This window comes from Cellulophaga sp. 20_2_10, assembly GCF_023476645.1.
Lineage (GTDB): Bacteria > Bacteroidota > Bacteroidia > Flavobacteriales > Flavobacteriaceae > Cellulophaga.
In genome coordinates this window covers 1-115,343 of sequence record NZ_JAMCOJ010000004.1, presented here as the reverse complement: position 1 = coordinate 115,343, position 115,343 = coordinate 1, and the positions used below count along the sequence as shown (strand labels likewise).

The window sequence follows — 115,343 nt, the reverse complement described above, 5'->3', positions numbered from 1 at the left end:
TGGTAAAGTAATGAGCTCCTTGGTGCTCACCTACTACTTTACCGTCTTCAATATTGTAAACTGGTTTTGTTGCATAGTAATGTAGCTCTGCTTCTTTATTTATGAACTCTGGTAAAGCAGTATTGTATTGCTCTAAAGCAAACGGAACCTCTACAATAACTCCTTGTTTTGGTTTTAATTTCTGTTGAAGAAAATCTGGCAAGCGAACTTTACCAATAAAACAAAGACCTTGAGAATCTTTTTTATCGGCTGTAATTAAATCATTCTCCGCAGCAATTTTACGCACCTCTGGTTTTAATAAATCTCCAATAGGGAATAATGTTTTAGCCAATTGATCTTGAGAAAGTTGGCATAAAAAATAAGATTGATCCTTATTATCATCTTTACCTGCCAATAACTGATGTATTTCTACACCTTCTTCATTAACAAATGAAGTTTTTCTACAATAGTGTCCTGTAGCAACATAATCTGCTCCTAATTGCATTGCAATTTTCATGAACACATCAAACTTAATTTCTCTATTACAAAGCACGTCAGGATTTGGAGTTCTACCTTTTTCGTACTCATTAAACATATAGTCTACTATACGCTCTTTATATTCTACACTTAAATCTACGGTCTGAAAAGGAATTCCTAGTTTCTCTGCTACTATTAGCGCATCATTGCTATCCTCTAGCCAAGGACACTCGTTAGATATTGTTACAGTATCATCGTGCCAGTTTTTCATAAACAAGCCAATAACCTCATAACCTTGTTCTTTTAAAAGATAGGCTGTAACGCTAGAATCTACTCCTCCAGAAAGTCCTACTACTACTTTTTTCATTTTTATTATTCTGAATTGCAAAAATACAAAAATCTAAAATGCTTTGTATTTCTATTAATAAGCATACATCTTTAAATTTCTCATAAAGATTTACGCCGTTTGTCGATGTTTTAAATCGATAAAAATTACACTAAAAACTTAGTCGAATACTTAACAACAAAATGACTCTAATTAACATACAAAAAAGAGGATTTGACAACTAAACTTTTTTAGATCCTCTAATAGGTTGCATCTTTGGAGTCCCAAATGTTACTAAGCTTAACCTACTTAGTGCTTAAAGCTCCTATAACTAGGAGCTTTTTTTATTTAAAATATATTCATAAAAAAATCCTGCTTCGTAACTGAAGCAGGATTTTTTAATATAGATTAAAAAGAATATTATTTTTTCTTTTTTTGTTCTTCTGCTTGCTCCATCATTTCACGCATTTTCTTCTGAAACTTATTTTCTTTCTTAGGTTTCTTTTTATTCTCCTGAATTTTAGCGTGTATCTTATCTTCGTCTATAATAAACTTCTTAATTGCCAACATAATAAATATTGTAATTAAGTTAGATACAAAGTAGTACAAACTAAGTCCACTTGCGTAACTATTAAAGAATACCAACATCATTAATGGAGATAGATAAAGAATAAACTTCATATTAGGCATACCTGGCTGCTGTTGCATATTTTGTCCAGATGTCATCATCATATAAAAGAAAATGGCAATAGATGCTAATATTGGAAATAAACTTACGTGGTCTCCGTACAATGGAATATGGAAAGGTAATTCCGCTATAATATCATAAGAAGATAAATCATCTGCCCATAAAAATGGTTTTTGACGCAATGCAAAAGATGTTGGGAAAAACATAAACAGAGCATAGAATACCGGTAACTGCACTATAGCCGGTAAACAACCACTCATTGGGCTGGCACCTGCTTTATTATACAGCTTCATAGTTTCTTGCTGCTTTTTCATTGCATTGTCCTTATATTTCTCTCCTAACTCGGCAATTTCAGGTTTTAACACCTTCATTTTTGCTTGTGATAAATAAGATTTATAAGTTACTGGCGACATTAATAAACGCACCATTATTGTCATTACTATAATTGCTATACCGTATGGTAAAAAGCCACTTAAAAATGTATATGCAGGTGTAAATACGTATCTGTTAATAAATCCAAATATACCCCAACCGTAAGGTATAGAATCTTCTAAACCTAAATCTTCATATTTAGAAAGTTCCTGTATATCTGTTGGTCCATAATACAAGTTCATGTTATAAGCAAGCTCACCTCCTTTTGCTTCTAAAGGCAAAATTGCAGTGTTCTCTTTAGTGTACATTGTTTCTGGAGTATCGTCTTCAACTAAATTCTTAGAACTTAGCTTCGCTGTTTTAAAGTGCGTATCTGTTGCTAAAATTGAGCTAAAAAAGTGTTGCCTGTATGATAACCATTTTATGTCTACTTCTTCATCATCCTCATCATCACTACCTTCTGATAATTTACTTATATCACCATCGTCATGGTTATACGTTAAACGTGTGTACCTATTTTCGTAAGTAACACTTTTACTATGACGAATTCCTTTTTGTTTCCACTCTAACGTAATTGGAGCTGATGAATTTATAACACCGTTTAAACCTTGAGAGCGTATATTAAAATCTAATAAGTACTCATCTGGCTTAATTTCATATCTGTATTCTAAAAAGTCTGTACTAGACACTTTAGCTTTCATAGAAAGAATTGTATTCTTTCCATTTTTAGAAATTGATGGTTCAAAAAACAATTCCTTAGTATCTAAAACTCTACCGTCTGATGTAGTAAATGTTACTCCAAAACTAGAATTATTATCTTTTACTAAATAAAGAGGGAGAGAGTCATAGGTAACAAAGTTTTTCATCTTTGCTTCTACTATTTGTCCACCTTTATTATCTACCTTTAAGAAAAGAACGTTGTTTTCTAAAACTGTAGTACCTTCTTTAGATGGTGTATAACCAAAAGCTCCTATTTTGCTTTTATAGTTAGCTACCTCTGTAGAATCGTTTAAATTTAAAACTGGAGTTTGTACAACTGCAGGTTCTTCCTTTTCTGTTGTAGCAGATGCTTCAACTTTGTCTTGTTCCTTTTTCTGTGCTTCTAACTCTTCTGCACTTGGTTGTGTGGTGTTAAACCACAAAACAAACAAACCAAAAATTAGTAAAAAACCAATAAGGGTTTTAGGGTCAAATTTCTTTTCTTCCATTCTAATATGTCAAAGATTTTATAGTATAAACTACAAATCTAATTTGTGTTAATAATAAATTACAGTTTGCAAATATATGCCCAAATGTACATTCTATGCCAAACTGACACTCTTTTATTGCTTTTTATGGTCTAAGGCAGCTTTAACAAAACCTACAAATAAGGGATGCGGGTTTGCTACAGTACTCTTATATTCCGGGTGATATTGCACACCTATAAACCAAGGGTGTACTTCTCTTGGCAATTCTACAATTTCTACAAGATCTGTCTCTTTGTTACTACCCGAAGCTTGTAAACCTGCTTTTGTTAATTGTTCTTTATACTTGTTATTAAACTCGTATCTATGTCTATGACGTTCAGTAATATTAGATGCACCATTGTACATTTCTTTTACTAAACTATTATCTTCTAAATGACAAGCCCAAGTACCTAAACGCATAGTACCACCTTTGTTTACCACAGTTTTTTGTTCTTCCATTAAATTTATCACTGCGTTTGGCGTATACTCATCCATTTCTTTAGAATTGGCATCTGCTAAACCTAAAACGTTTCTAGAAAATTCTATAACTGCCATCTGCATACCTAAACAAATACCTAAAAACGGAATTTTGTTTTCTCTTGCATATTTTACTGCTTCAATTTTACCTTCTATACCTCTTTCTCCAAATCCTGGAGCAACTAGTATACCATCTAAACCTTTTAATTCTACAGACATATCTTTACCTAAAATATGTTCAGAATGTATAGACTTAACTTCTACTTTTACTTCGTTTTCTGCACCTGCATGTATAAAAGCTTCTAAAATAGACTTATAAGAATCTTGTAATTCTACATATTTACCAATAAGTCCAATAGTAACATTATTCTTAGGGTTTTTGTGTCGTTTTAAGAATTGGTTCCAAGTAGTTAAATCTGGCTTTACAGTATCAGATAAAGATAAACGCTCTAAAACAACTGTATCTAAACCTTCTTCTTGCATTAATAAAGGAACATCGTAAATAGTAGAGGCATCTATACTCTGTATAACTGCTTCACGCTTAACATTACAAAACAATGCTAACTTATGCTTAATTTCGTCCGAAATTTCATGCTCTGTTCTACACACTAAAATATCAGCCTTAATACCACTCTCCATTAATGTTTTAACAGAGTGTTGCGTTGGCTTTGTTTTTAACTCGCCAGCAGCAGATAAATAAGGTACTAATGTTAAGTGAATTACAATTCCGTTATTATCTCCAAGTTCCCATAACAACTGTCTAACAGCTTCTATATAAGGTAAAGATTCAATATCACCAACAGTACCACCAATTTCAGTAATTACAATATCGTAATCGCCACTTTTACCAAGTATCTGAATACGCTCTTTAATTTCATTGGTAATGTGTGGTACAACCTGAACTGTTTTTCCTAAAAATTCTCCACGACGTTCTTTTTCTATAACGCTTTGGTAAATTCTTCCTGTAGTAACATTGTTTGCTTGCGAAGTTCTAACGTTTAAAAAACGTTCGTAATGACCAAGATCTAAATCCGTTTCTGCACCATCGTCAGTAACGTAGCATTCTCCGTGTTCGTAAGGGTTTAATGTTCCTGGATCTACGTTAATGTACGGATCCAATTTTTGAATGGTAGTTCTATATCCTCTAGCTTGTAATAATTTAGCCAAAGATGCAGCTATAATTCCTTTCCCTAGAGAAGATGTAACCCCTCCGGTTACAAAAATGTACTTAGTATTTGCCATGTAGCGTTAGGTTGTTTTCTTAACGCAAGCAAAAATAGCAAATTGCTAGAACAAAAGAGCTCTATTCTTTAGGAAAATCTTTCTGAATTTTTAGAATGATATCTTCTAATCCATTTATTTTAATTTCGAGCATAGATTTTAACAAATTACCTAGTTTACCCTCAGGAAATCCCTTTTGATTAAACCAAATTAAATACCTCTCTGGTAAGTGAACTAAGTACCAGCCTTTATATTTACCAAATGGCATTCTATAATGAGCTAATTCTATTAATTTTTTATTGTCGTTTTTTAACATAATACAAAAGTCCAAAATCGTTTTTTATTCGTAAATCATAAAGAAATCAGCAACATACACTATAAAATCAGTAAAAAAGAAGATATATTTACTGCTCAAAACACTTTTAACCAACAACACTATGAGAAAGGTAATTAGCCTATTTGTTTTTTTAGTACTATTAAGTTCTTGTAACAAAGATAGTCAAGAACTTTTTAATTTAATAGAACAAAGCGAAAATACAGATACAGATAATACAGATTTAGATACTGATAAAGATGGCATTAGTGATGATGATGAAAATAATGATGGCACAGATCCTTTAAAAGCAGATACTGATAATGATGGTGTAGATGATGGTGATGAAAAAAAAGATGGCACAAACCCTCTAAAAGCCGATACTGATGATGATACAGTTAATGATGGGACAGAAAAAAGTGACGGCACAGATCCTTTAAAAGCTGACTCGGATGAAGACAATGTTAACGATGGAGTTGAAAAAAATGATGGAACAGATCCTCTAAATGCTGATTCTGATGATGATGGTTTAAATGATGGAAAAGAAAAGACTAATGATACTGACCCGCTAGATGAAGACACTGATGGTGATGGGGTTTTAGATGGAACTGAATTAACAGACAATACGGACCCAACAGAAAATTGTTCTTTTTTATTAAGCAGTCAAACTGTAACTGCATCTAACGATTGGAATATTTTAGATTGTGATAATGATGGTGTTGATAATATAACAGAAGTAAACGCAGGCACAGATCCATTGGTTGCCGACGAAGAAGTTGTAAAATCTCCTATTCTTGGCACGTGGACATTAGTTAGCGCAACAATAGATAATGGTACAGCTAGCACGGTTGTAAATAACAAAACATATCCATTGGAATACACTGCAAGTTCTGAAAACGAAAACTCAGAAGCAACATTCACAGATAATCCTGATAAAATAGTAAGCTCTGGAGAATACAATACCGTAATACAGTTTAACTTTCTAGGAACAGATTATACCGAAACGATAACTTCTGAAAGCCCACTTTCTTCTGGTGACTGGAGTATTAATAACAACACACTACAACTTAATTCAAATGAAATTGTAGATGGAAACTACACCATAATAAGCTTAACGGAAACTAGTTTAGTACTACAAACTGAAGTAAACAGAGTAATACAAACAGGAGGTGTAGACTTAGATACTAAAGGGACTTTGGTTATTACTATGGTAAAGCAACAATAATTATTCTTTTATTTTAATAGCATAAAAAAAAGTGACATATCATTATGTCACTTTTTTTGTATTTAAATAGAATATCATTATTTTTTTTTAAGCAAATCAGCAGCCACTTTATTATTCCAATAGAACTGTTTTTCTATGTCTCGTGAGTAATTTGTTTCCTTATCGTACAAATCTTGATAAGCTTCTAAATCTTTATTTATTTTAGTATAAATATCTTTAACTTCTTTTTTTGTGTTAGAAGATGGCTTTATAGCGCTTAATTTTAGTCTCATTTTTCTAGCAAACAGTTCTGCTATATCAAAATGTAATTGCTCGTGACTTAATGTAATATCTGTACAAAGATCCTTTTTATACCAAGACTTATTTGGATAAAAAAAAGCACCAATTTCAAAAGTGAAACTGGCGCTATTATTTTTAAAACTTGTTGTGTATTTGTAATTAATACCACTAGCAGTAATTGCCGCTACTCTATTACTTACAGGTGCGTTTTCTTTAAAGTTAGACCAGGTTAATTTTACTCCTGGTTTCCATAAAATAGTTTCTTCTGTTTGCGCTTGTACATTGCTAAATAAAACCAAAACAAGTAAAAAACATATTTTCTTAAAGAAAATCATAAGACATTACTTTTTAGGTTCTGCCTTTTCTGCTTCAATAACTTTCATATCACTATACTGCATAATATACGTTGCCGTATTAACAAAGCCTGCATTTTGCTTGTTTACATAATTAAACTTATTAGCAATATATTCTGTTTCTCCTACAATTTTAGATACCTCAAACAAATCATTCTTATAAGCTAGCTTTAAAAGTAAATCGTACATAATATCATAACCTCTTGCTGCATATTTATTAGGATTAGAACCAAACTTAGCTCTGTATATACTATTAAACTCTGAATCTGTTATTTCTTTGTTTACAGCCGGATATGTAAAGTTTAAATTAGATAAAAGCATATTATCAACCTCATCTTTATCAAAAGCTTTATTAATATTTGTTGTAAACATTCTAACCGTAGTCTGCTTAGTATTTAAAGAGTTAACAACAGAAGTTGCGTGTTTAGATAATGCTAAATTACTAGTTTCTACAAAAACAAAATTTTCTGTATTACGAACTAAAAGCCATTTTAACTTATTTATATTAATAGTTAAATCTTTAATTAGAGCAACTTTCTTTGCTTTTGGAAATCTTGCTGTAATAGCATCTGATTCTATTTTATGCTTAGAATCTGCAATAATTAGTATGTTTTGATTTGTATAAATACTAGATACATAGTCTAGCATCTTTTTTCTTAAAACTTCATCTGATGGCAAAGAGTAAAAAGTATTTCCAAAACCTATTTGTTGCTCTGCTAAATTAGGAGAGATAACAGGTATCTGCAACCCTGCTGTTTTTTTAGCTACTTCCTGTATAGAGGCAGGATCCAAAGGACCAATAACAGCACTATAATCTGAAATATTTTCTTCTTCTAATACTTTTTTAACAGCATCTACACTACTTGTAGATTGCGTATCAAAAGTACTCACATCTATAGAAATTCCTTTTTGCTTTAATGATTCTAAAGCTAATTGCATTCCTGAATACAAGCTTAAACTTATATTAGTATCAGTTCTTTTCTCTATATCTTTTTTAGCTGATGATGTATTGTTTACATCTATTAAATCTAATCTAAAAGGTAATAAAACCATTACTTTAGGCTTAATAGCAACATTAATACTATCTACTAAATTAATTTTTGGCAGTATTAATGAATTTTTAATATTGAAATTATTGCTTCTAGTCTTTGGCAACTTTAATGACATACCAGCTTTAATCCCGTCTTTTAAAGCAGGATTAAAAGTAGTTAACTCGCTAAACGAAACTCCTAAGTCTCTAGTTAAAGACAGTTCTCCTTGACCTTGCTTAACAACATAAAAGATAAAATTATCAGAATTTATTGCCTGACTATCTGCAGATGATTGATCTTTTAAAGTTGGAATTTTAATTTTCATTCCCTCTTGCAATCCTTTTTCCTTTACTAAAGGATTTACTTCTTTTATCTTTTCTTCAGAAATACCATATGCTTTTTCTAACCTGTAAAAAGTCATTTTTGGAGGAACTGTATACGTAATAAAAGCAGGTACATCTGAGGTTCCTGTTTTTACTATACTATCTCTATATAAAACATTTTTTTCTGGCAATTGTAACTGCTGTCCTTCTGCTAAATAATTAGAAGACTTAGGCAATTCTGGGTTTAATAATAGTAAACTATCTACAGTAATACCAAATTTATTAGCAATACTCCAACGTGTTTCTTTTGCTTTTACAACATATGGCTTAAGTACAAAATCTTTTACTTCTACTTTTTTGTAATGCGGAACTTTTAAAGTCATTCCTTTTTTTACATCATCAGAATATAAGCTTTTATTATACTTTTTTATTTGATCTTGACTAACCTTAAATTGTTTTGCTATGCCATATAAGGTTTCTCTCTTTTTAACTTTATAATTTATAAATTTATCCGGAGTATCCTCATAAGTCAAAGTTGTACTAACAGCTGTATTATTAGTATTGGCACTATTAATCACTGTTATTGAATCTGCTACTTTTTTATAAACAGGAATTTTTAAAACAGTTCCTTTTTTTAATTGTTCTGAATACAATTGCTTATTGTAACGCTTTATATCGTCCTCTGTAACCTTATATTGTTTAGAAAGACTATATAATGTTTCGCGTTTTTTTGCTTTATGCTCAATAAAACGAATTGGCTTTTCTTGTTCTTCTGCATTTTCTTCTGATAAAGAAGCTGTTACAGCGGCCATTTTCTTATCTAATGGAACAATTAAAATAGTATTAGGAGACAACTTTTGGCCCTTTTTTATCTCTTTGTTATAAATTAAAATATCATCTATAGCAACATTATAGGTTTTAGAAATACTCTCCAGAGATTCTCCTCTTTTTACAGGGTGTGTCTTATACTTTTGAGCATAAGAACTAGCTGTAACTAGAAAGATTATTAAAAAAGAAAAAACTGTTTTAAAAAATTTACTATTCATAATTATTCCCATTCTATGGTTGCTGGTGGCTTTGAGCTAATATCGTAAACTACTCTATTTACACCTTTTACTTTATTTATTATATTATTAGATACCTTTTGTAAAAATTCATATGGTAAATTAACCCAATCAGCGGTCATACCATCTGTGCTTTCTACAGCACGTAAAGCTACACATTTTTCATAAGTACGTTCATCTCCCATTACTCCTACACTATTTACGGGTAAAAGTATAGCTCCGGCCTGCCAAACCTTATCATATAGCCCACTTTTTTTAAGTTCGCCTATAAAAACAGCATCAACCTCTTGTAAAATAGCTACTTTCTCTGGAGTAATATCTCCTAATATTCGAATTGCTAATCCTGGTCCTGGAAAAGGGTGACGTCCTAAAAGATCTTTTTCCATTCCCATAGATGCTCCTACTCGTCTTACTTCATCCTTAAATAAAGCTTTTAAAGGCTCTACTATTTTAAGTTTCATAAAATCTGGTAAGCCTCCTACATTATGGTGGCTTTTTATTGTTGCACTTGGTCCTCCTGTTGCAGATACACTTTCTATAACATCTGGATAAATTGTTCCTTGAGCCAACCAGTTTACACCTTGTATTTGGTGTGCTTCATCATCAAAAACTTCTATAAATACACGGCCAATAGCTTTACGCTTTTCTTCTGGATCACTTAACCCAGCTAAAGCATCCAAAAAGCGTGCCGAAGCATCTACACCTTTTACATTTAAGCCCATGCCTTTGTATTGTTCTAATACATCTGTAAATTCGTTTTTACGCAATAATCCGTTATTTACAAAAATACAGTATAGGTTTTCTCCTATTGCTTTATGCAACAACATTGCTGCTACAGAAGAATCTACACCACCTGATAAACCTAAAACAACCTTATCTTCTCCAATCTTTGCTTTTAAAGCATCTACCGTTTCTTCTACAAAACTATCTGGTGTCCAATCTGCATTTACATCTGCAATGTCTACTAAAAAGTTTTCTAATAATTGTTTCCCATCTGTAGAATGGTAAACTTCTGGGTGAAACTGAATAGCGTATGTTTTTTCACCTTCTATTTTATATGCTGCATTTTGCACATCATGGGTACTTGCTAGCAAGGTACCGTTTGTTGGCAATGATTTTATAGTGTCACTATGACTCATCCAAACTTGACTACCTTCTTTTATGTTTTTAAGAAAAGCTTCTCCCTCTTTTACAAAACTTAAGTTAGCTCTACCATACTCTCTTGTATTAGATGGGGCTACCTCGCCTCCAGAAAAATGTGCCAAATACTGAGCTCCGTAACACACGGCTAGCATTGGTTTTTCTCCTCTAATACCTTTAAGTTCTGGATGAAAAGCTTCATCTGAACGCACAGACATAGGGCTACCGGATAGGATAACCGCCTTGTACTCTGCTAAGTTTTTTGGAATTTTGTTGAATGGGTGAATCTCGGAATAAATGTTGAGCTCTCTAACTCTACGCGCAATAAGCTGTGTATACTGCGATCCGAAGTCTAATATTAATACCTTGTCATGTTGCATGCGCAAAAGTAATATTTAATTATAAAAAAGTTAAACGAAACTATTGAAAATTTACTCCATTGTTTGTAATATCATTTCTATGTCTTTTTCTGTTGTATCTGGATTAATAAAACAAAACCTAGAAACAGTCTCATAAGTATCACCTTGTTTCCATTTTGTAGGCGTAACTAAAGCAAATCCTTTCTTATGATTTTCATATGTCCAATGCGTATAATCTTCTGGTTTCCAACCTTTTCTTCTGTACAACACACAAGATAAACTTGGTTCTCTTACCAATTCTAAATCTGGGTGTGCTTTTATCATTTCACCTGCAATTTGTGCTAATTCTAGCCCACGCTCTACAGCTTCTTTATATCTGTCTGTACCGTGCATTGCTAAAGAAAACCACAGAGGTAATCCTCTAACTCTACGTGTTAACTGTATCTGGTAGTCCGTTGGGTTAAAACCGTGAGCACCTTCGTCTTTAAAAATATCTAAATAAGAACCTTGTTGAGAGTGAGCATTCTTTGCCAACTCCATATTCTTATAAATTACAGCACCGCAATCATACGGAGAAAACATCCACTTATGCGGATCTATTGTAATACTATCCGCTTGTTCTATACCATTAAACAAGTGTCTTACAGAATCTGCTACCAAGGCACCACCGCCATAGGCAGCATCTATGTGGTACCATAAATCTTCATTTTTACAAACTGTAGCTATACCACTTAAATCATCTATAATACCTGCATTTGTTGTACCGCCAGTAGCAACTACTGCAAAAAGTCTATTACGCTCTTCTACAGGTAAATTTGCAATTGTTTCTTCTAATTCTGATTGATGTAAACTTTCTTCTGAATCTACTAAAAGAATATCTACGTCTATAACTTTAGCCATTGCTTTTACAGACGAATGCGCACCAATTGATGCTATAATCAATCCTTTTTTCCCTCTATTTTCTTCTTTTTCTCTAAAGTGTTCCCTTGCTGTAACCAATGCAGATAAATTAGCTGCTGTACCACCACTAGTAAAAACGCCAAAAGCACCTTCTGGTAAACCTGTTAAAGAAACGATCCATTTCATAGCTTCGTTTTCACAAAAAATACCACCTGCGCCTTCCATCCAATATGCACCGTGTATACTAGATGCAGAGGTAACCAAATCGAACATAATTGCAGCTCTGGTTGGTGATGCTGGTACAAATGCTAAATGCCTTGGGTGATCTATTTGCACATTAGCATTAGCCAAATGTTTTTTCCATAAATTAAATGCATTTTCACCGCCAATACCTTTATCAGTAATAGTTTCGCCTACTAAGTTTTTTAATTCCGCAGCTTTAACAGGCTTTCCTATTTCTCTTTCGGTTGCAGAAATTCTATCAATGGCGTATTTCATTACATCCATTGTCATTTCTACTAATCCTAAATCTATTTTGTGCATTTATTTTATAATTCTAATATTAAAAAATTACCATCTAACGGCCTTAAATGTGCCATTAAAGCGGTTATTAAACTTGGTCCAAACTCTAAATAAGGCTCAGAAAAATTATGATTTCTTTCTTGTAAAGATTTATTAGGGAACAACTCGTTTTGTACATCTGTTAAACGCACTACGTGGTCTTTTAATTTTCTTTTTTGTGCTTGTAACAACCTATCTTCTAATGCTTGCAGTCCTTTTTTCTGTTTTACTTCTTGAGCTTTTACAGCGCCTAAAAAAGTGTTATCCGTTTGTTCTGCAAGCTCGTATAACTCCTTAAATTGTTCTTCTAAGTATTTTTTTTGTTTCGTAAAATCGATATCAACATTAGAAATTTCTCTAATTTTTTTATTAACGAGACTGTTTTGTTTTAAGAACAAATCTTGAATTGACACATTTAATTTATGAAGCCTTTCTCCTTGTTTTTTTGAAATTAGTAAGGCAGAATTACGTAAAAGTAACATAGGGAAAGTTACATTCTGACTCTCAAAATAAGTTTTAAGTTCTAGCCAATATGCTAATTCTCCGCCACCACCTATGTAACAAAGATTAGGTAATATAATTTCCTGAAACAATGGCCTACCTACAACATTTGGTGAAAAGCGTTCTGGAAATTCATCAAGTTCCTTTAGTATAGCTTCTTTAGTAAAAGCAGTCTTAGTATTGTTTACAAGGTATAAATTATCTTTCTCTATAATTCGCTCTCTAACACCATCAACCAAATAAAAATAATTAATTTCTCTCGGATTTACCTGTATTTTATAACTATCAGAAACAGCACTAAGCTTTGCATTTGTTTCTTCAACCTTAGAAAATCCTGTATGGTTTAATAGGTCTTCTTTAACATACGGAATTTGTAATTTCTTTAATTCCTTATCATCTCCATCTACAATAACCAAACCGTAATTCGTAAAAAGCTCATTTGCTAAAAAACGTGTTGCTGCTGTTAGGTCAGAATGATTTAAATATGCTTCGGTAAACAATGTTTTAAGTTCTTCTGCATTTTTACCGCCACCAATATCACTAGCAAAAGCTTGATATACCTGATCTAATCCTTCTGTATTTAATCTCCCTACCCCGCCAGAAGCATTTTTGTTCCATTGTAATTTTTTTCCTTTAAAATTAAAATAGTTTATCTCCTCAAAATCGTGATCTTCTGTAGCCATCCAATAGATGGGTACAAAATTTTGTTCTGGGTAAGTTCTTTTTAATTCTTCTGTTAAATTAATGGTAGATATTATCTTGTATAAAAAATAAAGAGGACCTGTAAATAAATTTAACTGATGTCCCGTTACAACAGTAAATGTATTTTGTTCTTTTAATAAAGAAATGTTTGTTTTTGTTTTTTCTGATGCTGTAATACCAGTATACTGCTTACCTAAAGCTTCAGCTAGTATAGCCCTATTCTCTTTAGGGAAGTTTTTACTTTTTTCAGCTATCTGATCTTTAAAGTTTTCTAGCTTAGGAAACCTGTTATAAAAAGGATCTAATTCTTTTTTCTCTTCTAAATAATCGCACATTAAACTAGAGAAATAACCTGTTTTCTGATACGGAATATTGTTGACTTTCATAAATACGACTATATATGTGCAAAGATAAAAATACTTTGCCTATCTAATTCTAAAAAAATGTTGTGTTTAAAAAAACGATAAAACTAAGCATTCATTTGTAAGCAATCTGTACTTTTTAGACTTAGATTAGTATAAATCCTTGCTAACAAAAACTTAAAAAGTGTTAAAAAAAACGTATCTTTAAGAAACTTGGATTACTGCTTACATCTAATTACTAAACCTTCTACTATGACACTCTCACAAACAAAACCAATAAAATTGTCGGTATTTTATGTGTTTCTTATCAGCTGTGCTCTATTTTTTTTAGGCCAACAAAATGTAAACGCACAAGATTACAATCAATTTAAAGGAGAAATAATAGACAGTGATTCTAAAAAGCCTCTTGTTTTTGCCACATTAACACTGGCAAACTCCAATATAAGCACTATTAGTAATGCAGAAGGTAAATTCTCTTTAAAAATACCAAAAGAAACTAACAATGGTCAATTAATAGTATCTTTTTTAGGCTATAAAACAAAAACCGTTGCCTTAGAAGATTTAAAATCTGGCAACAATAAAATTTACCTAAATATAACTATTACAGAGCTTAGCGAAATAAATATATCTATACCAAAAGACCCAAGAGCATTGGTATTAGAAACATTGAAAAAAAGAGGTGAAAATTATTTTAATGATCCAACTCTAATGACTGCTTTTTACAGAGAAAGCATAAAGAAAAGAAGAAAAAACATTTCTTTATCAGAGGCTGTTGTAAACATATATAAAGCTCCATATTCTAACACTCGTAATGATGTGGTGGAGCTATATAAAACCAGAAAGAGTACCAATTACTCTAAAATGGACACACTTGCCTTAAAACTACAAGGAGGACCTTTTAATGCCTTGTACGTAGATATAATGAAATACCCACAGTACATTTTTGGATTAGATGTATTAAAATATTACGAGTTTACTTTTGACCATTCTACAAGAATAAACAATAAACTAATTTATGTCATTAGTTTTAAACAAAACGAAACTACCAATGATCCTTTATACAAAGGCAAATTATATATAGATGCAGACAAAAAAATACTTACTAGCGCTATTTATTCTTTAAATATTACCGACAAACAAAAAGCTGCTAAGCTGTTTGTTCGTAAAAAGCCAAACAGAGCCAAAGTATGGCCTACAGATGTTGCGTATAGAGTAGATTACAGAGAAAAAAACAACAAATGGTATTATGGCTATAGCAGTGCTATTTTAGAGTTTAAAATTGATTGGGATGACAAACTGTTTAATTCTGTTTATAGTATGAGTTGTGAAATGGCCGTTACAGACTGGGAGAAAAACACAACCAAAGAGACCCCTAAAGGAAAAAACAAAATAAGAACTTCAATTATTTTAGGTGATGAAGCTTTTGGTTTCTCTGATCCCGATTTTTGGGGAGAATACAACATTATAGAGCCTGAAAAATCTATAGAATCTGCTATTAAAAAAATTAACCGCCAATTAAAAAGAACCAAAGGAAATGGTTCTTCTGTAAAACCATAAAAGTGTATATTAGTAGTAGAAATACAATTTACTACAATGCTTAAACGACGAAAATTTATTGCATCTGCCATAGGAACTGTTGCTGCTGGTATGTTACCTGTAAGTGTACATACTAGTTTTACCAATGAAACTAGTACACTACTAAAAGGCAAAAGATTAAAAAGAGGAGACACTATTGGCTTGGTTGCTCCTGGTTACGCTGTATCTTCAGATGGTTTAGAACACGCAAAAGAAACCCTTCGTAAAATGGGATTTATTCCGTACCATACAGATCGTGTTATTGGTAACTATGGGTATTTTAGTAATACTGATGAAGAAAGAGCTAAAGACCTTAATGAAATGTTTGCTAATGAGAATGTAGACGGTATTCTATGTGCTCGTGGAGGCTACGGTTGTACTCGTATAATGCAAATGATAGACTATGCCATAATTAAAAACAATCCAAAAGTTTTTATTGGTTTTAGTGATATAACAACGCTATTAAATGGTTTTTACAAGGAAACTGGCTTGGTTGGTTTTCACGGACCTGTAGGCACAACGCTAGATAACGAATACGGAATTACACAATTAGAGCAACTAGTCGTAAATCCACAAAAAAATACTGTTATTCATAATTCCGACTTAACGGAAGAACAAAAAGAAGATGTAGAATACCAACGGTATATTATTACTTCAGGTACCGCAAACGGAGTTTTAGTAGGTGGTAGCTTAACTCTTATAAATGCTCTAATTGGCACACCACATGAAATAGATTTTACAGATAAAATTGTTTGTATAGAAGATGTAGAAGAATCTCCTTACCGTATAGATCGTATGTTAACACAACTTATAGAGGGTAAAACTTTTAAAAATGCCGCTGGCTTAGCTCTGGGTGTTTTTGCAGGCTGTGAAACATCAAAAAAAACAAAAACTTTTACCTTAAAAGAAGTACTTACAAACAGGTTGCAGCCTTTAAATATACCTACAGTATACGGAATGTCTTTTGGACATATACCTGCCAATTTTACATTTCCTATTGGAGTTAAGGCAAAATTAAGCACGACCTCTATGACAGTAACAGTCCTAGAAAAAGCCGTGCTTTAATTGTATTTATAAAGTAGTATGGTAACTATTACTTTTTAAACTCGTTTAACGTTTTTGTAATAATAGAAACACAATCTAATAATTGTTCTTTAGTCATTACCAATGGTGGTGCAAATCTAATAATGTTACCGTGTGTTGGCTTAGCTAATAAACCATTCTCTTTTAATGCCATACAAATATCCCAAGCAGTAGAACTGTCTTCTGTATCGTTAATTATAATAGCATTTAATAAACCTTTACCTCTAACTGTAGTAACTAAATCACTAGTAGCAATAAACTTAGTAAGCTCTGCTCTAAAAAGCTCACCTAAAACCTGAGCATTTTCTGCTAGTTTTTCATCTCTAACAACCTCTAATGCAGCAATACCAATTGCAGCAGCAACAGGGTTACCACCAAATGTACTACCGTGGTTACCAGGAGTAATAACATCCATTATATCATTATTAGCCAAAACACCAGATACTGGGTAAGAACCACCAGATAATGCTTTACCTAAAATTAAGATATCTGCTTTTACTTCTGGAGTACCAGAACAGTTTTTATCTTCACAAGTACAATTACCACAAGTAGCTAACAAACGACCTGTACGTGCAATTCCTGTTTGCACTTCATCTGCAATAAACAATACATTGTGTTTTTTACATAATTCTTTAGCTGCAGCTAAATACCCTTCGCTAGGCACATAAACTCCGGCCTCACCTTGTATTGGCTCTACTAAAAATCCTGCAATATTTTTGTTACCTTCTAATGCTGTTTGTAAAGCCGCTAAATTATCGTACTCAATTTTTATAAACCCATCTGTATAAGGTCCAAAGTTTTTACGAGCAACAGGATCATTAGAAAATGAAATAATGGTAGTTGTACGTCCGTGAAAATTATTCTCACAAACAATAATTTGTGCTTCATTCTCTGAAATACCTTTAACTTCGTAAGCCCATTTTCTACAGATTTTAAGCGCAGTCTCTACAGCTTCTGCACCCGTGTTCATTGGTAATAACTTATCGTAGTTAAATGTCTCTGTTGCAAATTTCTCAAACTTACCTAAGATATCATTATAAAATGCTCTAGATGTAAGTGTTAACGTTTGTGCTTGGTTTACCATTGCACCCACTATTTTTGGGTGACAATGCCCTTGATTTACTGCAGAATAAGCAGATAAAAAATCATAATACTTTTTACCTTCTACATCCCATACAAAAACACCTTCACCTTTGTTTAAAACAACTGGTAATGGATGGTAATTGTGTGCTCCGTGCTTTTCTTCTAATGCAATTGCATCTGCAGATGCCGATCCTTTAATAATTGACATAATCTTCTTCTTTTAAATATAAAACTTAAACAATTCCTGCTTAAAGGAGAGAAATCAACCTTATTTTTTAATGTGCTGCAAATTACAAATTGCTAAGCGAGCATAAAAAAATTAAGACATTAATAATTTAATAGTCATTAATTTATAATTCATCAAAATAATAATAAAAATAGCTAAAACTCAATATTAAAAAATAGTAATCCGTATGTAGCTGCAATTTTATTAGTAATTAATAATAGTCAAGCATTTAGATAACAAATAATTCTACTATTTTTGCGCTATGCGAAGAAAAACAAAAAGAGTAGTTTTTGAAAATGTAGAAGTAGTAGATGCTGGTGCAAAAGGAAAAACTATAGGAAAGGCTCCTGACGGACGTGTAATTTTTTTAAACAACGCCGTACCTGGCGATGTTGTAGATGTACAAACTACAAAGAAGAGAAAAGCCTATTTTGAAGGTACTGCTATTAATTACCATACGTTATCTGATAAAAGAACAGAACCACAGTGCGAACATTTTGGCGTTTGTGGTGGTTGTAAATGGCAACACATGGGCTACAACCACCAATTGTTTTACAAACAAAAAGAGGTTGAGAATAATTTAACAAGAATTGGACACCTAGAATTACCCACAATTACTCCTATCTTAGGATCTGAAAAACAATATTTTTATCGCAATAAAATGGAGTTTTCTTTTTCTGATAGTAGATGGTTAACTTTAGACGAGGTAAAATCTGATAAAGAAATTGAAGACCGTAATGCTTTAGGTTTTCATATTCCTGGAATGTGGGACAAAATTCTAGATATAAAAAAATGTCATTTACAAGCAGATCCTTCTAATGCAATTAGGTTAGAAACTAAAGAGTTTGCTACAAAAAATAATATGACGTTTTTTAACCCAAGACACCACACAGGCGAGTTACGTTCTTTAATGTTACGTACTACTTCTACTGGTGAAATTATGGTTTTAATTCAGTTTTTTGATGACAACAAAGACAATAGAGAATTGCTATTAAACCACTTGGCTACTACATTCCCAGAAATTACGGCTTTATTATACGTTATAAACCAAAAGCATAACGATACTATTTACGATCAAGATATTGTTTGTTTTGCTGGTAGAGATCACATATTTGAAGAAATGGAAGGTCTTCAGTTTAAAATTAATCCAAAATCTTTTTATCAAACGAACTCAGATCAAGCATACGAGTTATATAAAATAACTAGAGACTTTGCAGAACTTAGTGGTGATGAACTAGTATACGATTTATATACAGGTACTGGTACTATTGCACAGTTTGTTGCTAAAAAAGCAAAAAAAGTGGTTGGTATAGAAGCCGTTCCAGAAGCTATTGAAGATGCCAAAGCCAATGCTGAGCATAACAAAATAGACAATACTGTTTTTTATGCTGGTGATATGAAAAAGATTTTTAATCCTGAGTTTATTGCTCAAAATGGTACACCAGACGTAATTATTACAGATCCACCAAGAGAGGGTATGCATAAAGATGTTGTAGAACAAATTTTAGCTATTGCTCCCAACAAAGTGGTTTATGTAAGTTGTAACAGTGCTACACAAGCAAGAGATTTAGAGTTAATGAAAGATATGTACGAGATTACAAGACTACAAGCTGTAGACATGTTTCCGCAAACACATCATGTAGAAAATGTTGTACTTTTGAAAAAGAGGGCATAATAATTGTTCCAAATTAAAAATATCAAAATACTATAGTTGATGAAGAAAGTAGGACTATTATGTTTAATTCTAATGACGACTTGTTTTTCATCTTGTGAAAAAGATGACATCTGTGTAGATGGTGAAACTCCTCTATTGGTGATCAATTTTTACGCTTTTGATGCTGAAGAAGAAACTGAAAAAGCAGTTACCAAACTTAGAGTTGTTGGCGACGGTAAAGACACTACTGTAGATACCGTTATAGATAGAACAGATTTAAAAACTATTAGTATTCCTTTACAAACAGATACTACGTCTACAACGTATAATTTAATATCTAACTCAGCTACGAATGATGCCGATGAAGAAACAGGCAACGCAGACACTATTACCTTTAATTATACAACAGACGAAATTTATATTTCTAGAGCGTGCGGATTTGTTATTCATTTTGATGAATTAACGGCCACTCTTGCTGTTGATACTGATAATTGGATTAAAAACGTAGAAGTAGTAGAAACCTTAGTAGAAAACCAAGCCGTAACGCATGTTAAAATATATCACTAGTATTTGCCTTTTTGGTATTGTTTTTAGCGGCTTAGCGCAAAGCAAGACCATAGATTTAAACAAGAAAGACTCTCTTGTTTACGAACAACCGTATGGTATACGTTTGGGTGTTGACTTAAATAGACTTGCCCAAAATTTTTACAAAGAAGATTACAAGGGTTTAGAAATTACAGGAGATTATAGACTGTCTCAAAACTTATACGTTGCTGCAGAACTTGGTAACGAAGAAAATACCAGAGAGGAAGATACCTTTAATTTTACTACTACAGGAAGCTACGTAAAATTAGGAGTAGATTTAAATGTATATGATAATTGGTATGGTATGAACAACTCTATATACATTGGTGGTAGATACGCTTATAGTACATTTAAACATAAAATAAACAGTTACCAAATTTACGATAGCAATAGATACTGGAATGAAGACCTTGTAACAGGAACAAAAAATTTATCGGAGTTTGACGGTTTAAACGCATCTTGGTTCGAGTTTGTTTTAGGAACTAAAGTAGAGTTATTTAAGAATTTATATTTAGGTGCAAGTGTACGTCTAGGCTACCTACTAAGCAACAAAGCTGCAGATGGTTTTGCTAATATTTGGATTCCTGGTTTTAATAAAACCACAGAAGATAGTAATTTTGGTACGGGATACAATTACAGTATTAGCTATTTAATACCATTATACAAAAAGGCTAAAAAGAAGAAAAAGGTGGTTCCTAATACAGATAATGAACCTAGTCCAAAGCTGAGAAAATAAGTGAAATTATTTGCTTTCAAAAAAAAGCCAGAAACACTCCTGTTTCTGGCTAACTACAATTATAACTAACAACTAGGTTAATTCACTTTAAACTCAAATATCTCTGATATAGAACTATTTGTTTCTTCATCTGTTGTTTTTACACGCCAATAATATATTGTATTTGCCGTAACATCTACCTCTAAAAAAGTATCTGCAGTCACGTTTAAACTAGTAGTTGGCGGTGTTACGGTACCAAAAAACACTTCATAATCCCTAATATCATTATCTACGTCTGCACCTTGCCAACTTAAAGTTACTTTATTGCTTGCTGCTACTACCGTTGCACCTACTGCTGGCACTAAAGCTTCTGCCGTAAAAGGCGCATAATTAACAACTCCGTCTCCCGCTAAATAAAATTTCCAAATAGCACTTTCTGCTGTTTCTGTTGTACTAGAAGAAGTAGAAATTACTTACCAAGAATAAGGCGCACCTTTACTTAATGTAATATTAGTAGTCTCCGTAGCACTTGCTAATGTGTTTACTTCACCGCTAGTTAAATTTTTAACCTCTACATTGTAACTATCCACATTTGATGCTGCTTGCCAACTAAAAGTCACTGTAGCCTGACTATCATTCACAGATACACCTGTTAAACAAACCTCATCATTAGCTGGCAAGCTTAATTCTGATGCTGTTGGAATAAAAACTTCTGGTTCAGACGGACTATCATCCCCTCCTCCACCGCAACTAGATAAAATTACTGCTGCTATAAATCCGTATATTTTTAAATACTTTGTATGCATTACTTAATAATTTTAAATGTTTTGTTTATTGTTTTTCCTTTTACCACAACCACATATTTTCCTGTTTTTAGAGAAGCTGTTGCTATCTTAATTTCTCTGTTTGCTGCTATTTTTTTAGTATCAATAAATAATTGTCTTCCCGTAAAGTCGTAAACAACAACGTTTACACTAACATCTTTACCTGCGCAATAAACACTTAGTTCTGTCTCTACTGGATTGGGATAAAAACGTACTTCTTCAGATACAAAAACCTCTTCTGTAAACTTGCCTTGACAATCTATTCCTGTTGCAGCGCTAATCCTATTCATTCCTGGTTGCAACTGTAAATCAATATTTTTATCACTAGTTTCATATGTAATACCATTTAAGGTTACAAAGTACACTTTAGCTCCTCTTAAAGATAAACTCACGCTTTTTGAAGAAGTATCTATTTTTGATGAAACCGATAAATCTTCAGGCTCTGTAATAACAACATTAAAACATTGCTCATAGTCTGTTTCGCTATCAATAGTAAAACAAACAGCATAAGAGCCTGCATTTAAATTTTTCAACTCCAATACTGTTTCAAAATTTTCAGATGCAGTAAAACCATTAGGACCACTTACCGTTGCTGTGTAACTTAAACTCTCTACTGCTGTAATTTTAATTTCCCCGTTATTAGAAACAGAACACGTTTCGCTAACTGTAGCAATTTGGTAATTCGTAACTGGTAGTGTAAACAAAGTACAACCAGTAACATCTACAGTTGCTCCTAAAGGTGTGTTAGGGCAAGTATCATCAATATTTTCAACACCATCACTATCTAAATCATTAGGATCTACAAACGGCTTATCTCCGTAAACAATAAATTCTCCTGCAGCTAAACTTATACTAGACGTTGTATTAGCAACCTCTAATGGCGTATTTTTATTTAATACGTTATACCACGTACCAGTCTCTTGAAAATCTGGAGTTATACTTTGGGTTGACATGCCAAAATTACCCAAAACAACGATGTGTTTTATTTGGTCTGATGTTGCACCATCTAACGTTAAATGTATTTTCTTTAACCCGTTTGCGTTTGATGCATCTATAGTAAAATTTGTAGTAGTAAAAACTGAAGCATTTTTCTTTAGATTGATAAGTTTGCTCCACGTATTGTAAACAGCTTTGCGGTTAGGGTTATTCTCATACTCCCATAAAATTGGCTTATTGCCAACGCGTCCATTTTCTTCAATAGAAATATCATACCCCAATTCTCCAAATTGCCATATCATTTTTGGTCCTGGAACTGTAAAGAAAAAAGCTCCAGCCATTTGTAAACGCACTAAAGATGTATTTAAATTTTTAGTAGAATAGTCGTTTTCTTCGTTTCCAAAATTTAAACTTTTATATAATAATCTCTCCTCGTCATGGCTTTCCATAAAAGATACCGCAGATGGTTGTTTAAATCCTTTTTGGGTATAAGAAACTCCAGAAAAATTAGATTTCCCTGCCGTATTGTACCCCATTAAAGCCTCGTTATAAGATTCAGTTTGCTTGTTCCAAAGTAAAATACCTTTGTCTTCTGCTACTCTATAATCTGCCCATTGTTCCTCTTCTGTTATACCTCCTAGATGTTCAAAAATGATATAAAAATCATCATTAACACTCCACTGGTCATCTGCATATTGCTTTAAGACATCTACCCTATCTTGTTGGTAAGCATTGGTACAACTATCATCACTTTCTGCACAATTTTGAGTAAAGCCTTTTGTTAAATCCCATCTAAATCCGTCTAAATTATATTCATTAATCCAATACTGAGCAGTACGTTTAACATACTCTTGTGTAGCTATAGATTGGTGATTATAGTCGTTAAAAACACTATAAGAATGCTTTGCTTCCTGATTAAAAAACGGATTATCAGCTGTAGCTTTTCCTCCTAAACCACCATTACTATCGTTCCATAATCTAAAATAAGGGTTTTGTCCACTTGCGTGATTGTATACAACATCTAAAATTACTGCTATGCCTCTACTATGGCATTCATCAACCAAATCTTTAAAAGCCTCTTTTGTTCCATAATATTTATCTAATGCCATATGAAAAGACGGATTGTATCCCCAACTCTCATTACCATCAAACTCATTAATTGGCATAAGCTCTATTGCATTTATACCTAAATCTTGTATGTAGTCTAGTCTATTTTTTAAGGCTAAGAAACTATGTAAAGCATCAAAATCTCTAAGTAAAACTTCGTAAACAACTAAATCTGATTTTGCTGGTGCTACAAAGTTTGTTGTTTTCCAAGTATACGCTGCATCACCTGTACGTAAAACAGTTACAGCTTCCGTAGTTAAATTGGTTGGATATTTTGGTAGATTAGGATAAGTAACCTCATCTATATATTGATCTGAATATGGATCTAAAACTAATGTAGAATATGGGTCTGCAACGTTAATTTCAAAATTAACCAAGTATTGGTACATATGACTGGTTTGCGGAGTTAAACCAGTTAACTCTATCCAAAACCTATCTGATGCACTATCTTTTTTCATTAGATAGTTATTGTCTATTTGCCAGTTATTAAAGTCGCCAATAATATGTACAAAATCTTTTAAAGGTGCATAAAAAACCAATGTTGATTTAGTTGCATCTAACGGATCTAAATTAATACCATCTAACATACCTGTTGGTACTGACTCCTCTTGCACTGCAGGAGATACAACAGCGCTAAATGTAGCTGTTTTGGTTTCTGACCCACTAGTTATTTCTAGTGTAAAATTTGTGTTTTCAGTTACCAAGTAATTGTAACTGTAATCTGTAATTGCTGTTTGTGTATCTACTATAACAGCATTTGCTTTAAGTACAAAAGTTGCGCTTAAAGAAGATGTAGCTGCAACTAATAAATTATCTCCAGAATTTACTACGGATGTAGTTTCTGTTGGCGAAGAAAGGTTAAATTGAAACGTACCAACATTAAAAATATAATCTTGTGTTTTTTTGTCTCCATCACCATTTTTAGCTTTAATTAGAAGTCCTATTTTACCAATATTTGTTCTATTAAAAAAACTAGAAGGAGTTAAAGAAAAGCTATAAGTACCATCACCATTAGCTGTAAGTTTTTGATCTTCACTAGAGTTTGTCCAACTTCCGTTGGTAGGTGAATCTTGTGTATTTTCACCCGCTGCATCTAAAGACCAAGCCCATATGTATGCATCAGAAACACCCCAAGTAGAAAGGTTTAAATTAGAAACAGTTATGGTAATTTCTTCATTTTCTCCAAAAGCTTCTGGAGAAACCGAATAGGTTACGTTTTGCTGCTGTGCAAAACAATAACCACTTATTAAAATTATAAATATTAAACACTTTTTCATAAGGTTCAAATTATGTGGTTGGTTTTATTTTTAGGTTGATTATTACTACTTTTCTATAAAAAAAATAAGGCTGATTACAAATTGTAATCAGCCTTAAAAACTAAAACTTAACTACTTACTTAATAACTTTATTTTATGCTATATTCTAAAGTTACTGGGTTAAAAGTTATACTATAATCTCCTGCAGTTACTGCAATATTATTATCAGATTCTGTATCCAAAATTCCGTCTAACTCTACATCTCCAAAGTTTACTGTCCAATCGTTATTTTTCCTTATTTTTATTTCACCATCTACTAAGGTAACCTCAGCTACCCAGTTATCAAATAAAGGATTATAAGTAAAAGGCATATCTGGACCATTCCATCCATTTGTTGTTGCACTACCTACAACTCCCCAAGAATAATTTTCTATTGAGTAGGTTAAATCATTTTCATTAAAAACAATTTTATAGGTACCAGCTGTAACAGCTATGTTTGATCCTCCAGCCTCTAAAACACCATCAGATCCACCGTAGTTTGTATCCCAAGAATTGTCTGCTCTAATCTTTATTTCTCCATCTGCTAAAGTTACATAAGCAACAAACGTACCTGCGTCCAAAGACTTATCTGTTGTTTGATAAAAAGGCATATCTGGGCCATCCCATGCATTTACTGTTGCGTCACCAGCTAATCCCCATTTAGAGCTTAAATCTAACTCTGCTGCATATGGTGTAATACTTAACGTACTAACCTCAGAAAACAGACTCGTATCAGAAGATAAAATAGTTTCTATTTTAACTTGAATTTCTGCAGCTACATCTGGCTCTGCGCCTAAGTTTATTAAAATCTGATTTACTTCTTCAGTCTTAAAAGTAACAGTTGTATTTTCTTCAATACTTTTAATTTCTGCTCCACTAAAATCACCTCCTACCAAATCAAATAAAAGTTGGTAACTTTTTCCTGAGGCGACTCCTAATTCTGGTTCATTAAAATTAATCGTTAAAGCATCACCTTCTTTATCATCAGTATCTAATACCAATGTAGTCGCAGAAAAATTTGCAACTCCCGTAGATGCCGTTGATGATATTTGAGCCAAGTCTGAATCGTCATCACAAGATGTAAACAGTGCAAGACTCAAACAAAGAATCCATATATTTTTTAATATTATTTTCATCATTTTAAGTTTTTAGGTTAGTATCCAGGTGTTGGAACAAGGTTTGGATTTGCATTTAACTCTGCACTTGGCATTGGATACAAATCTCTAAAACTTTCTGAGGTTCTACCGGCAGGGATTCCTCCTTTAAACGGCCAAACACCTACATCTGAAAATTGTCCAAAACGAATTAAATCTGTTCTTCTGTGGTTTTCCCAATACAACTCTCTTGACCTTTCATTTAAAATAAAATCTAATGTTAAATCACTCTGAGATATATTACCGCTAGCATCACCATAAGATCTCTCTCTTAACAAATTAACGTAGTTAACAGCATTTGTAGCATCACCACCTGCTCCTCTTATGTAAAGTTCTGCATACATTAAGTAAGCATCTGCTAAACGAAATACAGGAAAGTTAACATCTACATTATTTCCAGAAGCATCTGAGCCTTGTACTCCATTTATATCTACGTTACGGTATTTTGTAACAGCATATCCTTCTGTAAAATCAAACGGGTTTGTAATCTCTAAAGACTGCCCATCTGTATAAAACATTGCTCTAGAATCTGTATCACCAGAAATATCGTCAAACTTTTCTACAAGACCTTTTGTACTACGAAGACCTCCCCAGCCACCATTAACTCCAAACTCTGCAGGATCCATAGTACCACCAATTGCTGCATGAACTAGGTAAGTTGTACCACCTGCAGTAGCGTTTGTAATACCATCAAATAAAATCGGATAAATTATTTCATTCTCTGCTCCGTTTCTATCATTATCCGCTAAAAACAAATAATTGTAATTAGGAACTAATGAATAAGCATTGCTGTTTATAATTTTGCTTGTAAAACTTAAAGCTTCTACATCCATTGCTGTACCGGTATACACTTCTGCATTTTGGTATAGTTTTGCCAATAACATCCAAGCAAAAGCTTTATCTGCTCTACCATATTCATTTTGGCGAGGTTCTGGCAATCTAGTTTCAATATCCAACAACTCAGCCTCAACAAATTCAAATACCTCTTTACGAGAAACTTGTGTAGGTAAAAAAGCTCCAACAGGATCGTTCTCGTCTACTAATGGAATATTACCGTACATATCTATACCGTGCCAATAACTAAAAGCTCTTAGAAAACGAACTTCATCTCTATATCCACTTATTTCACTTTTTAAAGAAGCATCAACATTACCACGCCCGTCTAAAACGCTTTCTTCTGTTTCTCTTAAAAACTGATTCGCTAATCCTATCTGAAAATAAATTCTTGCATACATTGCTGTTACAAAAATATCTGAAGAAGTCCATACGTGATTATTTATATTATGTATAGTCTGATCATTCCAAGCAATAATTGCCTCTTCTGTAGACAATTCCTGAATGGTAAATAACATTCTTAAGTAATTAGAAAAGTTACCATCTATACCAGAAATATCATCAAAATCACCACTAGTATCTTGTCCTCTTAAAGAAAAACCTCCATATATTTTAGCCATAAACTGCTTGTATGCAGCTGTATCACTAAATGTATTACTAGATGTTTGCGATGTAAGAGGCTCTAAATCTAATTCGCTTTCACACGAAGAAAAAATAAAAGCAAAAACAATGGCAAGCGCTCCTAATTTTAATTTTATATTTTTCATACTGTTCTTTTTAAAATTTTAAGTTTAGTCCTAACAAGAATGTTCTTGGTCTAGGATAAAAATTATTATCTATACCTCCACTAATTTCTGGGTCAATACCATCATAATTAGTAATTGTAAATACATTTTGTACCGTAGTTTGTATTCTTAAACTAACCTTATCATCTTTAAATGCATTCTTAAAATTATAACCAAGTGTTACGTTATCCATTTTTAAGAAAGAAGCATCTTGAATATAGTAGTCTGATAGTAACTGGTTGTTCTTAAAACCTGTGTCTAAAATAGAAGCACTTACGTTTCTGTTAGAACTTAATGAATTTAAGCCAAACTCGTTACCTGTTGAAGACGCTACATTGTTATAAGCATAATTACCTATACTAGCTCTCATTGTAAAACTTAAGTCCCAATTTTTATAATTTGTATAAGAAGAAAAACCTAGTAAGTAATCTGCTGATGGGTTTTCTTTAATATATAAATCTCCTGTATCTGATGAACCACCAGAAACACCATCACCGTCTCTATCTACATATACACCTTCTAATGGCTTACCATCTGCGTCATAAACCTGTTGGTACACAAGGAAAGAACTTTGTGCAGAACCTACTTGGTGTATTTGAGCCGTATTACCTACTCCTCCAGAGATACCACCAGTTGCAACACCTATATAACTAGGATCATCAACAACATTTAATTTGCTAATTTCATTTGTTAAGTAAGATAGATTAAAACCAAGATTCCAGTTAAAATCTTCTCTCTGAAAAATATCAGAATTTATAGAAAATTCAAATCCACTATTCTCTAAATCACCAATATTTGTAATTAATTGGTTGGTAAGATTAGATCCAGAAGGTATAGGGATTTGATTTAAAATATCTTTACTTTCTCTAGTATAATACTCTATACTACCGTTAATTCTATTATTTAAAAAACCATAATCTAAACCAATATTATATGTTTTAGATTCTTCCCACTTTATGTTAGCATCATAACCTGCAGGTCTTATGGTATTGTAAAAAGTACCTCCTAATTGATATTGTTGATTATCTGTACTTGTTTGGTAAACTGGAAGGTATCCAAAATCTTGATTAATTTCTTGTTGTCCTGTTTCTCCATAACCAATACGTAATTTTAAATTAGATATAGTTTCGGAATCTTTTAAAAAGTTCTCTTCAGATATGTTCCAAGCAAAAGCTGCGGCAGAGAAATTACCCCATCTATTATCTCCACTAAATCTAGACGACCCATCTGTTCTGTAACTAAGGGTTAGTAGGTATTTACTATCATAAGAATAACGTAAACGAGATACATAAGATTCAATAGCATTGTGAGTAGCAAAAAAAGTTGAATTTTCTGTTCCTGAAATTAAAGGATTGTTTGCATAATTTTCTCTATAAAATTTTTGAAAAGTATGTCCAACTGTTAACTCAAAAGAACTTTTAATACTTTCTACCTCTTTTTTATAATTAACAAAAAAATCTGCTAACGTACTTCTGCGTAGGCTACCATAGTCACCTGTAATACTTTGTGCGTTTTGTGCAGATGCAGCATTAGGATCTGTATTTGTTTTACCGTATCTCTCATTGTAATCAAAACCAAGAGTAACATTAAAATTAAGTCCATCTAAAAAAGGAGCGTAATAATCTAATTTAACATTACCAATTGCTCTTTTTGTTTCGGCTTCGTTTGATGATTGATTAATTAGCCCAAGTGGGTTTCTAGGTGCAAGATTGTTTATACTTCCATCATTATTTAACCATTCATAATAACCTCCGTAATTGTTATTACCACTAAAAATAGGTTGTGTAGGATCAAACTGTAATGCTGCTCCTATTACACCACCATTAACAAAATCGTCATTTGTTATAGATCCGTTTAAGTTTACATTAATTTTTAAGTCATTATCAAATAAATTCTGACGAAAATTTAAAGATCCAGAAGTACGTTCAAACTTAGAAGTTTTTACAAGTCCTTCTTGAGTTGTATACCCAACTGAAGCTCTAATTGCAGAACTTTCAAAACCTTTTGAAATTGTTAAGTTAGCATCTGTACCATAGGCTTCCTGAAAAATTTGATCTTGCCAATCCGTATCCGAGTTTCCTAATAAAGGAACTGCTAAAGTTTCGTTTTGGCTACCAATTAATGTATTCCTGTATTGGTCGGCATTAAGTACATCTAATTTTTTCTGAACTGTACCTACAGAACCATTTGTATTTAGCTCTACTTTTAAAGGAGCATTTAACTTACCACTTTTAGTAGTTATTAAAATAACCCCTGCAGAAGCTCTAGAACCATATATTGCCGTAGAAGACGCATCTTTTAAAACAACAAAACTTTCTATATCATTTGGATTAATAGAATTTAAAGCAGAAACAGAACTTCCGCCTGTAGTTCCCTGATCTACAGGAACACCATCTATAACAATTAATGGACTATTATTTGCCGATAAGGAAGAATTACCTCTAATAGTTATGGTTGCTCCTTGTCCTGGCTGGCCTCCTGGTGCAACTACACTAACACCTGCAGTTTTACCCGTAATTAATTGTTCTGGTGAGGTAATTGCTCCAGAGTTAAATTCATCCGTACTTACTTTTTCAATAGATCCAGTAGCATCTTTTACGGTAGTAGTACCGTAACCTATAACTACAACTTCTTCTAAAGCTTCGGTAGATTCTACCATTTCTACATCTAATGTACTAGATGTTACTTTTAGTTCTCTAGAATTGAACCCCACAGATGTAAAAACAAGTATATCACCCATATTTACATTTCTTATTTCATACATTCCATCAAAATCTGAAATAGATCCGTTAGTTGTTCCTTTTACAACAACATTTACTCCTAATAATGGAGAACTTGTAACGTTGTCTGTAATTTTTCCGGAAACTGTTTGTTGTGCAAAAAACAGTAAGGGAAAAAGTAGAAACACTCCTAAAAAGATATTCTTTAGTTTATTCATAAAGTTAGTTTGAGTTAATAATTTGATTAAAACTTAACACATTTTTATATTTCGCTTTGTGAAAGTATACGGTTAACTTTAATTTAACAAATCTAGATAGTTACGCAACGGGTTGCATGTTAACAACTTTGTCAAAAAGTGTGTTTTTATGCTAAAAAATTAGTCCAATATTAATAGATTGTTATTTATTTGCTGTAAAAAATTAAGTATTATCAATTTAGAGTTAATACTTAGCAGATGTTCACAAACGTTGTATCTTTATATTATGAAAGCCAAAATTACCATAAAAGACATTGCTAAAGAGTTAGGCGTGTCTTCTTCTACCGTTTCTAGAGCCCTAAAAAACAGTCCAGAAATTAGCGAGGAAACTCGTAAAAAGGTAAAAGCTTTTGCAGACCTATATCACTATAGACCAAATATGTTAGCGCAAAAACTACGCAACAATAAAACAATGGTAATAGGTGTAATTATCCCAGAAATTGTACATCACTTTTTCTCTAGGGTAATAAGTGGTATAGAGAAAATAGCCAACGGAAGAGATTACAATGTTATGATATGTTTATCTAACGAATCTTACGAGAAAGAAAAACTAAACATACAAATGATGGCTAATGGAAGTGTAGATGGCTTACTGGTTTCTATAGCCAAAGAAACCTTAGAAAAGGGTGACTTTGACCATTTTAAAGAACTAAAAGACTATAGCATTCCCTTAGTTTTATTTGATAGGATATCTGATAATATAGACTGTGATAAAGTTATAGTAGATGATATTGGAGGTGGTTACAAGGCAACAAAACATTTGTTAGACGTAGGATGTAAAAGCATTGCAATTTTATCTACGCCAGACCACGTAAATGTTGGTGCTTTACGTACAATTGGGTATAAAAAAGCTCTACAAGAGAAAGGGATTGTAATTAATGAAGACCTTATTTTTAAAGTAAATGATAACTCTGGTATTACAGATCAAATAAATACATTTATGAATAATAGCACATTAAAATATGATGGTATTGTTGCTGTAAATGAAATATATGCTGCTAATGTTATTAAAATTGCAAAAGAAAAGAACATACAAATACCTAAAGAGTTGTGTGTTGTTGGTTTTACAGACGGACTAATATCCTCTTTCTCAACACCTTCACTATCTACCATAGACCAACACGGTATAACTATTGGAGAACATGCTGCCGAGTTGTTATTAGATAGAATTCAGAATAAAGACACAAACAAAGAATACCAAAGAAAGGTTATTTCTACAGATTTAATAATTAGAAAATCATCAGAAAAAAATACAGATTTGTAATCTGTATCAAAAATTTTATATCTTTACCCCATCAAAATATTAAACTTAACACTTAATATTTTTATACTTCGCACCATATACACGCCATACAGACACTAATCTTGGCGCTGTATTTTTATATTTAATATTTACATTATGGAAAAACAGAAACTTAGTTTCTGGCAGATCTGGAACATGAGTTTCGGATTTCTGGGAATTCAATTTGGATTTGCCTTACAAGGAGGTTTTATGTCCAGAATTTTTCAGACGCTAGGTGCAGAAAAAGATGCTATACCGCTTTTATGGATTGCAGCTCCCTTAACAGGATTGGTTGTACAACCTATAATAGGTTATTTAAGTGATAGAACTTGGAGTACCCGCTGGGGAAGAAGAAAACCTTATTTTTTAATCGGCGCTATTTTAAGTTCACTAGCCCTATTTATTGTACCACACTCACCTACTCTTTGGGTCGCTGCTGGATTTTTATGGATTTTAGATGCATCTATAAACGTATCTATGGAACCGTTTAGAGCTTTGGTAGCAGACAAATTACCAGATTCTCAACGTTCTTATGGTTTTGTTATTCAGACTTTAATTATAGGTATTGGTACTTGGGTTGCGAGTAACCTACCTTGGATGATTTCTAAACTTGGTGTTAGTGACGCTGCACCATCTGGCGTAGTTCCAATGTCCGTGAAAATAGCATTTGCTATTGGTGCAGTAGTATTTTTAATAAGCATACTATATACCATTTTTACAACATCTGAATATCCACCAGAGGATATGGAAGAGTTTAAAAAGGAAAAAGCTAAAAAAAATCAGTTTATTCCAGACATTCTGAACAATATCGGCAATATGCCTTCTACAATGAAAAAACTAGGTGTTATACAGTTCTTTAGCTGGTTTGCCTTTTTTACAATGTGGAGTATGGCCAACCCTGCATTAACAGAGCACGTATTTAATGCTCCTGCACCTGTAGAAGCCAATTACAATATGGAGATTCCTGCACAGTTACAAGAGTTTAATATGGTTAATGAGTCTTTTCAAAAAGCATCTAACCTTGTTGGTTCTTATATGGGTACTTATGGTTTGTCTTCAATGGCTTTTGCTTTAATTCTTGTGTTATACACCTCTAAACGAAGAATTAATAGAAAAATGGTACATATGTTTTCTTTAATTATTGGAGGCACAGGTTTTATACTAATGTATTTTATTCCGTCCCCAGAATACTTAACAGTTTGCTTTGTACTTATTGGTTTTGCTTGGGGTAGTATTTTATCTATGCCTTATGCAATGCTGTCTAGTGCTGTAGATCCAAAAAGAATGGGTGTTTTTATGGGCATTTTTAATATGTTCATAGTAATACCACAAATTATTGCTGCTATTGGTGGCATAAATATTATCTCAAATTTATTAGGAGAAGAAGCTATAAATGCAATGATTGTTGCTGGTATTAGCTTAATTATTGCAGGGTTATGCAACTTCTTAATTACCGAAAAAAGTGCAATTTCTTATCAAACAATAGAAGAATAAAATGAAAAGAAAAGGATTCATATTTGATCTAGACGGCGTTATTGTAGATACCGCCAAATACCATTTTTTAGCTTGGCAAAAGCTTGCTAATTCTATTGGTGTTGAATTTACACACGAACAAAACGAACAACTTAAGGGTGTTAGCAGAGTAAAATCTTTAGAAAAAATACTTAACTGGGGTACTATTACGCTAGAGACAGCAGAGTTTAACGCTCTAATGTCAAAAAAAAATGAAGATTACTTACAACATATAGAAAAAATGGATGCTTCTGAAATTTTACCAGATGTACCAAGAATTCTAGAATTATTAGAAACACAAAACCAAGGTATTGCCTTAGGTTCTGCAAGTAAAAATGCAAAGGTTATTTTACAAAAAGTAAACTTAATACAAAAGTTTAGCGCCATTATAGATGGCAATGGTGTTACAAAAGGTAAACCAGATCCAGAGGTGTTTTTAAATGCTGCACATGCATTATCTGTAGAACCAAAAGATTGTATTGTTTTTGAAGACGCAACGGCTGGTGTTAAAGCTGCTAATGCTGCAAATATGATTAGTATTGGTATTGGCGATGCTTCAATTTTACACGAAGCTGACTATGTTTTTAAAGATTTTACAGAAATCTCATCAGACTTTATACAAGAATTAATAAAAAAATAAAGTAAATAATAGCTTACTCAAAAAGTAATATTTACAAGAATCAATAGCATAAGAAATTATGAATCAAGATTATATTATACCAAACAACTGGTCTATCATAGAAGAAGGTTTTAACACAGACAGAGTTAAATCTTCAGAGAGCTTGTTTAGCGTTGGAAACGGTGCAATGGGACAAAGAGCTAATTTTGAAGAACACTACTCGGGACCTACTTTTCAAGGTAGTTACATCGCTGGTGTTTATTACCCAGACAAAACCAAAGTTGGTTGGTGGAAAAAAGGATATCCAGAGTACTTTGCCAAAGTGTTAAATGCTCCTAATTGGATTGGTATAAACGTAGAAATTAACGATGAAACCTTAGATTTATTTACGTGTACCAAAGTAGAAAACTTTAAGAGAGAACTAAATATGCAAGAGGGTTGGTTGTCTAGAAGTTTTACTGCTACTCTAAAAAACAATATTGTTGTCGCAATAAAAACAAAACGTTTTTTAAGTCTAACTTTAGATGAAGTTGGAGCCATAACATATACTGTAACACCGCTAAATAGTGATGCAAAAGTTACTTTAAGCCCGTATTTAGATGCTGGTATAACAAATGAAGATACCAATTGGGACGATAAGTTTTGGGAAATTACCAACATAAAAACTGACAATAACAAAGCGTTTATAGAGGCACATACTTTAAAAACAGAATTTCATACGTGTACGTTTATGCAATCTGAATGTTTATTGAATGATAAAAAGCTTGATCTTTTACCTAACGAAAAGAAAGAAAACAACAAAATTACGTTTGAGTATTCTGCAGATGTAGATGCAAATTCTTCATTTACAATACACAAATTTGCGGGGTATACCGTTGATAGAAATCACCCTAAAGAAAACCTTATTTCTGCTGCTACAGAAGTATTAGACAAAGCAATAAAAGCAGGTTTTAATGCATTATTACAATCACAGAAAGAAGCCTGGGCAAGTATTTGGGAAACATCAGACATTACAATAGATGGCGATGTAAAGGCGCAGCAAGGTATACGTTTTAATATTTTTCAGTTAAACCAAACATATTTAGGTACAGATGCACAACTAAATATTGGACCAAAAGGTTTTACTGGCGAAAAATATGGTGGTAGTACGTATTGGGACACAGAAGCTTATTGTCTTCCGTTTTATATGGCTACTAAAGACCAAAATGTTGGTCGTAATTTATTAGCCTACAGATACAATCACCTAGAAAAAGCAATAGAGAATGCAGAAAAGTTAGATTTTTCTAATGGTGCTGCACTGTACCCTATGGTAACTATGAATGGCGAAGAATGCCATAACGAATGGGAAATTACTTTTGAAGAAATACACAGAAACGGAGCCATAGCTTTTGCAATTTACAACTACTACAGATACACTGGTGATTACAGTTATATTCCAGAAAAAGGATTAGAAGTTCTTATTGGTATTGCTCGTTTTTGGTACCAAAGAGCTACATTTTCTACCAAACAAAATAAGTATGTTATTTTAGGAGTTACTGGTCCTAATGAGTACGAGAACAACATAAATAACAACTGGTATACGAACTATATGGCGCAATGGTGTATTAATTACACCGCAGAAACTATAGCAAATGTTAAAGAAAAATACGCTACAGATTATGAGCGTGTTATGTCTAAAGTTAATTTAACTTCTGATGAAATTGAAAAATGGGAAGATGTTGCGCATAATATGTATTTTCCATTTTCTGAAGAGCACAATGTCTTTTTACAGCAAGATGGATTTTTGGATAAAGAACTAACTCCGGTTTCTGATTTAGATACTGCTTCTAGACCTATAAATCAGAAATGGTCTTGGGACAGAATTTTACGTTCGCCTTATATAAAACAAGCAGATACATTACAAGGTTTTTACTTGTTTGAAGACAACTTTACAAATGAAGAAATAGAGCGTCATTTTGATTTTTACGAGCCTTTTACAGTGCATGAAAGTTCACTATCTCCTTGTGTGCATAGTATTTTAGCTGCAAAGTTAGACCGTATGGATCAGGCTTATAATTTTTATGTAAGAACATCTAGATTAGATTTAGATGATTATAATAAAGAGGTAGAAGAAGGCTTGCATATTACATCTATGGCTGGTACTTGGATGAGTATTATAGAAGGCTTTGGTGGTATGCGTGTGCGCAACCACACCTTATCTTTTAATCCTAAAATTCCTAAAGAATGGAATGCGTATTCGTTTAAAGTAAACTTTAGAAACCATACCATTAAAGTAAATGTTAGTCAGTCTAAAAATACTTTTGAACTTTTAAAAGGTCAAGAGCTTACACTACTGGTAAACGGAAATTCTATTACTATTAAACAGAATAATTTAATTACTACTTAAATACTGATTTAACTATGAACAAAGGATTTTTAAGCGTTTTTGTATTAGTTTTTGCTCTTTTTGTTTCTTGTTCTCCTAAAAAAGAGCAGAAACAAGAAGAAGCTCCTATTACAATCTCCAATGATATAGAGCGAATAGAGCCTCCAAATTGGTGGGTTGGTCTTAAAAATAATAATTTACAACTGCTGGTTAAAGATCCTAACGTTTCAGAAGCAACTCCCACTATTTCTAAAGCGGGTATTTCTATAAAAAAAGTAACTAAAGGTGATAGTCCAAACTATATTTTTATCGATTTAGAGATTGATAAAACAGTAACAGCTAACCAATTTAATATTGAGTTTACCTATAAAGATGGCAGTAAAAAAACACAAACTTACGAGCTTAAAGATCGAGATAAAAAAGCTGAAGATTATGTAGGCTTTTCTAGTGCAGATGCTGTTTACTTAATAACTCCAGACCGTTTTGCAAATGCAGATACATCTAATGACATAGACAGTACTTTAAATGAAAAAACAGTAAATCGCGCAGAAGATTATGCCAGACACGGAGGTGATATTAAAGGTATTACCAAAAACTTAGGGTATATAGATTCTTTAGGATTTACTGCTATATGGCCAAGTCCGCTTTTAACAAATAATATGTATAACGCATCTTATCACGGCTATGCCATAACAGATTTTTATGGTGTAGACCCTAGGTTTGGCACTTTAGAAGAATACATAGAATTGGCTAAAAAATCTAAAGAAAAGGGTATTAAAATTATTATGGATCAAGTTGCTAACCATTGCGGATTAGAACATTGGTGGATGAAAGATTTACCTTTTAAAGATTGGGTTAACGATCAAAACCAGTTTATAAATAATAAGCCGGTAACCATTGCCAACCACAGAAGAACAAGCAATCAAGATATATACGCATCCAAAGCAGATAAAAAAGAGTTGACAAATGGTTGGTTTGGTAACCATATGCCCGATTTAAACCAGCGTAATCCTTTTTTAGCCACCTACATTATACAAAATAGTATTTGGTGGATAGAAACTTTAGATCTTGGTGGTATTCGTCAAGATACCTACCCGTATCCAGATAAAGATTTTATGGCCAATTGGGCTGGTTCTATAATGACTGAATATCCTAATTTTTCTATAGTTGGTGAAGAATGGAGTTACAACCCTCTATTAATTGCATACTGGCAAAAAAATAATCCCAATAAAGATGGTTACGAGTCTAACCTTACTTCTACTATGGATTTTGCAATGCAAAAAAATATAATAGATGCTTTAAATGAAGAAGAAACTTGGGGCACTGGATTGATAAAAGCTTACGAAGGTTTAGCTAACGATTTTGCTTATGAATCTCCAAAGGATATTATGGTCTTTTTAGACAATCATGATATGGACCGCGTATTTACCCAGCTTAGTGAAAACATAGTAAACACCAAAATGGCTGTAGCGTATATGTCTATGTTACCACGAATTCCACAGTTTTATTATGGTACAGAAATTCTTATGCAAAATACGGCCAAACCCGGAGATCACGGACTAATACGTACAGATTTTCCTGGCGGATGGAATTCTGATACTACAAATGCATTTACAGGAGCAGGCTTAACTGCTAATCAAAAAGAAATGCAGGAGTATATGCGTACACTATTAAATTTCAGAAAAAATAGTGAGACTATCCACAACGGAAAAACAATGCACTTTGCTCCAGAAAATGGAGTTTATGTTTTATTTAGAATTTTGAATGATAACGTTGTTACAATCATATTAAATAAAAATAAAGAAGCATACCAATTAGATCTTTCAAGGTTTCAAGAAATTGGTTTAAAAGGCAAAACTGTAACCAATATAAATACCAAAGAATCCTTTGTTTGGAAAGACAGCTTACTGTTGCAAAATGAAGGAGCAACAATACTAACGACAAAACTTAATAATAAATAAAATGAAAAAAATAATTGTATTATTATCCTTATCTGCAGTACTATTATCCTGTAAAGAAGAAGCTAAAAAAACCCCAGAAACAGTAACTAAGGAAGAACCAATTGCCGTAACTCAAGTTATAGAAGATGGTGTTATTTACGAGGCAAACATTCGTCAATATTCCCCTGAAGGGACTTTTAATGCTTTTTCTAAAGATATTCCTGTTCTAAAAAAATTAGGCGTTAAGGTAATTTGGGTAATGCCAATTAATCCTATTTCTAAAATAAAACGTAAGGCAACTGGAGAAAAATTTACGAGTGAAATAGAGAATGAAGAAGAACGTAAAAAATACTTAGGAAGCTACTATTCTGTATCAGACTACAAAGCTATAAACCCGGAATTTGGTTCGTTTGATGATTTTAAAAACTTAGTATCTACTGCTCACGACAATGGAATTTTAGTTATTGTAGACTGGGTACCTAACCATACGGGTTGGGATCATCCTTGGATAAAAAGTAACCCTGAGTATTATACTCAGAATGAAAAAGGCGAAATTATAGATCCTATTAATCCAGAAACAGGAGAATCTTGGGGATGGACAGATGTTGCTGATTTAAATTACGACAATATGGATATGCGTAAGGATATGATTAGGGACATGAAATTTTGGGTGGAAAAAGCAGATATTGACGGTTACAGAATGGATGTTGCACACAAAGTACCTGTAGACTTTTTTGATACAGCTATTAAAGAAATGAAAACGGTGAAACCTATTTTTATGTTGGCAGAAGCAGAACAACCAGGTTTATTACAAAACGGTTTTGACATGCAATACGGTTGGGAAGCACACCATATTTTTAATCAAATAGCTAAAGGAGAAGCTTCTGTTACAGAGTTTGACGACTACATGGTTAAGCTAGACACTATTTTAGAAGCAGATGATATTAATATGAACTTTGTTACCAACCATGATGAAAACTCTTGGAATGGCACACTTTTAGAAAGAATGCCTAACAACAAAGAAGTATTTACAGCATTGACATATGTTATGCCTGGTATGCCATTAATTTACTCTGGTCAGGAATATGACATGGAGCATAGATTACGCTTTTTTGAAAAAGATACAATTCCTAAAACTAAAGGAAAATACTTTTCACTTTTAGAAAAATTAGGAGAATTAAAAAATACTAATTCGGCTTTAAACGGAGGTAAAAAAGCTGCTAATTACACTAGAGTAAAAACATCTAACAATGAAGCAATTTTAGCTTTTAAAAGAGAAAAAGGTGGAGAAACAGTATATTTCATTGCCAATTTAAATGATAAGGAACAAGAAGCAACGATTGCTATAACAGGAGAATTTACAGATTACATCTCTACTACAGCTTTTAAAGTTGATGAAAATGTAGCCGTAAAACTAGCTCCTTGGGAGTATCATATTTTAGTTGCTAAAAAATAGAAAAAAACACCCATAAAAAAAGCGCCAATTTTAATTTAAAATTGGCGCTTTTACTTTTTAAAATATAAGCTACAACGGAATATTACCGTGCTTACGCTTAGGTACATGTACAACCTTATCCTCTAACATAGCCATAGCTTTTATAAGTTTTTTACGGGTATCTTTCGGTAAAATAACCTCATCTATAAAACCTCTTTGCGCTGCACTATATGGATTTGCAAACGTATCTGCATACTCTTGTTCTTTTTCTGCTAGTTTAGCCGCAGGGTCTTCTGCTGCTTGTATTTCTTTTCTAAAGATAATTTCACTAGCTCCTTTTGCTCCCATTACTGCTATTTCTGCTCCTGGCCAAGCATAATTCATATCTGCACCAATATGTTTAGAGTTCATAACATCATATGCACCACCATAAGCTTTACGCGTAATAACAGTTACTTTTGGCACCGTAGCTTCACTTAAAGCATATAGTAATTTAGCTCCGTTTGTAATAATACCATTCCATTCTTGGTCTGTTCCTGGTAAAAATCCTGGTACATCTACCAAAACAAGTAACGGAATATTAAAACAATCGCAAAAACGTGTAAAACGTGCAGCTTTTTTAGAACTATCTACATCCAATACACCAGCTAAACTCATAGGTTGGTTAGCAACAATGCCTATACTCCTCCCTGCTAAACGTGCAAAACCAACAACAATATTATCTGCGTAATCTTTATGAATTTCAAAAAAAGAATCCTTATCTATAATTCCGTTTATAACAGTACGCATATCATAAGGCTGATTTGCGTTTGCTGGAACCATAGTCTCTAATTCTTCTCTAATTTCATCACCCAAAGTAAAAGGTAGCTTCGCTGGTTTATCCTCACAATTTTGAGGCATATAGCTAATCATTTGCTTAATTTGGTTAATACATTCTATATCATTGGCTGCGGTAACGTGTGTTACTCCAGATTTTGTAGCGTGTGTTTTTGCACCGCCTAATTCCTCAGAAGTTACCTCTTCATTAGTAACTGTTTTTACAACATTTGGCCCAGTTACAAACATATAGCTAGAGTTTTCTACCATTAGGGTAAAATCTGTCATTGCTGGTGAGTACACCGCACCACCTGCACAAGGTCCCATTATTGCAGAAATCTGAGGTATTACACCTGAAGACATTACGTTTTTATGAAAAATATCTGCATAACCACCTAAAGAGCGCACTCCCTCTTGTATTCTTGCTCCTCCACTATCATTTAATCCAATTACAGGCACACCTATTTTCATAGCCATATCCATAATTTTACATATTTTTTCTGCGTGAGTTTCAGATAATGCACCTCCAAAAACAGTAAAATCTTGTGCAAAAACACAAACTTGCCTTCCGTTTATTGTTCCGTAACCGGTGACAACACCATCACCATAAAACTGCTGTTTGTCCATACCAAAATCAGACGTTCTATGCGTTACTAAAATTCCCATTTCTTCAAAAGAACCTTCATCTAACAAAAAATGAATACGTTCACGAGCAGTTAATTTTCCTTTAGCGTGTTGTTTTTCTATACGTGCTTTACCACCACCTAACTTAGCTAAATCTATTTTAGACTGTAATATGCTTTCTTTACTTTGCTCTCCCATTTTACTTTGTATTTCTGTTAGTACTCCAATTGGAAGTTTCCTGTTCTGGTGTTTTTATTATTTTGGTATGCTCATTAAATAAGTGAACACCAAATAAGGCGGCAACTTTATGTTCTGGTAAACGAGCCGCTATTAACTTATCTGCAGAATAGTATTTTTTAACAAAATGCGTGTCAAAATCTCCAGATAAAAATGCAGGATGTTCACAGACAAACTTTCCAAAAGACAAGGTTGTAGATGCCCCTTCAATTTTGTAACCTTCAATAGCAGTAAGCATTAATTGTATTGCTTCTTCTCTAGTGTCTCCGTAGGTTATCAATTTAGACAACATAGGATCATAATAAATAGGAATTGTCATACCTTCCTCAAAACCATCATCTAATCGTATACCTTTGCCTTCTGGTCTTTTATAGGTTGATAACGTACCAATACTTGGCATAAAGTTATCCAAGGGATCTTCTGCATACACCCTAACTTCTACAGCGTGACCCTTTATTTTTAAATCGTTTTGTGTAATTTCTAATTTCTCATTCCTAGCAACTTTAATTTGTTGCTCTACCAAATCTACACCTGTTATAAGTTCTGTAACTGGGTGCTCTACTTGTAAACGCGTATTCATCTCTAAGAAGTAGAAATTTTTATCAGCATCTAATAAAAACTCTACAGTACCAACTCCAACATAATCGCAAGCCTTTGCAACTTTTATTGCTGCATCTCCCATTGCTTCTCTAATAGCAGGAGTTAACACTACAGATGGTGCTTCTTCTACAACTTTTTGATGTCTACGTTGTATGCTACATTCACGCTCAAACAAATGAACCACATTACCGTGGTTATCTGCTAAAACCTGAATTTCTATATGTCGTGGAGAAGCCACATATTTTTCAATAAAAACAGATCCGTCTCCAAAAGCAGCAACAGCTTCACTAATAGCACGTTTCATTTGCTCTGGTAACTCTTCACTATTTTCTACAACTCGCATTCCTTTACCTCCACCACCTGCAGCGGCTTTAATAAGTATAGGGAAACCAATTTCTGTAGCCACTTTAGTCGCTAAAGCAACATCTGTAATTGCTTCTTCAATACCCGGAACCATAGGAATATTATACCCTTTAACTGCTTCTTTGGCAGCTAATTTGTTTCCCATAATTTCTATGGCGTGTGGTTTTGGACCAATAAATGTGATTCCGGCTTTCTCTACCTTCTTAGCAAATTCTGCATTTTCACTTAAAAAACCATATCCTGGATGTATACCATCTGCACCTGTATCTAAGGCTGCTTTTAGTACTTTGTCCATTACCAAGTAAGACTCTGAAGACGGAGCATTACCTAAACACACAGCTTCATCTGCAAATTTAACGTGTGGCGCTTCTCTATCTACTTCAGAAAAAACAGCAACAGTTTTTATTCCCATTTTTTTAGCAGAACGCATTACTCGTAATGCAATTTCTCCTCTGTTTGCAACTAGAATTTTCTTCATCTTTATGCTATCTCTATTAATAATTGTCCTTTTTCTACAGCATCGTCTTTTTTAACTTCTATCAATTTTACAACCCCATCACTAGGAGCAGTAATAATGTTTTCCATTTTCATTGCAGACAATACTAAAACTTGTTCTCCTTCTTTAATTTCTTGGCCTTCTGTAACCAAAATATCTAGAATAAGTCCAGGCATAGGAGCATTAATATTTTTTTCCTTTTTTGTACTTGCAGTCAATAAGCCCATTTGTTTTACCATTTGGTCGTACTCATCTGCTATGGCAATAGTGTAATTATTACCATTTACCTCTACAGTAAGTTTTTTGGCCAGATAGTCTGCATGGACTAGTTTAGCGCTGTACTTCTTATTATCTTGTAATATATGATATTCTGTGTCTGAATTTTTAACAATATCTAGCTGGGAGACTTCCTTACTATTTAAAGCTATTTCTTCATTATTTACTGAAACAACGTATGTTTTCATAATACAATAGTTTATAAATTTTTATGGTTAGACAGAACAATGTTACCTATTCTGGATACTCAATTCTAAGGTGATAAATATTGGTAAGCTTTAACTTTAGAACTTTTTTTATCTCTACTATTTCTTTAAACGTAATGTTGGCATTAGAATATTGATTGGCTCGCATTTGCCCATCTATAATCTTATCTACAAACTCGTCTATCATTAAAAAAGTAGGGTTTTTTAAACTTTTGGAAGCTGCTTCCACCGCATCTGCCATCATTAAAATAGCCGTCTCCTTAGAAAAAGGTAATGGACCAGGGTATCTAAAATCGTCCTCGTTTACATTATCGTCTATTTCTGTTTGCTTTTTATAAAAGTAATACACTTTAGAAGTACCATGATGCACTCTAATAAAATCTATGACTCTATCTGGTAAATTATTTTTACGTGCTATTTCTATACCGTCTATAACATGATTTATAATAATTCTTGCACTATCTATTGGTGTTTGCTCGTTATGCGGATTTACATTAGTTACCTGATTCTCTGTAAAATACGTAGGATTTTTCATTTTACCTATATCATGATACAAAGCTCCTACCCTAACCAGCATTGCATTTGCACCAATTTCTTGTGCTGCTGCTTCTGCTAAATTTGCTACTTGTAAAGAATGATGAAATGTGCCTGGCGCCTTGTTAGACAATTCTTTTAAAAGCTTAGAATTAGTATCTGACAATTCTAACAACGATACATCTGAAACTAGTCCGAATATTTTTTCATAAATATAAATTAAAGGCTGCACAAAAAGAGTAATCATTCCGTTTAGTAAAAATACACCAAACGTAATAGCGTGCATATTGTTTAAATTACCCTCATGAATTATATGAAAAGCGAAATAACCAACAATATATATTAACGTAATCTGACCTACTGATATAAACAAGTTTGCTCTTTTGTATAACTGGGATACTGTAAGTATCGTAACTATACCTGCCATTATTTGTAAAAAGATATACTCAAAACTATTAGGAACAACAAAACCTAAAATTAATAATGTTAGCACATGTACAAAAAGCCCTAGACGCGCATCAAAAAAGGTTTTTAATATCAATGGTAAAATACACAGGGGAACTACATAAACATAGGCTTCGTTATATTTTATAACCATTGTAGTTACAAAAACCATTAATAATATATTAAAAAAGATGAACGTAACTTTAGTGTTATTCTTGTAAACAGACGCCCTATATTTATTTAAAAATAACAGTAGCATTAGCAATACTAATGCGACCAAAATAGTATACCCAGATACTATAACGTAGTAATTATTTTCGGTCCAAAGTTCCGACTCAAACTCCTGCTTTAAGGAATCCAAAATTTTATAATTTTCTGCCTCTACAACTTCACCTTTTACTATAATAAGTTTACCTTCATCAACAGTACCACGAGTTACAGATATTTTGGCTAATTCTTCGTTTAAGGATTTTTGAGAAATATTTTCATTGTAAAAAACATTAGGTTTTACAATATCAAAAAACAGTTGTTTGTATTTAGCAGTGTAACTAGTTAATTGTTTTTTTCTTAAAACAGAAACTATTGTTTTATCTATAGTTTGTAAGCTTGTAACACCATTAAACTCTAATTCTTTTGCTTCATTGTTACGTAATAAAAAAAACGTTTTGGTTTTAGAAGTAACTTTTGCCTTTTTAATTATTCCGTTTACATAAAGTTCCGCTAAAATTTCTTTTCCAATAGATTTTAGGTAAGAATACTTATCTTCATCTAAGTTCGAAGAATTAAAGGTTTTATCAAAATTAACATCAAAACTATTAGATACAGTAGTAACTATATCCTGATCATAGCTATAGTAATCTACATGATTACTTTTCACTACCTGCTTTTCAGCTTCTATTTCTGAGGCATCCTTTTTAATAGAAAAATCAAACGGCGCATACAAGTTTTCATACTGCCATGGTTTTCCTTTTTGAAACTCATATTTAAACTTACCTCCTTTGGGAAAGAAAAATACAATTAAAAAGATGGTGCCCACATATAGAAAGCACTTGTATAATAACGATTGATTTTTATAAATTTTCTCCAATATCTTTTTCTAGTTAAAATAACTTTTTCCAAAAATAGAAAATTATGCGCTTAAAAAATGGTTTTGACAAAAGAACCCTGCTCTATGTGCATTTATTTATTAATTTTGCAATATTAAAATTTAGAATTTATGAAAGATGTTGTTATAGTTTCTATGGCAAGAACTCCAATTGGGAGTTTTTTAGGATCATTATCTAGTGTTGCTGCACCAAAATTAGGTGCAATTGCTATAAAAGGTGCGTTAGATAAAATAAAACTAGAGCCATCTCAGGTTCAAGAAGTTTTAATGGGTAATGTAGTACAAGCTGGCGTTGGTCAGGCTCCTGCAAGACAAGCGGCAATGTTTGCTGGTATACCAAATACAGTTCCCTGTACAACTATAAACAAGGTTTGTGCTTCTGGAATGAAAACTATTATGCAAGCTGCACAATCTATTGCTCTAGGTGATAATGATATTGTAGTTGCTGGTGGTATGGAGAATATGAGTATGGTGCCACACTACGTACACTTAAGAAACGGACAAAAATTTGGACCAACATCTCTAGTAGATGGTTTACAAAAAGATGGTTTAGTAGATGCCTATGACCAAAACGCAATGGGCGTTTGCGCGGACGCGTGTGCTACAGAATATGAGTTTAGCAGAGAAGACCAAGATAATTTTGCAATACAGTCTTACAAAAGATCTGCTGCTGCTTGGGAGCAAGGTAAATTTAATGATGAAGTTGTACCGGTAGAAGTTCCACAAAGAAGAGGTGAACCTGTTATTGTTTCTGAAGACGAAGAGTTTAAAAACGTTAAATTAGAAAAAATACCTGCTTTACGTGCTGCTTTTTCTAAAGACGGTACTGTAACAGCTGCAAATGCATCTACAATTAATGATGGTGCTGCTGCACTTGTATTAATGAGTGCCGAAAAAGCAAAAGAATTAAACCTAAAACCATTAGCAAAAATTAAAAGTTATGCTGATGCTGCACACGAGCCAGAATGGTTTACTACTGCACCATCTAAAGCTTTACCAAAGGCATTAGATAAAGCAGGAATTTCTATTGGTGATGTAGATTACTTTGAGTTTAACGAGGCTTTTGCTGTTGTAGGCTTAGCTAATATGAAAATATTAGGATTAACAGATAAAAATGTAAACGTAAATGGTGGTGCTGTTTCTTTAGGTCATCCGCTTGGATGTTCTGGAGCTAGAATAGTAATTACACTATTAAGCGTATTAGAACAAAATAATGCAAAAATTGGAGCAGCTGCCATATGTAATGGTGGTGGTGGTGCATCTGCAATTGTTTTAGAAAAAGCTTAATATAGCAGATCAAAACAATTGTATGCAATACGGTATTTGTAATCTTAGTATAGTTCCCATAAGGTTAACTCCAGAAGAAACTTCAGAAATGGTCGCGCAACTTTTGTATGGCGACCATTTTAAGGTTCTAGAGCACCGTAAATTCTGGAGTAAAATAAGAATTGCTTTTGATGGTGTAGAAGCTTGGGTTAGCAATAAACAATTTGTTTTTATTACTGAAGAGCAATACAATGCCTTAGACAGTAATAAAGAAGCGCCTCTAAGTTCTGACTTAGTGGCTTTTATATCGTCTACTAAAAATGATTTAATGCCTATTTTGGTTGGTTCTTGTATTGAAGGGGCTGCTTTATTAGACCATTATTTTGATGGTAATTACACGCACGGCATACAGAATAAACCTCAGCTTATTGCTGCTGCATTATTGTATTTAAATAGTCCGTTTTTATCTGGCGGAAAGACTCCTTTTGGTATAGATAGTTCAGGGTTAACACAAATGGTTTATAAAATTAATGGCTATAAGTTATTAAGAACAGCACAAGAACAATCTGGGCAAGGTGAAGCCTTAAGTTTTATTGAAGAAAGTCAGCCTGGTGATTTAGCCTTTTTTGACAATAAAGAAGGTGTAATAGACCATGTAGGTATTATTATGCAAGACAATTACATTATTCATTGTCACGGAAAAGTACGTATCGATCGTATAGACCATACTGGTATTTTTAATACCGAACTTAAAAACTACACTCACCAACTTAGAGTAATTAAAAAGATTATTTAATTACTCTATTTACTTGTTTTAAACGCATAAAAAAAGCCTTCAGAAATGAAGGCTTTTTTTATATCTACTATTGAATTAGCACTTTATTTAGCAACGTTAACCGCACGTGTTTCACGTATTACGGTAACCTTTACTTGTCCTGGATATGTCATATCCGTTTGTATTTTTTGTGATATCTCGAAAGATAATTCTGCTGCTTTATCGTCTGTTACTTTTTCACTCTCTACAATAACACGCAATTCTCTACCAGCTTGTATTGCATATGCTTTTTGTACTCCTACAAAGCCAAAAGCTACTTCCTCTAAGTCTTTTAGACGTTGTATATAAGAATCTAACACCTGTCTTCTTGCTCCTGGTCTAGCTCCACTAATTGCATCACAAACCTGAACTATTGGCGCTATTAAAGTCTTCATTTCAATTTCATCGTGGTGAGCTCCAATAGCATTACAAACATCTGGTTTTTCACCATATTTCTCTGCCCACTGCATACCTAGTATAGCATGAGGAGTTTCTACCTCCACTTCTGTATTTGGCACTTTACCAATATCATGTAACAAACCAGCTCTTTTTGCTGTTTTAGGATTTAACCCTAACTCTGCAGCCATTACACCACAAAGTTTTGCTACTTCTCTTGAGTGTTGAAGCAAGTTTTGACCGTAAGAAGAACGATATTTCATACGACCTACAGCTCTAATTAATTCTGGATGTAAACCGTGAATTCCTAAATCTATAATTGTACGCTTACCAACTTCTACAATTTCTTGTTCTATCTGTTTCTCTGTTTTACGAACCACCTCTTCAATACGTGCAGGGTGTATACGACCATCTGTTACTAATTTATGTAAAGACAAACGCGCAACTTCTCTTCTAACCGAATCAAAACAAGAAAGTATAATTGCTTCTGGTGTATCATCAACAATAATCTCTACTCCAGTTGCTGCTTCTAAAGCTCTAATGTTTCTTCCTTCTCTACCAATAATACGTCCCTTAACGTCATCTGACTCTAAGTTAAAAACAGAAACACAGTTTTCTACCGCTTCTTCTGTTCCTATACGTTGTATGGTATTAATTATAATTTTCTTAGCGTCTTGCTCTGCAGTAAGCTTAGCTTCCTCCATTGCAGTCTGCATAAATGCCATTGCGTCTGATTTAGCAGTTTCTTTTAAAGAATCTACCAGTTGAGCTTTTGCATCTTCAGCAGAAAGTCCAGAAATAACTTCTAGTTGCTGTACTTGGTTTTTATGTAGTTTATCTAACTCAGATTGTTTCTTCTCTAAGTAATCATTCTTATGATCTACAGATTGTATTTTAGATTGCAATTGATCATTGACCTTTTTAGTCTTCGCTAGCTCATTACTTATTTGAGACTCTTTATCTCTTGTACGTTTTTCTGCTTCAGACATTTTTTTGTCTTTCGCATTTATTACTTTTTCGTGTTCTGCCTTAAGCTCTAAAAACTTTTCTTTTGCTTGTAGTATTTTATCTTTTTTAATGCTTTCTCCTTCGGTTTTAGCATTTCTTAAAAAAGATTCAGCTTCAATCTTAGCTGATGCAACTATTTTAGAAGCTTTTCCTTTTTCTAAAAATTTTGCTACTATAAAGCCTATTGCTAAGCCCACTATAGCTCCTACTATTATAAATGTAATATTATCCATGGTTGTTTATATATATTAAAAAACCCACATTGGGGGTGTTTTGTACAAACTCCTATAAAACAGGATTAGGGCTAACAGCATGATCAAGGATCCTTATACTAGTAAGGCTTGCTTTTACAAACTAAACTCACCCTTTAAAACAAATTAATGTTGAGTTTGTCAAAAAAATACCAATGTGGGCAGTAACTTAATGTTATGTAATGAACGTTTTTTATATAGTGCTAAGCTTAGAATCTACTATATGTTCTAGAGCTTTTAAACGCTCTGTAACTTCTGACGTATCTTCTTGTTTATCAATACTTTTCTGTTCTATTTTAGAGGCAAACTGCAAGGCACACATTGCCAAAACATCTTGTTTATCTCTAACGGCATAATTTTGCTCAAACTTTTTTGCTAGCTGCTCTATATTTTTAGCTGCTTTACGCAAACCCTCTTCCTGACTAGGATCTATGGTTAAAGGATAAACCCTGTCTGCAATAGAAAGTTTAATTTTTAGCTTTTCTGCCATAAGTATTAATGCTACATTATTCAGCTAGTTGTGCAATACAATGATCTAACTCTCTAATTAATGTATTTATTTTAAGCTTTGCTTCTGTTTTATTTGTATTACTGCCAAGCATAGAATTTGCAAGTTTAAGAGCATTGTACTTTTCTTCCCAGTCTAAGACTAAATTAGAATTTGTTCTTTGCTCTGTTTTAAGCGAAACTAGTTCTTCTTGTAATTTTACATTAACATGCTTTAACAACTCCATCTTATGAAGTAGCTTGCTAATTTTATTCTCTAAAGAATCAACAATTTCAACTAATTCGCTCATTTACAAAAATCGATGCATTTATCACAAAGTTAACATAGAATAAACTAGTTCGCAATACTTTTTGCAATTATTCTTGCAAAGAATTAAATCTCAGTTGTTAACCTATTGTAATGTCGACTTTTGTAATTTTAAAAACAGATTAGTTTTTTTCAATTAAACGGATTAGTTATTTTCGTATCAACTTTAAAAATACTTAATGAGAGTTTACGCATTTATAGCTGTACTATTTTTACTTAATTCAGTAAAAGGGCAAGAAAAACATCCCCAGAATACTTTTCAGTCTCCTTTAGATATTCCTTTAATACTAGCGGGTAACTTTGGAGAGTTACGATCTAACCATTTTCATTCTGGTATAGACATTAAAACACAGCAAAGAGAGGGTTTGGCAGTACACGCAATAGAAAGTGCTTCTGTTACTCGTATAAAAATATCTCATTGGGGTTATGGTAAAGCCATATATATAACTCACCCTAACGGATACACCTCTGTTTATGCACATTTACAAAAATTTTCTCCTAAGATTGAGGCGTATATTAAAAAATTACAATACAAAAAGCAGTCCTACCAAGTAGAAGCTTTTCCAGATTTAGGAGAATTAAAAGTAGATAAAGGCGAAATTATTGCCTATTCTGGAAATACAGGTGGCTCTTCTGGTCCGCACTTACATTTTGAAATTAGAAGCAACACCTCTAGTAAACCTACAAATCCGTTATTATTTGGATATAAAATTAAAGATGCTACAGACCCAACAATACTTAATTTATATGCATATCCTTTAAGTGAGGATGCACAAGTTAATAAAAGCGAAAACAAAACTCAATTAAAGTTTAAAAAACAACCAGACGGATCTTACTTAGCTGAAAAAGTATACGCTTTAGGAACAATTGGTTTTGGCTTTAACGGATATGACAGACAAGATTTGGCTGCCAACAAAAACGGCATCTACTCTATTGAGCAACTTGTAAACGGAAAAACGTATTCTAAATTTAATTTTGATTCGTTTTCTTTTGCTGAATCTAGATACATTAACACCTTAATAGATTATTCTCATTTTGGCAGATACAACCAACGTATAGTAAAGCTTTTTAAAGAGCCTAGTAATAAACTAAGTGTTTACTCTAAAATAAACAACAATGGTAAAATTGATGTTAGTAACGGCTTAAGTTACAAAGTGGAATTACTTTTAAAAGATTTAGAAAATAATACCACCAGAATTATTATACCTGTTGAAGGCAAAAAACAAGAACTAAAGTCTACTAAAAAAGTAACTATTACAGACAATTACCTTATTGCTAAAAAACCAAACAATTACAATTTAGGTGGTGCAAAAGTATATTTCCCTGCAAATACATTTTATAAAGATTTCTATATTGATATAGAAAAAGGTGCAGACACAGTAAAAATACACAACAACCAAGTTCCTGCACATCGTAATTTCACTATAACCTTTGATGCCGCTAAATATTCAGCCGCAGAAAAAAAACAATTGTTTATAGCTAGATTTAACAGCAAATTACAACCTATACACGCCACTACATATAAAAGAGGAAATACGTTTACAACTAGAACAAAAAACCTTGGAACATACACCTTAGCAAAAGATACTGTGGCACCAGTAATTACCCCTAAAAACTTTAAAGACAAGCAATGGCTAAACAATTACAAGTATTTAAGCCTAAAAATTGTTGATGATTTAAGCGGAATAGATACGTACAACGCTTATTTAAATGGGGAATGGATTCTAATGAGTTACGAGTATAAAACCAATACAATTACGTATGACTTTGATGATAAAATTCTAAATAAAAAAGAATGTAATTTAAAAGTAGTAGTTACAGATAATGTTGGAAATTCTACTACGTATGAATCTACTTTCTTTAGAAAATAAATAATTTTGAGATGTACTGTACACTTCTTGATAATTACACTTTTAAGTTCTTTTAATTTATTATTAGGACAAACAGCTACAATTAGCGGTGTTGTATTTTTAGAAAATAATAACCCCCTAGAAAACGTAAGTATAAAAACAGAAACTACAGGAGCCGTTAGCAATAGCAACGGCTTTTTTGTTTTAGAAGTTCCTGCTAATAAAGAGATCACAGTTACATTTTCTTATATAGGCTACAAAAACGTAGTCATTAAAAATATAATTCTTGACAATGCAGAATTTTACGAGCTATACCCTGTTTTACAAACTAAAATAGAGCAGATAACCGAGGTAGTTATTACTGCCAACGGGCAAAGAAAAACACCGAACATAACTACAATTTCACCGAGCGTTGCTCGTAAAATCCCAGGTGCAAATGCAGGTGTAGAAAACATTTTAAAATTGCTCCCCAGTGTAACAGCTAACAATGAACTTAGCACACAATATGCAGTTCGCGGTGGAAATTATGACGAGAACCTTGTATATGTTAATGAAATTGAGGTATACAGACCTTTTTTAATTAGATCTGGACAACAAGAAGGGCTAAGCTTTATTAACACCAATCTTACACAAGAAATAAACTTTTCCGCTGGAGGTTTTCAAGCAAAATACGGAGATAAACTTTCGTCTGTTTTAGATATCACTTATAAAAAACCCATTAGTTTTAATGGTACAGTAAACCTTAGTTTTTTAGGAGCCGATTTAGCGCTAGAAACGACATCAAAAAATAAAAAATTAACCACTATTTCTGGTCTTAGATACAGAGATAACAACTTATTTTTAAACAGCAAACAAACCACTGCAAATTACAAACCTACATTTACGGACCTTCAAACATATACTACATATAAATTTTCTGACAAGTTTTATCTAAACTTTTTAGGTAGTGCCTCCCTAAACAATTACACAAATGAGCCACAAACCAGGCAAACAAATTTTGGCACTCTAAACAATCCTAAATCACTTACCGTATACTATAACGGACAAGAAAAAAATAAATTTAGTACAGTTCTGGGCGCGCTAAAAGCAGAATATTTTACGAATAAAAATTTAAACTTAAAGTTAATCTCATCACTGTATCACACTACAGAAGAAGAATACTCTGATGTTTATGCACAATATGCTATTGGTGGCGTTAATAGTGATTTAAGTAGCGATTCTTTTGGTGACGCAACTACACCCAAAATACTTGGATCACAATTTAAACGCACTAGAAACGATTTAGACGCACTATTATTTAACATTCAACACAAAGGAAAATACACTAAAAATAAAACAACTTTAGAATGGGGAATTGGTTATAAGTTTGAAAACATTCGTGACCAACTAAGAGAATCTGAATTTATAGATTCCGCCGGATACTTTATAAGACCTCCCTTAAAAGAATTTCAAAATAACCAACCTTACATACCTAACACTTCTCCTTTAGTGGCTTACTCTAGTTTGTTTGCTAAAAATGATGTTACCATTAACAGGTTAAACTCCTATGTACAGTTTAGTAAGCAGACTAATTTAAAAACCAATGCTCTGTACTATAATTTAGGAATACGTTTTCAATATTGGAATGTAAACTCGGCCCCAAACAACAATTCTAATGTAATAGTAAGTCCAAGAGCACAGTTAGCATTAAAACCTAACTGGGAAAAAGATATGCTTTTTAAAGCATCTATAGGAATTTACCAGCAAGCCCCGTTCTATAGAGAATTAAGAGACGCAAACGGAATTGTGCAAACTAATATTAAAGCACAAAAAGCAATACATTATGTATTGGGTAATGATTATAGCTTTTTACTTTGGAAAAGACCATTTTCTTTAAAAACAGAAACTTATTTTAAGAGTATTAGCAATGTTAACGCCTACACCCTAGAAGATGTGCGTATTCGCTATTTAACAAACAACAATAGTACTGCGTATGTATATGGCCTAGAAACGAGACTAAACGGAGCTTTTGTACCAGGAACAGAATCTTGGGTCAGTATTGGTTTTTTAAAGACCGAAGAAAATCAAGATAACAAAGGTTATATCCCAAGACCCACAGACCAACGTTTTAAATTAGGAATCTTATTTCAGGATTATATACCTGCATACCCTAATCTAAAAATGTATTTAAACCTAGTTTACAACACTGGATTACCCGGTGGATCACCAAATTATGCCGATCCGTATAAATATAACAATAGATTAAAAGATTATAAGCGTGCAGATTTAGGAATTTCATATATTTTTGCAGACAGAAACTCGGAAGAAAAAAAAGGTTGGTTGCAAAGGTTTAAAAATTTCACTGTAGGAGCAGAAATTTTTAATCTTTTTAATACAAAAAATGCAATTACCAACACTTGGGTTAGAGACGCAGATAGCAAACAGCAATATGCAATTCCTAATTACATGACAGGTAGAGTTTTAAATTTAAAAATAGGAATGCAATTTTAGATACTAAAAATGAAAAAAATATTACCCTTACTACTACTATTATCTTTTTGTTCTATACAAGCACAGAAAAACATTTATGAAAACCAGCATTTTGATGCCATTAGTAAAGATCACAAAGTACTAGCCGTTATACCGTTTTTAGCTAATTTGGAGCTAAAAGATACTATTACAGATGAAGAACTTACAGAATTAGAGCAGAAAGAAGGTTACGCCGTACAAAATGCTTTAGAGTCTTATTTTTTAAGAGGTAAGAAAAAAAAGAAATACGCAGTAGAATTTCAAAACGTAAAAAATACAAATGCTTTATTAGCAAAACATAACATAACGTTTAAAAATATAGATATACACACTACAAAAGAACTATCTAAAATATTAAATGTAGATGGTATTATTAGTGGTAATATAGATTTAAATGTTTTATTGTCTGATGGTGTCTCTACAGACTTTAACTTTTTTGACTATTTTGATGGCAATGCAAATTACGGTCGTATAGGTATAAAAGTTAGCGATGGCAACACAGGAAAATTACTTTGGAAATACGAAAAGGAAATTAACAAGAAGACTGGCAAAAACACCATAGACTTAATAGATGGTATGATGAAGAAAGCTGCTCGTAAATTTCCTTATGATAAAGAAAGAATTAAAAAGAGTAAAAAAGATTAACTCTCTATAAACTCTTTTACTACTTGTATTGTATAATCTAACTCTTGTTTTGTATTAAACTTAGAGAAAGAAAAGCGCATAGATGGTTTTTGCAAATCCTCTGCTGATAATACTTCTGTTAATACGTGAGACCCCATACTACTACCAGATTGGCAAGCACTACCCTTAGAGCATGCAATACCTTTTAAGTCTAAATGAAATAAAAGCATTAAAGCTTTTTTCTCGTCTACAGGTAAATTAACATTTACCAATGTATATGTACTCTTATCTATATCCCCAGATAGACCGTTAAATTTTACACCCGGAATTTCTGCTTTTATTTTATCAATAAAATATTGTTTTAACTCAGTAACATACGCTTTTTCTTTAGCCAAGTTTTCATAAGACATAACAAAAGCCTCTTCTAAGCCAACAATATTGTGGTATGGCTCTGTCCCTGCTCTAAATCCACGCTCTTGAGAACCTCCAAAAATAAGTGGCTTAATAATTTTATCTCTTTTAATAAAAGCGAAACCAATACCTTTTGGTCCGTGAAATTTATGTGCCGCTGCAGTTAAAAAGTCTATTGGTGTTTTTTGTACATCCCATTCATAATGACCAACAGATTGTACAGTATCCGAATGAAAAAGAGCGCCATACGCTTTACACAATGCACAAACAGCATCTATATCTAGCTTGTTTCCTATTTCATTATTAACATGCATAAGACTCACTATTTTTTTAGTATCGTCTTGCGCTAATAATACTTTTAAATGTTCCAAATCTGGGTTACCGTTGGCATCTAAATTTACATAATGCAATGCAACTCCATATTCTTTTTCTAATTCCTCAACGGTATGTAAAACTGCATGGTGTTCTATTTTTGATGTTATAATTGTATGTACATCCAAATCTCTAACAGCACCACGTAACACCATATTATCTGCTTCTGTACCACCAGAAGTAAAAATAATTTCGGACGGATGAGCATTTAAGTATTTAGCAATTGTTTTACGTGTCTTTTCTATTGCTGTTTTAGCTGTTCTACCAAAACTGTGCGTAGAAGACGGGTTCCCGTAACATTCTCCTAAAGCGTCTTGCATTTTTGCAATAACTTCTTCTCTTACCTGTGTTGTAGCTGCGCTATCTAAATAAACTTTTTGCATCAGAATTTATCAAAAATTATAATCCCCCAAAAATAGGGGATTTAAAATTAAATAAATCTAAAAAACGTTAAAATCTATATCTAATCAAAAGAAAAACTTTTACATTTGGAGTATGAAGAAATTTTTCCTTTTTAGCGCACTTTTCACCTTACTATCATGTAGTGATGGTGACTTGCAAATTGAAACTTTAGATTTTAGCACTGTAACAGCTCAAAACTGTGGTACACTTACGGTAGATACAGAATTGTTTTTTAAAATTAATGACAATGAAGCCCTAATTCTAAACTTACAAGATGGTATTTTAAAGAATGAAGTTTCTACTGAAGAAATAACAAGTGCTATCTCTGATTCCGGATCTAAACTTACTTACCGCACCTTTTCTGGAACTGTAACAAGTAGTTATTTTTGTGATTCTCCGCCACCTGCAACACCTACAGTTTTAGAAGAGATTGAAGCTGCTGAAGGAATAGTTACAATTTCTACAGTTGCTGGCGAAACAGAAGGCACTTTTGTACACACCATAAAACTTAGTAATATTACCTTACTTAATAATGATGATACCCGTATTACAGATTTAAATATTGAAGATTTTGCAGTTATAACAACTACTATTTCTCAATAAGATGTTTAACTCTGGTAAATATAAACCTCTGTAGCACCTAGTCCGTATTTTTGATAATCTGCATCATAAAATTTTAAGTTGTCATATTTATTAAATAAATATTGCAGCTCTTCTTTTAGCACACCTTCACCTACTCCGTGTATAAAAACAACTTTCTGTATTCTTTTCTGTATAGCAAAATTTAGTTGGCGTTTGGCTGTTTCTAATTGCAAACTAAGCATATCAAAGTTTTCCATTCCTCTGCTAGATTTTACGAGTTGATTGATATGTAAATCAACCTCCATTTTAGGTAAATTTCTTTCTTTTACCTTAACCACCGGCCTATTTTTACGTTTTGGTTGTTCTTTTTCTTCCTTAATTTTAGCAACCTCGTAGTTAGACACTCTAATTGTATCGTTGCTAGGTACCTTAATTAATTCTTTAGAAGCATAAGATATAGAAAAACCCATATCTGTCTCCATCGTAATAGTATCACCAACAATAGCGGTTACAACCCCCAAAAGAGTATCATCTAAAACTTCTACTTTATCACCTATGCTAAAATTTTTCATACCAAGATATTACATCAGTTATTTTTTATTTTTAAAAAATAACTTAGACGTTTATTTTCATTCAACAAAAATAGTAGTATTTTTCCGTTTCAAAAATAGAATACAAGCCTAAATGCCATTACCAAGCCTAGATTTTAACATTAACGAATACATGCTTCCTTGTATGAACAAGAAGTTGTTAGGTGTTGATTGTCCTGGCTGCGGCATACAAAGATCATTAGCTTTAATATTACAAGGAGATTTTACTGCTGCATTTAATATGTATCCGGCAATTTACACCTTACTATTACTTATGGGCTTTGTTGGTGTAAACTATTTTTACAAAATTAGATATGCTAGTAAAATAATAACCGCTTTGGCTATTATTAATGTAATATTAATTTTGACTAACTATTTATATAAATTTATTTAACCAATCTTTTAAAATTATGGAACAAGAAAAATTACCGAATGGAACAATGATTATAGTACTTGGCATACTAGGATACTTATGTTGTTGTTTAGCAGGTCTAGGTATTATACCTTCTGCTATTGCTTATTTTATGGCTACTAAAGCTGAAAAAATTTATGCAGAAAACCCAGAAGGGTATGACAATGCTAGTCAAATTAAAACAGGTAAAATTGTAGCATTAATAGCTGTTATTTTAAACGTATTAGCCTTAATTAGAGTAATTTACGTTTTCGCAACTGGAGGTATGGAAGCTATACAAGAAGCTATTAGCCAAATTCAGGAAGGAATGGATGCTGCTCAATAATTAGAGATTTAGAGATATGAAAGAAGAATTACCAGGTGCCAGTAGCGCCTTAACAATGGGAATATTAAGTATTGCATTAACACTTTTTTGTTGCGGACCTTTTGGAGCTATATTTTCATTTATTGGTTTTGCAAAAGCAAAAGCTGCAAAGAAATTATATGAAGAAAACCCTGATAAATACACAAGCGTTGATAGTGCAAACACGGGTAAAATACTATCTATTATTGGCTTAGTCCTAGCTTGTATAGTGCTTTTATGTATCATATTATTTTTAGCACCTATACTTGCTTTTATTGGTTTAGCAGGTTTAGAAGGAGCCAACAATATGCAGTACTAAATTATTTTAATTATTGATTATAAAAAAATCCCAAAACCTAAGGTTTTGGGATTTTTTAGTATATAAATTCTTTAGTTTAATTAGCTACTTCGCTAATAAACTTTAAACGGTACAAACGCAACTCCTCATCTTCATAATCGCCATCAAACTCTTCTATAGCAATTTCTATACTATCAGATTCTGCTTCTAAAAAATACTCGTGTATCTCTTCTTGTTGGTCTTCATCTAAGGTTTCGTCTACCCAATATGTAATATTAAGCTTAGTTCCGCTATAAACTATCTGTTCCATCTCCTTTATTAACTCTGGCAACTCTATACCTTTGGCGCTAGCAATATCTGTTAAAGGCAACTTACGATCTACGTTTTGTATAATATATAGTTTTAAAGCTGAATTTGCTCCCGTACTTTTAACCACTAAATCGTCTGGACGCGTAATATCTTTATCATCTACATATTTAGCAATAAGCGCTAAAAATGGTTTTCCGTATTTTTTAGCTTTACCCTCACCTACACCGTGTATGTTTAGCATATCCTCCATACTAATAGGATACTTAAGCGCCATATCTTCTATAGATGGATCTTGAAAAACTACAAACGGAGGTACTCCGAGTTTTTTAGCCTCTGATTTTCTTAACTGTTTTAATAATTGAGATAATTCCTTATCTGCGACACCACCAGAACTTTTAGCGGCACTTACAATAGCATCGTCATTTTCCTGACTATACACATGGTCTTTTGTCATTAAAAATGACATAGGCTCTTTTACAAACTCTGCACCTAATGGGGTAACTCTTAAAATACCGTATTGCTCTATTTCTTTACGCAAGTAACCAGCTACTAATGTTTGGCGTATTAAAGCCATCCAATACCCAGCATCTTTATCTTTACCTATTCCAAAGAAAGGTTTTTCATCTGTTTTATGAGACGATATTAATGCGTTCTTTTTACCAATTAATGTATTTACTATTTCTTTAGACTTAAATTTCTCCATTGTTCCCTGAACAACACTAATAAGCTTAACTACATTCTCCTGAGCTTCTACTTTTTCTTTAGGTGTACGGGTATTGTCATCCATATCTGCACCTTCACCGTTTACTTCGTCAAAATCTTCTCCAAAGTAATGAAGTATAAATTTTCTACGCGACATAGATGTTTCTGCAAAACCAACAACTTCTTGTAAAAGTGCATTGCCAATTTCTTGTTCAGCAACAGGTTTGCCAGACATAAATTTCTCTAGCTTTTCTATATCTTTATAGGAGTAAAAAGCCAAACAATGTCCTTCTCCTCCATCTCTACCAGCTCTTCCCGTTTCTTGGTAATAGCTCTCTAAACTTTTTGGAATATCGTTATGTATAACAAAACGTACATCTGGTTTATCTATTCCCATTCCAAAGGCTATTGTAGCAACAACAACATCTACCTCTTCCATTAGAAACATATCTTGGTAACGAGACCTTGTTTTAGCATCAAAACCTGCGTGATACGGAACTGCACTTATGCCGTTTACTTGCAATACTTGTGCTAATGCTTCAACTTTTTTACGACTTAAACAATAGATAATTCCGGATTTACCAACATTCTGCTTTACAAAACGAATTATATCGGCCTCTATATTTTGAGTTTTTGGTCGTACTTCATAAAATAAATTAGGTCTATTAAATGATGCTTTAAAAAGTTTAGCATCTGTAATCCCTAAGTTCTTTACAATATCTTCTTGTACTTTTGGTGTTGCTGTAGCCGTTAAACCTATCATAGGAATATTATCTCCTAACCTACCAACAATTGCTTTTAGGTTTCGGTATTCTGGTCTAAAATCGTGTCCCCACTCAGAGATACAATGCGCTTCATCTATAGCTACAAAAGAAATTTTAACAGAGCGTAAAAATTCTACATACTCCTCTTTTATTAAAGATTCAGGAGCCACATAAAGCATTTTAGTCACTCCACTTAAGATATCTTCTTTTACTTCTCTTACTTGAGTTTTTGTTAAAGATGAATTTAAAACGTGAGCCACACCATAGTCTGGCGATATACCACGTATGGCATCTACCTGGTTTTTCATCAAAGCAATTAAAGGAGAAACTACAATAGCAGTACCTTCTTGCATAAGTGCTGGCAATTGGTAACAGAGAGACTTTCCTCCACCAGTTGGCATTATAACAAAAGTATTATTACCTTGAAGCAAGTTATTGATAACACCTTCTTGAAGACCTTTAAACTTGTTAAAGCCAAAAAACTTTTTTAAGGAAGCATGCAAATCAATTTTAGGATGACTCATAGAATATTATAGAGATTGTACGTATTGTTTAAATAAAATAAATTTCAAGATACTCAAATTTTAGGAAATCGTATAAAATTTAAAGCAATTTTAATTTCCATCAATTTACAGCATCACATAAAAATAAGTTTATGTAATTTTGTATTCTTAAAGATAGTACATCTTTTTTAAAACAGAACACATAATTTAAGATTACATTGAGCAACTCCAAAACAATTCTAGATATTGCAAAGCGTACAATTTCTATAGAAGCTGAAGCTATTAAACATTTATCGACCTTATTAGATGCAAATTTTGCAAATGCTGTAAATAGCATTTATAACTCTAAAGGAAGATTAATTATTTCTGGTATTGGCAAGAGCGCTATTATAGCACAAAAAATAGTTGCTACTTTAAATTCTACTGGCACACCATCTATATTTATGCATGCAGCAGATGCCATACACGGCGATCTAGGAACTGTATTAGATGAGGATGTTGTTATTTGCATCTCTAAAAGTGGTAATACTCCAGAGATTAAAGTTTTAGTGCCACTTATAAAAAGAGGAGGTAATATTTTAATAGGAATGACTGGCAATACAGATTCCTTTTTAGCGCAACAATCTAACTACGTATTAAACACTTATGTAGAAAAAGAGGCGTGTCCTAATAATTTAGCACCTACCACCAGTACAACAGCACAGTTAGTTATTGGCGATGCAATTGCGGTATCTCTTTTAGAGCTTAGAAGATTTACAAGTAAAGATTTTGCGAAATACCATCCAGGTGGTGCACTAGGTAAAAAATTATATTTACGCGTAAACGATATTGTAAGCAACAACCTAAAACCAGAAGTTACCGCAGATACACCTGTTAAACAGGTAATTGTAGAGATTTCTGAAAAAATGTTAGGTGCTACTGCTGTTTTAGAAGCAAATAAAGTTGTGGGTATTATTACTGATGGCGATATTAGACGCATGCTAAACAAGCATGATAACATTGGTAACTTAACCGCTAAAGATATTATGTCTAAAAATCCTAAGACCGTAGATACAGATCTTTTAGCTGTAGATGCCTTAGAATTAATGCAACAACAAGGAATATCACAATTGGTTGCTGTAAGCGATTCTAATTATGTTGGTTTAGTACATTTGCATAACTTAGTAAACGAAGGCATTTTATAATGGCAAAAAATAAGAAGAGTCCGGACGAAATGTCCTTTTTAGACCATTTAGAAGAATTAAGATGGCACTTAATTAGGTCTACATTAGCAGTAGTTATTATTGGCTGTGTTGCTTTTGCTATGAAAGAATTTATTTTTGACACGGTCTTATTAGGACCTAAAAAAATGGATTTTCCTACCTATAAATTCTTTTGCTCTATAGCTACATATCTAGGAATGGAATCTAGCTTTTGTGCAGAATCACTGCCATTTACGATACAAAGTAGAACTATGGCCGGGCAATTTTCTGCTCACATATGGACATCAGTTTGGGCAGGTTTTATAATTGGTTTTCCTTATATTTTATACGAAATGTGGCGATTTATTAGCCCAGGTTTGTATGAAAAAGAACGTAACAACTCTAAAGGATTTATTTTTGCTGCATCATTCTTATTTTTCTCTGGTGTACTTTTTGGTTACTATATTGTAACTCCTTTCTCTATTAACTTCTTGGGTACATACCAAGTTAGTAAAGAGGTTTTAAACGAATTTGATTTGAGCTCCTTTATATCTACCGTAAAAGCATCTGTTATTGCCTGCGGTATAATGTTTGAGCTACCTATAATTATATACTTTTTAACAAAAGTAGGTTTGGTTACTCCAGAAGTGTTAAAGAAACACAGAAAAATAGCTTTGGTCGTTGTCTTAATAGTATCTGCTGTTATTACACCACCAGATGTTGCTAGTCAGATTGTAGTAACAATACCAGTTTTAATACTATATCAAATTAGTATTTATATTTCTAGAAGAGTATTAAAAAATGAAGCCAAAAAATTAGGTAAGAATGTCACAAAATCCAGTTAAAGAATTTAACGATTATCGTTCTAAGATGAATGATAAAATAGTAGCCGATAAAAACAAGGTTATTAATAGAATATTTAATCTAGACACAAATGCATATAGCAAAGGTGCTTTAGATGTTAAAACAAAAGAACTACTAGGTTTAGTAGCTTCTGCTGTTTTACGTTGTGATGATTGCGTTAAATATCATTTAGAAAGTTCGCACAGAGAAGGTGCAAATAAAGAAGAAATTATGGAAACCTTGAGTATTGCAACGCTAGTTGGTGGCAGTATTGTTATACCACATTTAAGACGTGCACACGAGTACTGGGAAGCTATAGAAGCAAACCACGAAGGTTAAAAAAACCGTAAATCTTCTCTGTTAATAAAAGAATAACTTAGATTTGGATATTGTATGGAAAAAATGAAGCTTAGCGCAGACAATATTATGAAGTCCTACAAAGGACGCCAAGTAGTTAAAGGCATATCTCTGGAGGTTAACCAAGGAGAAATTGTTGGACTATTAGGCCCAAATGGAGCAGGTAAAACAACATCTTTTTATATGATTGTTGGACTTGTTAAGCCAAATGGTGGTAATATTTATTTAAATGATAAAAATATTACACAGTTCCCAATGTACAAAAGAGCACAGAACGGAATTGGATATTTAGCACAAGAAGCTTCAGTTTTTCGAAAACTTACAATTGAAAAAAATATTTTAAGTGTACTACAGCTTACAAAATTGAGCAAGAAAGAGCAACATATGAAAATGGAGTCTCTTATTGAAGAATTTAGTTTGGGACACATCCGCAAAAACAGAGGAGATTTGCTTTCTGGCGGTGAGCGTAGACGTACAGAAATTGCGCGAGCGCTAGCAACAGATCCAAAATTTATATTACTAGATGAACCCTTTGCAGGGGTAGATCCTGTTGCTGTAGAAGACATACAACGTATTGTAGCGCAACTAAAAAACAAAAACATAGGCATACTTATTACCGACCACAACGTACAAGAAACACTTGCAATTACAGAAAGATCTTATTTAATGTTTGAAGGTGGGATTTTAAAATCTGGAGAACCTGAAGAATTAGCAGCAGATGAAATGGTAAGACAAGTTTATCTTGGCCAAAACTTTGAGCTACGTAAAACTAAGTTAGACTTTTAACAACCTCAATAATTAATTACCTAAGCCTTAGCTGTTCCGTTTCCTAATTTGCTTACTACAGAAAGTAATATATATAAAATTATTATTACGGGTACTGCTAAGTATTTTAATGTTACCAAAAACACAATGCACAAAATTAAAAAGATATAACGTATAGCATTGTCTTTAAAATTCCACGTTTTAAATTTTAAAGCAAACAAAGGCAAACTACTATTTAATAAATAAGTACTTAATACTGTTAAGCCAATTAAAAACCATTGGTTTAAAATAATGCTATTTAAAAAATCGTTGTTTTGATATAGTAAAATTAATGGCATTGCTATAATTAACAATGCATTTGCTGGTGTAGGCAACCCTATAAAAGATTCAGTTTGATTTTCATCAATATTAAATTTAGCAAGTCTATAACAAGATCCTAAGGTTATTAAAAAACCTAAAAACGGAATTAAAGAAGATAAATTAAATCCTGAAAATTGCATTTCACCTGCAAACATTCCCGAACTCCAGCCACCAGTAGTAGCCATTAACAACAGTTTATACATTACCAATCCTGGCACTACTCCACTTGTTACCATATCTGCTAAAGAATCTAACTGTAATCCTAATTCACTCTTTACATTTAGCATACGGGCTGCAAAACCATCAAAAAAGTCAAAAAATATACCTAGAAAAACAAATAACGCAACCATCTCAAAAAGACCGTGTACAGCAAAAAGAACAGCCAAACAGCCACAGAATAAATTTAATAATGTAATTAAGTTAGGTATGTGCTTTTTCATTGTATACTAATTTAGATAAACGTTATACTAAACAAACTTTACACTATAATGTGGCCTGTTAGTTTTCGTAAAAATAGTATTTCTTTAAAAATTACAGCTTAAAAAGCTGCTTTTTTAAAAAGCATAGGTCTATTCTTCTATTTTGTTCGATATTTGCTCTTCTTAAAATCAATAAAATTGAAAAATTATATCAAAACAATCATTTTTATATTTCTATTAGGTAGTTCTAGTATTGGTTTTTCTCAAAATAATACTATTTCTAAAAATGCACAAATTAGCATTTTAACCTGTGGCTCTGGAAGCGAACTCTATTCCATTTTTGGCCATAGTGCTATTAGAATTTGGGATCCTGTAACTAGAACAGATAATATATATAACTATGGTATTTTCGATTTTAATGCGCCTAATTTCTATTTAAACTTTGTAAAAGGGAAGCTCCTTTTTAAAGTTAACAAGCAAGATTTTTCTAGGTTTTTATACGAGTATCAATATGATAAAAGATCTGTTAAGGAACAGGTATTAAACCTTAACTACACTCAAAAAAAACAACTATACAATTATTTAGAAAAAAACGTAAAGCCAGAAAATAGAGATTATTTATATGATTACCTATACAACAACTGTGCTACTAAAATAATAGGTGTTTTAGACTCGTCCTTAGGAAAGGATTTAAGTTTAAACGAAGATCACTTAACAGAAAAATATACGTTTAGAGAATTACTAGATCAAAAACTAACAACAAACACATGGTCAAGTTTTGGTATAGATTTAGCTCTAGGTTCTAGAATAGATAAAAAGGCAACAGCGTTACAGCATACTTTTTTACCAGATTACGTATGGTCGCAACTAGAAAATAGCACTATTAAAGGAGAACCATTGGTATTATCTAACAGGTCTATATTAAAAGAAGAAGTAAAAGTAAAAAGTATTAACTTTTTGGTTACGCCATTCTTTTGGGTATTTCTCTTCCTTGCAGCCGTTCTATTTATAACTTATATGGATTATAAAAATCATTTGTGGTCTAAATGGTTAGACGGTATTTTATTTTTTGTAACCGGTATTTCGGGTTTAGTATTAACGCTACTATGGTTTGCTACAGACCATACTGCAACTGCTAACAACTATAATTTACTATGGGTTGTTCCTTTTAACTTGGTGGCTCTTTATTTTATTTTTCGCAAAAAAAATTCAACCTTACTATTACACAAATACAGTATATTTTTACTTATATTATTAGTAATAGTACCAATTGTACAATTAGCAGGGATTCAAAAATTTCATCCTGCATTTATACCAGTACTATTATCACTTGCCATTAGATATATTTTTATATGGTACAAAACAAAAAATAACAAAAACTAGCAAATGAACCTACTTACGGTTGAAAACATATCAAAATCTTACGGAGAACACGCTCTATTTTCAGACATTTCTTTTGGTGTTAACAAAGATCAAAAAATTGCCTTAATAGCTAAAAACGGAAGTGGAAAAACCTCTATACTAAATATATTGTCTGGAAAAGATACTCCAGATAGCGGACAAGTGAATTATAGAAAAGGAGTTAGAGTTTCATTTTTAGAGCAAGAGCCTAATTTAAATCCCGACTTAACTATTGAAGAAACCATTTTTGCTTCCGACAACGAAATTCTAACGGTTATTTCTAATTATGAAAAAGCATTAGCTAACCCAGAAGATGCCGATAAATATCAATTAGCTTTTGATGCTATGGATAGGTTTGAAGCTTGGGATTTTGAAACGCAGTACAAACAAATTTTATCTAAACTGAAGCTAGATGATGTTAGTTTAAATGTTGGTTTACTTTCTGGTGGACAAAAAAAGCGTTTAGCTATGGCAGACGCACTAATAAACAAACCCGATTTATTAATTTTAGATGAGCCAACCAACCACTTGGATCTAGAGATGATAGAGTGGCTAGAAGAATACTTTGCAAAAGAAAACATTACTCTTTTTATGGTTACCCATGACCGTTACTTTTTAGAACGTGTGTGTAACGAGATTATAGAACTAGATAATAACACTCTTTACCCATACAAAGGTAATTACTCTTATTATTTAGAAAAGAAAGAAGCACGTATTACACAAGAGGCTGTAGAGCAACATAAATCTAAACTTTTATATAAAAAAGAATTAGGTTGGATGCGTAAACAACCAAAAGCACGTACAACAAAATCTAAATCTAGAATTGACGATTTTAACGATATTAAAGCCAAAGCTCAACAACGTAGACAAGAACACAAAGTTGAGTTAGAAATTAATATGGAACGTATGGGTAGCAAAATTATGGAGCTTGTAAAAATCTCTAAAGCATACCCAAACAAACCTATTTTAGACAAATACGAGTATAACTTTTTAAAAGGAGAGCGTATAGGTATTATTGGTAAAAATGGAACCGGAAAATCTACATTTTTAAATATATTAACTGGTGCAGACCAACCAGATAGTGGTAAAGTAATTGTTGGAGAAACTATAAAGTTTGGTTACTACACGCAAAAAGGTATTAAAATAAAAGAGGGTCAGAAAGTTATAGATGTTATACGTGAGTTTGGAGATTACATTCCGCTTAAAAAAGGACATCAAATTTCTGCTCAACAATTATTAGAACGCTTTTTATTCGATAGAAAAAAACAATACGATTTTGTCGAAAAACTAAGTGGTGGCGAGCGTAAAAGGCTATACTTATGTACAATTCTTATACAAAATCCTAATTTCCTTATTTTAGATGAACCTACAAACGATTTAGATATTGTAACCCTAAATGTTTTAGAAAGCTTTTTAATGGATTTTCCAGGGTGTCTATTAGTGGTATCGCATGATAGGTATTTTATGGATAAAATAGTAGATCACTTACTCGTTTTTAGAGGCAATGCCGTTATTGAAGATTTCCCAGGGAATTATTCAGACTTTAGATCTTATGAAGATAGTGTTGTGCTAGAAAACAGAGAAACTAAAGAAAAGGAGGTTAAAGCAGATAAAAAGTCTTGGAAAACTGAAACCAAAACCGTTAAACTCTCTTTTGAAGAACAAAAGGAATACAATAATATAGAAAACAAGATTAAGAAACTAGAAGAGAAAAAAATAACAGTACAAAATAAATTTTCTGACGCTAGCCTTAGTGGGGACGAAATAGATAAACTATCTAAAGATTTACAAGAGGTTATAGAAGAGATTGAAACAAAAACAGAACGTTGGTTTCAGCTTTCTGCTATTGTAGAAGGTTAATTGTTTTGGTATGTTTCAATTTATTGCACATCTACGTTTTTTAACAAAGGCATCTAATCAACATGGTGTACACTCTCCTTTTATATACAATTACGTAACAAAATGTTTGTATATAAAAGGAAAGCTACATCAACAAAAAAGCAAAAATGTTTTATTAAAGAGTATTGCTTATTTTAAGCCTGAGAAAGTTTTTACAACTTCAGAAGAGATAAAAAAAACAATACAAAAAGTAATGACTAAGCTTAACTTTACGAGTAACACTGTTGACTTAGCTTACTTAGAACTACCCAATATAGAAGAGTTTAATACTATAAAACACCATAATAACACTATGGTGTTTATACACGAAATTTATACTAACAAAGAGACTTTAGAAGCTTGGGAGCAGATTAAAAAACTAGAAAAGGTTACAGTAACCGTAGACCTATTTTATTGTGCTATTGTCTTTTTTAGAAAAGAACAAGCTAAAGAACATTTTAAAATTAGAATATAATACTGTATTTTTAAAATCAGAATATACTTATAATGGACAATACTATTTTTATAATTGGGGGTATAGCGCTTGTATTTTTTTTAGTTATAAATCTTATGAGTAAGAAAAAAACTAAAGAAAGAAAGTCGCGTAAATTTATGGACAACTATAAACGTAAAGAATAATTAGTTTAGAGATTCATAGTATTTATAGCTACTCTAAAATAATAACTAAAGAAATTAAATAAGACAATTATAAAAAACGAATGAAAATATATACTAAAACAGGAGACAAAGGTACTACTGCCCTATTTGGTGGCACTAGAGTACCTAAGCATCATTTACGTATAGAATCCTATGGTACTGTAGACGAACTTAACTCTTGGATGGGGCTTATTCGTGATCAAGAAATACACAACCACTACAAAGATATTATTGCGACTATACAAGACAAACTGTTTACTGTTGGTGCTGTTTTAGCAACAGATCCTGAGAAAATGGTATTAAAAAACGGGAAAGATCGTTTAAATATTGAAAAAATTAGCAATGCAGATATAGAATTGCTAGAAATAGAGATGGATAAAATGAATGAAGCATTGCCACAAATGACACATTTTATTTTGCCAGGCGGACACACAACCGTGTCATACTGTCATATAGCACGTACCGTTTGTCGCAGAGCAGAACGTTTAGCATCTCATTTAAACGAAAATGAACCTTTTGAAGCAAATGTTTTGTCATTTATCAATAGATTATCCGACTATCTATTTGTATTGGCTAGAAAATTATCAAAAGATTTGGATGCAAATGAAATAAAATGGATTCCGGAGAAAAAAGACTAATATTTCTATTTTTTTTACGTTATCAACATATTGAATATCAACTATTTTAAAAAAATAAATTAAAAAAGTTAAAAAAAGCTTGCTTTTGTTGTCTAAAAATTTATTTTTGCAAAAATATTAAAATTAACTATTACCATGTATTGGACATTAGAACTAGCATCTTACTTAAGTGATGCGCCTTGGCCAGCAACCAAAGATGAATTAATAGATTACGCAATTAGAACTGGTGCACCTTTAGAAGTTGTAGAGAATTTACAGTCTATGGAAGAAGAAGGCGGAGAAATCTATGAATCTATTGAAGAAATTTGGCCAGACTACCCAACAGAAGAAGATTACCTCTGGAATGAGGATGAGTATTAAATAACAGAATTACATTAAAAAAGTCTCCTTGGAGGCTTTTTTTTTATGTAATTTTGGCAGACGCCAAGTGCTATTCCCTTGTTTTTTAAAACTGGAATACCTTTTGCGTAAGAAAATACATTCCGCAGTTTTACGGAACATTAATCTAAATAGTTATGTCTGTTTATCTTTAGACAGCAAACTTTATAAATTACATAATATATGAGTTTCATTAATTCCGTGCTAAAGGCCTTTGTTGGTGATAAAGCCAAAAAAGATGTTAAGCAACTACAGCCTTTAGTTGACCAAATTAAAGCGTTTGAGCAAAGTTTAGAAGCAATTAGTTTAGATGAACTGAGGGCAAAAACTGTAACGTTTAAAGAAAAGTTACAGGCTGACACTAAAGAGTTAAATGATAGAATAGATGCACTTAAAAAAGAAGTAGAAGCATCTACAGATATAGATAAGAACGAGGATATTTATACAGAAATAGACAGTTTAAAAGAAGAAGTATACAAAACATTAGAGGTTTCGTTAACAGAACTTTTACCTGAAGCTTTTGCTGTTGTAAAAGAAACTGCTAAACGTTTTACAAATAACACTACACTTACTGTTACTGCTACAGAATACGACAGACTTTTATCTGGCTCTAAAGAATACGTTTCTTTAGAAGGTGATAAAGCTGTTTGGAAAAACTCTTGGGATGCTGCTGGTAAGCAAGTAACTTGGGACATGATACATTATGATGTACAGTTAATTGGTGGTATTGCATTACACCAAGGCAAAATTGCAGAGATGCATACTGGTGAAGGTAAAACATTAGTAGCAACACTACCTGTATACTTAAATGCCTTAACTGGTAATGGTGTGCACCTTGTAACAGTTAATGATTACCTAGCAAAAAGAGATAGTGCTTGGATGGCTCCTATTTTTCAGTTTCATGGATTTACAATTGACTGTATAGATCACCACCAACCCAATTCTGATGCACGTAGAGCTGCATACAACTCTGACATTACATACGGTACAAATAACGAATTTGGTTTTGATTATTTGCGTGATAATATGGCGCATTCACCATCAGACTTAGTACAACGTCCTCAGAACTTTGCTATAGTAGATGAAGTGGATTCTGTTTTAGTTGATGATGCACGTACACCATTAATTATATCTGGTCCTGTACCAGAAGGAGACAGACATGAGTTTAATGAACTTAAACCAAAGGTTGCAGATATTGTTCAAATTCAAAAACAATATCTTACTGGTGTTTTAGCAGAAGCTAAAAAACAAATTGCTAGCGGAGATACTAAAGAAGGTGGTTTTCAATTACTACGAGTATTCCGTGGTTTACCTAAAAACAAAGCGCTTATTAAATTTTTAAGTGAAGAAGGTATTAAGCAATTGCTACAGAAAACAGAGAATTTCTACATGCAAGACAACAACCGTGAAATGCCAACGGTAGATGAAGAATTGTTATTTGTTATTGACGAAAAAAATAATCAAATAGAATTAACAGATAAAGGAATTAAACATATCTCTGGAGATGTAGATAACGATTTCTTTTTAATGCCAGATATTGGTTATGAGATTGCTCAAATAGAAAACCAAAATTTAAACATAGAAAAAGAAGCTGAACTTAAAGAAGAGTTATTTAAAGATTTCTCTATTAAAAGTGAGCGTATACATACGATGAACCAATTACTAAAAGCGTATACTCTTTTTGAGAAAGATGTAGAGTACGTAGTAATGGACAATAAGGTAATGATTGTAGATGAGCAAACGGGTCGTATTATGGACGGTCGTCGTTACTCGGACGGTTTACACCAATCTATAGAAGCTAAAGAAAATGTAAAGATTGAAGCAATGACACAAACATTTGCTACGGTTACTTTACAAAACTACTTTAGAATGTACCACAAATTAGCTGGTATGACGGGTACAGCTATTACAGAAGCAGGTGAATTCTGGGAAATATACAAGTTAGATGTTATGGAAATACCAACTAACAGACCTATAGCCCGTGATGATAGAAACGATTTAATTTACAAAACAAAAAGAGAAAAGTACAATGCCATTATAGAAGAGGTAACTAAACTTTCTCAATCTGGCAGACCAGTACTTATAGGTACAACATCTGTAGAAATATCAGAATTACTTTCTAGAATGCTAACTATACGTAAAGTACCACATAATGTACTTAACGCAAAGCTACATAAAAGAGAAGCAGACGTTGTTGCAGAAGCAGGTAACGCTGGTATAGTAACAATTGCAACTAACATGGCTGGTCGTGGTACAGATATTAAATTATCTAATGACGTTAAAGAAGCTGGTGGTTTAGCTATTGTGGGTACAGAAAGACATGATTCTAGACGTGTAGATAGACAGTTACGTGGTCGTGCAGGTCGTCAAGGAGATCCAGGAAGTTCTCAATTCTATGTTTCTTTAGAAGATAACCTTATGCGTTTATTTGGTTCTGATAGAGTTGCTAAGATGATGGACAGAATGGGCTTAGAAGATGGTGAAGTTATACAACATTCTATGATGACCAAATCTATAGAACGTGCACAGAAAAAAGTTGAAGAAAATAACTTTGGCGTTCGTAAACGTTTATTAGAGTATGATGATGTAATGAACGCCCAAAGAGAGGTTGTTTACAAAAGAAGACGCCACGCATTACAAGGTGAGCGTTTAAAGTTAGATATTGCTAATATGATTTTTGATACCTGTGAGGTAATATCAGAAGGAAATAAAGGCGCTAATGACTTTAAGAATTTTGAATTTGAATTGATTAAGTACTTCTCTATAACATCTCCTATTTCTGAAGGTGATTTCGAAAAAATGACTAGTCAGGATATTGCGAGTACCACTTACAAAGTGGTTTACGAACATTACTTAAACAAAATGGAGCGTAATGCTGCCACTGCCCTACCTGTTATCAAAAACGTATACGAAGATAACGGCAACAACTTTGAGCGCATACAAGTACCTTTTACAGACGGAATTAAGACTTTAAATATTGTTACTAATTTAAAAGATGCTTACGAAAGTAATGGTAAGCAATTGGTAAACGATTTTGAAAAGAATATAACTCTTGCTATTGTAGATGATGCTTGGAAAACGCATTTACGTAAAATGGATGAACTTAAACAATCTGTACAATTAGCAGTTCACGAACAAAAAGATCCTTTATTAATTTATAAGTTTGAAGCTTTTGAACTTTTTAAATCTATGATTGAAAACGTGAACAAAGAGGTTGTTTCTTTCTTGTTTAAAGGAGAATTACCAACAGGTGAATCATCAGACATACAAGAGGCTAGAACCGTAAGAAAGCCAAAGGTTAACTTACAGACTACAAAAGAAGAAATACCTAACAGTGATGAGCTTGCTGCACAAAGTAGAGCTGCTGGCCAATCAACATCTGGTAACAATAGACCTGCTGTAACAGAAACTATTACAAGGCAGAGTCCAAAAATTGGTAGAAACGATAGAGTTACAATTAAAAATGTAATGTCGGGAGAAACAAAGATTGTTAAATTTAAACAAGCAGAACCATTATTAACAAATGGTGAATGGGTATTAATTGAAGAATAAATACCTTACCAATATAAAATAAAAAAGCTGCTCTTATAGAGCAGCTTTTTTATTTTATATACACAGTTAAAAGAAACTATTGTACAGTTCGTATGTTATTTCTTAAACCTATTATTGCGACGTACAGGAACTTTAATTGCACGTACAGATGGTTTATTGTTATGTAACAAACCAATACTAATGGCCGCTATACTTACTAAAGTTATATATATCATAATTAAACTAATTTTGCTTTATTTCCCTTTGTTATAAAAGATAGCTCTTTTGTAATTTTAGCGTTCTTAATTAAATACAAACGCGCTACGCTATTCTCTACTGTTTTTTCTAAAGTAGTTGAACCCTTTACAATTTTAGTAATTGTCACAATCATTACTTTTTCTTGTGGTTGTCTATCAGCTTTTTGAGCTTGAACAGATAATGATACACATAAAATAAAAAATAATGTTGCTAAAGTTTTCATAACTAAGGTCTTAATTTTTATATAAAGTTAAGACGGGTAGTAACGCTCTCTTTTTCAAACTCGTTCAAAAACCCCTTTTTATCGTTATACAGCAATAACTTGGGTGAACTACCTAATTGTAAACCAGATAACTAATTGTAAATAACTGTTAATCGAAATAATATGCTTTTAATCGACTTTAAACACTAAGCACTTATTTATCAATAGATTAAAATAAAAACTTAATTTTAATTATTAAGCCATTTTAGACTTACTACGTTTTGTAGAGAAAGCTAATGCGCTTTTTACTTTAGAATTTTTAAACTTATACAAACGTGCTACTTCAGTTTCTTTGTTTAAAACTTCTTTCTTAGTTTCAGAAACGTTTACCTCTTTAGTTATTGTTTTTAATACTGGTGTAACATTAGCTTCTTGTGCTTGTGCTGCAACTCCAATAAAAAGAACAAATAATAAAGTGATAATAGTTTTCATAGTAACCTTGTTTGTTGATGTAAAATTACTACCAACATAGGCTTACAAAAATCTAAATCGCTCAAACACCCTTATTTTTCGGTATTTGACAAAAAGATAGATAAGGTGTAAAAAATCCTCGATAACGGTAAAATGAAAAAAATCTACTAATCGGTGTTACGTGCAGTACAACTGATATTGTATGGTATAGAAAATAATTTTAGAAGAATAATGAGAAAGAAATATAAAGAAAATTAAAAGCTGTACTTATTTAATTACGCTACTTTAGACTTACTACGTTTTGTAGAGAAAGCCAACGCACTTTTAATTTTAGAATTTTTAAACTTATATAAACGTGCTACTTCAGCTTTTTCTTGTACAGCATCCTTTTTAACTTCTGTTGCTTTAACCTCTTTAGTTTCAATCTTTACTACTGGAGTAGTGTTAGCTTCTTGCGCCTGAGCAGTAAATCCTAAAGTGATAATGAATAATAAAGTGATAATAGCTTTCATAATGTTTTTCTTTTGTTCTACAAATTTACAGACCATACAAGCCTAAAATGGCCACCTGTAGTTCAGTACCGCTTAACTGTCGGTGAATGGTAATCTTGTAAGTGTAGATAGAATTGACCGCTATTGGTTTACAAACAGTGAAAAACCTGTTACCGATAATTAGTGCATTTTATCTAGAAAGGCTACTAATATCAACCTATAAAAAAAAGAAATATATGTTTCTCTAAAGAACTTAGAGATCTATTAAAAAGAATTAAGCTACTTTAGATTTGTTACGTTTTGTAGAGAAAGCTAATGCCTTTTTAATTTTAGAATTTTTAAACTTGTACAAACGTGCTACTTCTGCTTTTTCTTGTAAAGCATCCTTTTTAACTTCTGTTGCTTTAACCTCTTTAGTTTCAATCTTTACAACTGGACTAACGTTAGCTTCTTGTGCCTGTGAAGATAATCCAATAAAAAGAACAAATAATAAAGTGATAATAGCTTTCATAGTAACATTGTTTTGATACTGTAAAATTACTACCAACCTTGTCCTTGCTAAATCTAAATCGCTTAAACCGACTTATTTTTCGGTGTCTGACAAAAGTATTGATGAAGTGTAAATTATCTTCGACAACGGTAAAAACACTAAAATCTACTAATCGACTTAAAGTGTATTTAAACCTATTTTTAACTATTGTATATGAAGTAAAAGATTTGGATTTGGGCAATTGTTAGCATAATACACAAGATCTTTAACAGTGCAAACCCCTGGATAATCTCCTTTATACTCTTCGATATCTATTATTAACTGAAAATGCAAATGAGGAGCATAACCAACATTAACCTCAGCAGTACCTAAAGTACCTATAACTGATCCTTTACTATATTCTTTACCTATATAAATGTTATTTAAAGAAGACACTGCTAAATGACCATAAAGAGAATAAAAGTCTCTATCCTCTACTGTGTGTTTTAAAATTATGGTTGGCCCGTAATCACCAGTTACAGCATTATTTTTAAAACTATGTACTACTCCATTTAATGGCGCTATAACCTTAGTTCCTGCTTTAGCCCAAAAATCTACACCTAAATGTATGTCTCTTGCAACCTCAACTTCTTTAGAGAAATTAGCATTTTTAGCATACAAATTTCTTTTTTCTAAATAACCACCATAAGCAACTGTACTATTTGTTGCTTCTAATATTTGCTGAATATAAGATTCACAATCATCTGTATTTGTAATATCTACATTTTCTAATTCTTTATTCGTCGTAGATAGGTCCAATGCAATATATGCATCTGTACTGTTATCGGTATCTAAAATAGAAACAAAGCCTGTAGCTATACTTTCTAATAATTTATCTATATTTTGCATAAAGCCAAAAGTTAATTTTTTCAAAAAAAGCCACACTAGCTGTAAGTATCTTTAATTGTAGGCCACTAAATTAAAAAAATGAAATTTATGAAAATAGCAAAAATCGCATTTGTATTATGCTCTATATTAATATCTACAAGTTGTTCATCTAAAAATAAAACCAAGGAAGAAGCAAAAGCTACTACAGAAACTGTAAATCAAGATTTAAGCAAATATGAAACTGCTTATTTTGCTAGTGGTTGTTTTTGGTGCGTAGAAGCTGTTTTTGAGAGTGTAAAAGGTGTTCAGGAAGTTGTGTCTGGTTATGCTGGTGGTACAGAGAAAAACCCAACTTATGAGCAAGTAGGTAGCGGAAATAGTACACACGCAGAGGCTGTAGTTGTGTATTACAATCCTAAAGAAGTTTCTTTTGCTACTTTGGTTAAAGTATTCTTTGGTTCACAAGACCCAACAACACTTAATAGTCAAGGACCAGATAGAGGTGCCCAATACAGATCTATTGCTTTTTATAAAAATAAGAGTGAGAAGAAAATAATAACAGATTACATAGCTAAACTAACTAACGACAAAGTGTTTAGCAATAAAATTGTAACAGAAGTAACTGCTTTTACAACTTTTTACGAGGCAGAAGGGTACCACCAAGATTACGAAAAGAAACATCCTAACAACTCATACATTAAAAATGTGTCTGTACCTAGGTTAAATAGATTTAAGAGTAAATTCCCTAGTTTGTTAAAGAAAAATGCTCATTAACTAGATCTTACTTTAAAACAACATCACTGTAAGACGCATCTATATTTATAGACTTACTTGTGTTTTTAGAAATAGAATACCCCTTGTGTACTGTTATATTCTGATTTGTTGTTTTTGTTAAAGACAATGCTGTAGGTAATGATAAATTAGACGATTTACCTTTTAAATATATAGAATAAGACGATTTTGGTAAAACAGCTTCTAATTCGCCGCTTGTTATGGTTATATCTAAATCTTCAAAATTTGAAGAAATAGATTTTATACGCACATTGCCAAAATCGTTTTTAATAAAAGCAGATTTTAATAAATTTTCTATTTCTATATTAGAAGATACAGCACTTAATGTTAATTCTTTTACTTGCTTTAAATCTACATTTTTAGCATAGCTTGTTTTAAGTTGCCCAACATTCCAATTAGTTACGGAAACAGGAGAATAAGACGCATTTACATACGTCTTATCACCATTTATTGTTGTAGCAAGCAAACTTGCGTAAGACAAGTTTGCGTTAATATTAGTTGTATTTTCGGCTAGTTTAACATTGCCATGGCGCACATCCATCTTAATTGTAGCAGACTTAGGCATTTTTATCTTAATGGTTTTTTTAACCTTTAAATTCTTTGCTTCGCCATCTAAAGAAATATAAAAGGTGTTTGGATTAGAGTAAAATGTATTCGTATTAAAATGTATTGTATCTAATTTAATAGCTTTAGATTTTATCCTTTCTGCCATAGCCTTATGCTTTTCTGTTATAATTTTAGCTTTTTTTCGTATTAATTCAGACTTTTCCTGAATCCTTGCCACCCATTTCCTTATTTCTTCTTCATTTTTTACGCCCATATTTTTCTGGAAGTTTTCTTGCCATTTAAGAATATATTCTTTCCCGTTTTTCTCATATTCTTTATAATCAAAATCAACAAATTTAAAATCCTTGTCACTTAATAAAGAACTAATTACTATAGTGTCCCTTTCCATATTATCTACACCAAACTGTATACTATCTAGGTTATAAGACATACGCATAGGAAAATTAGAACTATTAAAGTGTATGGGACGTGAATTAACAAAGGTGTTAGTTTTACTATAAAATTTACTTGAGTTCCCTCCTGTAGATACAGTCACTTTTTTAGAATTTCCTAGAATATCCATTTGGTTACGAGTAAAATACTTCTCTGCCTCTTCTTTAGACATTCCCTCTACTTCTATTGTAGCTTCAATCTGTATTACATCTTTGTTCCAAGTATCAAACTCTATGTCTGCATTGTTTGTGTTTAGGTCTAACACAGCATCTTTATCAACATTAAAAACTTCTTTAAATGTCTTTATTTGTTTTTGCGCATGCATACTTACACAAGCAAGTACAGCTAATACCACTAGGCTATTATATACTAATTGTTTCATTTTTGGTATTTTTTAATTCGTTTAACTTTTTTCTTAATTTTTGCAACAACTGCAAACGCAATTGCAAGTTGTTAATTAATGCAGATATTAATTGATCATTAGGCCCAATGGTATTTAATTCTGTATTTAGTTTTTGGTATTCTGTATGTAACTCTGCTAAGTGTAACATATAGCCATCTACCAATGCTTTGTTAGTGTCTGACACTTCTAATTGTGACAACTCTAAATTTATATTTACTTGATAATAATCTTCAATCTTTTTTAAATCTGGAGACAACGCTCCTAGTGTAATTCCATCTTTATTTTTAGTTGGTTTCTCTGTATTTACAATTGTTGTTTCTGTAGAAGTAACTTTAGTTTGCATTGCATATACTACTAGAGATATACCTACTAGTAAAATTATACTTGCAGCTACTTTATACACAAACCAATTTGTATTCTTAGATGCAGGCATAGATGCATTTAACTTATCTTCAAAATTAGAGATATGTCCCTCTGGCATTTTATGCTGTTCCTTAGCTCTTTCGCCTTCAAATAATTTTCTAAGATCCTGTCCCATATCTTTTTTCTTTTAAAAGTTCTTTTAGCAAGCCTTTACCTCTTAATAACCTGGTTCTACAAGCAGATTCTGTTATGCTTAGTATCCCTGATGTTTCAGAATGGTCGTACCCTTCTATTAAGTACAATTGTACCACGCATTTGTATTTTGCAGGCAACTGTGCAATTGCAAATTTAATTTGCGGCAGTGTTACCGTATCTTCTACCAGCCAATTATTGTCCTCTACAACTCTTAGGCTCGTTTCTGTTAACTCTAGATGTTTGTCTTTATTAGCTTTAATAAAATCCAAACACTTATGCACTACTATTTTCTTTAACCAAGCTCCAAAAGTAACATCGCCACTAAACTGATCCATTTTTTGAAAAGCATTTATAAAAGCTTCTTGTACCACATCTTGTGCATCGTCCTCGTTTTTTAAAAAACGCATAGCAACACAATACATACCGTTACAGTATTGTTTGTAAAGCTGCATTTGAGCTTTACGGTTGTTTGCCTTGCATTTGGTAATAATATCAGACGTAAACATTAATTACTTCTTGTGTTTGGTTTAGTTTGTTGCTGTAAAGACGATACAAAAAAGTAGATGTTGCAAAAACAGAACTTATTTTCATTTTTCTTAGTAATCTCTATAAATTTAAAGCAATTTTACACTTTATATAAAACTCTAGTTAAAGTATATAACAAGCAACTTCTAATTAAACAAGATTTAGTAACTTAGAAGAACAAAAACAACCACGCTATGAAAGTTATACAATGGATGATAATTACGGTAGTTGTATTAGGTCTACTTACTGTATTTGTTGGTATGCCTATGATGAAAGAACAGACAAAAAAATTTAGTCCTGAAGAAACTGCCTCTTATACAGAAAACGGATACAATTTAAATGTTGTTTATTGCAGTCCAGCTAAAAAAAATAGAGTCGTTTTTGGGGAGTTAGTTCCTTACAATAAAGTTTGGAGAACGGGAGCTAACGAGCCCACCGTCTTTAAAACAGAATCTAACATAAAAATTAACGGAAAACAATTACCTGCTGGCAGATATTCCCTTTGGACTAAACCCGGTAAAGATACTTGGGATATTATTTTTAATAAAGAAGTTCCAGATTGGGGAGTTACAATTTTAAGTGGCGGTGCAGAAACTACTAGAAATTCCTCTAAAGACCTAGTTACTGTTTCAGTACCTGTTAAAAATATAGATTCGGTTAAAGAAAGATTTACCATTAACTTTGAAAACAAAGAACAACCGTACTTAACTCTAGCTTGGGATAAAACTAAAGTTAACGTACCTATTAGCAAATAATATTGAATACTTCCAAAAATATAAGCGCAGAAAGTGCTTCTAAAATTAGAACTTTTAGAAGAGAAACGCATACTACAGATCGTTTAACAAATGGCATTTTAGAGGGTAATAAAACAGCTTTAAGCAGAGCTATTACACTTATAGAAAGTACCAATAGCGCACATACAAAACAGGCAAACGAAATTATAGAACGGTGCTTAACCCATAAAACCAAAAGCATTAGAATTGGTATCACGGGCGTACCCGGTGTTGGTAAAAGTACTTTTATAGAGAGTTTTGGAAAAAGACTAACTACAGAAGGTCATAAAGTGGCTGTTTTAGCTGTAGACCCAACAAGTACAGTAACTAGAGGTAGTATTCTTGGTGATAAAACAAGAATGGAAGAGCTTGTTAAAGACACCAACGCCTTTATTAGGCCATCACCTTCTGGTAGCTCTTTAGGCGGTGTTGCACGTAAAACAAGAGAAACCATTGTACTTTGTGAAGCTGCAGGATATAACATAATCTTAATAGAAACTGTTGGTGTTGGCCAAAGTGAAACTGCAGTACATAGTATGGTAGACTTTTTTTTACTACTTAAACTAGCAGGTGCTGGTGATGAACTGCAAGGTATTAAGCGCGGTATTATGGAAATGGCTGACGCTATTGTTATTAATAAATCTGATGGTGACAATATACAGCGTGCTAAAAAAGCGCGAGTAGAATTTGCAAGAGCACTACACTTATTAAAAACACAAGATAATGGTTGGATACCAAAAGTACTTGCTTGTTCTGCGCTTGAAGACACAGGAATTACAGAGGTTTGGGGAACTATTAAAGGCTACGTAGATAGCAATACTAAAAATAGTTTTTTTAATACAAAAAGACAGGAACAAAATAAATATTGGCTATTACAAACAATAGAAGATCAATTAAAACAACAATTTTACCAAGATAAAAAGGTTAAAGAACAGTTACAAGAATCTATCGATGCTGTTGTAAACAATAAAACATCTCCCTTTGCAGCTGCAGATAAACTACTAAAATTACACAGTAAATAAAAACTTCCATTAGTTATATGACATATGAGTTTACTATAATTGTTCCTATTTACAACGAAGAAGGTAACATTCCTAGACTAGAGGAAGAACTAGCCAATTATATAAAAGTTGCAACTAAGAAAACAAAAGTATTATTTATTAATGATGGCTCAAAAGATAATAGTCAAGCATTATTAGAGCAAGCCTGCACAAAAAATACTCATTTTTCTTTTATACTTTTTGATAAAAACTACGGACTAACTCCTGCTATTAAAGCTGGTTTTGATGCCGTAACAACAGAATTAGTTGGCTATATTGATGCAGACCTACAAACATCTCCTCTAGATTTTAATTTACTGTTAGAACATATACCAAAATACGATTTGGTTACAGGCATTAGGCAAACCAGAAAAGACTCCGTTTTTAAAAAATTATCTTCTAATTTTGCGAACATAGTTAGACGGGCATTTACCAAAGATGGTATAGAAGATACCGGCTGCCCTTTAAAAGTAATTAAAACAAGTTACGCAAAAAAAATACCTATGTTTAAGGGGTTACATAGGTTTTTACCTGCAATGATATTATTACAAAACGGAAAAATAAAACAAGTACCGGTGCAACACTTTCCTAGAATTGCGGGCAAAACTAAATTTGGTTTTTGGAATAGATCTATAGGTCCTTTAGTAGATTGTTTTGCTTATTTATGGATGAAACACAAATATATAAATTACGAAGTAGCAAAAAAAAATCTGTAAACTGAAAAGTTAAAATCTTACCAAAGTATAACTCACCTTTTAGAACCAATTATTACCTTTGGTTTTTATTAAAAAAATGAAAAATGAAAACAAGAGATAAAATAGTATATGCAGTTTTATTTGTTATCTGCAGTGTTGGTCTTTATTTTGGCTTAACTGATAAAGATTTTTTTGATAAATCTTACGCCCAAGAGGATGGCCTTGTAGAATGTGGAACTGCATTAGCACTGTTTATTGTAAGTCTTATTTGTTTTTATAGATTGCTAACGATCTCTAAAGGAAAATCTATTACTTGGAAAATAGGAACCTTCTTATTCGCTATTTTATTTTTATTTGGAGCAGGAGAAGAAATTTCTTGGGGACAAAGAATATTTGAAGTACAATCTAGTGAGTTTTTTATAGAAAATAATGCACAAGGAGAAACTAACCTACATAATATGGTGGTTGGAGAAACAAAAGTAAACAAGCTGATATTTAGTCAATTACTAATGGTAGTTATGGTTTTATATTTAATTGTATCACCTTTTTTATACAGAAAACAACAATGGTTTAAAAACCTTGTAAATATGTTTGCTGTTCCTATTGTAAAATGGCACCACACTATAGCCTTTTTAGCCGCAACAGCATTAGTTATTAGCAACCCTGCTGGTAGAACCTGGGAAGTTTACGAACTAGTTTTTGGAGCAATATTTATTTTAATATTTTTAGCACCACTAAACGACTCTATATTTAAAAAAGAGAATTAATTACAGCTTTAACTTTGTTGCCATGAGCAACATAAGTTTGTAAAAAACAAATCCTAAAAAGCTACCTATTACAATACCCGTAGCAACATCTAGTGTATAATGTACACCTATGTATATTCTACTATAGGCAACAAATGCTGCCCAAGTAAGTAGTAGTATTTTTATATATTTAAATTTACTATGAAGCACATTTCCAAAAAATATAGCCATAGCAAAAGAGTTTGCCGCATGGGCAGAAAAATAACCATACTTACCGCCACAAGAACTTTTAACCAAACGTACCAAGCCATCTATATCTGGATTATGACAAGGTCTTAAACGAGCTACGCCATACTTAAAGAAATTAGCTAATTGATCTGTGGCACCAATTAAGACACCAACTGATACTAATATTAAAAGTGTCTTTTTTAACCCTACTTGCTTGTAAGCTAACACTAACAAAACGATATAAAGTGGTATAGAACTTACTTTATTGGTTACAAACAACCAAAAACCATCCCAAGCATCTGTACCAAGATTGTTTAGGTATAAAAAAATGTTGGTGTCGTATTGTATTAATTCTTCAAGCATAGTAAAATTCTATTCTTCGTAACGTTCTATTTCACGATCATAAAAAGCTGTTGCTTCTGCAATTAAGTTTTCTGCCTCATCTTCTAATTCTTCTTCATCATCTTTAGTAAAATCCTCTAACCATTCTACCTCATCATCCTCTAAATTAATAATAAATCTAGGATACTCTGTGTGTATAATAAATATAGCTGTAGGGTAATCTGTATTATCACCCAATAAAAACTTTGGAAACTCCATAATTATTCTTCTGTATTAACTATTAATTTTTTTGTTAAGTAATTAAATCTAATAAATAATAAAATTGCAGATGCTGTTAAACCTGCTAATAAACCTATCCAAATTCCTGTACTCTTTAAAGGCGTGTACAATCCCAAATAAAAACAAATAGGAAAACCAATTAACCAATACGCAATAAATGTAATTGCTGTTGGTATTATAACGTCTTGCAAACCACGCAGAGCACCAAGCACTACAACTTGTAAGCCATCTGATATTTGAAAAAATGCAGCTACTAATAACAACTGTGCGGCAATACCTATAACTTCTGTGTTATCAACAAAATTAGCAGTGTCGTTAACATCTAAATATACGGTTGGCAGCCAATTTCTAAAAATTAAGAATAAAGCAGCAGAAACAACCCCTAACAAAAAGGTTAGAAAAAATATAGACTGTGCCATTCTACGCAAGTCTTTATAATTACCAAGTCCTTTTTGGTTTCCTACTCTAATCATAGCTGCTACACCAAGCCCCATACCTACCATAAACGTCATACTAGACAGGTTTAAGGCTATTTGGTTTGCTGCTTGGGAGTTTTTACCTAACACACCACTAATCCATATAGCAGCTGTAAAAATAGCTACTTCAAAAAACATTTGCAATGCAGATGGAAAACCTATTTTCATAATTTTTTCCATTACCCTACTTTCTATTTTTCTAAAATTAAAACCTGTAACGTAATCGTGGAATTTCTTAGTTTTTTTCAGCATCACCCAAATTAAAAATACCATTACTACTCTTGATACCAAAGTCCCTATTGCTGCGCCAATAATACCCAACTTAGGGAAGCCAAAGGTCCCAAAAATTAATAAATAGTTTAAAAGTATATTTATAGCATTCCCTATTATTGTAACATACATAGGATACTTGGTTTGCGACAAACCATCTGAAAACTGCTTAAATGCCTGAAAAATAACTAAGGGAACTAAAGAAAATGCAACTAAATCTAAATACGGTATTGCCAACTCTACCACGTCTGGTGGTTGCTTCATTAAATACATTAAAGGTTTTGCTAGAATAATAAGGCCAAAAAGAAAAAGGCCCAAGACCGTACATAAAATAAGCCCGTGTTTTAATGCACTTTTGGCATCTTTAACATTACCAGCGCCATCTGCTTCTGCCACTAAAGGTGTTATAGCCGTAGAAAAACCAATACCAAAAGACATTGCAATAAATACAAAACTATTACCTAAAGAAACTGCTGCTAACTCGGCCGTGCCCAACTGGCCTACCATAATATTATCTGCAAAACCAACAAAGGTATGTCCTAGCAAACCAAGTATTACCGGAAAAGCCAGTTTTAGGTTGTATTTAAACTCTTTAGTGTATTGTTTCAATTTTTATTTTTTTTAAAAAAGATGAAGTTAAAATATTTATAAAAAATCTAGTCTATTAATTTTCTTTTTTTGCTTGGTTCCAAAAAATATCCATTTCTGCTAAAGTCATATCTTCTAGAGATTTGCCCATTCCCTTAGCTTTACTCTCTAAGTATTGAAATCTTTTTATAAACTTTTTATTGGTGCGCTCTAAAGCATCTTCTGGATTAATTTTTAGAAAGCGTGCATAATTAATCATAGAAAAAAGTACATCCCCAAACTCTGCTTCCATTTTATCATGGTTAGCATCGTTAACTTCTACTTGTAACTCGGCCAATTCTTCTTGTACTTTTTCAAAGACTTGTTGTGGCTCTTCCCAATCAAAACCAACTCCGGCTACTTTATCTTGTATTCTACTTGCTTTTACTAATGCGGGTAAACTTTTAGGAACACCTTCTAGAACACTTGTTTTTCCTTCTTTTAACTTTAATTTTTCCCAGTTGCGCTTCACTTCTTCTTCATCCTTAACCTCAACATCTCCGTATATATGCGGATGACGGTGTATTAATTTATCACAAATTTCATTTGCAACATCAGCAATATCAAAATCATTGGTTTCACTACCTATTTTGGCATAAAAAACAATGTGAAGTAGTAAATCTCCTAGTTCTTTTTTTACTTCTGGCAAATCGTTATCCAAAATAGCGTCACCCAACTCATATGTTTCTTCTATGGTTAAGTGTCTTAAAGTTTGTAGTGTCTGCTTCTTATCCCACGGACATTGCTCACGCAACTCGTCCATAATGGTAAGTAATCTATCTACTGCTTGTAACTGTTTGCTTCTGGAATTCATCCTAAAAAAAGTTTTGGTAAAAGTACAAAGACTATCTTTTTAGAAGAATAAAATGTAGTAGTAATTTAGTGTTAAATGTAGTTGAAGAAGAAAGAAAAAATTAAGCCGACTTTTCTTTTAACATTTGTAAATACATCTCTTCTACTTTTGTACGCGCCCAAGGTGTCCTGCGTAAAAAGTGGAGACTAGATTTTACTGTTGGTCTATGGGTAAAACAGCGAACATTTACTGTGTTACCCATATATTCCCAGCCGTAAAAGTCTACTAGCTCATCTATAATATCCGCTAGTTTTACACCGTGTAAGGGATCGTTAGACTTTTGCATTTATATTAGTTTCTATTGTTGTTTCGTTTTGGTCTGCGACTACTAGAGCTATTTTTATTAGAACTAGCGCTTTTAGGTTTACTATTAGAGTTTCTAGAACCACCGCGTTGTCCTTGTTTTATAGGTTTTGTAGATGCATTAGGATCTGGCTCAAAACCTTCTAAAATCTCAACAGGAATCTGCATTCCTATTAATTTTTGAATATCCTTAAGGTATGTAGTTTCATCTGCGCTTACTAAAGATACAGCCTCACCACTTGCTCCTGCTCTACCTGTTCTACCAATACGGTGTACATAGTCTTCAGACACATTAGGAATTTCATAATTAATAACGTGTGGTAATAATGGTATATCTAAACCACGTGCAGCAATATCCGTTGCTACTAATGCCCGCAATGTTCCTTTTTTAAAACCCTCTAAAGCCTTTGTACGTGCTCCTTGACTTTTATTACCGTGTATTGCCGCTGCAGAAATACCTGCCGCACTCATTTTTTTACACAAGTTATTTGCTCCGTGCTTCGTTCTTGTAAAAACCAATACTTGCTGCCAATTACCATCTGAAATCAATTTTATAATTAACCCAGTTTTCTTCTCCTTTGCAACCCTATATACTTTTTGCTTAATAACCTCTACTGCAGTATTTTCTGGAGTAGCTTCAACTTGTATTGGGTTATTTAAAATACCATGAGCTAATTTTTTAATGTCTTTAGAAAATGTAGCAGAAAACATTAAGTTTTGTCTTTTAGCCGGTATAAGTTTCATAATACGCTCTATATCACGTAAAAAACCCATATCTAACATACGATCTGCTTCATCTAAAACAAAAATTTCTACTTTGTCTAAAGATAAAAAACGCTGATTAACAAGATCTAGTAAACGTCCCGGTGTTGCAACCAAAACATCCATTCCTCTTTTTAAATTTGCTACTTGTGGTTTTTGATTAACACCACCAAAAATTACGGCAGAACGTATATCTAAAAACTCACTATATTCTTGAACATTAGCATACACCTGTGCAGCTAACTCTCTTGTAGGCGTTAATATTAAACCACGTACAGGCCTATTTCTTAAAGGGTTTCCTTGAGATAATAAGTGTAATAATGGTAAGGTAAAACCTGCAGTTTTACCCGTACCTGTTTGCGCAGATGCTAAAACATCTTTACCCTCTAAAACAGGTGGTATTGCTTTTTCTTGTATCGGAGAAGGAGTAGTATACCCCTTTTTATCTATTGCTTTTAGTAAATTAGCAGATAAACCTAAATTTTTAAATGACATAAATTAGTATTGATGAACCATAACTTTTTAATAAAGTCTGTTCTTAGAATTAGATGCAAAAGTAATGCTATTTTTACGGTTAACCATTTCTTTTGGAAAATGTTAAGAAGCTAAGGGTAATTTATTAGCTAAGTGTTTGTTATTTATTAGCTAAGCTTACTACTAATTAGTTTGTATAGCGCTAAAAAACACCTGTATCGGGTATACAATGCTCCCTGTCGAAAAATATACGCTCTGTACAAATAACAAACCTATATTAACCCTATATTTAAGAGTATGAAAACTTTATTATATCTATTTTTATTTACTTCCATTTTTGGTTACAGTCAAACTACTCACAGATTTTATAATGAAGTTAAAGAGATTCAAAAAAAATATAAGGATCAGCAAAACAGCAATCGAAAATCTATAGTCTTTACAGGCAGTTCTAGTATAAAATACTGGAAAACAATTGCAGATGATTTTCCTCACAAAAATATTATTAATACAGGTTTTGGAGGTTCTACTACCGAAGATTTACTTCTCTTTACAGATGAATTAATTTTAGCATACAACCCTAAACAAGTTTTTATTTATGAAGGCGATAATGACATTGCAGGAAAAAGAAACTGTAATTTGATAGTCTCACAATTAACGACTATTATTGACAAAATAAAAAAAGCAAATACAAGTACCCAAATAGTTTTAATCTCTACAAAACCAAGTATTGCTAGATGGGACTTAAAAAGAAACTATAAAAAACTAAACAGAAAATACAGAAGAATAGCTAAAAAAGACCCTGCTATTAATTACGTTGATGTTTGGAAACCTATGCTAAATGGTAAAAATGTAAAACCCGATATTTTTACTGAAGATAACCTACATATGAACGCCAAAGGATACCAAATTTGGCAAAATGTAATTACAAACTATATTAACTAACCAGATTAAATGAGAAACTCTATTTTATTTAGAACCTTGCTAGCCTTGATAGGAATTTTTAGCATTATTGCTTGTCAAGAAAAAAAAGTAATTATTAATTACCCTACAACTGACTTAGCAGCAGAAAATATGATTCCTACTCCGCTAAAAGTAACACCCACCAACAGTGCTTTTGGCTTAGATAAAAATACTGCCATTTACACAACCCAAGATTCTGATTTTGAAAAAGTAGGTTCCTTTTTATCTAATAAAATAAGTTCTAAAATAGATTTAGACGTTCCGGTTAACACAACCAGCACTACCACTAATAAAATAATATATATAAATAAAACTGATAGTTTAGAATTAGATCATGTAGAAGCATATCAAATGTATATTACACAAGATTCTATTATTATTAATGCTAAAACGGCTGCTGGAGCCTTTAGAGGCATACAGACATTAAGACAAATTATACCAGAAGAAAGTAACGATACGCTTACCACCCATAAAATGTGGCTTGTACCTACTGGTAAAATTTTAGATCAACCTAATTTTGAATATAGAGGAACGATGTTAGATGTTGCAAGACACTTTTTTAGTGTTGGTGATGTAAAAAAGTACTTAGACGTTTTAGCATATTATAAATTTAACGCCTTGCATTTACATTTAACAGATGATCAAGGTTGGCGTATAGAAATTAAATCTTGGCCTAAACTTACTGAAATTGGGGCAAGTACAGAAGTTGGTGGTGGTCCAGGAGGCTTTTATACACAAGAAGACTATAAAGAGATTGTACGTTACGCCGCAGAGAGACATATAATTATTGTGCCAGAAGTGGATATGCCCGGACATACAAACGCAGCTACTGTTGCTTACCCACAACTTAATGGTAACGGAAAAACTCCAAAAGTGTATACAGGAATGCGCGTAGGCTTTAGTACTTTTGATGCTAATAAAGATATTGTTTACGCTTTTATAGATGATGTTGTAAGAGAAATTTCGGCCATTTCTCCTGGTCCTTATTTTCATTTAGGAGGCGATGAAAGTCACGTAACCAAGAAAAAAGATTTTAAGAAGTTTGTTCTAAAAGTTTCTAAAATTGTAGAGAGCCACGGAAAAACTCCAATTGGATGGGACGAAATTGCAAATACCGAAATTAGTGGCTCTGCTGTTGCGCAATTCTGGAGTAGCGAAAAAAATGCAACTAAAGCTATTGAAAAAGGAATGAAGCTTATTCTTTCTCCTGCTAAAAAAGCATACCTAGATATGCAGTATGATACACTGTCTAAACACGGTTTACACTGGGCAACTTATATCCCTGTAGATTCTGCTTACATATGGACCCCAGAAACATTTGTTAAGGGATTACCTAAAGATAGAATATTAGGTATTGAAGCTCCTCTTTGGTCTGAAACTATTAGTAACATTGAAGAATTAGAGTATCTAGCGTTTCCTAGAATAATTGGTTACTCCGAGTTAAACTGGAGCATTAAAGAAAATAGAAATTGGGAGAGTTATAAAAAAAGATTAGCTAACCAAGCACCATATCTAGATCGTATGAATGTAAAATACTACCCAACTAAACTAATAGACTGGAAAACAAGTAAACATACTTTTAAAGAGATAAATAAAGATTAAATACTTTTTAAATTATTTAAAAAGCGAGGCATAATTTGTTACTAAAACAACATGTCTCGCTTTTTTATGCAATAAGAAAAAGGAGTGAGAGTTATATTACATATAGTACAACCTAATAAATTATAGAATTCTCAATTTATGCAAGACATTAAATTCCCTGTTACTTTTCAGTTTAAAATATCGTCTTTCTCTAATGATTTTACAGCTACAGATGCCTCTGGGAAAACCATAGCATATGTAAAGCAAAAAATGTTTAAGTTTAAAGAAGAAATTAAGATTTATAGTGACGAATCTAAGACAAAAGTTAATTATAGTATTAAGGCTGATAAATGGTTAGACTTTTCTGCTGCTTATGCCTTTAAAGATGAAAACGGTAAAGAGTTTGGCAAAGTAGCACGTAAAGGGTGGAAATCTATTTGGAAAGCCCATTACAATATTATTGACGAGAATCAAAAACAACAATACAATATAAGTGAAGAAAACCCTTGGATTAAAGTGTTTGATTCTATGTTAGGAGAAATTCCTGTTTTAAATTTCTTTACAGGATACCTTTTTAACCCATCTTATATGGTTAAAGATAATCAAGGCAAATCTATTATAAAGCTAAAAAAGACAGCTTCATTATTTGGTAGAAATTTTGAGTTAAGCAAACAAGGAGAAATGGATAGCAATGATGATGACCGAATTATGCTTGGCTTAATGATGATGATCTTACTAGAACGCAGAAGAGGTTAACAAACCTATATAAATAGCGCCTTGTTAAAGCAAGGTGCTATTTAATTTTCTTTTACACCCAGAAGTATTTTTTGTATTTTATCATAGTTTAAAGGCTTCTCTAAATAATCAATAACATCTAAAAAACCTAAGGCTTTTTCTTTATCTAATGGTCTACCAGAGGATGTTACAATTACTATAGGAATGCCTGTGCAGTAATTATTATCTTCCTTATACTCCATAAACTCAAAACCACCCATTATTGGCATATTAATATCCAATATAATTAGATCTGGTTGATGTTGCTTTAAGTAATCAATAGCTTCTTGTCCATTTTCTACAGTTTTTATGTTTGTAAATCCTAGATTATTGAATTTACTAACCGTAATAAAATTTGTTACATCGTCATCTTCAACTAGTAATATCTTGTATAAGTCGTTCGTTTCTTTATCCATTAAAATAGATTTTAAATTGTGTTCCTTTATTAATTTCACTTTCTACCTTTATCTCTCCACCGTTATTTTTAACAATGGAATATATAATATAGAGTCCCACTCCTAAACCTTCAACGTGTGTATGCATTCTTTTAAATAATCCGAATATTTTATTTGGATCTTGCTTAATATCAAAACCTAAGCCATTATCTTTTACTATTAATACAGGCTTATTATCTTCTATTTTGGTTGATATAGATATTAATGGCTTTCTTCTAGCGTGCTTGTATTTTATAGCATTAGATATTAGATTATGTAAAATACTCTCAAACTGTACTGGGTTGTATTTTATTGTTGGATATGCGGTAAAATCTTCTTTTATAATAGTTCGGCTTTCTATTATTTTTTCTGAGTGTATAGCCTTAATTTTTTCTACTATTTCTTTAAAATTAACTTCTTCAGCTTTGTTTCCTGTATTTGCTTTTAAAGCAATTACATTATTTAAAGCCTTTAGTTTATCGCACATAAGCTTGCCTACATGTTTTAACTTATCAAAAATTGGTTTTGCTTCTTCTGTAATTGTATTGCTAGACTCTAACATAGAGAACAAACTTTGCATATTAGTTAGAGGGGCTCTTAGATCATGTGCCGCCACATAAGAGAATTCTTCTAACTCTTGATTCTTAATTTTTAAATTGTTATTTACAGACTCTAAATTGTTCTGAGTCGCCTTTAACTTATCTATAGTACTCATTAGATTACTTATATCTAATGTAGTAATACCTAAACCCTCACCAATTTTAAAAGCTCTTACCATAAATTTAAAGGTTTTATTATCTGTAAAAAAAGAAATCTCATCTATGCTAATAGGTTTACCTGTCTCAATAACTTTTTTATAAGATTTTAATCTTTCTGATCCTTCTAAATAAGGAAAAGCTTCTAAAAGAGATTTTCCTACAAAGTTTTCTTTTTTTATACTTAATGTTGTGGTTGCTGCTTTATTCATATCCACAAAAACTAAATTTTTGTCCAGGATTACAAATGGCGAATGTGCCATATCAAAAAAAACTCCTCTTAACTCATTATCTATATTCATAGGTTTAGCACTCATACTACTTGTTTTTAATTTGGGGTTAAAACGGTATTACGCTGCTAAATTCTAGATTTTATCTTATCCTATCTTTTGTTAATCCATAGAAACCAAATACCTATAGACCAATGACTTATTACTATAGATAAACAAAAAAAGGGTTGCATATAATATGAAACCCTTTACTATTTTTAAAAAAAGAAATTTTATTTCTCTGTAGACTCTTCTTCTGCCTTTATTTCTTCTTCCTTTACCTCTTCTTTAGTTTCTTCTGGAGTAGTAAAATCTATAATGCCATGATCATGCAATAAGTTATACCACTGTATTACTTTTTTAATATCACTAGCATATACCCTATCCTCATCATAATTAGGCAATACTTCAAAAAAGTATTCTTCTAACTTTAATTTATCATCTTTATGCTTAACAGCAGTTTTTTTGCCGTTTTCTTTTTCTTGTATTTTACTAAAAACTTCTCTTAAAGGAACTTCTTCCTCTAATGTATAAATTGCAATTTCTGATAAAACACTAACATTAGTACGCATATTAACAGTGCTTCTTTTGCCATCTATTAAAGATTCTGCAACAAAACCTGTACGTGTTTGTGTTACTAATTTGTGTAATCCTGGTTTACCAGCAATTGATAAAATTTTATCTAAACTCATATTCTATTTTATAAATCTTTTACAAATATTACATTTTTTAAACCGATAAAAAAGGAATCTATCTTCCTTTTTTCATTTCCGGAAAACGCATTCTATATTCTACTCTTATTTTCCCCTTAGATATGTTACCTAACTTATTCTTTAACAAGCGTTTCTTTAATGAAGATAACTTGTCTGTAAACAATACACCTTCTATATGGTCATATTCGTGCTGTATAACTCTAGCCAATAAACCATCATACTTTTCTGTGTGCTCTTTAAAGTTATCATCTAAATAGGTAATTTTTATATTCTCCTTTCTAGATACATCTTCTCTGATGTCTGGTATACTTAAACAACCTTCGTTAAAAGTCCACTCCTCACCAGTTTCCTCAGTAATTTTAGCATTAATAAACACTTTTTTAAATCCGTCTAATGCTTTTTGTTCTTCTTCAGATAAATCTTCATCATCTGCAAAAGGAGTTGTATCTACTAAAAAGATACGAACTGGCAAACCAATTTGTGGCGCAGCTAAACCTACTCCACTTGCATTATACATAGTCTCCCACATATTATCTATAAGTTCTTTTAACTTAGGATGATCTTGGTTTATATCTTTTGCTTTTTTTCTTAGCACAGGGTCTCCGTATGCTGTAATTGGTAAAATCATATTAATACTTAATTTTTTAAAATTGTTTTATAAAAACAATTAAAATTTTAATTTCTACTTAAATAAGATTGTAAAATAATTGTTGCACTAATCTCATCTACAAGTGCTTTATTTCTGCGTTGCCTTTTATTTAGCCCACTATCTATCATAGTCTTAAATGCCATTTTAGAGGTAAAACGTTCATCTTCTCTTTCTATAGGCATATTAGGAAAAATAGTTTTAAGTTTTGCTAAAAAAGGTATAATTAACACTTCAGACTCAGAAGCTGTGTTATCCATTTGTTTAGGCTCACCTACTATAATCTTTTCTACCTTTTCTTTAGCTATATAGTCTTTTAAAAACAATATAACTTCCTTAGTATTAACAGTGGTTAATCCAGATGCTATAATTTGCATTTCATCTGTTACTGCAATACCCGTACGTACTTTTCCAAAATCTAATGCTAGTATTCTACCCAAACTGTTTTTTTGACAAAAATAATATATAAATTGTTATATGTTTACATTTGATTAAATTATTAAGTCTCACCTATTATCTTTGCTAAAATTGATTTTACAAAAATGACAGAATTACAGAAAACTATAGAAGCTGCTTGGGATAACCGAGATTTATTAAAAGAAACAGCTACGCAAGACGCTATTAGAGAAGTAATTGACCTAATAGATAACGGAAAACTAAGATGTGCCGAACCTATTGGAGATGATTGGCAAATTAACGAATGGGTAAAAAAAGCTGTAGTTCTTTATTTTCCAATTCAGAAAATGGAAACATTAGAAGCTGGTATTTTTGAATACCACGACAAAATGCCTCTAAAAAGAGGTTATAAAGAAAAAGGAATTCGTGTAGTTCCAAATGCCGTTGCAAGACACGGAGCTTACATTTCTCCTGGCACTATTTTAATGCCTAGCTATGTAAACATTGGTGCTTATGTAGACGAGGGCACAATGGTAGATACTTGGGCTACTGTTGGTAGCTGTGCACAAATAGGAAAAAATGTACACCTTAGTGGTGGTGTTGGTATTGGTGGTGTTTTAGAACCTTTACAAGCGTCTCCGGTAATTATAGAAGATGGAGCTTTTATTGGCTCTAGATGTATAGTTGTAGAAGGTGTAAGAGTAGAAAAAGAAGCTGTTTTAGGTGCTAACGTAGTATTGACTATGAGCACCAAAATTATAGATGTTACTGGTGATACCCCAATAGAAATGAAAGGTAGAGTACCTGCGCGTTCTGTAGTTATACCTGGTAGCTATACCAAAAAATTTGCTGCTGGCGAATTCAACGTTCCTTGTGCATTAATCATAGGCAAACGAAAAGAAAGCACCAACAAAAAAACATCTTTAAATGATGCTTTACGTGAGTATGATGTTGCTGTTTAATAAAACAAAATAGTAATATAAAATAAAAGCCCACAATTTACATTGTGGGCTTTTATTTTGGTGTTGCTTATGTATTAAAAATACATAAAAATTAGCCTTACATTATCTGATTTCTAAAATAAAACTTAATATCTTTTCTTAAAAAAAGAAATTTTTTCTGAAAGGATAATTTTTCTCTATCAGCTTTAATTAATAATCTTCTAACTTTGTGTCCTTGTAACCTTATCCATGTTCTAGATACTCTATTTTCTACAGCATCAACAATAGAACCAAAATCTATTACTTTAGATTCAATTCCCAAATTCCATAGACGCAAAGCAATTACGTTAGAAGTACTACCTGCTGATGGTATTATTAAGTCATAATTTTCAGCATTTAACTCTATTTCAGGCCACCAATCATTTATGGTTTCATAAGCATGTTTAGGTGGGATTTGTACATAAAAATCAATTTTCCCGTATAATTTTTCTGCAATCTTTTTTTCTGTAGAACCAATAAACATCTTTTTTAATGATCTTATTTCTTCATCTAAAAAAGCTTTCAATACCTTTGGTTTAAAAACAGCCATACATTGAAAAATACATGGGTTTTCAAAAATAATATCTTCAGAGAATTTTTTGTCCTTCATTATTTGTACCATTTCTTCTTGCCAAGAAAAATTTTTATAAATACCACTTGCATGAAACTCATCATAGGGATAATTAATTGGACAAGCAATTAAGTATTCTTTATCTTGAATTTTAAAAGATGCCTCAAGTTCACGATCTAATCCTTCGTTATAGTAATAATTCCTATGATCTTTTTTCATCATAGTTACGAATTCACCATCTCCAAACCTTACAAAAAACAAACGTTTGTTACTTTTTAAACTCTCTCTTACATACTCAAAAGATTGTGTTATACTTTTAGTCTTTATAGAGTTTAAAGTACTATTAGTATTTCTATAAAATAAATTATAAAAATAATATTTTAGGGGTTTCATAAAAAAAAATTAAAAAACAAATGTATTAATTTTACTACCAAATAAGTATCTTAATGTTTATTTTTGGAAAAAAAATGAATGACCGTTGCAATTGTTGAAGTTTCTGAATCTCATGAGGAGTGTATATATAGTCAAGCATTATTTCTAACAAGTGCGAACTATAAAGTTGATTTATACATTCACCCTAAAATCAATAGTCAAATTGACAATTACAGGTATTTATTTAACAATATAATCATTACAGACTTTGAAAACATTTCTATTTTAAAGAGAATTCACCAACAACAAAGACTCTTAAAAAAATTAAATAATTATGACAAAGTTGTTTTTAACACTGCTAGTTCTTCAAGAATAGTTAGAAATTTATGTTTATTTTTACTATTCTCAAAAACTGAATGCATTGGAGTACTACATAATATAAAAAAGATTGAAAAAAGTTTTACACAAAGTCTTATTTCGTTAAAAATAAAAAAATATTTTGTACTCAATGACTTTATATTACCTTCTAGAGAGATTAAAAAAATAAAAATAGTAAGCTTTTATCCTATTTTCTTTCCTAGTTTTAAGAAAGATGAAACTCTAGATAAAAAAAATAAAATATGGCTAACAGTTCCTGGTAGATTAGACTACAATAGACGAGATTATAATTTGTTATTTGAAACAATAAGAAACTGCAAAAACACCGAAAATATCAAAATTATTTTACTGGGCAAAATAAGCGATAGTAGTACTGACGGACAAAAGACTCTAAAGAAACTTAAAGATTTAAAAATAGAAGAAAATTTTATATTATTTAATGATTTTGTTGACAACGATACTTTTCATAATTATTTAGATAAATCAGATTATATTTTACCTTTATTAAATAAAAGCGATGATTATTTAAAATATAAAATAACTGGAACTTTTAACATTGCTTTTGCTCATAAAAAAATAATGTTAACTAATCATTTTTTTAAAAAAATTCCTGATTTACAAGAGAATTCTATTTTTTACACTAGAGAAAATTTAACTAAAATAATTTCAAATATTAATAACAGTATTTTATTAAAAAAAGATGATGCTTACAAAAATCTAAAATGGAATTTTGATGTACAAAAAGAGCAATACCTAAACTTAATTAATTCATAGTTACTTTTTTTAAATTATCTTTGAAAATTAATACTAATATTCTATAATGATTGTAGGTTTTGACGCAAAAAGAATTTTTCACAACAATACTGGTTTAGGAAACTATGGGAGAGATTTAGTAAGAATTCTTTGTCAACATACCAATATTAATAAAATAATATTATACAATACTAAGCCACCAAATAAAGACAGGATTTTCAAATCCCCAATTATATCTGTTATTTACCCAAGTTCTTGGTTCTGGAAGAAGTTTTCATCAATATGGAGAGTTTATGCTCTTAAGAATAATATTGTCAAAGATAATCCTAATATTTATCATGGTATTACAGGTGAAATTCCATTTGGTTTAGCAAAAACAAATATAAAAAGCATTGTTACAATACACGATCTTATTTTTATAAGTCATCCACAATATTACTCTGCAATAGACAGATTCATTTATACGTCAAAATTTAAATACGCAGTTAAAAATTCAACCAAAATTATTGCCATAAGCGAACAAACTAAAAAAGATATTTTAAAATACTCCAATGTAAGTAAAGAAAAAATAAGTGTTGTGTACCAAGGCTGTAATGCAGCTTATAAAAAAAAATATAGTGAAGAAGATAAAACAAAAGTAAAATTAAAATACAATATCCCTGAAGAATTTATTTTAAATGTTGGAACAATACAGGAGCGTAAAAATGCACTATTAATAGTAAAAGCGATAAAAGAAACTAATAAACAATTAGTTTTAATTGGTAATGAAGAAGAACATGCTAAAAAAATTAGAGTATTTATTAAAGAGCATAAACTTACCAAGCAAGTACATTTTTTAAAAAACGTAGAATTAAAAGAGTTAGCCATAATTTATCAATTAGCAACTGTATTCTGTTATCCATCCTTGTGCGAAGGTTTTGGCATTCCAATCATTGAAGCTTTATATAGTAAAACACCTGTTATTACCACTAAAGGAAATTGTTTTCCTGAAGCAGGAGGACCAAATTCTTTATACATAGAACCTAATGATTCAGAGGACTTAAAAATTAAAATTAACAACTTATTTTCTAATCCTAAAGAAAGAAAACGTATTGCAGAAAAAGGACTAGTTTATGCCCAACGTTTTAATGACAATATTACTGCCAATACTATTTACGATGTTTATAAATCTTTAGTTTAATGAAGAATATCTGCTTTTTAAATAGTACCAAATCATGGGGTGGTGGAGAAAAATGGCACTATGAAGCTAGTACATATATGCACAGCAAAGGGCATAATGTACTAGTTGTAACAAATAAGGAAAGTGAACTTTATAACAAATTAAAGGGCTCAAAAGTAAATAGTATTCCTTTAAAAATCGGCAACTTTAGTTTTCTTAATCCTTTTAAAATCAAAAAGTTAAAATCCATACTTAAAGATTACAAAATAGAAATTATAGTAATAAACCTTTCTGAAGATCTAAAAATAGGCGGTTTAGCAGCTAAGCAAGTAGGTGTAGATAAAATTATATATAGAAGAGGTAGTGCTATACCTATTAAAAATACTTTTTTTAACAGGTATTACTTCAAAAACATAGTTACTAACGTTTTAGCTAACTCTATAGCTACTAAAGAAACTGTAGTCGCTAAAAACCCCAATTTGTTCCCTGAAAATAAGATAAAAGTTATTTATAACGGAATAAATATAAATAACTTTATCAATAAAAAATACACTCCTATTTATACAAAACAGAATGAGGATGAAATAGTTATTACAAATTTAGGTAGACTAGAATTACAAAAAAATCAAAAATTTTTAGTAGATCTGGCTTATAAACTAAAAAAAATGAACATCAATTTTAAAATGATAATTGGTGGAGAAGGAAGATTAAAACAAGATTTAATAAATCAGGCTAAAAATTTAGACGTAATTGATCAAATTATATTCACTGGATTTATAGATAACCCAAAAGATTTGTATTACAGTGGTGACATTTTTATTTTACCTTCATTATGGGAGGGGTTTGGTTATGTACTAGCAGAGGCATCACTTTGCAAAAAACCAATTTTAGCATTTAATATTAGTAGTAATCCTGAAGTGGTAGTAGATAAAAAATCAGGCTATTTACTAGAACCAGACATTAATATTTTTGCGCAGAAAATTAATGATTTAAAGTCTAATCCAAGTAAAATGTCAGAAATGGGGAAATTTGGATTTAGCTTTGTAAATGAAAATTTTGACAGTTCTACCTCTCTTAACAAAATTGAAAAATTTTTAATTGATGATGATGATAAAAAAACTAAGGTTTCCGCTCTATTAATAACCTATAATGAAGAAAATAATATTGAAGAAATTTTAAATGACCTTAGATTTACAAATGAAATTATCATTATAGATTCATTTAGCACAGATAAAACTGAAGAGTTATCAAAAAAATATAATAACGTAACTTTTATTAAAAGAAATTTTAAAAACTATACAGATCAAAAATCCTATGCTCTATCTCTAGCTAAAAACAATTGGATTTTATTTTTAGATGCTGATGAAAGAATATCTTTATCTTTAAAAAATGAAATTATTTATACAATAAATAGCTCGAACCCTGCTGCTGCATATTTTATGTATCGAATTTTTATGTACAAAAAAGAAAAAATAAATTTCAGTGGTACGCAAAGAGATAAAAATTATAGACTTTTTCAAAAAAATAAAGTGAAATTTGATCCAAGTTTAATTGTCCATGAAACACTTATTGTAAACGGTAACACAAAGATTTTAAATAACAAACTCTTACATTACTCATATGATAGTTTTGATGCATATAAAATTAAAATGGTTCGTTATGGCAAAATGAAAGCCCAAGAAGATTTTGCAAAAAACAAAAAAGCTACTCCTTTTCATTTGTATATAAAACCAATAGGGAAATTTTTAGAACATTATATAATAAAATTAGGTGTTTTAGATGGTACAAAAGGAATGATCATTTGCTACTTGTATGCTTTGTCTACAAGAAAAAGATATACTGTTCTAAGTAAATTACATAATGGTAAACAAGAATAAACCAGATCAAAATTTTATTGATGAGATAAATGAATGTATTACCGTTTTACAAAATGGTGGTACTATTTTGTATCCTACAGATACTGTTTGGGGTATTGGCTGTGATGCCTCCAATGAAGAGGCCGTAAATAAAATATATCAGCTAAAAAAAAGAGCTAATACAAAAACAATGATTTGTCTTGTTTCTAATGATTTTATGCTAGAAAGACACGTAGAAAAAGTCCCTGAAGTTGCTTTTGATATTATAGACATAGCAGATAAGCCTACAACAATTGTATATGATAATCCTAAAAATGTAGCCAAAAATCTTATTGCAGAAGACAATAGTTTAGCAATTAGAGTAGCTACAGACCAGTTTTGTCAATATCTAATTGGTAAATTTAAAAAGCCAATTGTGTCTACTTCCGCTAACCTAGCTGGGGAACCTACAGCAAAAAGTTTTAAAGAAATAAGTTCTGATATTTTAAAAGGTGTAGACTATGCCGTAAATTTGCAGCGTAACGAACAAAAGGACACCCCGTCATCTATTATAAAACTAAGTAATGATGGCACTGTAAAGGTGATTCGAAAATAGGAATGACGCAAGAGAACTACAAAGACGCAATTAAAGACCCCATTTTTTTAGTAATAGCAGAAGCTGCTGCAGAACTTAATGTAGCTAGCTATGTTATTGGCGGTTTTGTACGCGATTTTTTATTAAAAAGAGGCACCCCAAAAGACATAGATATTGTTGCTGTTGGCAGCGGTATAGAGTTAGCACAAAAAGTAGCGTCTAAACTACCTACAAATCCAAAAGTATCTGTATTTAAAAACTTTGGTACTGCTATGCTAAAGTATGGCGATCTTGAGTTAGAGTTTGTTGGTGCCCGTAAAGAGAGTTACCATACAGACAGTAGAAACCCTATTGTAGAAGATGGTACACTAGAAGACGACCAAAATAGAAGAGACTTTACCATTAACGCAATGGCAATCTCTTTAAACAAAAATACATATGGCGAGTTATTAGACCCTTTTAATGGCGTTAATGACTTACATAACAAAGTTATAAAAACACCTTTAGAACCTGGCATTACGTATTCTGACGATCCCTTAAGAATGATGAGGGCTATACGCTTTGCAACTCAACTTCAATTTATAATCGAGGATAATTCTTTTGCTTCAATACTAGAAAATAAAGAGAGAATTAATATTATCTCTAAAGAACGTATTGTTGATGAGATAAATAAAATTATGTCTAGTGTAAAACCTTCTATTGGTTTTGCATTGCTACACAAATCGGAACTACTGCCTTTTATTTTACCAGAATTAAGTGCACTACAAGGTATTGAAGAAGTTGAAGGTCATAAACACAAAGATAATTTTTGGCACACCTTAGAAGTTGTAGATAATATATCTGTACATACAGAAAACTTATGGCTTCGTTGGGCGGCATTATTACATGATATTGGTAAAGCGCCAACCAAAAAATTTCATAAAAAAATAGGTTGGACATTTAGAGGACATGAGTTTGTAGGATCTAAAATGGTTTTCAAACTTTTTAAACGTTTGCGTATGCCATTAAATGACAAAATGAAATATGTACAAAAAATGGTTTTAATGAGTTCTAGACCTATTGTACTTTCTGAAGATTTTGTTACAGACTCTGCTGTACGTCGTTTGGTTTTTGATGCAGGTGAAGATATAGAAGATTTAATGACTTTGTGTGAAGCTGATATCACTACAAAGAACACAAAAAAACAGCGTAAATATCAGAATAATTTTAAGTTAGTAAGACAAAAAATAGTTGAAGTAGAAGAAAGAGATCATGTACGTAATTTTCAACCTCCAATCTCTGGAGAACAAATTATGCAAACATTCAACCTAAAACCTTCTAAAGAAATAGGCATCTTAAAAGATGCTATAAAAGAGGCTATCTTAGAAGGTACTATCCCTAATGAGTATGATGCTGCACATAACTTTATGCTTCAAAAGGGAAAAGAGTTAGGTTTAGCTTAACTAAAAATACGAAACTCCTCATAAATAGTGATATAACCTTGTTCACTTTAATATGTGCATCTATAGTTTACTATTGTTATACTATAGAATTATATGGATTTTAAATACATTCTGTAGTAAAAAAATAACTTTAAGTTAGCAAGACAACAAGTTATTGATGTAAAAGAAATAGATCATAGATGTATTTATTAGCTCCCAATAACTAGTGAATAAATCAAACAAACCCTTATTTTAAGGCCTTCCAAAGAGGTTTACATACTACAAAGAAGCAATTTTAGAAGCAATTAGTACTAATCGCTAAAATTACGTATCTAATTCTATGCTAAAAAAGTGAATAAAAGCGAGTTCAAACTTGTCTAAACTTCCGTTTTCCTCATATAAAACAAGTGTTTTCACTGTTCATAAAACAACAAACAACTTATTTTAATTTCCATCCACATACACTTTCCTACCATTCACCTACACTTTTGCCCTTACAGGCAACATATTATTATTTAACATCTTTTTCATCGATATCTTTGAAAAAATGAATAACAATCCGTGATTTTCTTACAACTAATAAGTTAACCACAAAAACACTAAACCATTTTCCTTCTTTTTAGGAAAAAAATCTAATCATTATTTTATGGAAAAAGTATTTAAAAACTTTTTACTGTTCATCGTTTTACTAACATTAAACACAATTAGTGTTTATGCGCAAATAGACGATAATAGGTATAAGGTTTCCCTAGCCCCAGAAGATTTAGCTACGTGTGGCGGAGTTAACAATTCTTTTGAGCGTGTGTTTATACAAGGCAAAAATGCATCTTGTAACAATTTTAGTATCACGTTTAACTTGCCAAACGGAGTCTTGTATGAGCCCGGAACAGCTGTAATAACGTCACAGGTAGACTCTAATGGAATTCCCATTGCAGTTAACCCTTATGAAATAGGAGTTGCTGGTACAGCAAATGATCCTATTTTTACGTTACATAGAAATGGTGACCCAAATATTAACTGGAATGTTGGTGATGAGGTTTATTTTGAATTTAAGCGTAGTGCAGATTGTGATGCTGTTGCTCTTTTAAATTCTGGTGGACTTTTTAAAGATGCACATACTATTAATTTTAATGATGCTGGTGGTGCAAATTCTGCCACGGATAGTGATACTAGTGTATCATCATACGCATTACTAGCTGCTTCCTTAAATATTTCTGCAATACCAACTATAAATTCTAATGTAGGAGAATCATATATCAGAGATATTACACTTGCACAAGGTGGTAATGGTTGTACCGAGACTTTTACTCATTATGTAGATATAGGGGAAGATGTAGATAATATTTACACTCTATCTTATAAAGGTACACTTTTAACTCCAACTTCAACAGTTGGTCAAGTTTTGACTTATAACATAGATTTAAATGTAGCTCCTTTTGCAGGAGCTGTTGGTGATTTAGATAATTGCTTTGATAATGGCGAAGTAATTATTCTTCAAGAAGCCTTTAGAGTAGATGACTGTATAGATACCGCAATAGTTCATAATACATATTGGGGATGTAGTGTTGGAGAAACTTGCCAAGCTGCCGAACCACAAACAGGGTCATTAAATTTTGGTGCAAACGTACCAGATATTACCCTTACTAAAATTGGGACAACTACACCAGATTTTTGTGAAGCTGTTACTTATACTGTTAAGTTAGAAAACACTAAGCTTACTACGGGTTCTATGGCTTTAGATGTTGGTATAAATTTAGGTATGGGAGCTAATTCTACTCCTATATCTAGTGCAAATAATAATCCTCTTTGGGATTTTGATTATTTTGACACCAGAAATGTATCTAACTTTAAGGTAGGTACAACTAGTTTTAATCCTACTAGTAGACCTAGTGATAGTTACTCTTCTAGAGGTTCTGGAAATACACTTTCTTTACCTCCTAACTTCTTTACATCAGATCCTGATGGTGCTGGTGTTGGACTAGAAGATTTAGATAATGATGGATATTTTGATGATTTAGCTCCAGGTGCTTCTACAGAAATATCTTTTGATTTTGCAATTGCTCCAAAAGATAATTGTGGAATTGGACGGTTCGACTACATGGGCTGGGAACATACTTATTTTGATGTGTACTTTAGAGATCAATGTAAAGGAGAAAGACTACCAGAGCGTATAGATCTTAATTACTTTAATATAATTAGAGATTATAGAAGTGTAACTGAGGTTGAAGCTCCTACGGATTTAGTTAATAATCAAGATTTTGAAATACGTATTGCTCCATCAATGCAAGCAAATGGTGTTGGTACTCCATTAGTTAATGGACAACCTATGCTATCTAATAATGCTAATTCTGTATGGAGTGTTACTATTACTACTCCAGCGGGTATGTCATTACGTCCTGGTGCATCATCAGAATTTACACAGTCCGGTAATGAAATTACATACAGCACTACAAATATTAGTGGTTCAGAATATAAAGAATGGGTAGAATTTCCATTAACTTTTTCTTGTGGCCCCAATGGTATACAGTCAATTCCTTATAAAACGAATTATACAGCAACAGGCCCCAGTGGTACTTGCTGGAGCCAAGATATGCATTGTGGTACAGTAGATATTTACACACATTGTCCAGGTGGCTGTGTTGGTCCGGCTATAGAAGGCTTTAATGCAAATAGAATTACTGCTGGTTGGACAGATAATACCATGACAACAAAAGTTACTTTAGACGATAATACAGACGGTATTAACAAATATCTTGCTGGTGATAGAATGAAAATTTCTACCTCTGCGTCTATTAATAACATCTCTTTAGATAATTTATATTTCGACTTAACATATAATACAGCAAGTTTAGCTGCTGGTGGATCAGATATCATTTCTTTTATCGAAGGTGAAATTACAATTAACGACTCCCCTACTACATTACAAACAGGAGTAATTACTATTACCCCTGTATTAACAACCAATGGAACTACAGAACATAGATTAACTTTTGATCTTAGTTCTTATAAAAGTTTAATTAGCGCCTCTTATAATTATGAAGGTGACGCTACAGAGCAAGACAGAGTTGAGATAGAATTAACTTTTGAATTTAGTAAAGATTTTAAAGATATTGACTATTTTGAACTCACCAATTTAAGAGGTGAATTCTTTGCCTTTACAGATTACCCAGCAAACACACAACCTAATAAAGTTGGCTGTGATACATGGGGAGATAGAGCATACTATTCTAGACCTCGTATTTACGGTAGCAACCAAACTAGATCTACAAATGGTTGTACTCCTTCTAATGGAATCCTGTATTATCAACACAATATGGCTCCTAGTGATATGCACGGAGATGAATATAGACCTATGACACTTTGGAAATCTACAGTTGTAGATATACCAGAAGGAGCCAGGTTTACAGGTAATGTTTCTTCTATTCAATTTCAAGGGGCATATTCTAATGCTACAGGAGAATTTATTGTTTCAGAAAGTGGTGGTCAAATTACTATTACTCCAGGTCCTGGATATGTAGATCGTGACCAAAGCGCTTTAATACAACCTAGATTTTATGTAGAATTTATGGGTACTTGTGAATCACCTGCTTCTGCCAGTTATGATTACACAATTAATTATGATGATTTTGCGTATGCTACCCCAGAAACTAAAAGTTTTACAAATACAAATAGGTTTCAATACACGCAACCTACATTTTTAATACAATCTAGCTCGCCTACTGTTAATGGAGATGCGTATACCGTAGATTTTGATGTTACTATAAGTAACACTAGTCCACAAGACGTAAATTATAACTGGTTGCAAGTTACTGTGCCTGTAGGTATTAACATTACAAGTGCTTTTAGTGTATCTGGCACAACAGAGGCCCCTGTTAATTTTTACCAGTCTGGAGATAAAACATGGATAGAAGCTGGTTCTGTTGCTACAGGTACTACTAAAGCTATACGTTTTAAAGGAGATTTTGAAGACTGTACAGACCTTACTGTGTTAGTTGAACACGGATGGGATTGCTTAGGTTATCCTGGTTACCCAGATACTAATCTAGATGTTTCAGATTTTCAAGCAGTAGGTGCTACTTGTTATCAAAATTCTACTTCTATAACCTTAGAACCTAAAGGTTCACAAGTACAGGTAGCAATAACAAATCAACCTAGTGTTCCGCAAAACCTATGTACACCTTTTAATATTGAAGTAGATGTTATTAGTGCCCAATTGGGAGATTTAATATTTCCTTCATTAGAGTTTGCTATCCCTGGTGGGGCTGGTGGTATTACTATTGTAAGTACAAATGTTACTTATCCTAAAGGTTCTGCTGCTGCTGCTGACACTCAGCCGGTAACAGTTACTATAGAAAACGGTATCGCTAAAGTAAATTTATTGGAGCATACAGGTATACTTGCTTTAAATGGTATAAAAGGTAATCCTGCTGTTAACTCTATAAATGAAAGAACGGCGCATGTTAATCTTCAAATTCAATTGGAGTGTGATTTTATTTCCAATTCTGAATTTACCTTTAAGGTTTACGGAGAAGAGCCGTGTGGAGAACCTGCTGCGGGTAATGGTTCTAGAATAGTTTCTAATGCTATTCAGGCTGCAGGTGCTGTAGCTCCTTACAATGCTTTAAGCACAATTAATCTGCCAGATTTTGGCGCACCAATAAAAGGCTGCGGAGTTACAGCTAATATTAATGTAGAAACCACAATTTCAGGCGGTACTACAGGTAGTTCAGATTTTGGTAAAATAACCTTAAGGTCTGGTATAGCATATGTAGCTTCTTCTTTTTCTAGTGCAGATGGTGCCACATTTAATAGTATAGCAACAGTGGGAGACCATCAGGAGCTTATATTAAACTACCCAGCAGGTGTTACTGCAGGATCTAAAATAAAATTTAATTTTGATTTTATAACTACAAGTGATGGCATATGTGATGCTACTGAGGAAGTACAAATAGTAAACTACGTTACTGTTAATGGTATTATGTGTTCTTCTAATGCTTGCCCAGATTTTCAAGTAGCTACAGGTTTCTCTTATGAGGTAATGCCTTTAGAAAAACCAACTTTAAATGGTACTAGTAACGATAGTTTCTTTTCTGTAGACACCAGTAATAATTACGAATATCATTTATCATTAGATATCGAAAATACTAGTCTAATAGATGCTTCTGCTGGTTATACATATAGCGTATATTGTGCAGATATTAATGGTGATATTGATGGTGCTGCTATCTCTACAGGTACAATAGCCGCTGCTATTCCTAATTCGTCTACAATCACAGATGAAATTATATTCACTACTGCCGGTGCAGCTTGTACAGGTACAAACTTTATAGTAGAGTTTTTACCTTCAAGTACCAATTGTCAGTGCGAAGCTATTCTAATACCTGTTTCTGTAGCTTCAGGTGCTCCATTAGATTTAGATGATGATAATGATGGTATACCTGATGTTATCGAAGTTTATAATGGCGATGCTGATGGTGACGGAACTTTAGATTATGAAGATCCAGATTTCTGTGCTGTTTTTGACGGTATTAACGGATGGGATTGTGCAACAATGGGCTTACCTGATCCAGATGATGATTTAGATGGCGATGGTATTCCAAACTACTATGACACAGATTTCCCTACTTGTGGCGGATTAAATGCGAACGGTATCTGTATCAATTTTGATACAGATGGCGATGGTGTTCCAAATCAATTAGACCTAGATTCTGACAATGACGGTATTACTGATATTGTTGAGGCAGGTTCAGGTAATATAGATGCAGATGGCGATGGTGTTATAGATATTCTTACAGATATAGATAATGATGGTCTTGCAGATGTAGTTGATAATGATACTACAGACGGACCAGAAGGTAGTGCGCCTTGTACACCACAAAATGGTTGTGTACAAATAAACTCAACTTCAAATGTTTTTGATACAGATGGAGATGGTACTACTGATGATAGTGGAGATTTTGATGGCGACGGAATACTAAATGCTTACGATTTAGATAGTGACAATGATGGTATTTTAGATACGGTCGAAGCACAGACTACAAGTGGCTTTAATACACCGGGTGCTATAGACCCATTGACAGGTATTCCTGTTGTTGGTGCAGATACAGATGGTATTGATCCAATTGATACTGATGGTGACGGTAATCCAGATTACTTAGATTTAGATGCTGACAACGATGGTATCACAGATACTTTAGAAGCCGGTGGCGAAGATATTAATGGCGATGGTGCTGTAGATGGTTTTGTTGATGCTGATGGTAACGGTGTTGCCGATAGCGTGGATACTACCCCTTTACCAGATGAAGATTCTGATAACGACGGTATTGTAGACAGATTAGATTTAGATTCTGATAATGATGGAATTACAGATACTACCGAAGCTGGTGGAATAGACGGTGATGGTGATGGTATCATTGATACGTTCATAACCGATACAGATAATGACGGACTTGCAGATAGTGTTGATCCAGTGGGTCCTACTACTCCAGGTACACCAATTCCAAATCCAGATACGGATAATGATGGTTTAGATGATAGAATAGATTTAGATTCTGAAAATGATGGTATTCCAGATGTAATTGAAGCTGGTGGTTCTGATCCTGATAATGATGGTAGAATCGGTGCTGGTCCAATAGATGATACAGATGGTGACGGACTTTCAGATCTAGTAGATTCAGATGATAATACGACAACTGACTTGGCAGATGGTACAGGTACTCCATTACCAATTGATAATTTTGATAGTGATAGTGTTCCAAATCATTTAGATATAGATTCAGATAATGATGGTATTACAGATACTACAGAAGCTGGTGGTCTTGATGTTAATGGTGATGGTCTAGTAGATGGTTTTGATGATACCGCTACAACAGATGGTTGGGATGATGCTACGGCTTTATCTCCACTTCCAATACCAAATACAGATGGTACAGGTGGTGTAAACTATTTAGATATCGATGCTGATGATGATGGTATTCCAGATAACGTAGAAGCACAAACAACTGCTGGGTATATTGCTCCTGCAGATGCTGAAGCTGCTAACGGATTAGATACTAACTATCCTGTTGGTTTAACTCCTGTAAGTACAGATGGTGATTTAATTCCAGATTATTTAGATTCAGATTCTGATAATGATGGTATTGATGATGTTGTAGAAGCTGGTCAAGATACCATCACAGATCCTTTAGCTGATGCCGATGCCGATGGCTTGAATGATGCTTTTGATGATACTCCTGGTAACGATGTAAATAATGATTTAGATACTGGTGCAATTGCAACAGATAATGTAGATGATTTAGATACTGCTGAGGTTGATTTTAGATCGATATTAGATTCAGATAATGATGGTATTATGGATACTGTTGATATTGATGATGATAATGATGGAATCTTAGATAGTGTTGAATGCGCATCTGTGAACCCTTCTGGAAAAACAGTAACACCTTATGCTAATTTACTACAAATATTTTCTTTTACACCTACAGTAACTTTAAATGGAAACTCTACTACCTCAAGTTTAACTACTCCTTTTGGTACAGTAATAGCTACTATAACTCATTCCGGTAATCCTATAGAATCTATAAATACTTCTGCAGTAAGACCTGCTGGGACTTTTTTAGATATTAAAAGTAATCCTAATGATGATGGGTTTAGAGGAGTAAATTCTGGAGGTAGTTATACCTTAACATACGATTTTGATAAACCTATTGATGTTTTCTTTTTTGATGCCGAAGCAAGTGCTAGCGGAGAAAATTACTCCACAAGTACAAACGGAAATGCTTTTGAAATTATAGATAGTAAAAATATTAATTTTGCAACAATAACTGGATTAGGTACTAAAAACATTAATGTAGCAGCCAATAATACTACAATAGCTGATGCACCTGTTATCCTTTTTGTTTCTAAAAACACTACCCAAATTACCTTTAACATTTCTCAGTTACCTGGTGGAAAAACAGGAATGGGAGTAGGTTTATTTTCTTCTTTATGTATTGATACAGACGGTGATGGTATTCCAGATAGTATTGACTTGGATTCTGATAATGATGGTATTCCAGATTCTATAGAAGCTGGTGGTACAGATACAGATGGTGATGGTCATATAGACTACCCAATTGCGGGTGACCCAACTTCTATGACAGATATCAATAATGATGGTCTTGCAGATGAAATTGCAGATACTCCTTTACCAGATGAAGATTCTGATGGTGACGGTATTGAAGATAGAATAGATTTAGATTCAGACAATGATGGTATTCCAGATGTAACAGAAGCTGGTGGTCCAGATGCAGACAACGATGGTGTTATAGATACTTTCGCTACAGATACAGACCGTGATGGTTTGGCAGATAGTGTTGACCCTGCAGATGCAACTACTCCTGGTACGCCTTTAGAAAGTCCTGATACAGATGATGACGGATTTGATGATAGAATAGATACAGATTCTGATAATGATGGTATTCCAGATGTAACTGAAGCTGGTGGTTCAGACCCAGATAACGATGGTGTTATTGGAACAGGAACTATTGATGATGCAGATGGTGACGGACTTTCAGATATCGTAGATACAGATGATAATACAACTCCTACGGCTACAGATGGTCCTGGTACCGCTTTACCAATCGATAATTTTGATGGTGATGCTAATCCTAACCACTTAGATATAGATGCTGATAATGATGGTGTTCTTGATCTAGTTGAAAATGGAACAGGTCCTTTAGATACCAATAACGATGGTACTATTGACAGTACTGATGATGTATTCTTAGATGCAAATGATAATGGTCAAGCTGATGCTACAGAAGGTACAGCCCCATTAAATACAGATACAACAGGTGGTGCAAACTATGTTGATATTGATGCAGATGATGATGGTATTCCAGATAATGTAGAAGCACAAACTACGGCAGCTTATGATGCTCCAGATGATGCTTTTGACGCTGAAGGTTTAGATACTCAATATCCAGGTGGAATTACACCTGCAGATACGGATAATGATTTAATTCCTGATTACTTGGATCCAGATTCTGATGATGACGGTACGCCAGATGTTATTGAAGCTGGTCAAGGAACATTAACTGATCCTTTAGCTGATGCAGACGGTGACGGATTAAATGATGCTTTTGATGATACACCGGGTACAGATGTAAACAATGATTTAGATACTGGTGCAATTGCAACAGACAACGAAGATGATTTAGATACCGCTGAGGTTGATTTCAGATCTATATTAGATCGCGACCAAGATGGTATTATGGATATCGTTGATTTGGATGATGACAATGATGGTATTTCAGATTTAGATGAAGCCAACGGAGTTGACCCAAGTGCTGATGATGATGGCGATGGAATCGTAAATTATTTAGATGATGCTCCTGCTGATCCATTAGTTGGTGATGTAAACGGAATTGTTGAGCCAGCATTCGACTTTGATGGTGATGGTATTCCAAATCACTTTGATATTGATGCTGATAATGACGGAATCTTTGATGTATATGAAGCTGGCAATGATGCTTTAGATACTAATAATGATGGTGTTATCGATGGTGTTGATGACAATTTTGAAGATAATGATAACGATGGTCAGGCTGATAGCTCTGAAACTACTTCACCTATCAATACTGATACGACAGGTAATGCAGATTTCTTGGATATTGATGCAGATGACGATGGTATTCCAGATAACGTAGAAGCACAACCTACTACAGGTTATGTTGTTCCTGCAGATGCTTTTGATTTCAATGGTGTAGATACTAACTACCCTAACGGATTAAGACCTGAGTATACAGATACAGATCTTACTCCTGATTATTTGGATACTGATTCTGACGATGATGGTACGCCAGATGTAGTGGAAGCGGGTCAAGGTGCAATTACAGATCCATTGGCTGATGCTGACGGTGACGGATTAAATGATGCTTTTGATGATACACCAGGTAACGATGTCAATAATGATTTAGATACAGGTGCAATAGCAACCGATAATGTGGATGATGTTGATACTGCTGAGGTTGATTTTAGATCTATATTAGATTTTGACCAAGATGGTATTATGGATATTGTTGATTTAGATGACGATAACGATGGTATCTCAGATGTAGATGAAGCCAATGGAGTTGACCCAAGTGCTGATGATGATGGCGATGGAATCGTAAATTATTTAGATGATGATCCTGCTGATCCACTTGTTGGTGATGTAAACGGAACAACAGAACCAGCATTTGATTTTGACGGTGACGGTATTCCTAATCACTTTGATATCGATGCTGATAATGACGGAATCTATGATGTATACGAAGCTGGTAACGATGCTTTAGATACGAATAATGATGGTGTTATTGATGGTCTTGATACTGGTTTTGAAGATAATGATAACGATGGTCAGCCAGATAGCTCTGAAACGACTTCGCCTATCAATACAGATATGACAGGTAATGCAGATTTCTTAGATATTGATGCCGATGATGATGGTATTCCAGATAACGTAGAGGCACAACCAACAACTGGTTATGTGGTTCCTGCAAATACTTTTGATGTTAACGGTGTAGATACAAACTACCCTAACGGATTAAGACCTGAGGATACAGATACAGATTTAACTCCAGATTATTTGGACGATGATTCTGATAACGATGGTATTTCAGATATGCTGGAAGCTGGACAAGGTACTCTTGTAGATCCTTTAGCCGATGCTGATGCAGATGGATTGAACGATGCTTTCGATGATACCCTAGGTACAGATGTAAACAATGATTTGGATACTGGTGCAATTGCAACAGATAACGAAGATGATACAGATGTGGCTGAGGTAGATTTTAGATCAGTACTTGATTTCGATCAAGATGGTATTCCTGATACGGTAGATCTTGATGATGATAACGATGGTATTTCAGATTTAGATGAGGCTAACGGAATCGACCCAAGTGCAGATGATGATAACGATGGTGTTCCAAACCATTCCGATGATGATCCTGCTGATCCACTTGTTGGTGATGTAAACGGAACAACGGAACCAGCTTTTGATTTTGACGGTGACGGTATTCCAAATCATTTTGATATTGATGCTGATAATGACGGAATCTATGATGTGTACGAAGCTGGCAATGATGCTTTAGACACCAACAATGACGGTGTTATTGATGGTCTTGATACTGGTTTTGAAGATAATGATAACGATGGTCAGGCTGATAGCTCTGAAACGACTTCACCTATCAATACTGATATGACAGGTAATGCAGATTTCTTGGATATTGATGCTGATGATGATGGTATTCCAGATAATGTAGAGGCACAACCTACAACTGGTTATGTGGTTCCTGCAAATACTTTTGATGTTAACGGTGTAGATACGAACTACCCTAACGGATTAAGACCTGAGGATACAGATACAGATCTTACTCCTGATTATTTGGACGACGATTCTGATAACGATGGTATTAGTGATGTCTTAGAAGCAGGACAAGGAACTCTAGTAGATCCTTTAGCCGATGCGGATAATGACGGATTAAACGATGCTTTTGATGATACTGTAGGTAATGATGTCAATAATGATTTGGATACTGGTGCAATTGCAACAGATAACGAAGATGATACAGATGTGGCTGAGGTAGATTTTAGATCAGTACTTGATTTCGATCAAGATGGTATTCCAGATACGGTAGATCTTGATGACGATAACGATGGTATTTCAGATTTAGATGAAGCTAACGGAATCGACCCAAGTGGTGATGATGACAATGATGGTGTTCCAAACCATTCCGATGATGATCCTAACGATCCATTAGTAGGTGATGTAAACGGAACAACGGAACCAGCATTCGATTTTGATGGTGACGGTATTCCAAATCACTTTGATATTGATGCTGATAATGACGGAATCTATGATGTATACGAAGCTGGCAATGATGCTTTAGATACGAACAATGATGGTGTTATTGATGGTCTTGATACTGGTTTTGAAGATAATGATAACGATGGTCAGGCTGATAGCTCTGAAACGACTTCACCTATCAATACTGATATGACAGGTAATGCAGATTTCTTGGATATTGATGCAGACGACGATGGTATTCCAGATAACGTAGAGGCACAACCAACAACTGGTTATGTGGTTCCTGCAAATACTTTTGATGTTAATGGTGTAGATACAAACTACCCTAACGGATTAAGACCTGAGGATACCGATACAGATCTTACTGCTGATTATTTGGATGCTGATTCTGACGATGATGGTACTCCAGATGTTCTAGAAGCAGGTCAAGGTACTATGACAGATCCATTGGCTGATGCCGACGGTGACGGATTAAATGATGCTTTTGATGATACTCCAGGTAACGATGTCAATAATGATTTAGATACTGGTGCAATTGCAACAGATAACGAAGATGATGCAGATATGTCTGAGGTAGATTTTAGATCAGTATTAGATTTTGATCAAGATGGTATTCCAGATACAGTAGATCTTGATGACGATAACGATGGTATTTCAGATTTAGATGAGGCTAACGGAATAGACCCAAGTGCAGATGATGATAGCGATGGTGTTCCAAACCATTCCGATGATGATCCTAACGATCCATTAGTAGGTGATGTAAACGGAACAACGGAACCAGCGTTCGACTTTGATGGTGATGGTATTCCAAATCACTTTGATATTGATGCTGATAATGACGGAATCTATGATGTGTACGAAGCGGGTAATGATGCTTTAGATACTAATAATGATGGTGTTATTGATGGTCTTGATACTGGTTTTGAAGATAATGATAACGATGGTCAGGCTGAAAGTTCTGAAACCACTACGCCTATCAATACTGATATGACAGGTAATGCAGATTTCTTGGATATTGATGCGGATGACGATGGTATTCCAGATAACGTAGAGGCACAACCAACAACTGGTTATGTGGTTCCTGCAAATACTTTTGATGTTAACGGTGTAGATACGAACTACCCTAACGGATTAAGACCTGAGGATACAGATACAGATCTTAATCCTGATTATTTGGACGACGATTCTGATAACGATGGTATTAGTGATGTCTTAGAAGCTGGACAAGGAACTCTAGTAGATCCTTTAGCCGATGCAGATAATGACGGATTAAACGATGCTTTTGATGATACACCTGGTAACGATGTAAACAATGACTTAGATACTGGTGCAATTACAACAGATAACGAAGATGATGTAAGTACAGTTGAAGTTGACTTTAGAGAAGTTGCTGATAGTGATGGTGATGGTGTATTAGATACTCAAGAAGAGCTAGATGGTACAGATAAAAATGATCCTTGTGATTATGAAATTGCTAGTGTTACAATTGCTGTCTCTGGTGATTACTTAACTGTAGATTGTGATGGTGATGGTATCTTAAATGGCCAAGAAGTTACAGACGGTACAAATCCTTTAGATGATTGTGAATCTATTGGTGGTACTCCGCTACCTACTAGCGATTGTGATAACGATGGTTTAACTAATGCGGAAGAAGCTACTATTGGTACGGATCCTAATAATCCTGATTCTGATAATGATGGACTTTTAGATGGTGATGAAGTAACTTTAGGTACTGATCCTAATAATCCTGATACAGATGGTGATACTATTCTTGACGGACAAGAAGTTACCGACAATACCAACCC

93 protein-coding genes and 1 other RNA gene (1 of these 94 running past the window's edge) are annotated in these 115,343 nt (G+C 32.7%); 46 read left to right on the top strand and 48 right to left on the bottom strand.

The window, feature by feature from the left end; translation table 11 throughout:
• The 4 genes from mnmA to M4I21_RS09210 all read right to left on the bottom strand — a co-directional run.
• A protein-coding gene (gene mnmA, locus M4I21_RS09225) for a tRNA 2-thiouridine(34) synthase MnmA (protein WP_249558834.1) crosses the window boundary here: on the bottom strand, nt 1-823 show its 5' portion. It extends 368 nt beyond the left edge of the window; only the first 823 of its 1,191 coding nucleotides appear in the window; it begins with the start codon at nt 821-823; its stop codon lies beyond the left edge, outside the window.
• 378 nt (nt 824-1,201) lie between these two features.
• Nucleotides 1,202-3,049 (bottom strand): membrane protein insertase YidC, encoded by a 1,848-nt coding sequence (yidC, locus tag M4I21_RS09220; RefSeq protein WP_249558833.1) that lies wholly within the window; start codon nt 3,047-3,049, stop codon nt 1,202-1,204.
• Nucleotides 3,050-3,163: 114 nt separating this feature from the next.
• The gene (gene pyrG / locus M4I21_RS09215) at nt 3,164-4,786 is read right to left on the bottom strand and encodes a CTP synthase (protein ID WP_249558832.1); all 1,623 of its coding nucleotides are present in this window, start codon (nt 4,784-4,786) and stop codon (nt 3,164-3,166) included.
• 61 nt (nt 4,787-4,847) lie between these two features.
• Entirely contained in the window at nt 4,848-5,081 is a 234-nt protein-coding gene (locus M4I21_RS09210) for a DUF3820 family protein (protein ID WP_072302778.1), read from the bottom strand.
• 121 nt (nt 5,082-5,202) lie between these two features.
• Between M4I21_RS09210 and M4I21_RS09205 the strand changes: the two genes are divergently transcribed.
• On the top strand, nt 5,203-6,303 hold the full coding sequence (locus M4I21_RS09205) for a lipocalin family protein (RefSeq protein ID WP_249558831.1): 1,101 nt from the start codon (nt 5,203-5,205) through the stop codon (nt 6,301-6,303).
• A 77-nt stretch (nt 6,304-6,380) separates the two neighbouring features.
• Here the strand turns inward: M4I21_RS09205 and M4I21_RS09200 are convergent, their stop codons facing one another.
• From M4I21_RS09200 to bshC, 5 genes are read right to left on the bottom strand one after another with little or no spacing between them, the layout of a single operon-like run.
• Nucleotides 6,381-6,917 carry a DUF922 domain-containing protein gene (locus M4I21_RS09200; RefSeq protein ID WP_249558830.1) on the bottom strand — a complete coding sequence of 179 codons (537 nt, stop codon included), beginning with the start codon at nt 6,915-6,917 and terminating at the stop codon, nt 6,381-6,383.
• A gap of 6 nt (nt 6,918-6,923) precedes the next feature.
• Nucleotides 6,924-9,335, bottom strand: coding sequence for a PBP1 and LysM peptidoglycan-binding domain-containing protein (locus M4I21_RS09195; RefSeq protein WP_249558828.1), 2,412 nt, complete (start codon nt 9,333-9,335; stop codon nt 6,924-6,926).
• A 2-nt stretch (nt 9,336-9,337) separates the two neighbouring features.
• Nucleotides 9,338-10,873, bottom strand: a complete 1,536-nt coding sequence (gene guaA, locus M4I21_RS09190) for a glutamine-hydrolyzing GMP synthase (RefSeq protein WP_249558827.1) — start codon at nt 10,871-10,873, stop codon at nt 9,338-9,340.
• Nucleotides 10,874-10,924: 51 nt separating this feature from the next.
• Complete coding sequence (locus tag M4I21_RS09185; protein WP_249558826.1) at nt 10,925-12,295, bottom strand: pyridoxal phosphate-dependent decarboxylase family protein; 1,371 nt, start codon at nt 12,293-12,295, stop codon at nt 10,925-10,927.
• Nucleotides 12,296-12,300: 5 nt separating this feature from the next.
• Complete coding sequence (gene bshC, locus M4I21_RS09180) at nt 12,301-13,902, bottom strand: bacillithiol biosynthesis cysteine-adding enzyme BshC (RefSeq protein WP_249558825.1); 1,602 nt, start codon at nt 13,900-13,902, stop codon at nt 12,301-12,303.
• Between the two features lie 228 nt (nt 13,903-14,130).
• On the opposite strand from bshC, the gene M4I21_RS09175 reads away from it, so the two are divergent.
• Together M4I21_RS09175 and M4I21_RS09170 are read left to right on the top strand one after the other, a co-directional pair.
• Nucleotides 14,131-15,435, top strand: coding sequence for a carboxypeptidase-like regulatory domain-containing protein (locus tag M4I21_RS09175; RefSeq protein ID WP_249558824.1), 1,305 nt, complete (start codon nt 14,131-14,133; stop codon nt 15,433-15,435).
• Nucleotides 15,436-15,471: 36 nt separating this feature from the next.
• Nucleotides 15,472-16,518, top strand: a complete 1,047-nt coding sequence (locus tag M4I21_RS09170; RefSeq protein ID WP_249558823.1) for a S66 peptidase family protein — start codon at nt 15,472-15,474, stop codon at nt 16,516-16,518.
• 28 nt (nt 16,519-16,546) lie between these two features.
• Here M4I21_RS09170 and rocD read toward each other — a convergent pair whose 3' ends face one another.
• Complete coding sequence (gene rocD / locus M4I21_RS09165) at nt 16,547-17,827, bottom strand: ornithine--oxo-acid transaminase (protein WP_249558821.1); 1,281 nt, start codon at nt 17,825-17,827, stop codon at nt 16,547-16,549.
• Between the two features lie 280 nt (nt 17,828-18,107).
• Between rocD and rlmD the strand changes: the two genes are divergently transcribed.
• The 3 genes from rlmD to M4I21_RS09150 are packed head-to-tail and all read left to right on the top strand — an operon-like array spanning nt 18,108 to nt 20,820.
• Nucleotides 18,108-19,520, top strand: a complete 1,413-nt coding sequence (gene rlmD, locus M4I21_RS09160) for a 23S rRNA (uracil(1939)-C(5))-methyltransferase RlmD (protein WP_249558820.1) — start codon at nt 18,108-18,110, stop codon at nt 19,518-19,520.
• A gap of 39 nt (nt 19,521-19,559) precedes the next feature.
• Nucleotides 19,560-20,066 carry a DUF6452 family protein gene (locus M4I21_RS09155; RefSeq protein WP_249558819.1) on the top strand — a complete coding sequence of 169 codons (507 nt, stop codon included), beginning with the start codon at nt 19,560-19,562 and terminating at the stop codon, nt 20,064-20,066.
• Nucleotides 20,047-20,820, top strand: coding sequence for a DUF6048 family protein (locus M4I21_RS09150; protein ID WP_249558818.1), 774 nt, complete (start codon nt 20,047-20,049; stop codon nt 20,818-20,820). The genes M4I21_RS09155 and M4I21_RS09150 overlap by 20 nt, the downstream gene beginning before the upstream one ends.
• A gap of 77 nt (nt 20,821-20,897) precedes the next feature.
• Here M4I21_RS09150 and M4I21_RS09145 read toward each other — a convergent pair whose 3' ends face one another.
• The 6 genes from M4I21_RS09145 to M4I21_RS09120 all read right to left on the bottom strand — a co-directional run bounded on the left by M4I21_RS09145 (nt 20,898) and on the right by M4I21_RS09120 (nt 30,672).
• Nucleotides 20,898-21,161: a hypothetical protein gene (locus tag M4I21_RS09145; RefSeq protein ID WP_249558817.1), complete on the bottom strand. Its 264-nt coding sequence runs from the start codon at nt 21,159-21,161 to the stop codon at nt 20,898-20,900.
• Between the two features lie 111 nt (nt 21,162-21,272).
• Nucleotides 21,273-21,605, bottom strand: a complete 333-nt coding sequence (locus M4I21_RS09140) for a hypothetical protein (RefSeq protein ID WP_249558816.1) — start codon at nt 21,603-21,605, stop codon at nt 21,273-21,275.
• Nucleotides 21,605-24,943 (bottom strand): alpha-amylase family glycosyl hydrolase, encoded by a 3,339-nt coding sequence (locus tag M4I21_RS09135; protein ID WP_249558815.1) that lies wholly within the window; start codon nt 24,941-24,943, stop codon nt 21,605-21,607. Before M4I21_RS09135 ends, M4I21_RS09140 begins: the two co-directional genes overlap by 1 nt.
• 128 nt (nt 24,944-25,071) lie before the next feature.
• On the bottom strand, nt 25,072-26,100 hold the full coding sequence (locus M4I21_RS09130) for a SusE domain-containing protein (protein WP_249558814.1): 1,029 nt from the start codon (nt 26,098-26,100) through the stop codon (nt 25,072-25,074).
• Between the two features lie 14 nt (nt 26,101-26,114).
• A complete protein-coding gene (locus M4I21_RS09125) occupies nt 26,115-27,716 on the bottom strand; it encodes a RagB/SusD family nutrient uptake outer membrane protein (protein ID WP_249558813.1) in 1,602 nt (533 codons plus the stop codon).
• A 10-nt stretch (nt 27,717-27,726) separates the two neighbouring features.
• A complete protein-coding gene (locus tag M4I21_RS09120; protein ID WP_249558811.1) occupies nt 27,727-30,672 on the bottom strand; it encodes a SusC/RagA family TonB-linked outer membrane protein in 2,946 nt (981 codons plus the stop codon).
• A 265-nt stretch (nt 30,673-30,937) separates the two neighbouring features.
• Here M4I21_RS09120 and M4I21_RS09115 point away from each other — a divergent pair, with 265 nt between their 5' ends.
• The 6 genes from M4I21_RS09115 to M4I21_RS09090 all read left to right on the top strand — a co-directional run bounded on the left by M4I21_RS09115 (nt 30,938) and on the right by M4I21_RS09090 (nt 39,885).
• On the top strand, nt 30,938-31,975 hold the full coding sequence (locus tag M4I21_RS09115) for a LacI family DNA-binding transcriptional regulator (protein ID WP_249558810.1): 1,038 nt from the start codon (nt 30,938-30,940) through the stop codon (nt 31,973-31,975).
• 135 nt (nt 31,976-32,110) lie between these two features.
• Complete coding sequence (locus M4I21_RS09110) at nt 32,111-33,487, top strand: MFS transporter (RefSeq protein ID WP_249558809.1); 1,377 nt, start codon at nt 32,111-32,113, stop codon at nt 33,485-33,487.
• 1 nt (nt 33,488) lies between these two features.
• A complete protein-coding gene (gene pgmB / locus M4I21_RS09105) occupies nt 33,489-34,145 on the top strand; it encodes a beta-phosphoglucomutase (protein WP_249558808.1) in 657 nt (218 codons plus the stop codon).
• A 58-nt stretch (nt 34,146-34,203) separates the two neighbouring features.
• A complete protein-coding gene (gene mdxK / locus M4I21_RS09100) occupies nt 34,204-36,510 on the top strand; it encodes a maltose phosphorylase MdxK (RefSeq protein ID WP_249558807.1) in 2,307 nt (768 codons plus the stop codon).
• 14 nt (nt 36,511-36,524) lie between these two features.
• Nucleotides 36,525-38,450 carry a glycoside hydrolase family 13 protein gene (locus tag M4I21_RS09095; RefSeq protein ID WP_249558806.1) on the top strand — a complete coding sequence of 642 codons (1,926 nt, stop codon included), beginning with the start codon at nt 36,525-36,527 and terminating at the stop codon, nt 38,448-38,450.
• A 1-nt stretch (nt 38,451) separates the two neighbouring features.
• Nucleotides 38,452-39,885: an alpha-amylase family glycosyl hydrolase gene (locus tag M4I21_RS09090; protein ID WP_249558805.1), complete on the top strand. Its 1,434-nt coding sequence runs from the start codon at nt 38,452-38,454 to the stop codon at nt 39,883-39,885.
• A gap of 69 nt (nt 39,886-39,954) precedes the next feature.
• Here the strand turns inward: M4I21_RS09090 and M4I21_RS09085 are convergent, their stop codons facing one another.
• Genes M4I21_RS09085 through M4I21_RS09070 form a run of 4 tightly spaced genes read right to left on the bottom strand, consistent with a single transcriptional unit; the run spans nt 39,955 to nt 45,547 of the window.
• Complete coding sequence (locus M4I21_RS09085) at nt 39,955-41,502, bottom strand: acyl-CoA carboxylase subunit beta (RefSeq protein ID WP_249558804.1); 1,548 nt, start codon at nt 41,500-41,502, stop codon at nt 39,955-39,957.
• Between the two features lies 1 nt (nt 41,503).
• Entirely contained in the window at nt 41,504-42,982 is a 1,479-nt protein-coding gene (gene accC, locus M4I21_RS09080; protein WP_249558803.1) for an acetyl-CoA carboxylase biotin carboxylase subunit, read from the bottom strand.
• 2 nt (nt 42,983-42,984) lie between these two features.
• Nucleotides 42,985-43,464, bottom strand: a complete 480-nt coding sequence (locus tag M4I21_RS09075) for a biotin/lipoyl-containing protein (RefSeq protein ID WP_249558802.1) — start codon at nt 43,462-43,464, stop codon at nt 42,985-42,987.
• Nucleotides 43,465-43,510: 46 nt separating this feature from the next.
• Nucleotides 43,511-45,547 (bottom strand): HD family phosphohydrolase, encoded by a 2,037-nt coding sequence (locus M4I21_RS09070; RefSeq protein ID WP_249558801.1) that lies wholly within the window; start codon nt 45,545-45,547, stop codon nt 43,511-43,513.
• Nucleotides 45,548-45,676: 129 nt separating this feature from the next.
• Here M4I21_RS09070 and M4I21_RS09065 point away from each other — a divergent pair, with 129 nt between their 5' ends.
• Nucleotides 45,677-46,852 (top strand): acetyl-CoA C-acyltransferase, encoded by a 1,176-nt coding sequence (locus M4I21_RS09065; RefSeq protein ID WP_249558800.1) that lies wholly within the window; start codon nt 45,677-45,679, stop codon nt 46,850-46,852.
• Between the two features lie 22 nt (nt 46,853-46,874).
• A complete protein-coding gene (locus M4I21_RS09060; RefSeq protein ID WP_249558798.1) occupies nt 46,875-47,627 on the top strand; it encodes a C40 family peptidase in 753 nt (250 codons plus the stop codon).
• Between the two features lie 83 nt (nt 47,628-47,710).
• On the opposite strand, the gene rny is transcribed toward M4I21_RS09060, so the two are convergent.
• The 4 genes from rny to M4I21_RS09040 form a co-directional block, all read right to left on the bottom strand.
• Nucleotides 47,711-49,282 (bottom strand): ribonuclease Y, encoded by a 1,572-nt coding sequence (gene rny / locus M4I21_RS09055; protein WP_249558797.1) that lies wholly within the window; start codon nt 49,280-49,282, stop codon nt 47,711-47,713.
• A 46-nt stretch (nt 49,283-49,328) separates the two neighbouring features.
• Nucleotides 49,329-49,438: non-coding RNA, 6S RNA (gene ssrS / locus M4I21_RS09050), on the bottom strand.
• Nucleotides 49,439-49,493: 55 nt separating this feature from the next.
• Nucleotides 49,494-49,790: a cell division protein ZapA gene (locus M4I21_RS09045; protein WP_072302808.1), complete on the bottom strand. Its 297-nt coding sequence runs from the start codon at nt 49,788-49,790 to the stop codon at nt 49,494-49,496.
• A gap of 16 nt (nt 49,791-49,806) precedes the next feature.
• Complete coding sequence (locus M4I21_RS09040) at nt 49,807-50,097, bottom strand: hypothetical protein (RefSeq protein WP_249558796.1); 291 nt, start codon at nt 50,095-50,097, stop codon at nt 49,807-49,809.
• Nucleotides 50,098-50,293: 196 nt separating this feature from the next.
• On the opposite strand from M4I21_RS09040, the gene M4I21_RS09035 reads away from it, so the two are divergent.
• The 3 genes from M4I21_RS09035 to M4I21_RS09025 are packed head-to-tail and all read left to right on the top strand — an operon-like array spanning nt 50,294 to nt 55,117.
• Nucleotides 50,294-51,985, top strand: coding sequence for a M23 family metallopeptidase (locus tag M4I21_RS09035; RefSeq protein WP_249558795.1), 1,692 nt, complete (start codon nt 50,294-50,296; stop codon nt 51,983-51,985).
• Between the two features lie 6 nt (nt 51,986-51,991).
• Nucleotides 51,992-54,454, top strand: coding sequence for a carboxypeptidase-like regulatory domain-containing protein (locus tag M4I21_RS09030; RefSeq protein WP_249558794.1), 2,463 nt, complete (start codon nt 51,992-51,994; stop codon nt 54,452-54,454).
• Between the two features lie 9 nt (nt 54,455-54,463).
• Nucleotides 54,464-55,117 carry a hypothetical protein gene (locus tag M4I21_RS09025; protein WP_249558793.1) on the top strand — a complete coding sequence of 218 codons (654 nt, stop codon included), beginning with the start codon at nt 54,464-54,466 and terminating at the stop codon, nt 55,115-55,117.
• On the opposite strand, the gene M4I21_RS09020 is transcribed toward M4I21_RS09025, so the two are convergent.
• Complete coding sequence (locus M4I21_RS09020) at nt 55,114-56,262, bottom strand: cysteine desulfurase family protein (RefSeq protein WP_249558792.1); 1,149 nt, start codon at nt 56,260-56,262, stop codon at nt 55,114-55,116. The two genes, M4I21_RS09025 and M4I21_RS09020, sit on opposite strands and share 4 nt — an antisense overlap.
• 112 nt (nt 56,263-56,374) lie before the next feature.
• Here M4I21_RS09020 and M4I21_RS09015 point away from each other — a divergent pair, with 112 nt between their 5' ends.
• On the top strand, nt 56,375-56,884 hold the full coding sequence (locus M4I21_RS09015; protein WP_249558791.1) for a hypothetical protein: 510 nt from the start codon (nt 56,375-56,377) through the stop codon (nt 56,882-56,884).
• A 5-nt stretch (nt 56,885-56,889) separates the two neighbouring features.
• Here M4I21_RS09015 and M4I21_RS09010 read toward each other — a convergent pair whose 3' ends face one another.
• A complete protein-coding gene (locus tag M4I21_RS09010; RefSeq protein WP_249558790.1) occupies nt 56,890-57,435 on the bottom strand; it encodes a DUF8465 domain-containing protein in 546 nt (181 codons plus the stop codon).
• Nucleotides 57,436-57,547: 112 nt separating this feature from the next.
• Here M4I21_RS09010 and M4I21_RS09005 point away from each other — a divergent pair, with 112 nt between their 5' ends.
• From M4I21_RS09005 to M4I21_RS08995, 3 genes are read left to right on the top strand one after another with little or no spacing between them, the layout of a single operon-like run.
• Nucleotides 57,548-57,847 carry a DUF2752 domain-containing protein gene (locus tag M4I21_RS09005; RefSeq protein ID WP_249558789.1) on the top strand — a complete coding sequence of 100 codons (300 nt, stop codon included), beginning with the start codon at nt 57,548-57,550 and terminating at the stop codon, nt 57,845-57,847.
• Between the two features lie 16 nt (nt 57,848-57,863).
• Nucleotides 57,864-58,190 (top strand): CCC motif membrane protein, encoded by a 327-nt coding sequence (locus M4I21_RS09000; RefSeq protein WP_249558788.1) that lies wholly within the window; start codon nt 57,864-57,866, stop codon nt 58,188-58,190.
• A gap of 16 nt (nt 58,191-58,206) precedes the next feature.
• Nucleotides 58,207-58,527: a CCC motif membrane protein gene (locus M4I21_RS08995; RefSeq protein WP_249558787.1), complete on the top strand. Its 321-nt coding sequence runs from the start codon at nt 58,207-58,209 to the stop codon at nt 58,525-58,527.
• A 76-nt stretch (nt 58,528-58,603) separates the two neighbouring features.
• On the opposite strand, the gene M4I21_RS08990 is transcribed toward M4I21_RS08995, so the two are convergent.
• Complete coding sequence (locus M4I21_RS08990; protein WP_249558786.1) at nt 58,604-60,805, bottom strand: RecQ family ATP-dependent DNA helicase; 2,202 nt, start codon at nt 60,803-60,805, stop codon at nt 58,604-58,606.
• Nucleotides 60,806-61,002: 197 nt separating this feature from the next.
• On the opposite strand from M4I21_RS08990, the gene M4I21_RS08985 reads away from it, so the two are divergent.
• The 4 genes from M4I21_RS08985 (at nt 61,003) to lptB (ending at nt 63,951) form a co-directional block, all read left to right on the top strand.
• Nucleotides 61,003-61,968: a KpsF/GutQ family sugar-phosphate isomerase gene (locus M4I21_RS08985; RefSeq protein ID WP_249558785.1), complete on the top strand. Its 966-nt coding sequence runs from the start codon at nt 61,003-61,005 to the stop codon at nt 61,966-61,968.
• The gene (gene tatC, locus M4I21_RS08980; RefSeq protein WP_249558783.1) at nt 61,968-62,810 is read left to right on the top strand and encodes a twin-arginine translocase subunit TatC; all 843 of its coding nucleotides are present in this window, start codon (nt 61,968-61,970) and stop codon (nt 62,808-62,810) included. Before M4I21_RS08985 ends, tatC begins: the two co-directional genes overlap by 1 nt.
• A complete protein-coding gene (locus M4I21_RS08975; protein ID WP_072302822.1) occupies nt 62,791-63,147 on the top strand; it encodes a carboxymuconolactone decarboxylase family protein in 357 nt (118 codons plus the stop codon). Before tatC ends, M4I21_RS08975 begins: the two co-directional genes overlap by 20 nt.
• Nucleotides 63,148-63,210: 63 nt before the next feature.
• Nucleotides 63,211-63,951 (top strand): LPS export ABC transporter ATP-binding protein, encoded by a 741-nt coding sequence (gene lptB, locus M4I21_RS08970; RefSeq protein ID WP_072302926.1) that lies wholly within the window; start codon nt 63,211-63,213, stop codon nt 63,949-63,951.
• A gap of 20 nt (nt 63,952-63,971) precedes the next feature.
• Here lptB and M4I21_RS08965 read toward each other — a convergent pair whose 3' ends face one another.
• On the bottom strand, nt 63,972-64,730 hold the full coding sequence (locus M4I21_RS08965; RefSeq protein ID WP_249558782.1) for a CDP-alcohol phosphatidyltransferase family protein: 759 nt from the start codon (nt 64,728-64,730) through the stop codon (nt 63,972-63,974).
• 177 nt (nt 64,731-64,907) lie between these two features.
• On the opposite strand from M4I21_RS08965, the gene M4I21_RS08960 reads away from it, so the two are divergent.
• The 6 genes from M4I21_RS08960 to secA all read left to right on the top strand — a co-directional run bounded on the left by M4I21_RS08960 (nt 64,908) and on the right by secA (nt 73,213).
• Nucleotides 64,908-66,092, top strand: coding sequence for an Lnb N-terminal periplasmic domain-containing protein (locus M4I21_RS08960; protein WP_249558781.1), 1,185 nt, complete (start codon nt 64,908-64,910; stop codon nt 66,090-66,092).
• Between the two features lie 3 nt (nt 66,093-66,095).
• A complete protein-coding gene (locus M4I21_RS08955) occupies nt 66,096-67,970 on the top strand; it encodes an ABC-F family ATP-binding cassette domain-containing protein (RefSeq protein ID WP_249558780.1) in 1,875 nt (624 codons plus the stop codon).
• Nucleotides 67,971-67,980: 10 nt separating this feature from the next.
• Nucleotides 67,981-68,463 (top strand): hypothetical protein, encoded by a 483-nt coding sequence (locus M4I21_RS08950; RefSeq protein WP_249558779.1) that lies wholly within the window; start codon nt 67,981-67,983, stop codon nt 68,461-68,463.
• 244 nt (nt 68,464-68,707) lie between these two features.
• The gene (locus M4I21_RS08945; protein WP_249558778.1) at nt 68,708-69,283 is read left to right on the top strand and encodes a cob(I)yrinic acid a,c-diamide adenosyltransferase; all 576 of its coding nucleotides are present in this window, start codon (nt 68,708-68,710) and stop codon (nt 69,281-69,283) included.
• Between the two features lie 135 nt (nt 69,284-69,418).
• Entirely contained in the window at nt 69,419-69,643 is a 225-nt protein-coding gene (locus tag M4I21_RS08940; protein ID WP_013551418.1) for a DUF2795 domain-containing protein, read from the top strand.
• Nucleotides 69,644-69,844: 201 nt separating this feature from the next.
• Complete coding sequence (gene secA / locus M4I21_RS08935) at nt 69,845-73,213, top strand: preprotein translocase subunit SecA (protein WP_249558777.1); 3,369 nt, start codon at nt 69,845-69,847, stop codon at nt 73,211-73,213.
• A 217-nt stretch (nt 73,214-73,430) separates the two neighbouring features.
• Here secA and M4I21_RS08930 read toward each other — a convergent pair whose 3' ends face one another.
• The 5 genes from M4I21_RS08930 to M4I21_RS08910 form a co-directional block, all read right to left on the bottom strand.
• On the bottom strand, nt 73,431-73,673 hold the full coding sequence (locus tag M4I21_RS08930; protein ID WP_249558776.1) for a hypothetical protein: 243 nt from the start codon (nt 73,671-73,673) through the stop codon (nt 73,431-73,433).
• A gap of 234 nt (nt 73,674-73,907) precedes the next feature.
• A complete protein-coding gene (locus tag M4I21_RS08925) occupies nt 73,908-74,144 on the bottom strand; it encodes a hypothetical protein (RefSeq protein WP_249558775.1) in 237 nt (78 codons plus the stop codon).
• 254 nt (nt 74,145-74,398) lie between these two features.
• Nucleotides 74,399-74,635: a hypothetical protein gene (locus M4I21_RS08920; RefSeq protein WP_249558774.1), complete on the bottom strand. Its 237-nt coding sequence runs from the start codon at nt 74,633-74,635 to the stop codon at nt 74,399-74,401.
• Nucleotides 74,636-74,888: 253 nt separating this feature from the next.
• Complete coding sequence (locus M4I21_RS08915; RefSeq protein ID WP_249558773.1) at nt 74,889-75,125, bottom strand: hypothetical protein; 237 nt, start codon at nt 75,123-75,125, stop codon at nt 74,889-74,891.
• Between the two features lie 183 nt (nt 75,126-75,308).
• Complete coding sequence (locus tag M4I21_RS08910; RefSeq protein WP_249558772.1) at nt 75,309-75,992, bottom strand: peptidoglycan DD-metalloendopeptidase family protein; 684 nt, start codon at nt 75,990-75,992, stop codon at nt 75,309-75,311.
• Nucleotides 75,993-76,079: 87 nt separating this feature from the next.
• Here M4I21_RS08910 and msrA point away from each other — a divergent pair, with 87 nt between their 5' ends.
• Entirely contained in the window at nt 76,080-76,745 is a 666-nt protein-coding gene (gene msrA / locus M4I21_RS08905; RefSeq protein ID WP_249558771.1) for a peptide-methionine (S)-S-oxide reductase MsrA, read from the top strand.
• A gap of 7 nt (nt 76,746-76,752) precedes the next feature.
• On the opposite strand, the gene M4I21_RS08900 is transcribed toward msrA, so the two are convergent.
• From M4I21_RS08900 to M4I21_RS08890, 3 genes are read right to left on the bottom strand one after another with little or no spacing between them, the layout of a single operon-like run.
• The gene (locus M4I21_RS08900) at nt 76,753-78,144 is read right to left on the bottom strand and encodes a DUF4097 family beta strand repeat-containing protein (RefSeq protein WP_249558770.1); all 1,392 of its coding nucleotides are present in this window, start codon (nt 78,142-78,144) and stop codon (nt 76,753-76,755) included.
• The gene (locus tag M4I21_RS08895) at nt 78,125-78,703 is read right to left on the bottom strand and encodes a hypothetical protein (protein WP_249558769.1); all 579 of its coding nucleotides are present in this window, start codon (nt 78,701-78,703) and stop codon (nt 78,125-78,127) included. Before M4I21_RS08895 ends, M4I21_RS08900 begins: the two co-directional genes overlap by 20 nt.
• The gene (locus tag M4I21_RS08890) at nt 78,687-79,229 is read right to left on the bottom strand and encodes an RNA polymerase sigma factor (protein ID WP_249558768.1); all 543 of its coding nucleotides are present in this window, start codon (nt 79,227-79,229) and stop codon (nt 78,687-78,689) included. The genes M4I21_RS08895 and M4I21_RS08890 overlap by 17 nt, the downstream gene beginning before the upstream one ends.
• 213 nt (nt 79,230-79,442) lie before the next feature.
• Here M4I21_RS08890 and M4I21_RS08885 point away from each other — a divergent pair, with 213 nt between their 5' ends.
• The 4 genes from M4I21_RS08885 to M4I21_RS08870 all read left to right on the top strand — a co-directional run bounded on the left by M4I21_RS08885 (nt 79,443) and on the right by M4I21_RS08870 (nt 82,523).
• On the top strand, nt 79,443-80,003 hold the full coding sequence (locus M4I21_RS08885) for a DUF2911 domain-containing protein (protein WP_249558767.1): 561 nt from the start codon (nt 79,443-79,445) through the stop codon (nt 80,001-80,003).
• A 2-nt stretch (nt 80,004-80,005) separates the two neighbouring features.
• Entirely contained in the window at nt 80,006-81,043 is a 1,038-nt protein-coding gene (gene meaB / locus M4I21_RS08880) for a methylmalonyl Co-A mutase-associated GTPase MeaB (RefSeq protein ID WP_249558765.1), read from the top strand.
• 17 nt (nt 81,044-81,060) lie between these two features.
• On the top strand, nt 81,061-81,777 hold the full coding sequence (locus M4I21_RS08875) for a glycosyltransferase (RefSeq protein WP_249558764.1): 717 nt from the start codon (nt 81,061-81,063) through the stop codon (nt 81,775-81,777).
• Between the two features lie 83 nt (nt 81,778-81,860).
• A complete protein-coding gene (locus M4I21_RS08870) occupies nt 81,861-82,523 on the top strand; it encodes a hypothetical protein (protein ID WP_249558763.1) in 663 nt (220 codons plus the stop codon).
• Here M4I21_RS08870 and M4I21_RS08865 read toward each other — a convergent pair whose 3' ends face one another.
• The 6 genes from M4I21_RS08865 to M4I21_RS08840 all read right to left on the bottom strand — a co-directional run bounded on the left by M4I21_RS08865 (nt 82,524) and on the right by M4I21_RS08840 (nt 87,137).
• Nucleotides 82,524-83,093 (bottom strand): phosphatase PAP2 family protein, encoded by a 570-nt coding sequence (locus M4I21_RS08865; protein ID WP_249558762.1) that lies wholly within the window; start codon nt 83,091-83,093, stop codon nt 82,524-82,526.
• Nucleotides 83,094-83,102: 9 nt separating this feature from the next.
• A complete protein-coding gene (locus M4I21_RS08860; RefSeq protein WP_249558761.1) occupies nt 83,103-83,330 on the bottom strand; it encodes a DUF8828 family protein in 228 nt (75 codons plus the stop codon).
• A 2-nt stretch (nt 83,331-83,332) separates the two neighbouring features.
• A complete protein-coding gene (locus M4I21_RS08855; RefSeq protein WP_249558760.1) occupies nt 83,333-84,706 on the bottom strand; it encodes an MATE family efflux transporter in 1,374 nt (457 codons plus the stop codon).
• A gap of 55 nt (nt 84,707-84,761) precedes the next feature.
• The gene (gene mazG, locus M4I21_RS08850; protein WP_249558759.1) at nt 84,762-85,538 is read right to left on the bottom strand and encodes a nucleoside triphosphate pyrophosphohydrolase; all 777 of its coding nucleotides are present in this window, start codon (nt 85,536-85,538) and stop codon (nt 84,762-84,764) included.
• A gap of 100 nt (nt 85,539-85,638) precedes the next feature.
• Entirely contained in the window at nt 85,639-85,863 is a 225-nt protein-coding gene (locus M4I21_RS08845; protein WP_249558758.1) for a VF530 family protein, read from the bottom strand.
• Nucleotides 85,864-85,868: 5 nt separating this feature from the next.
• Nucleotides 85,869-87,137: a DEAD/DEAH box helicase gene (locus M4I21_RS08840; protein ID WP_249558757.1), complete on the bottom strand. Its 1,269-nt coding sequence runs from the start codon at nt 87,135-87,137 to the stop codon at nt 85,869-85,871.
• Between the two features lie 276 nt (nt 87,138-87,413).
• Here M4I21_RS08840 and M4I21_RS08835 point away from each other — a divergent pair, with 276 nt between their 5' ends.
• The 3 genes from M4I21_RS08835 to M4I21_RS08825 all read left to right on the top strand — a co-directional run bounded on the left by M4I21_RS08835 (nt 87,414) and on the right by M4I21_RS08825 (nt 90,413).
• On the top strand, nt 87,414-88,058 hold the full coding sequence (locus tag M4I21_RS08835; RefSeq protein ID WP_249558756.1) for a GDSL-type esterase/lipase family protein: 645 nt from the start codon (nt 87,414-87,416) through the stop codon (nt 88,056-88,058).
• Between the two features lie 9 nt (nt 88,059-88,067).
• Nucleotides 88,068-89,678 carry a beta-N-acetylhexosaminidase gene (locus tag M4I21_RS08830; protein ID WP_249558755.1) on the top strand — a complete coding sequence of 537 codons (1,611 nt, stop codon included), beginning with the start codon at nt 88,068-88,070 and terminating at the stop codon, nt 89,676-89,678.
• A gap of 138 nt (nt 89,679-89,816) precedes the next feature.
• The gene (locus tag M4I21_RS08825; protein ID WP_249558754.1) at nt 89,817-90,413 is read left to right on the top strand and encodes an LURP-one-related family protein; all 597 of its coding nucleotides are present in this window, start codon (nt 89,817-89,819) and stop codon (nt 90,411-90,413) included.
• 41 nt (nt 90,414-90,454) lie between these two features.
• On the opposite strand, the gene M4I21_RS08820 is transcribed toward M4I21_RS08825, so the two are convergent.
• The 5 genes from M4I21_RS08820 to ruvX form a co-directional block, all read right to left on the bottom strand.
• Complete coding sequence (locus M4I21_RS08820) at nt 90,455-90,847, bottom strand: response regulator (protein ID WP_249558753.1); 393 nt, start codon at nt 90,845-90,847, stop codon at nt 90,455-90,457.
• Complete coding sequence (locus M4I21_RS08815) at nt 90,840-91,937, bottom strand: PAS domain-containing sensor histidine kinase (RefSeq protein ID WP_249558752.1); 1,098 nt, start codon at nt 91,935-91,937, stop codon at nt 90,840-90,842. The genes M4I21_RS08820 and M4I21_RS08815 overlap by 8 nt, the downstream gene beginning before the upstream one ends.
• Nucleotides 91,938-92,122: 185 nt before the next feature.
• The gene (locus tag M4I21_RS08810; protein WP_249558751.1) at nt 92,123-92,581 is read right to left on the bottom strand and encodes a DUF5606 family protein; all 459 of its coding nucleotides are present in this window, start codon (nt 92,579-92,581) and stop codon (nt 92,123-92,125) included.
• Between the two features lie 58 nt (nt 92,582-92,639).
• Nucleotides 92,640-93,230: a peptide deformylase gene (gene def / locus M4I21_RS08805; RefSeq protein ID WP_249558750.1), complete on the bottom strand. Its 591-nt coding sequence runs from the start codon at nt 93,228-93,230 to the stop codon at nt 92,640-92,642.
• A 47-nt stretch (nt 93,231-93,277) separates the two neighbouring features.
• Nucleotides 93,278-93,688: a Holliday junction resolvase RuvX gene (gene ruvX, locus M4I21_RS08800; protein WP_249558749.1), complete on the bottom strand. Its 411-nt coding sequence runs from the start codon at nt 93,686-93,688 to the stop codon at nt 93,278-93,280.
• 102 nt (nt 93,689-93,790) lie between these two features.
• On the opposite strand from ruvX, the gene M4I21_RS08795 reads away from it, so the two are divergent.
• Nucleotides 93,791-94,606, top strand: coding sequence for a 2,3,4,5-tetrahydropyridine-2,6-dicarboxylate N-succinyltransferase (locus M4I21_RS08795; protein ID WP_249558748.1), 816 nt, complete (start codon nt 93,791-93,793; stop codon nt 94,604-94,606).
• A 97-nt stretch (nt 94,607-94,703) separates the two neighbouring features.
• Here the strand turns inward: M4I21_RS08795 and M4I21_RS08790 are convergent, their stop codons facing one another.
• A complete protein-coding gene (locus M4I21_RS08790) occupies nt 94,704-95,588 on the bottom strand; it encodes a GT-D fold domain-containing glycosyltransferase (RefSeq protein WP_249558747.1) in 885 nt (294 codons plus the stop codon).
• 78 nt (nt 95,589-95,666) lie between these two features.
• Between M4I21_RS08790 and M4I21_RS08785 the strand changes: the two genes are divergently transcribed.
• The 6 genes from M4I21_RS08785 to M4I21_RS08760 form a co-directional block, all read left to right on the top strand.
• Nucleotides 95,667-96,719 (top strand): hypothetical protein, encoded by a 1,053-nt coding sequence (locus tag M4I21_RS08785; protein ID WP_249558746.1) that lies wholly within the window; start codon nt 95,667-95,669, stop codon nt 96,717-96,719.
• Between the two features lie 46 nt (nt 96,720-96,765).
• Nucleotides 96,766-97,878, top strand: a complete 1,113-nt coding sequence (locus M4I21_RS08780) for a glycosyltransferase family 4 protein (RefSeq protein WP_249558745.1) — start codon at nt 96,766-96,768, stop codon at nt 97,876-97,878.
• A complete protein-coding gene (locus M4I21_RS08775) occupies nt 97,878-99,734 on the top strand; it encodes a glycosyltransferase (RefSeq protein WP_249558744.1) in 1,857 nt (618 codons plus the stop codon). The genes M4I21_RS08780 and M4I21_RS08775 overlap by 1 nt, the downstream gene beginning before the upstream one ends.
• Nucleotides 99,718-100,308 (top strand): L-threonylcarbamoyladenylate synthase, encoded by a 591-nt coding sequence (locus M4I21_RS08770; protein WP_249558743.1) that lies wholly within the window; start codon nt 99,718-99,720, stop codon nt 100,306-100,308. The genes M4I21_RS08775 and M4I21_RS08770 overlap by 17 nt, the downstream gene beginning before the upstream one ends.
• A gap of 2 nt (nt 100,309-100,310) precedes the next feature.
• Nucleotides 100,311-101,729 (top strand): CCA tRNA nucleotidyltransferase, encoded by a 1,419-nt coding sequence (locus M4I21_RS08765; RefSeq protein WP_249558742.1) that lies wholly within the window; start codon nt 100,311-100,313, stop codon nt 101,727-101,729.
• A gap of 625 nt (nt 101,730-102,354) precedes the next feature.
• The coding region (locus tag M4I21_RS08760; protein WP_249558741.1) for a hypothetical protein at nt 102,355-115,343 on the top strand (12,989 nt) is incomplete at its 3' end.

What these genes read in the sequence shown, in the direction of transcription:
- yidC (WP_249558833.1), bottom strand. Translation starts at nt 3,049, where the DNA reads ATGGAAGAAAAGAAATTTGACCCTAAAACCCTTATTGGTTTTTTACTA.
- pyrG (WP_249558832.1), bottom strand. Translation starts at nt 4,786, where the DNA reads ATGGCAAATACTAAGTACATTTTTGTAACCGGAGGGGTTACATCTTCT.
- M4I21_RS09210 (WP_072302778.1), bottom strand. Translation starts at nt 5,081, where the DNA reads ATGTTAAAAAACGACAATAAAAAATTAATAGAATTAGCTCATTATAGA.
- M4I21_RS09205 (WP_249558831.1), top strand. Translation starts at nt 5,203, where the DNA reads ATGAGAAAGGTAATTAGCCTATTTGTTTTTTTAGTACTATTAAGTTCT.
- M4I21_RS09200 (WP_249558830.1), bottom strand. Translation starts at nt 6,917, where the DNA reads ATGATTTTCTTTAAGAAAATATGTTTTTTACTTGTTTTGGTTTTATTT.
- M4I21_RS09195 (WP_249558828.1), bottom strand. Translation starts at nt 9,335, where the DNA reads ATGAATAGTAAATTTTTTAAAACAGTTTTTTCTTTTTTAATAATCTTT.
- guaA (WP_249558827.1), bottom strand. Translation starts at nt 10,873, where the DNA reads ATGCAACATGACAAGGTATTAATATTAGACTTCGGATCGCAGTATACA.
- M4I21_RS09185 (WP_249558826.1), bottom strand. Translation starts at nt 12,295, where the DNA reads ATGCACAAAATAGATTTAGGATTAGTAGAAATGACAATGGATGTAATG.
- bshC (WP_249558825.1), bottom strand. Translation starts at nt 13,902, where the DNA reads ATGAAAGTCAACAATATTCCGTATCAGAAAACAGGTTATTTCTCTAGT.
- M4I21_RS09175 (WP_249558824.1), top strand. Translation starts at nt 14,131, where the DNA reads ATGACACTCTCACAAACAAAACCAATAAAATTGTCGGTATTTTATGTG.
- M4I21_RS09170 (WP_249558823.1), top strand. Translation starts at nt 15,472, where the DNA reads ATGCTTAAACGACGAAAATTTATTGCATCTGCCATAGGAACTGTTGCT.
- rocD (WP_249558821.1), bottom strand. Translation starts at nt 17,827, where the DNA reads ATGTCAATTATTAAAGGATCGGCATCTGCAGATGCAATTGCATTAGAA.
- rlmD (WP_249558820.1), top strand. Translation starts at nt 18,108, where the DNA reads ATGCGAAGAAAAACAAAAAGAGTAGTTTTTGAAAATGTAGAAGTAGTA.
- M4I21_RS09155 (WP_249558819.1), top strand. Translation starts at nt 19,560, where the DNA reads ATGAAGAAAGTAGGACTATTATGTTTAATTCTAATGACGACTTGTTTT.
- M4I21_RS09150 (WP_249558818.1), top strand. Translation starts at nt 20,047, where the DNA reads ATGTTAAAATATATCACTAGTATTTGCCTTTTTGGTATTGTTTTTAGC.
- M4I21_RS09140 (WP_249558816.1), bottom strand. Translation starts at nt 21,605, where the DNA reads ATGCATACAAAGTATTTAAAAATATACGGATTTATAGCAGCAGTAATT.
- M4I21_RS09135 (WP_249558815.1), bottom strand. Translation starts at nt 24,943, where the DNA reads ATGAAAAAGTGTTTAATATTTATAATTTTAATAAGTGGTTATTGTTTT.
- M4I21_RS09130 (WP_249558814.1), bottom strand. Translation starts at nt 26,100, where the DNA reads ATGATGAAAATAATATTAAAAAATATATGGATTCTTTGTTTGAGTCTT.
- M4I21_RS09125 (WP_249558813.1), bottom strand. Translation starts at nt 27,716, where the DNA reads ATGAAAAATATAAAATTAAAATTAGGAGCGCTTGCCATTGTTTTTGCT.
- M4I21_RS09120 (WP_249558811.1), bottom strand. Translation starts at nt 30,672, where the DNA reads ATGAATAAACTAAAGAATATCTTTTTAGGAGTGTTTCTACTTTTTCCC.
- M4I21_RS09115 (WP_249558810.1), top strand. Translation starts at nt 30,938, where the DNA reads ATGAAAGCCAAAATTACCATAAAAGACATTGCTAAAGAGTTAGGCGTG.
- M4I21_RS09110 (WP_249558809.1), top strand. Translation starts at nt 32,111, where the DNA reads ATGGAAAAACAGAAACTTAGTTTCTGGCAGATCTGGAACATGAGTTTC.
- pgmB (WP_249558808.1), top strand. Translation starts at nt 33,489, where the DNA reads ATGAAAAGAAAAGGATTCATATTTGATCTAGACGGCGTTATTGTAGAT.
- mdxK (WP_249558807.1), top strand. Translation starts at nt 34,204, where the DNA reads ATGAATCAAGATTATATTATACCAAACAACTGGTCTATCATAGAAGAA.
- M4I21_RS09095 (WP_249558806.1), top strand. Translation starts at nt 36,525, where the DNA reads ATGAACAAAGGATTTTTAAGCGTTTTTGTATTAGTTTTTGCTCTTTTT.
- M4I21_RS09090 (WP_249558805.1), top strand. Translation starts at nt 38,452, where the DNA reads ATGAAAAAAATAATTGTATTATTATCCTTATCTGCAGTACTATTATCC.
- M4I21_RS09085 (WP_249558804.1), bottom strand. Translation starts at nt 41,502, where the DNA reads ATGGGAGAGCAAAGTAAAGAAAGCATATTACAGTCTAAAATAGATTTA.
- accC (WP_249558803.1), bottom strand. Translation starts at nt 42,982, where the DNA reads ATGAAGAAAATTCTAGTTGCAAACAGAGGAGAAATTGCATTACGAGTA.
- M4I21_RS09075 (WP_249558802.1), bottom strand. Translation starts at nt 43,464, where the DNA reads ATGAAAACATACGTTGTTTCAGTAAATAATGAAGAAATAGCTTTAAAT.
- M4I21_RS09065 (WP_249558800.1), top strand. Translation starts at nt 45,677, where the DNA reads ATGAAAGATGTTGTTATAGTTTCTATGGCAAGAACTCCAATTGGGAGT.
- M4I21_RS09060 (WP_249558798.1), top strand. Translation starts at nt 46,875, where the DNA reads ATGCAATACGGTATTTGTAATCTTAGTATAGTTCCCATAAGGTTAACT.
- rny (WP_249558797.1), bottom strand. Translation starts at nt 49,282, where the DNA reads ATGGATAATATTACATTTATAATAGTAGGAGCTATAGTGGGCTTAGCA.
- M4I21_RS09045 (WP_072302808.1), bottom strand. Translation starts at nt 49,790, where the DNA reads ATGGCAGAAAAGCTAAAAATTAAACTTTCTATTGCAGACAGGGTTTAT.
- M4I21_RS09040 (WP_249558796.1), bottom strand. Translation starts at nt 50,097, where the DNA reads ATGAGCGAATTAGTTGAAATTGTTGATTCTTTAGAGAATAAAATTAGC.
- M4I21_RS09035 (WP_249558795.1), top strand. Translation starts at nt 50,294, where the DNA reads ATGAGAGTTTACGCATTTATAGCTGTACTATTTTTACTTAATTCAGTA.
- M4I21_RS09025 (WP_249558793.1), top strand. Translation starts at nt 54,464, where the DNA reads ATGAAAAAAATATTACCCTTACTACTACTATTATCTTTTTGTTCTATA.
- M4I21_RS09020 (WP_249558792.1), bottom strand. Translation starts at nt 56,262, where the DNA reads ATGCAAAAAGTTTATTTAGATAGCGCAGCTACAACACAGGTAAGAGAA.
- M4I21_RS09015 (WP_249558791.1), top strand. Translation starts at nt 56,375, where the DNA reads ATGAAGAAATTTTTCCTTTTTAGCGCACTTTTCACCTTACTATCATGT.
- M4I21_RS09010 (WP_249558790.1), bottom strand. Translation starts at nt 57,435, where the DNA reads ATGAAAAATTTTAGCATAGGTGATAAAGTAGAAGTTTTAGATGATACT.
- M4I21_RS09005 (WP_249558789.1), top strand. Translation starts at nt 57,548, where the DNA reads ATGCCATTACCAAGCCTAGATTTTAACATTAACGAATACATGCTTCCT.
- M4I21_RS09000 (WP_249558788.1), top strand. Translation starts at nt 57,864, where the DNA reads ATGGAACAAGAAAAATTACCGAATGGAACAATGATTATAGTACTTGGC.
- M4I21_RS08995 (WP_249558787.1), top strand. Translation starts at nt 58,207, where the DNA reads ATGAAAGAAGAATTACCAGGTGCCAGTAGCGCCTTAACAATGGGAATA.
- M4I21_RS08990 (WP_249558786.1), bottom strand. Translation starts at nt 60,805, where the DNA reads ATGAGTCATCCTAAAATTGATTTGCATGCTTCCTTAAAAAAGTTTTTT.
- tatC (WP_249558783.1), top strand. Translation starts at nt 61,968, where the DNA reads ATGGCAAAAAATAAGAAGAGTCCGGACGAAATGTCCTTTTTAGACCAT.
- M4I21_RS08975 (WP_072302822.1), top strand. Translation starts at nt 62,791, where the DNA reads ATGTCACAAAATCCAGTTAAAGAATTTAACGATTATCGTTCTAAGATG.
- lptB (WP_072302926.1), top strand. Translation starts at nt 63,211, where the DNA reads ATGAAGCTTAGCGCAGACAATATTATGAAGTCCTACAAAGGACGCCAA.
- M4I21_RS08965 (WP_249558782.1), bottom strand. Translation starts at nt 64,730, where the DNA reads ATGAAAAAGCACATACCTAACTTAATTACATTATTAAATTTATTCTGT.
- M4I21_RS08955 (WP_249558780.1), top strand. Translation starts at nt 66,096, where the DNA reads ATGAACCTACTTACGGTTGAAAACATATCAAAATCTTACGGAGAACAC.
- M4I21_RS08950 (WP_249558779.1), top strand. Translation starts at nt 67,981, where the DNA reads ATGTTTCAATTTATTGCACATCTACGTTTTTTAACAAAGGCATCTAAT.
- M4I21_RS08945 (WP_249558778.1), top strand. Translation starts at nt 68,708, where the DNA reads ATGAAAATATATACTAAAACAGGAGACAAAGGTACTACTGCCCTATTT.
- M4I21_RS08940 (WP_013551418.1), top strand. Translation starts at nt 69,419, where the DNA reads ATGTATTGGACATTAGAACTAGCATCTTACTTAAGTGATGCGCCTTGG.
- secA (WP_249558777.1), top strand. Translation starts at nt 69,845, where the DNA reads ATGAGTTTCATTAATTCCGTGCTAAAGGCCTTTGTTGGTGATAAAGCC.
- M4I21_RS08930 (WP_249558776.1), bottom strand. Translation starts at nt 73,673, where the DNA reads ATGAAAACTTTAGCAACATTATTTTTTATTTTATGTGTATCATTATCT.
- M4I21_RS08925 (WP_249558775.1), bottom strand. Translation starts at nt 74,144, where the DNA reads ATGAAAACTATTATCACTTTATTATTTGTTCTTTTTATTGGAGTTGCA.
- M4I21_RS08920 (WP_249558774.1), bottom strand. Translation starts at nt 74,635, where the DNA reads ATGAAAGCTATTATCACTTTATTATTCATTATCACTTTAGGATTTACT.
- M4I21_RS08915 (WP_249558773.1), bottom strand. Translation starts at nt 75,125, where the DNA reads ATGAAAGCTATTATCACTTTATTATTTGTTCTTTTTATTGGATTATCT.
- M4I21_RS08910 (WP_249558772.1), bottom strand. Translation starts at nt 75,992, where the DNA reads ATGCAAAATATAGATAAATTATTAGAAAGTATAGCTACAGGCTTTGTT.
- msrA (WP_249558771.1), top strand. Translation starts at nt 76,080, where the DNA reads ATGAAAATAGCAAAAATCGCATTTGTATTATGCTCTATATTAATATCT.
- M4I21_RS08900 (WP_249558770.1), bottom strand. Translation starts at nt 78,144, where the DNA reads ATGAAACAATTAGTATATAATAGCCTAGTGGTATTAGCTGTACTTGCT.
- M4I21_RS08895 (WP_249558769.1), bottom strand. Translation starts at nt 78,703, where the DNA reads ATGGGACAGGATCTTAGAAAATTATTTGAAGGCGAAAGAGCTAAGGAA.
- M4I21_RS08890 (WP_249558768.1), bottom strand. Translation starts at nt 79,229, where the DNA reads ATGTTTACGTCTGATATTATTACCAAATGCAAGGCAAACAACCGTAAA.
- M4I21_RS08885 (WP_249558767.1), top strand. Translation starts at nt 79,443, where the DNA reads ATGAAAGTTATACAATGGATGATAATTACGGTAGTTGTATTAGGTCTA.
- M4I21_RS08875 (WP_249558764.1), top strand. Translation starts at nt 81,061, where the DNA reads ATGACATATGAGTTTACTATAATTGTTCCTATTTACAACGAAGAAGGT.
- M4I21_RS08870 (WP_249558763.1), top strand. Translation starts at nt 81,861, where the DNA reads ATGAAAACAAGAGATAAAATAGTATATGCAGTTTTATTTGTTATCTGC.
- M4I21_RS08865 (WP_249558762.1), bottom strand. Translation starts at nt 83,093, where the DNA reads ATGCTTGAAGAATTAATACAATACGACACCAACATTTTTTTATACCTA.
- M4I21_RS08860 (WP_249558761.1), bottom strand. Translation starts at nt 83,330, where the DNA reads ATGGAGTTTCCAAAGTTTTTATTGGGTGATAATACAGATTACCCTACA.
- mazG (WP_249558759.1), bottom strand. Translation starts at nt 85,538, where the DNA reads ATGAATTCCAGAAGCAAACAGTTACAAGCAGTAGATAGATTACTTACC.
- M4I21_RS08845 (WP_249558758.1), bottom strand. Translation starts at nt 85,863, where the DNA reads ATGCAAAAGTCTAACGATCCCTTACACGGTGTAAAACTAGCGGATATT.
- M4I21_RS08840 (WP_249558757.1), bottom strand. Translation starts at nt 87,137, where the DNA reads ATGTCATTTAAAAATTTAGGTTTATCTGCTAATTTACTAAAAGCAATA.
- M4I21_RS08835 (WP_249558756.1), top strand. Translation starts at nt 87,414, where the DNA reads ATGAAAACTTTATTATATCTATTTTTATTTACTTCCATTTTTGGTTAC.
- M4I21_RS08830 (WP_249558755.1), top strand. Translation starts at nt 88,068, where the DNA reads ATGAGAAACTCTATTTTATTTAGAACCTTGCTAGCCTTGATAGGAATT.
- M4I21_RS08825 (WP_249558754.1), top strand. Translation starts at nt 89,817, where the DNA reads ATGCAAGACATTAAATTCCCTGTTACTTTTCAGTTTAAAATATCGTCT.
- M4I21_RS08820 (WP_249558753.1), bottom strand. Translation starts at nt 90,847, where the DNA reads ATGGATAAAGAAACGAACGACTTATACAAGATATTACTAGTTGAAGAT.
- M4I21_RS08815 (WP_249558752.1), bottom strand. Translation starts at nt 91,937, where the DNA reads ATGAGTGCTAAACCTATGAATATAGATAATGAGTTAAGAGGAGTTTTT.
- M4I21_RS08810 (WP_249558751.1), bottom strand. Translation starts at nt 92,581, where the DNA reads ATGAGTTTAGATAAAATTTTATCAATTGCTGGTAAACCAGGATTACAC.
- def (WP_249558750.1), bottom strand. Translation starts at nt 93,230, where the DNA reads ATGATTTTACCAATTACAGCATACGGAGACCCTGTGCTAAGAAAAAAA.
- M4I21_RS08795 (WP_249558748.1), top strand. Translation starts at nt 93,791, where the DNA reads ATGACAGAATTACAGAAAACTATAGAAGCTGCTTGGGATAACCGAGAT.
- M4I21_RS08790 (WP_249558747.1), bottom strand. Translation starts at nt 95,588, where the DNA reads ATGAAACCCCTAAAATATTATTTTTATAATTTATTTTATAGAAATACT.
- M4I21_RS08785 (WP_249558746.1), top strand. Translation starts at nt 95,667, where the DNA reads ATGACCGTTGCAATTGTTGAAGTTTCTGAATCTCATGAGGAGTGTATA.
- M4I21_RS08780 (WP_249558745.1), top strand. Translation starts at nt 96,766, where the DNA reads ATGATTGTAGGTTTTGACGCAAAAAGAATTTTTCACAACAATACTGGT.
- M4I21_RS08775 (WP_249558744.1), top strand. Translation starts at nt 97,878, where the DNA reads ATGAAGAATATCTGCTTTTTAAATAGTACCAAATCATGGGGTGGTGGA.
- M4I21_RS08770 (WP_249558743.1), top strand. Translation starts at nt 99,718, where the DNA reads ATGGTAAACAAGAATAAACCAGATCAAAATTTTATTGATGAGATAAAT.
- M4I21_RS08765 (WP_249558742.1), top strand. Translation starts at nt 100,311, where the DNA reads ATGACGCAAGAGAACTACAAAGACGCAATTAAAGACCCCATTTTTTTA.